The organism is Actinoplanes siamensis, from assembly GCF_016862395.1.
GTDB lineage: Bacteria > Actinomycetota > Actinomycetes > Mycobacteriales > Micromonosporaceae > Actinoplanes > Actinoplanes siamensis.
In genome coordinates this window covers 1-111,079 of record NZ_BOMW01000044.1, presented here as the reverse complement: position 1 = coordinate 111,079, position 111,079 = coordinate 1, and the positions used below count along the sequence as shown (strand labels likewise).

The following is a 111,079-nucleotide window of genomic DNA, read 5'->3' as shown; positions in this document are numbered from 1 at the left end:
CCTTGGGCGTCGAGCGCGTCCACGGCGTGGCCGCTGCGCTGTTCCAGAGCGGTGTCGACACCCCGCGCGATGTCCGGCGACTGGCTGCCCACCGACACGCTCACCCCGCAGGAGAGCCCGTCGAAGCCCTTGTGCGAGGAGTCGTAGCCGATGGCGAGGACGGTGTCGCGCACGATGCTGGGGATGTCGGCGTAGGCCTGGGTGCTGACCTCACCGGCTACGTGCACCTGACCGGTGGTGATCAGGGTTTCCACCGCGACGCGGCTGTTCGGGTCCTCGGCCAGGAGCCCGTCGAGGATGCCGTCGCTGATCTGGTCGGCGATCTTGTCCGGGTGGCCTTCGGTGACCGACTCCGAGGTGAACAAGCGTCGTGACATGTGAGCTTCTCCGCAACATCCGACCGGTGGCGCCGGGGGTGGCACCTCGCCGGAGTCTCGGCCGCGGCACTCGAAAAGGGCTCGACCCACCCGGGCACCAGCAGCCCTCGAGCGGTCACCGCGACGTTGGCCGCAGCGCCCGCGCGACGGAAAGGAGAGCGATGGGTTCTCCCGGCCGCTTCGCCGAGCGGCCGCACCCGGTGTCGCTCTCCTTCCTGGTGGACGACCTGGTCGTGCGCCTGGCCGGCCGGCGCGCGCGGTCCTACCTGACGGCCCCCACCGCCTGACGACATGTCGCGCTGTCGCCGAGAAAGAGGAAGAGGATGGACGTCGCTGTGCCGTTGCCGCATCCGAGATGGCGCCTCCCGGTGCTGGGAGATCTGCTCGGTGTCTCGCCGGACCACCAGATCGAGCACGCCGTGCGGTTGGCCCGGCAGCTCGGCCCGATCTATGTCCGCAAGATCTTCAACCAGACCGTCGTCTTCGTCTCCGGGCCCGGCCTCGCCGCCGAGCTGGTCGACGAGAAACGATTCGCCAAACACGTGGCGCCGACGATCGTGGCGCTGCGGCCGCTGATCGGCGACGGGCTGTTCACCGCGTACAACGACGAGCCGAACCTGCACGCCGCGTACCAGGTGCTGACTCCGGCGTTCAGCCAGGCGGCCATGCGCGGGTACCACGCCACGATGGTCCAGGTGATCCGGGAACTGCTGGACCGCTGGGATGCCGGCGCCGAGTCCGACGTGGTCTCGGACATGACCAAGCTGACCCTGGAGATCATCGGCCGTACCGGCTTCGGGTACTCGTTCGACTCCTTCGACCGGCCCACGCCGCACCCGTTCGTCGCCGCCATGATCCGGTCGCTGGTGTACGCCCAGCGGTCGATGTTCCGGCCGCCGGTGATCGGGCGCCTCACCGGATGGCGGGCGGACCGGCGGAACAGGGCAGACATCGCGTACCTGAACGCGGTGGTCGACGAGGTCGTCCGGACCCGCGGCCGGGACGGCGACGGTGACGACATGCTGGCGCTGATGCTGCGGTCGCCGCTGGACGAGGTGAACATCCGCCATCAGATCATCACCTTCCTCGCCGGCGGTCACGAGACCACCGCGAGCATGCTGAGCTTCGCGCTGCACTCCCTCTCCACCCACCCGGACGTGCTGGCCCGTGCCCGTGCCGAGGTGGACGCCGTCTGTGGCGCCGGTGACCCGGCGTTCGAGCACGTCGGCAAGTTGCGCTACGTGCGCCGCATCGTGGACGAGTCGCTGCGGCTGTGGCCCACGGCGCCGGCGTTCGCGCGGGAGGCGCGGGCGGACACGACGCTCGGTGACGGCCTGCGGCTGCGCCGGGGGGAGTGGGTTCTGGTGCTGACCGCCGCCCTGCAGCGCGATCCCGGCGTGTGGGGGGTGGACGCCGACGAGTTCAACCCGGACCACTTCGCGCCGGAGGCGGCCAAGCGTCGCCCGAAACACGCCTTCATGCCGTTCGGCACCGGCATGCGCGCCTGCATCGGCCGCCAGTTCGCCGTCCACGAGGGCGTGTTGGCGCTGGCCATGCTGATCCGCCGCTACGACCTGCGGCCGCGGCCCGGCTACCGGCTGCGGGTGCGGGAGCTGCTCACCCTGAAACCGGAGGGGCTGTTCCTCACGCCCGAGCGGCGCTGAACCGCTCCCGGACGGCGGCGCCGGCGAGCCGGCGCACCGCCCGGACCGGGGTCAGCCGCAGGACCCTGGCGTCGGTGCGGCTGGCGGCGAGCATGCGGCGTGCCAGCCACGGGGCGACCACGTCGACCGGGTCGGCCAGCACCCGGTAATACCACTGCTGCCGGCGCCCGCGCAGTTCGTCGGTGGCGATGCCGGTGTCCACCACCAGGTCGGTGAGGACCAGGCCGGGATCGACGAGCCCGACCCGTACGGGGGTGCCGTCGGTCTCCAGCAGCAACGCCCGGTGCAGGTAGTCCAGCGCGCGCTTGGAACATCCGTAGGCGGCCATCCCCCGGGAGACGCGGGCGTTGCTGCCGAACCCGAGGGTGTTCCAGACGAAGCCGTGCCCCTGCCGCAGCATGCCGGCGATCGCCACCGCGCTGCCGTGCAGGGAACCGAGGAGATTTACGGCGATCACCTCGGTGACGCCCTCCGCCGGTGCCTCCCACAGCAGCCGCGGGCGCATTCCCGCGCCGGCGTTGTTCACCCAGTGGTCCACGGCGCCGAACTCCCCGGTCGCGCGTTCCCAGAGCCGCTCGACGTCCGTACGACGGGTCACGTCCGCGGCCGTGCCGACCGCGCCGGACCCGATCCGGGCCGCGGCGGCCCGCGCAACGTGCTCGTCCCGCCCGCAGATGACCACTCGCTGGCCCGCCGCCGCGAAGGCCCGCGCGAGCGCGTATCCGACTCCCCGAGTACCCCCGGTCACGACAACCGTCATGGTCGCCAGCGTCACCACACCGGCTCAAACGATGCTCGAGGGCACCTGCAGGCGCCGGCGCTTGAGCCAGCCGTTGAGGCGCAGGGCCAGCTCCATCTCGTTGCGGCTCAGCCGGGGCGCGTCCACCGCCCGGTCGTCCAGCAGCGGGTGCACCGGTTCGCCGGGATCGGCGCAGAGCCGGCGCACCGCGGTGCGCAGCGTGTGATCGTATGCGGCGTCGCGGGTCAACGGATACCCGGACTTGCGCCGTCCGCGGACCGAGGCCGGCAGCAGGTCCCGCGCCGCCGCCCGCAGCAGCGTCTTCTCCCGGCCGTCGGCGGTGTGCACCGCCCACGGCACCGCGAACACGTAGTCGACGAGCGCTCGGTCGCAGAACGGGGTACGCACGTCGAGGCCGGTCGCGGCCCCGAACCGGTGCGCGCGTTCCAGTTGCTCGGGCAGGAACCGGGTGAGGAACAGCTGGATCACCAGCCGCATCCGGTCGGTGTGCGGGTCGCCGGCGAACTCCGCCACGGCCCGCCGGTACTCCTGGTCGCGGAAGCCCGGCACGTCGAGAGCGGCCGAGGCCCGGCCGAAGAGGGTGCCGACGACCAGGTCCGTGGTGGGCGCCCAGGGGAAACCGGGCGCGGTCGCCCACTGCGGATGGTGGAACCACGGGAAGCCGCCGAACAGTTCGTCGGCGCCCTCGCCGCCGAGGACGGCCCCGCTCGCCTCGGCGACCCGCCGGTAGAGCAGCAGCATCGACGGTTCCACGTCGGCCAGCACGGTGGGCGCCTCGATCAGGCCGACGAGCGTCTCCCACAGTTCGCCGCCGGTCAGATCGGCTGGCTTCAGCAGCACGTCGGTGTGCCGGGCGCCCAGGTGCGCGACCATGTCCCGGACGTACGGGGTGTCCGGGTCCGGGCGGGCGATGTGCGGCTCGTACCCGTCCTCGTAGCCGGGATAGTCGACGGCGAACGTCGTGATCGGCCCGGACCGGTGGCGGGCGTGCAGCGCGGCGAGGGTGCTGGAGTCCAGGCCGCCGGAGACCAGCGCGGCCACCGGACCGTCACCGGTACGCCGTTCGACGGCCCGCTCCAGCAGCTCCCGGGTCCGTCGTACGGTGGTCGCCAGGTCGTCGGTGTGCCCGGCGCTCGCATCCGGCCGCCAATGCCGCCGCCATGACACGCCGTCACGCCCGAAGCGCACCGCATGCCCCGCCGGGACCTCCCGCACTCCCTCGTAGGGAGTCGCGCCCGGCACCGCGATCCCGGCCAGCGCCTGCCGGAGCCCGTCGAGGCCGAGCCGGACCGGTACCCGCGGGTGGGCCAGCAGCGCGGCCAGGCAGGAGGCGAACACGACGCCGTCGTCCGTGCGGTGGTAGTAGAGGGGCCGGGTGCCGAGCGCGTCGCGGACCAGCGTGAGTTGCCGGCGCGATTCGTCCCAGACCGCGAGCGCGTAGTCGCCGTCCAAACTCCCGGGCAGCGTGTCCGGGCCGTCCGCGCACGCGTCCAGGACGGTGTCCGGGTCGTCGGTGAGCGTCCCCGGCCCGGCGGCGCAGCGGCCGAGCAGCGCGGCGACCAGACCGGGCCGGTCCGGGCGGCCGGCGGCCGGCGCGCGGGCCGCGCGCAGTCCGACGACCGCGTGCCGGCCCGACCAGAACCGGCCGGCACCCGCTCCGGGGGCGGCGGCCAGCATGCCGTGCTCCACCCCGCGCATGGTGTCGGTGCTGAAGGTGACGTGACCGACCAGTTGGCTCATGGCCGCCGAGTCCATGCCACCGGGTTCGAGGTGCCGTCCAGAACCGGTCGACCCACGTCTTCGAGGCATCCTCCACCTGCGCCCGACCATGGCTCCGTTGCCTGACACACGGTGTACGACGATCCGGGAAGATATGGGGGAACTCCGATGGATTTTCCGTTCGCCTTCGACGGCGTCCAGATGTCACCACAGTTCGCCAAGTTCCGGGAACAGGAGCCGGTGGCCCGCGTGGTGCTGCCCGCCGGCGACCCGGTGTGGCTGGTCACCCGGCACGCGGACGTCCGCGCCGTACTCAGTGATCAGCGGTTCAGCCGGGCCGCCGCGGAGGCTCCGGGCGCGCCCAAGTTGGGCCCCTTCAGCCCGAGTCCGCAGACCATGCTCGGCATGGACCCTCCGGACCATACGCGCCTGCGGCGGATGGTGTCCCGGGCGTTCACCCGCACCCGGCTGGAGGAACTGCGGCCGGTCATGCGAGCCGAGGCGCACCGTCTGCTGACCGCGGTGCTCGAGCGGGAGGGGCAGGCCGACCTGCTCGCCGACTTCGCGCTGCCGTACTCCACCACGGGGATCTTCGAGCTGCTCGGCATCCCGCGGGCGGACAGCGGCCCGCTGCACGTGTGGACGCCCGTGCTGTTCAACTCGCGCCGTGCGGACGGCGGCGACCCCTTCGAGAAACTCTTCGCGTACCTGCGGGAGGTCATCGCCGACGCGCGCCGTGAGGATACCCCTCGCGGGGTGATCGGTGCGCTGCTCACCGCGCACGACGACGAGGGCCGGCTGACCGAGGACGAGCTGATCCACATGGTGCTGCTGCTGGTGACCGCCGGGCACCGCAGTACCGCCAACGCGGTGACGACCATCCTGTTCCACCTGCTCACCCGCCCCGGGCTCGCTGACCGGCTCCGGGAACAGCCCGAGCTGGTGCCGCAGGCGATCGAGGAGATCCTGCGCTACAACCCGTTCAACTCGCTCGGCGCGCTGCCCCGGGTCGCCCTCGCGGACGTCGAGCTGGGCGGTGTCACCATCCGGGCCGGCGACACCGTGCTGGCCTCGCTGGGCTCGGCCAACCACGACGACGACCTCTTCGCCGACCCGGAGATCATCGACATCGACCGGCAGAACCTCAATGCGCACTACGCCTTCGGCATGGGCATCCACTACTGCATCGGCGCGCCGCTCGCCCGCCTGGAGATGGAGGAGGCGATCGGGCACGCCCTGCGGATGCTGCCGCCCACGCTGCGGCTGGCGGTACCCGCCGAGCAGGTGCCGATCAGCCCCCTGCTCGTCGGATACGTGGTCGCCGCGTTGCCGGCCGTCTGGTAACGGCAGGCGTTCTCTCAGCGGACCCGGGCCGCCTGGTTCGAGCGCGGCGCCGGGGACGGCGGTCCAGGCCGGACCCGGCCATTGCCTGACCATGAAATGAATGGCCATGTCATGGCTGGGTCCATGCGGTGGACGAAGACCGGACCAACATCCCTGGCGGACCGTCAGGCCAGCAGATCCGGCAGGCCGGCGGCGATCGCCGCGGGCGGCTTCTCCTCGAGCATCTCCGCCCGCACCTGCGCGGCAGCGGTCCCCGCGTCGCCGGACAGCAGCGCGGCGGCCTCGGCGCGCAGCCGGTCGCCGGTCATCTCGTCATAGGTGAGCACCTGGCCCACGCCGCGAGCCAGCACCCGCGCGGCATGCCCGGCGTGGTCCGGCAGCTGCGGGACCAGCAGCAGCGGGGTGCCCGCGTGCAGCGCGGTCAGCACGGTGCCCGCCCCGCCGTGCGACACCACCAGGTCGCATTCACCGGCCAGGTGGTGCAGCGGCGCGTCGACCAGCACCGTCACGCCGTCGGGCAGCTTCTCGAGGAGCAGGTGCTGCTGCCGGTGCGACACCGCCACCACCACCGACGCGTCCCGGGCCAGCGCCGCCGTCACCTCCGCGACCGGGAACCGCTCGGGAGCCACCCGGCCGATCGTGTGGCCCCAGGTCACCAGCACCCGGGGCCGGCGGCTGCGATCCGGCAGCGCGGCCGGCATCCGGCCCGGACCGTTGAACGGGACGTAACCCATGCCGATGCGGCCGGCCACGCCCGGCAGCTGCATCGACTCCGGCCACGGGTCGACTGTCACCGTGCCGTACGGGTCGAACGAGGTGACGCCGTGCCGGGCCGCCAGCGGGGCCAGCAACTCGGGCAGCGCCCGCCGGGCCCGCTGCATGAGATCGGTGCCGTACAGGTGCCGGACCGCGGGAACCCCGGCGGCGGCGGCCACCACCGGACCGGCCATCGCCGTCGGGTCGTACACCACCACGTCCGGCCGCCACTGCTTGGCGAAGTCGAGCAGGCCGTCGGCCATGGACATCGCGTTGGCCAGCACCATGGCCAGCGCCCGGGGACCGCCGCCGGTACGGGGCGCGGTGCCCAGCCCCGCCCCACCGGCCGCCTCGGCGGGCAGCACGTAGCCGCGGACCATCCCGGCCGCGTCCACGTCGGTGCCGACCTCCACAGCGGTCAGCCCGGTCGACTCGATCGCCTGGCGCAACGCCGGCTGGCTGGCCACGACCACGTCGTGGCCGGCCGCGCGGCAGGCCCAGGCCAGCGGGACCATCGCGTACAGGTGCGAGGGCCAAGCCCAAGTGGTGAACAACAGCCGCATGGCGTACATCCCCTCGTCGTAACGGAAGCCCGAGAGTGGCAAGGCGCTCTCACAACGGGCTCGAGTCTTGCTAGGGCGGCTCGGCCGAGTCTCGAGGCCACCGGGCCAGGCTGGCCGGCATGGACGACGTGACTGGCGACTTCCGTGCCACGGTGACCGCCGCCCTGGACGCCGCCGCCGAGCGGCTGACCGGGCATCCCTACTACCACGCCCTGCGCCACGGGACGCTGCCCGACGTGGTGTACGACCACTTCGCCGGACAGGACCTGCACCTGCTGCCGGCATACGGCCGGGCGCACGCCGGCGCGGCGAGCACGATCCCCGGCGCCGAGGCGGCGGGCTTCCTGGCCCGGATGGCCGCGATCTGCCTCGACAACGCGGCGGCGGACGCGGCCCGCGGCGGGGGACGGCCGGAGGCCGGGCCGGCCACCGTGGCGTACACCAGCTTCCTCGCCGCGGCCGCCGCCGCCTCGCCGGCGGCCGCGCTGGGAGCCCTGTTGCCCTCCGCCTACCTGCAGCTGGCGGTCAATGACGACCTGGTCACGCGGGTGGTTCCGGGCACCGGCTACGAGCAGCGGGTACGCGAGTCACATCCCGGGGACGAGTACCGCAAGCTCGTCGACGAGTTCGTCGGCCTGGTGGCCGGATTCGGCGCCGGGCGGTGCGCCGCGGAGCAGGCCGAGCTGATGCGCCACCTCACCGTCGCGGCCCGATTCGAGTACGCCTTCGTGCAGGCCGCCTGGCTCCTGGAGTCCTGGGCCTGACCCCGCCGGCCGGCGATCCACCGTCGCCTGCCGACTTCCCAACCGAGGAGGAAACCCATGTCCACCGCTTCCGACGATCTGGCCGGCGCCCTGGCGCGCGACGGCATCGAACATCTGCTGGTCATGTTCGTCAACCTCCATGGCAAACCGTGCGCGAAGCTGGCCCCGGTGGAGACCCTCGACGAGCTGTTGCGCGACGGCCTCGGCTTCGCCGGGCACGCGGCGGACGGTCTCGGGCAGGGACCGCAGGACCCGGATGTCGTCGCCGTTCCCGACGCCACGTCCTACCTCCCCGTGCCGCTGCGGCCCGGCCTCGGCATCATCCAGTGCGACCTGTTCGTCGAGGGCGAGCCGTGGCCGTACTCGCCCCGCGGCATCCTGCGGGCGCAGCTGGGCCGGCTGGCCGAGCGGGACCGGGTGGCCCGGATCGGCGCCGAGCCGGAGTACTTCCTGGTCCGGCGCGACGCCGACGGCACGGTGCGGGTCGCCGACCCGCAGGACACCGCCGCGTCACCGTGTTACGACGCGTACGCGGCCACCCGCTCGCTGGATCACCTCGTCACCCTCAGCCGCACGATGAACCAGTGGGGCTGGGGCAATTACTCCAACGACCACGAGGACGCCAACGGGCAGTTCGAGCAGAACTTCGGGTACGCCGAGGCGCTGGTGACCGCCGACCGTGTGGTGGCGTTCCGGTACCTGGCCCGGATGGCCGCCGAACGGGACGGCCTGATCGCCACCTTCATGCCCAAACCGTTCACCGACCTCACCGGCAGCGGGCTGCACCTGCACCTGAGCCTGGCCACCCCGGACGGCGCACGGGCCACCTTCGAGCCCGGCGACGGCCCGGACCGGTACGGCCTGGGCCTGTCCGAGGAGGGCTACCACTTCGTCGGCGGTGTGCTGGCCCACGCGCCCGGGCTGCACGCGCTGACCAGCCCGACGGTCAACTCGTACAAGCGGATCGGCGCCGTCACCACCCGCTCGGGCGCGAGCTGGGCGCCCGGCTACGCCTCCTACGGCGGCAACAACCGGACGCACCTGGTCCGGGTGCCCGCGCCCGGCCGCATCGAGGTGCGCTGCGTCGACGCGGCGGCGAACCCGTACCTGGCCGCCGCCGGGATCATCGCCGCCGGGCTGGACGGCCTGGAGCAGAAGCGGGACCCGGGCGCGCCGGTCGAGGGCGATCCGGCGCGGCTGACCGCTGACGAGGCGGCCCGCGCCGGTCTGCGGCCGTTGCCGCCGACGCTGCTGCACGCCGCGGACGCTCTCGCCGCCGACGAGGCGCTGCGGGCCGCCCTCGGCAAGGTGCCCGGCGGCGAATACGCCGACTACTACGCGCAGGCCAAGCGTGCCGAGTTCGCCGAGTACCACCGGCAGGTCAGCCGGTGGGAGTGGGACCGCTACCTGTGAGCCGCGTGCCCGGCCGGATCAGTACCGGCCGGGCGCCAGCACGTCGGCACGGTAGGCGTCGAGGTCGGGCTGCGCCGGCCGGATCACGTGCCGCAGCCAGGCGTCCCGCTCGTGTGCCATCACCAGCAGCTCCCAGACGCAGGCGGTGGCGTGCCCGCCCGCCGGGCGCGGCGCGGCCAGCTCGTCCCAGTCCGCCAGCCAGGTACGCGAGTGCAGGATCACCCGGTTCGGGCTCCACCAGCCCACCACGGCGTAGCAGCCGTCCTGGTCCTCGTGCAGCACGCAGTACGCCTGGCGCAGCGCGCCGCTGAACTCCCGCGGCAGGCTGCGGGCCACGGCCAGGCGGCCCATCGCCCGCACCGGCTCGGGCGGGGTGTCACGCAGCGCAGAGATCCCGTAGTGCTTGACCGTCCACCCGCCGGGCGTCTGCTCGACGCCGATCGCGCCGATCGCCCGGGGCCGGTACGTGACCGCGCGTTCTCCCACAGTCGTCATGGGGCGATCGTCACACGGCTCGCACACCCCGCCAACCACGCTTCGAGCGCCCCTCGACCGCGGGGCTCGAGGCTGCACACGGTCCGGCCCACGCGGCCACACCGACCCCGCACCGCACCCTTCAGGAGGTCCATCGTGCGCTCGTTCACCGTCGACGGCTCGAACCTCACCGCGGAGTACGGCATAGCGGTGGGACGGTGGTCGCAGTTCGAGCAGGCGCGGCAGTTCCCGTTCGAGGCGATGTGGTGCGTCATCCCGGCGGCCTCGCGCAGCGCGCCCGACCAGCACGCGGAGGTGGAGCTGGCGATCGTCGTCGGCGGGCGCGCCCGGTTCGTGGTGGAGGGCCGCGACGTGGAGGCGCCGGCCGGCACGGCGGTGCTGCTGGAACCGCAGGAACGGCACGTCATCCACAACACCCGCGACGACGAGCCGGTGCAGATCCTCAGCGTCTACTGGCTGCCCGGTGAGCGGCCGCCGGTGGAACCGGCCGAGGACGCCGCGCCGGTCACTGTGGTGCTGTCCCCGCCGCCCACCCCGAACGGCCCCCTGCACCTGGGGCACCTGGCCGGACCGTACGTGGCCGCCGACGTCGCGGTGCGCGCCGCCCGCCTGCGCGGCGAGCCGGTGGTGTCGGTGTGCGGGCTGGACGACCACCAGAACTACGTCCCGGCTGCCGCCCGCGCCGCCGGCCGCGCCGCCACCGAGCTGCGCGACGAGTACGCCGGCCGGATCCGTGACGTGCTGGCCCGGGTCGGCGTGCACCACGACGTCTTCGTCGAGCCACTGACCGACACGGGATACCGGCAGGCGGTGCTGCGGCTGCTCGGCGAGCTGGTCGAGAAGGGGACCCTGCCGGTGCGGGAGCGGACCGTACCGGTGTGCGAGCCGTGCGGCGGCATCCTGCACCACGCGTACGTGTCCGGCAGGTGCCCGCACTGCAAAGCCGCGATGGGCGGTGGGACCTGCGAGGGCTGCGGCGGGTTCAGCTCCGCGGCCGAGCTGACCGAACCGCGCTGCACCCGGTGCGGCGCCGAGCCCAGCGGTACGGCCGTCGTGCGGGGGCCGGTCCTGCCCCTGGCCGACCACCGGGAGGCGCTGCAACGGATCTGGGGGCGGGCCGTGCTGCCCCCGGCGGTCCGGGCGCTCACCGATCGCCTGCTGCGCGTCGGCCTGCCCACGATCCCGTTCACCTATCCCACCGACTGGGGCATCGAGGTGCCCGGCGACGACGGCCACCGGCTGGACGTGTGGGCCGAGATGGGGCTGGGCTACCTGCACACCGTGGGCCGGCGCTTCGACCCCTCGGCCGTCACCCTGGAGCAGCACGTGCGGGCCTGGGACCGGGTCGGCGGGCTGTGGGCGTTCCTCGGCATCGACAACGCGTTCTACTACGCGGTGCTCTTCCCGGCACTGCTCACCGCCGCCGGGGTACGGCCGGAGACGGTCGCCGGGCTGGTGGTCAACGAGTTCTACACCCTGGACGGGGAGAAGTTCTCCACCAGCCGGCAGCATGCGGTCTGGGCCGAGGACCTGCTCGCGCGCTACCCGGCTGAGCTGGTGCGCGCCTACCTGTGCTGGGACCGGCCGCAGGAGTTCGCCAGCGACTTCCGGATGGAGCAGTTCCGGCAGGTGGTCGACGGCTGGCCGCGACCGCTGACCGCCGCGTCGCTGACCGGCGGCAGCCTGACCCGGGCCGCCCACGCGCTACGGTTCGGCCATTTCGCCGCGGACCTCAGCGTGCGGTGCCTGCTGACCGGGGACCCGGGCGCCACCGGCGCCGACCCGGAGGCCGCCGGCGCGCTGCTGGGCGTGCTCACCGGAGTGGATCCGACATGAACGTGGCGGTGATCGGCGGGGGTCTCGCCGGTTCCCTGCTGGCCTGGCGGCTGGCCCAGTACCGGGGGATCCGCGTCACCCTGTACGCCGCCGCGGCCGGTGGCGCCACGGCGGTCTCCGGTGGACTCGTCCGCTGCTTCGAGCCCGACCCGGTAAACGCCGCAGCGGCCGCCGCCGGCCTGGCGGAGCTGCTGAGCAGCCCGGTTCTCGCCGGCTGGGCGGGCTTCCGGGCGACCGGTTCGGTGTACGTCTGCCCGGGTGTCCCGGACCCGGCGGCCCTGGCCGCGGCCGCCGGGCCCGGCCATCTCGACCTGTGCGACCCGGCGCAGCTGCGCGCCCGGTGGGGACTGGCCGGTCTGCCCGACGGCGCCACCGGCGTGGTCGAGCCCACCGCCGGCTACCTCTCGCCCGCCCGGCTGGCCGCCGCCGTGCGGCGGGATCTGCTCGACCGCGGCGGCGTCCTGCTGCCGGTGGCCGTCCGCCAGGTGCGCGCCGGCGCCGGCCGGCCGCAGTTGCTCTCCGGCGACACCTGGATCGATGCCGACGTGGTGGTGGTCGCGGCCGGCGCCTGGACCGGTGCCCTGCTGCCCGGCACCGGCCTGCGAACCAAAGCCGTCCAGTACGTCGTCTGCCGGGCGCGGGGCCCGCTGCCACCGGCGTTCGTCGACGAGACCAGCGGGCTGTACGGCCGGCCGGACGGCCCGGGCCGGCTCCTGCTCGGCCTGCCCACCGACCGCTGGGACGTGCCCGCGCACACCGACCGGTTCGACCCGGCCTGCCTGCCGCGGCTGCGCAGCCGGGTCCGGGAACGGTTGCCCGGCGTACGCCTGGGCGCGGTGTCGGCCCAGGTCGCGGCGGCCGACGGCTACAGCCCGGACGGGCGGCTCGCGCTGCGCCGGGCGCCCGGCACCGATCTGCCGCTGTACACGTTCGCCGGCGGCAGCGGCGGCGCCGCGAAGACCGCGCTGGCCGTCAGCGCCGAGGCCGCGGCCCGGCTGCTGGCCGGCACGCCCGCACCTACCGGAGGAGAGAGATGAGCGCCACCCTGTATCAGGCCGTCGCCAAGGCCTGTCCGGGCCGCGTCCTGACCCGCGACCATCCCGCGTACGACGGAGTGCGCGGGCTGTTCAACGGCATGCACGACCGCCGCCCGGCGCTGATCTGCCTGCCGTCGAGCGTCGCGGAGCTGTCGGCCGCGATCCGCGCCGCCCGTGATCTCGGCGTCCCCACCGCGATCCGGGGCGGCGGGCACAACGTGGCCGGCTACGGCAGCGTCAACGACGGGCTCGTCATCGACCTGCGCCTGCTCAACCGGGTCGCCGTCGACCCGGCCACCGGCACCGCCACCGTCGGCGGCGGCGCCACCTGGAGCGACGTCGACCTGGCCACCTCGGCGTACGGGCTGGCCACCACCGGCGGCACCTTCGACACCACCGGGGTGGGTGGGCTCACCCTGGGCGGCGGCATCGGCCACCTCATGGGCAAATACGGCCTGACCTGCGACAACGTGCTGTCGTATCGGATGGTCACCGCGGACGGCGAGGAACGGGTCGTGGACGCGGCGGGCGACCCCGAGCTGGACTGGGCGATGCGCGGCGCCGGCCACAACTTCGGCGCCGTCGGCGAGTTCCGGTTCCGGCTGCACCCGGTCAGCACCGTGTACGGCGGCTACGTCGCCTTCCCCGAGCGGGTCCTGGCCCCGGCCGTACGCCTGTTCCGCGACCTCATGCTGGAGGCCCCGGACGAGCTGACCTGCACCCTGCTGCTGGAGCGGTACGGCCCGATGCAGCAGGCCGCCGCCGTGGTCAGCGTCGCGTACTGCGGCACCGACGAGGAGTACCGCCGGACGATGGAGAAGCGCCTGCGCTCACTGCCGGTCCTGGACTGGCGGCTGGAGACGCGCGGCTACGTGTCGATGCAGCTCTGTCTCGGCCGGCTGCCGTTCGGACTGCGGCACTACTGGAGCGCGCGGTGCGTGGAGGCCCTGCCGGACCGGCTGGTCGACCGGCTGGTCGCCGGGTTCCTCAACGGGCGGTTCCGGGCCCCCTTCAACGACACCGTGCTGATCGAGCCACTGCACGGCGCGGTCCGCCGCGCACCGGCGACGCCTACCGCCGTCCCGTTCCGGGACGCCGCCTTCAACATCACCGGCATGGCGATCTGGGAGCCGGCCGAAGCCGACGGCGAGCAGATCGCCTGGGCCCGCTCGATCGCCGCGGCCACCGAGCCGTACAGCCGGTGGGGCGAGGGCTACATCAACTACGGCCCGGACAGCGGCGGGGCCCGGGCCCGCGCCACCTTCGGCGCGGACGCGTTCGCCCGGTTGCAGGCGGTCAAGCGACGTCTCGACCCGGACAACTTCTTCCGGTCCAACTACAACCTCCTGGCCGACCAGGAGGGCCGATGACCGGGACGGCCGGCGCCTGGAACTACGACAGCCGGCGGTTCCGGTCCACCGCCGCGGAGACGTCCGACGGCACCCGGACCCCGATCGGTCACTACCACCAGTCCGGTGACTTCGTCTGGGCCGAGTTCGCCGGTGGCGCCGTGCGCGGTGGCCGTCTCGTCGGCCGCTGTGCCGAGGACGGCACCCTGACCCTGGCCTACAGCCAGTTGATGACCGACGGCCGGGTGGTCGCCGGTGAGTGCGTCACCACCCCGGAGCGGCTTCCCGACGGCCGGCTCCGGCTGCGCGAGAGCTGGCGCCGCCTGGACGGCAGCGGTGCGTCAGGCATCTCGTACATCGAGGAACTGATCTGATCGACAGAGAGGCTGAGCAGTGCGGAAGAGATCGATACTCGCGGTGGCCGGGACGGTGGTCGCCATGCTGGCGGCCGTGCCGCCGGCCGCCGCCACGGCGTCCTCGTCCAGCCGTACCTTCTACGTGGACTGCGCCGCAGGCTCGGACAGCGCCGCCGGCACCACCCAGAAGACCGCCTGGCGTACCCTGGGCCGCGCCTCCGCCGAGGTGTACCGGCCCGGCGACAGCATCCGGCTGCGGCGCTCGGTCACCTGCGCGGGCGACTTCACCCCCCAGGGTTCGGGTACCGCCGCGGCGCCCGTCACGCTCGGCGCGTACGGCTCCGGGACCAAGCCGAAGATCGTCGGCACCGGCGGCCTGGCCGCCGTGCACCTGCTGAACGTGCAGGGCTGGGAGGTCAGCGACCTCGAGGTCACCAACCACGGCCCGGCGCCGGCCGCGCAGGAGCCCCGGTTCGGCATCCTGGTGCAGCTCAACGACTTCGGCACGGGCAGCTACTACCGGGTCAGGCGGGTCGACGTGCACGACGTCAACGGCTGTGACTGTCAGGACCGGCACACCGCGGTGCCCAGCGGAGGCGTGGTGTTCTGGGTGACCGGTTCGGCGGTCCCGACCACCTTCGCCGACGTGCAGGTGGCCGCCAGCACCGTCCGTGATGTGGCCAGCGAGGGCATCGCCACCGAGTCCAGCTGGCAGAAGCGGGCGGAGTTCCCCTCCGGCCCGGGCACGGCGTTCGTGCCGATCACCGGTCTGGTGGTCAAGGGCAACGAGGTGACCCACGTGACAGGTGACGGCATCGGCATCTTCGCCTCCGTCGACGCCAAGGTCGAGGGCAACATCGTCCGCGACTACGGGTACGCCACCTCGCTGTTCCGGGTCGGGATCGGGGTGGGCAACGCGAACGGCACCGTCCTGCAGTACAACACGGTCACCGACGGCAACGGGCCGAACCCGTCCCAGGCGTTCGCGATCGACCACGCCGCCAACCGCACTGTCGTCCAGTACAACCTCACCCAGCGCAACAACGGTGGGGCCCTGCTGTTCTGCAACGGCGCGGGGGAGACAGCGGTCGGCAACATCTACCGCTTCAACGTCAGTGACGACGACCACCCGACCGGCTCGTACGGGTTCGGCGCCCCGCTCGCCGTCTACAACATCCCGTGTCCCGCGGTCGGCGACCTGAGCATCTACGGCAACACGGCCTGGACGGCCGTCGGCACGACGTTGGTCTCCAACTTCCAGGGCGCCACGACCAGCTTCACCGACAACGTCTTCGTCGGTCCGGCGGCCGGCGCCGCCATCGTGGACCCGTACTCCTCCTACGACCACAACCTCTACCACCGGGTGTCCCCGCCGGCCGCGGACACCACAGCGATCGTCGGCGATCCGCTGCTGGCGGCGCCGGGCACGAACAGCGCCGAGGGCTACCGGCTGCGGGCCGGATCGCCGGCTCTGGACACCGGCGTGCCGGTCGCCCACGCGGGCAGCCGCGACTACTTCGGCAACAAGCTCACCGTGCCCTGGAACATCGGCGCGGACCAGGGCGCCGGTGTGACCGGCTGACCCCTCCCGCACGGACGGCGCCACCCGGCCATCGGCGGCCGGGTGGCGCCGTCCGCGCCGGCCCGGACCGGCCGGCCACTCGCGCCCCGGCCACCGGCCGGGGCGCCAGCACTCACCACCCGAAGACCTGCTCGCCGCGGCGGAACGTCCCGCTGGGTCCGTCGTCGGGCAGCAACGCCGCGTCGGCGACGTCGACCGCGGCGTCCTGCACGCTGCGCCGCCCGTGCGGCATCATCCGGGTCCGGGTCGGGCCCGGGTTGACCGCGTTGACCAGCACTCCGGTGCCCTTGGTGGCGGTCGCCAGCAGTTGGGTGAGGCCGTTGAGTCCGCTCTTGGACAGCGCGTACGCCGGGCTGCCGGTGAACAACCCCGCGCTGAACGACCCGGTGCCGCTGGACACGAAGACCACCCGGCCCCAGCCTCCGGCGACCATCGCCGGCACGAAGGCCTGCGCCACCCGCCAGGCGCCCAGCAGGTTCACCTCGAGGGTCCGCTCGACGACGTCCATCCCCACCGTGAGCGGATCGCCCGCGCCGTCCTCGAGCAGCACGCCGGCGTTGGACACCAGGACGTCCACCGGGCCGGCCGCGACGGCCAGCTCGCGGACAGCATCGTCGCTGGTGACGTCCAGGCGCAGGCCTGTCGCGCCGGCACCGATCTCGGCGGCCGCCGCGGCCGCCTCCTGCTGTGCGCGCGCGGTGAGGATCACCCGTAGTCCGCGCCGGTGCAGCTCGGCGGCGACCGCCCGGCCGATGCCCCGGTTGGCGCCGGTCACCAGCGCGGTCCTCGCGTCCGGCATGACACCACCTCCTGTTCGTAGGACTCCGCTGGTGATCGTCGGCCGGGCGGCTCGACTCCCGCTCGTGCCGGCTTCGGTCGTTTCGCGGGTGGGCTCGGATAGTCCTGGTCACGGGTGGCGGGGCGGGAGCGGCCGGCAAGTCCGGCTTGCATCTCGGCGCGATAGCCCTAATATGGATATCACTAGTGTGTCTAATGACGTTAGCGGCACCCCTTGCGATCGGAGGCAACTCCATGACCGGCTCGAAGTTCCACGTGATCATCATCGGCGCCGGCACCGGCGGCATGTGCCTGGCACACGGCCTGCGCCGGGCCGGCATCAGCGTCGCCGTCTACGAGCGCCACCGCCACCGTTCCGACGGCCTGTACGGCTATCGCGTCGGCATCGACCGCACCGGCAGTTACGCCCTCAACAAATGTCTGTCTCCGGACCTCTACGCCACCTTCGTGGCCACCTGCGCCCGCGAGCCTCGCTACTTCACCTTCCTCGACGAGCAGCTGCGCTCGGTGCTCGATCTCAAGCTGCGCGAGCTCACCGACGAGGTCGGCGGGGAGAAGTCGGTGAGCCGCATGACGCTGCGGCAGGTGCTGCTCACCGACGCCGACGACATGGTCCACTTCGACAAGGTCTTCACCCGGTACGAGCAGAACGCCGACGGCACCGTCACGGCGTTCTTCGAGGACGGCACCTCGGCCACCGGCGACCTGCTCGTCGCCGCGGACGGCACCCGGTCCCGGGTCCGCCAGCAGTATCTGCCGCACGCCAAGACGCTCGACGCCGGCATCATCTCGATCACCGCCAAGGTGCCGATGAACGAGCAGACCAAAGCGCTGCTGCCGCCGCACGTCTTCCAGGGCATCGGGCTGATGCAGGCGCCGCACGGCTACTCCTGCATCCTGCACTCGATGGAGTTCAACTGGGACCGCGACGGTCGCGCCAAGAACAACATCGGTGGCAACGAGGCCGAGCTGCTGGAGAAGTGGCCCGGGCTGCTCTACGACAACACCCGGGACTACATCAACTGGGGTTTCTGGGCCTCGACCGACAAGTTCCCCGGCACCGTCATGCAGATGCGGCCCGCCGAGCTGGTCGCGCTGGTGAAGAGGATGTGCCACGACTGGCACCCGAACATGCACAAGCTGTTCGACCTGGCCGATCTGGACTCCTGCTTCCCGATCAACATCCAGACCTCGGTGCCGATCCCGCAGTGGAAGACCACGAACGTGACGCTGCTGGGCGACGCCATCCACACGATGACCCCCGGCATGGGCGTCGGCGCCAACACCGCCCTGCGCGACGCGGCGCTGCTGCGCAAGCGGCTCATCGAGGCGGACGCCGGGCAGAAGTCGTTGCTGCAGGCGGTCAACGAGTACGAGACCAAGATGATCAAGTACGGCTTCGAGGCCGTCCTCAAGTCCCGCAAGCTGACCAGCGGCGACCAGATCACCCACAAGCCGGTGGTCGGCCGGGTCGCTCTGGCCGCGACGCGGACGGCGCTGCGCGTGGCAGAGCGTGTGCCGGCGATGAAGGCCAAGATCCTCGACGGCATGTACGACGCGCGCAGCGAGGTCGACGACTGAACCCCGGCGGCCCGGCCCGCCGGGCCGCCGCCTTTTCCGACCATCATTTTCCTGATGAGGAGCTGACCACATGGACCTGGGGTTGCAAGACAAGCGGGTGCTCGTCACCGGTGGCACCAAGGGGATCGGGCGCAGCGTGGCGCAGATCTTCGCGCAGGAGGGCGCCCGGGTGGCGATCACCTACCACTCCGCGCCGGAGGAGGCCGAGAAGGTGGTGGCCGAGATCGGCGGCCCCGACCGCGCCTTCGCCACCTTCCTCGACCTGCGTGACCCCGCGACGATCGACACGGCCATGACCCGGATCCTCGAGCGCTGGGGTGGCATCGACGTGGTCGTCGCCAACGCCCAGACCTTCGTCTGGATCAACCCGGAGGATCTGCAGCCGTTCGAGGACATCGACACGGACGAGTGGTTCACGCACCTGCGGGCCAATGTCGAGGGCCACATGCACACGATCCGGCCGGCGCTGCGCGGCATGCGCGAACGCGGCTGGGGCCGGGTGATCCTGCTGTCCTCGGTGACCGCCCGCACCGGGCTCTACGGTTCCGAGGTCTACGGGGCGGCGAAGGCCGCCCTGAACGGCTTCGTCAGAGGTCTGATGTGGACGCGCGACGGCATCCTGAGCAACGTCGTCGCGCCCGGCAGCACGCTGACCGAGAGCCAGCAGAACGTGCATGCCGAGATCGTCGAGCAGATGCGCAAGGACACCCCGAGCGGCCGGCTGGCGACCCCCGAGGACGTCGCCCGGCTCATCGTGTTCCTCGGTTCCGAGGCCAACGGCAACATCAACGGTGAGGTCATCGCGACGGCCGGCGGCCACTGAGCATTACTGCGACCCCCGTGAAAAACGGAGGGGCCGGGTGCGATGCACCCGGCCCCTCCGCTGGTCCGCGGCTCAGACCGCCTTCAGCATGCCGGCGTCGATCAGCCAGTCCGCACCCACCACGTTCGGCACCTTGCCGGACGCGAGCAGGGTCACCATCGCCGCGACCTCCTCCGGGCCGATGATCTGGCCTGTCGACAGGCCCATCCACTTCGGCACCGTGGTCAGCACCTGCTCGACGGTCATGCCCATCCGCTCGGCGCGCTGCGGGCTGGTCCAGGTGTCGGTGAGCACCGGCCCCGGCGACACGGTGTTGACCCGCACGCCCTGCGGCGCGTACTCCTCGGAGAGCGCCTTGGTGAGAGCGGTCAGTGCGGCCTTCGCGGCCGAGTACTCGACCAGCCGCGGGGCCGGCAACCGGCCGTTCACCGAGCCGACGTTGACGATCGAGCCCCGGCTCTGCACCAGGCTCGGCAGGGCGGCCCGGATCGACCGTACGGCGCTGAAGAAGTTCAGGTCGAAGCCCTTGCGCCAGCCCTCCTCGTCGAGGTCCAGGAAGCCGTTGGCCGAGACGGTCCGGCCGCCCACGTTGTTGACCAGGATGTCCAGGCCGTCGAACGCCTTGAGCGCGCTGTCGACGAGGCGCTGCGGCCCGTCCGCCTCGGTCAGGTCCACCGCGAGCACGTGCGGGGTCGCCCCGGCCAGTTCCGTGCTGATCGTCCGGGCGCCGCCGAAGACCTCGACGCCTTCGGCGGTCAGCGCCCGGACGATCGCCAGGCCGATGCCCCGGCTGGCGCCGGTCACGACCGCTCGCTTGCCCTTGAGCTCCAGATCCATGCGTACTCCTCGGTTCGTCGGGTGGGCGGTTCGTCGTTCCGCTCTCGCGCCATGGTCGGGGCGGCCACTCACGGCCGCCTCGAGGACTGCTGGTCCGGGTGGGTGAGTGTCGAGGCTCTCTTGAGCCGCGCCCCAGTGCCCGGCGCGAGGGTGACCGCACCGGCGTCCCGGCCCGCGGGCCGGTGCCGGCACGCCTATGACGAAGGAGCGACACATGTGTGGCATCGCCGGTTGGGTGGACTTCGAACGGGACCTGAGAGCGGATCGGGAACTCGTCGAAGCGATGACCAACTGCCTGGAGCGCCGCGGCCCCGATGCCCGCGGGACATGGCTGGACGCGCACGTGGGGCTGGGACACACCCGTAACTCCGTGATCGACCTCGTCGGCGGGACGCAGCCCATGGTGGCCGAGGAGGACGGCCGTACGCTGGCGGTCCTGACCTACAGCGGCGAGGTGTACAACTTCCGCCAGCTGCGCGGCGAGCTGGAGACCCGTGGCCACCGCTTCCGCACCCGCAGCGACACCGAGGTGGTGCTGCGCGCGTACCTGGAGTGGGGCGTCGACTGCGCGAAGCGGATCGAGGGCATGTTCGCGTTCGCCGTGTGGGACGTGCGCAAGCAGGAGCTGGTGCTGATCCGTGACCGGATGGGCATCAAGCCGCTGATCGTGGCCGAGGTCGACGGCGGCCTGATGTTCGCCTCCGAGCCGAAGTCGCTGCTTGCCACCGGCCGGGTCCGCCCGGTGGTGGACACCGAGGGGATGCGCGAGCTGTTCTCCACAGCGAAGACCCCGGGCCGGACCGTCTTCCGGGACATGCGGGAGCTCAAGGCCGGGCACACGCTGGTGTTCAGCCGCTCCGGGGTACGCGAGCAGCGCTACTGGGCGATCGAGGCGCACCCGCACACCGACGACCTGCCGACCACCATCGACACCGTCCGCGGGCTGCTGGAGGAGATCGTCACCCGCGAGCTGGTGGCCGACGTGCCGCTGTGCACGACGCTGTCCGGCGGAATCGACTCCAGCGCGGTGACCGCGCTCGCGGCGCTCGCCCGGCGCCGGGCCGGCGACCAGCCGATCCGCAGCATCACTGCCACCTTCGTCGGCTACAGCGAGAACTTCCGGCCCGACGACCAGCGGGACACCCCGGACGCGCCGTACGCCGCCGCGCTGGCCCGCCACGTCGGCACCGAGCACACCGACGTCGTGCTGGGCACCGCCGACCTGATCGACCCGGCGGCCCGCAAGGCGGCGCTGGTCGCCCAGGACCAGCCCAGCACGCTCGGCGACATGGACATCTCGCTGTACCTGATGCTGAAGGCGACCCGCGAGCACTCGACAGTGGCCCTGACCGGGGAGGTGTCCGACGAGATCTTCGGCGGCTTCAAGTGGCTCTTCGACGAGGAGCTGGTCTCCGCCGACATGTTCCCGTGGATCGCGGCCGAGAAGCGCCACGCCGGCGGCCAGATCGGCCAGGGTCGTGGGCTGTTCGCCCGCGGGCTGCTCGACAAGCTGGACATGACCGGGTACTACCAGGACAACTTCCGGCAGACGGTGGCCGAGACGCCGCACCCGGACGGGCAGACCGAGCTGGACCGGACGATCCGGGTACGCCTGTACGCCCACCTGACCCGGTGGCTGCCGATGCTGCTCGACCGGGCCGACCGGCTCGCGATGGCCTCCAGCCTGGAGACCCGGGTGCCGTTCTGCGACCACCGCCTGGTGCAGTACGTCTACAACGTCCCGTGGGCGTTCAAGACCTTCGACGGCCGGGAGAAGAGCCTGCTGCGGGCGGCCGTCAAGGATCTGGTGCCGCAGGTGGTGATGGACCGGCCGAAGAGTCCCTACCCGGTGACCCAGGACCCGCGATACGCCGAGGCGCTGCACCGGGAGATGGCCGCCGTCCTGGCCGACCCGTCGTCGCCGGTGCTGCCGCTGCTGGACGTCGCGGCGGCCCAGCGGGCGATCGGGGACCGCACCCCGGTGGCGAACCAGTGGCACAGCCGGGTCAACGTGGAGACCGCGCTGCAGTTCGACGCGTGGCTGCGGCACTACGGGATAGAGCTCGCGCTCTGAGCGCCGGAACGCCCGGGGCGGGAGAGACCGCGGTCCCTTCCGCCCCGGGCGTTCGTCGTCAGAGGGGCTGGTCGGTCAGTGTGATCGACTGGGTGGGGCATCCCCGGGCGGCCCGGCGCACGGCGTCGTGCAGCTCCGCCGGCGGCCGGGCGTCGAGCACCACCACCAGACCGTCGTCGTCCTGGTCGAAGACCTCCGGCGCCCGGTAGACGCACATGCAGCTGGTCACGCAGGTGGTGGGGTCGGCGGTGACGAGCAGGCCGGTCATCGCCGTCACCACCGGACCGGGACGTAGGAGAACCCGCCGAGGAACCCGCCCTCGACCCGGGGCAGGTCCTCGCCGGGCTGCGCCAGCCGCAGTCCGGGGAACCGCCGCAGCAGCCCCTCCATCGACACCTGCAGCTCCATCCGGGCCAGCGGGGCGCCGGCGCAGTAGTGGATGCCCGAGCCGAACGACATGTGGTTGTTCTCCCGGCGGTGGATGTCCAGGTCCATCGGGCAGGTGAACACCTCCTCGTCGAAGTTCGACTCCACCGAGAGCATGACCGTCGAGCCCTTCGGCACGACCGTGCCGTCGGACAGCTCGATGTCCTCCAGGCAGTAGCGCAGCGAGCCCAGCGACGTACCCATCAGCTGGTAACGCAGCAGCTCCTCGACGGCCGTGGGCACGATGCCGAAGTCGGCCTGCACCTCGCGCACCAGGTGCGGCCGGTGCAGCAGCACGGCCATGCTGGTGCCGATCTGGCTGGCCGTGGTGACGTACCCGGCGATCAGCAGGGTCTGCACCCAGTGCTGCAGCTGGTGGTCCGACAGCTTCTTCTGGTCCTCGTCACTGATCTTGACGAGCTCACTGGTCAGGTCGTTGGTCGGGTGGTGACGCTTCGCGTCGATCAATTCCCCGAGGTACGTCCACAGACCCACCCGGCAGCGCTCGACCTCCTCGGTGGGCAGCTTGGTGACCGACAGGAAACCGTCGACCAGCTCCCGGAACTTGGCGTGCTCCTCGTGCGGCACGCCCAGCAGCCGGCAGATCACCCGGATCGGCAGCGGGAACGCGAAGCTCTCCATCAGGTCGACCGGCTGCTCGGCGGCCGCCATGGCGTCCATCAGCTCGTCGGCGATCTCCCAGACGTGCGGCCGCAGCGACTCGATGCGGCGCGCGCTGAACGCCCGCACGACCAGGCTGCGCTCCTCGAGATACCGCGGCGGATCGTTGTCGATCTCCGGATCGTTGAAGATCTCGTTGTTCGGGGAGATCCGGGAGGTGGGGTAACGGCCGGTGTTGCGGCTCAGCCGGTGGTCGGAGAAGAGTGCCTTCACGTCCCGGTACCGGGTGACCAGCACGGCCGGGTCGCCGCTGGGCAGGCGCACCGGCTGCAGGGAGTGCTCTCGCAGGGTGCGCCAACCCGCCGGGACCTCCATCGGAGGCTCCCACGCGAAGGGATAGTCGACTGCATCGGGCAGGCTCATCGCAGACCTCTCTCGCCGGGGGACACGTATCCGGCTGGGCCAGCCTGGCGGTGCGCCGTCGGAGGCGGCTCGAAGCGGGATCGAGGCCTGTCGCGTTCTTCCATCCGGCGTCGAGTCGTTCTCCAACCACTGTGGCGACAGTCGCGGCGGACGTGCACGCCGACGAGAGGGAAGACCACCATGACCGCCGCCACACCCATCGGAGACGTCGACACCTCGGCCGGTCTGCTCCGGCTCGGCAACCGGTTCTGCGACGCCGCGGCCCTGCTCACCGCCGTACGGCTGGAGGTGTTCACGACCCTGCACGAGCGGCCGGCCAGTGCCGGGGAACTGCGCGAGCGGCTGGGCCTGCACGGTCGCGGCCTCGACGACTACCTGCGGCTGCTGGTCGCCCTGGGCGTGCTGCGGAAGACCGGCGACCGCTACGCGAACACGCCGGCCACCGACAGGTACCTGGTGACCGGCAGCGCTGACGACATCGGCGGCTTCCTGCGCGGCGCCTACCTGAACCTGTACCCGGTGTACGCGGGGCTCGCCGAGGCGTTGCGCACCGGGAAGCCGCAGGCCACCGGTGACTTCGAGTCGATGCTCGACGACCCCGTGGCGGTCGGGCACTTCGTCCGGATGATGGACGGCCTGACCCAGGGCCTGTGGGAGGAGTTCCGGCAGGCGGTGGACTGGACCGGTCGCGGCAGCGTGCTCGATTTCGGCGGGTGCCGGGGCAGCCTGGTCGCGCACCTGGTCGGGCACACCCCGGGACTGCGCGGCGCCGTCTTCGACCGCCCGCAGATCGAGCCGTTCTTCGCGGAGGTGGCGGCCGAGGCCGGGGTGACCGACCGGGTGACCTTTCACCCCGGCAACTTCTTCCGGGACCCGCTGCCCACCGCCGATGTGGTGATCTTCGGACACATCCTGCACGACTGGAACCCCGAGGAACGGGCGCTGCTGCTGCGCAAGGCGTACGACGCCGTCACGCCCGGCGGCGTGCTGGTGATCTACGACCGGATGCTGACGGCCGAGCGGGACAACGTCGAGAACCTGATGGCCAGCCTGAACATGCTGCTCGTCACCGACGGCGGCGGCGAGTACACGGTCGAGGAGATCGGGGCGCAGGCGCGCGCGGCGGGATTCACGTCGATCACCGACCGCCGGTTCGGCGCCTTCGACATCCTCCTGACCTGCGGCCGGGACTGAGGACGGAGCGGCAGATGAGTCTCGACATCGGGGTTCTGCTCCCCAACATCGGTCACCTCGGCAACGACCTGCCCGGCATGGCGGACGTCGCCCGCCACGCCGAGGAGGTCGGCCTCGACTCCGTCTGGTCCGGCGACCACCTCAGCATGGGTGGGGTTCCGCTGCTGGAGTGCACGCTCACCCTCGCCGCCGCGGCCGCCGTCACCAGCCGGGTACGGCTGGGTTTCTCGGTGATGCTGGTGGCGACCCGGCCGGCGGTGTGGGTCGCCCGACAGCTCGGCACGCTGCAGTACCTGTCCGGCAACCGGGTGGAGTTCGGCGTCGGCACCGGCGCCAAGTGGGCCGAGGAGTGGCACGCCTCCGGGGTGCCGCTGACCGAGCGGGGCCGGCGCACCGACGAGTTCCTGCGCCTGCTGCCCGACCTGCTCGCCGGCCGCCCCACCAAGCTGCTCGGCATGCCCGCGCAGCCGGAGGTCACCCTGCGCCCGGCGGTGCCGGTGCCGCCGGTCTGGGTGGGTGGCCGCTCCGAGCGGTCCCTGCGGCGCGCCGCCGAGCACTGCACCGGCTGGCTCACCACGATCAGCACCCCGGAGGAGATCCGTGCCTCGGCCGACCGGCTGTCCGTGCTCGCCGGGCAGTACGGCCGCCCCACGCCCCGCGTCGGCACGATGATCTACGCCAGGATGGCCGCCCGGCCGCATGCGGATCTTGCCGAGCAGATGGCCCGTAGCCTGGCCGACGCGTACCGGTTGCCGATCGAGCACACCCGGCAGGTGGTGGTCGGCGGCGACCCCGAGCAGACGGCGGAGGGGCTCGCCCGGCACATCGAGGCCGGCGTCGACCAGTTCGTGGTGGCACTCGAGGGCGCCGACTGGCGGGAGCAGTACGCCCTGCTGGCCGAGGCCCGCGCCCGGCTGGTGTGACGGTGGCGCCGGGCCCGGCCGGGCCCGGCGCCACCGGGGTCAGCGGTGCAGCTCGGCGGCGAGGTCGTCGACGTGCTGCGGATCGCCGGTGCAGGGGAACAGCAGCAGCTCGTCGCAGCCCGCCTTGGCGAATCCGTCGACCGCGGCGCGCAGTCCGGGACCGTCGGTGATCAGGCTGTCGACCAGGAAACGCGCCTTCGGGCCGAGGTGCTGGTAGTAGCGCAGGACGTGCCGTTCGGCCTCGGCCCGGCGCTGCTCGCCGAGAGCGACGTTGGCCAGCGCCACCAGGTACGGCGCCTCGGTGCGGCCCTGCGCGGTGAACACCGCCCGCGCGTGCTCGACGAGCTGCGGGAATCCGGCCGCCGACCCGCCGGGTGAGATCCAGCCGGCGCCGTGCCGGGCGGCGCGGCGCAGCGCGGCCGGTGAGTGGCCGCCGATCCACACCGGCACGTCGCCGCCGGTGGGCCGCGGCCCGATCCCGGGGAACGGCCCCCGGCCCGCCCAGATCTCGCGCATCTCCTCGATCATCCGGTCGAGCCGGCGCCCGCGGTCGCCGTACGTCGTGCCGGCCGCGGCGAAGTCGTCCGCGCGGCCACCCGCCGAGACGCCCAGCACGAGCCGCCCGCCGGAGAGCCGGTCCAGCGACGCCAGCTGCTTGGCCAGTTCCGCGACGCTCGGGCGGTACGGTGCGAGCAGGACGGTGGTGGCCAGCCGGATCCTCTCGGTGGCGCCGGCCGCGGCGGCCAGCGCGATCAGGCTGTCGTAGTTGTCGTACACCAGACGGTCGAAGCAGGCAAGCGTCGAGAAGCCGGCCGCCTCCGCCCGCAGCGCGAAGGCGACCAGGGCGCGGCCGTCGGCGCCGCTGACCGTGGTCGGCAAGCCGATTCCGATGTCCATCGTGGATCTCCTCACAGCCGGTGCGCAGATGCGGTGCAGCATCGCCCGCGGGCTTGGAGGGCGCGTCAAGGGTCGTTCGAGCCGTTCGCCCGTCCTCGCTTGTGGATGATCGTCCGACGCCGATGCGCCGTTAGGTCCTTTCCGGTCGATGACCAGCCGACCGGGGCGCGCACGGGGCCTCGGTTCTTGCCCTCCGGTGCAACAATCCTTCCCGCCGAACCTGTGGCCGTTGCCCCCGGACAGATCTGTTCGCGGACGCAGACCACCCGGCGCGGGGGGACCATCCACAGAGAACCGGCGGGCCGTTGCTCGCCGGGCGTGGTTCCCTGCCCATTTCACCATTGGGGGGTAGGAGATGCGGGTATTGCCAAGATCCATCAGCGGTACGCTGCGCATGGGTCTCGGATTCATTCTCGGAGTCACCGCGGTCACGGCTCTGACAGCGACTCCGGCCGAGGCCGCCGACACGCAGTATTTCGTCGACTGCGCGGCCGGCTCGGACAGCAACTCCGGAGCCGACAGCAAGCACCCCTGGCGCACCCTGGCCAAGGTCAACGCGCTCACCCTGGGCGCCGGTGACGAGGTGGCGTTCAGGTCCGGCACCACCTGCACGGGCACCCTGACGCCGCACGGATCCGGCACCGCCGACTTGCCGATCATCCTGCGGTCGTACGGGACGGGCAACCGCCCGCAGATCGCGGGCGCCGGCGCGCGGGCCGCGATCCTGCTGCGCAACGTGCAGGGCTACACCATCAAGAACCTCGACGTCACGAACACCGGGGCCGCTCCCGGCGCCGATCAGCAGCGGGTCGGCATCTACGTGCTGCTGGAGGACTACGGCATCGGCGCGGACTACCGGATCGCCAACGTGTCGGTGCACGACGTCAACGGCTGCGACTGCCGCTACCCGAACCCGTCGGGCGGCATCGTCTTCGACGCGGCCGGCGCCACGACGCCTACCGGATTCCGGGAAGTCACCGTCACCAAGTCGACGGCGACCCACGTGGACCGGACCGGCATCGGCCTGTTCTCGTCCTGGCAGAAGCGGGCCGGCAATCCCACCGGGCCCGGTTCGGCGTATGTCCCGCTCACCGATGTGTCGATCAACAACAACCAGGTCAAGGACGCCGGCGGCGACGGCGTCGTCCTGCTCAACGGTGTCAGCGCCGTCGTCCGCGACAACGTGGTGGACGGATTCAACACCCGTTCACCCGACTACAACCTGGGCATGTACGCCTGGAACTCCGACGACACGAAGTTCCGCAACAACTTCGTTTCGAACGGTTTCGGGGTGGGGATCGGCTACGGCATCGAAGCGGCGAACTTCGGCACCGTGTTCGAGTACAACTACAGCAGCAACAACGCCGGCGGCTTCATGTTCATCTGCGCCTCGGACGGATCCTCGTCCGCCGACGACACGGTGCGGTACAACATCAGTGTCAACGACGGTTCGTCGAATCCCTACCTGGGTGTCTTCACCCTGCCGTGCGGGCCGCAGCCCAACACGCAGATCTACAACAACACGGTGTACGCCCCGGCCGCGCCCGCCCTGGTGCTGACCAACGGTGGCACGGCCGCGACGTGGACCAACAACATCTTCGTGGGCCAGCCGGCGGGCTCCACCATCGCCGACCCGGCGGGCACCTACGACCACAACCTGTTCCACCGGGTCACCACCCCGCCGGTGCATCAGCTCAACGGGGTCACCGGAGACCCCCGCTTCGTGGCGCCGGGAACCACGGCGGACGGGATGAAGTTGCGGACCGGGTCGCCGGCGCTGGGGGCCGGCGTCAAGGTCAAGGCGGCCGGCGGGCAGGACTACTTCGGCAACCCGCTGCCGAGCAGCGGCCTGAACATCGGCGCCTACCAGGACGCCGGCCTGTAACCCGCGATCGATCGCGACAGCTCCGGCCGCCCAGGCAGCCGGGGCTGTCGTTCTTCGAGACCGTCTCGAGGCACGGCCGCGATGGTGGACCGAATCCCGACGATCCCGGAGGAACGCCATGCCTTTCGCCGCCCTGACCTACGACATCCTGCCCGGCCACGAGGACGAGGTGGCCGAGGTGTTCAGCGGCTTCCGCCGGCCCGCCTCGCCGGACGTGCCCGGCGAGGCGGGTCGGCCGGCGGCGCGGATCCTCGCCACCGCCGTGTTCATCCGGGACAGCACGCTGGTGCGGGTGATCGAGTACGAGGGCGACCTCACCGTGGTGGCCCGCTTCATGGCGTCCCAGCCGGGCGTGCGCGAGGTGGAGCGCCGGCTCAAGCCGTTCCTGCGGACGCCCCGCGACACCGGTGACGAGGCGGGGTTCGTCCGTACCTTCCAGAACAGCCTGCTGCGCTGCGTCACGCAGATGTCGGTGCCGCGCACGCCCGCCGTCTCCTGAGCCGGCGCCGCCGCGACAGGCGTCCGGGACGGCCCTCGAAGGCCGTCCCGGACGCCCGTGCCGGACTCAGTCCTTGCGGCACACCACGAACGTGTCGTAGTCGCCGAGCGGCTGATCGGTCACCGAGCCGAAGCCGGCGGCCTCGGCGTTCCGGCGCAGCTCGCTCACCGGGTATTCGGCGCCGCCGTCGGTCACCAGCAGCATGTCGAGGCTGATCACCAGGTTCTCCACGTGCCGCGGGTCGTCGTCGAGCATCCGGTCGTAGACGACCAGCGCCCCGCCGGGACGGACCGCGTCGTACGCCTTGCGGACCAGGGCCGCCCGCTGCTGCTCGTCCCAGTCGTGCAGCACGTGGCCGAGCACCACCACGTCGGCCGTCGGCAGCGGGTCGACGAAGAAGCTGCCGCCGTGGAACGTCACCCGGCCGGTCAGGTCCAGCCCGGCCATCAGCTCGTCGAAGAACGGCTCCATCGCCGGCATGTCGAAGACGTGGCCCTCGATGTCCGGGAACGCCTTGACCACGTGGGAGGCGAAGTTGCCGCGGCAGCCGCCCACATCCAGCAGGGTGGCGTGCCGGCCCCAGTCGTACGCGTCCACCAGTTCCGGCGCGAGCTGCTGGGTGAGCGCGTCCATCATGCCGATGAACTGACGCAGCACCTCGGGACGGGCGAGCACGTCCTCGAACCGACCACCGGACTGCGGCCGCCCGGTGCGCAGCGCCTCGTCCAGTTTGCCCCAGGCCGGATAGAGGTTGCGGTTCGCCCGGTGCATGAAGCCGCCGACATAGCTGGGCTTGCCGCGGACCAGATAGGCCTCGGCGCCCGGGGCGTTGCCGAAGCGGTCGCCGTCCTTGACCAGCACACCGAGCGCGGTGAGCAGGTGCAGGAAGTCGGACAGCCCGCGGCCGTGCAGGTGAAGCCGTTGCCGGATCTCCTCCTGGGTGGCCGGCCCTGCCTGCAGGTGGGTGAAGAGGTCGAGGTCGACCGCCGTGAGCAGGGCCTTGGCGTCGCAGAACGCGTTGCCCAGGCGCATCAGGCCGGCCGGCGTGCTGACATCCGTTGCGGTGGTCATACAGGGCTTTCCTCTCGAGACACGAGCCGGCGATCGGGTACCGCCGCGTCGGGATCCTGCCGAGCGGCTGTGGAGGACCACTCGACGTGCTGTGGAGCCGGCCCCCGCGCGTACCGCCCCAGCAGCGCCGGACTGCTGCGCCAGAGATTCTCGAGCGGGGGTGCGTAGCACTGTCTCTTGCCGGTGATCCGGCGGCGACGACCGTGCCGATGGATTCGCGGCGCCGCGCGCCACCGGCAGAGAGGAATGTGGATGTCAACCGTCGAAGTTCCCGTGCTGATCGTGGGGGCCGGGCCGGTCGGCCTGTCCGCCGCCCTGTTCCTCGGCCGGCACGGAATCCGTACCCTGCTGGTCGAGAAACGCAGCGGCACCTCACGGCTGCCCCGTGCCCCGGGCCTGCAGGCACGCACCATGGAGTTGTTCCGGGCCGCCGGGATCGGCGCCGACATCCGGGCGCTCGAGATGGGCGACTCCCACCCCTATTTCGAGGGCGGGATCATCCGGGTCAACACGTACGCCGAGATCGACGACGCCGAGGTGCTCGAGTCGCCCTCGCTGGACGGTCCGGGCATCAGCCCGGAACGGGTGATGGGCTGCGGGCAGGACCGCTACGAGGTGGTGCTTACCGAGTACGCCCGGCAGGGCGGCTGCGACCTGCGGTTCGGCACGCAGCTGGAGTCGATCGAGCAGGACGACCAGGGAGTCACCGCCATCGCCCGCGACCGGGAGACCGGTGAGGTCCTCACCGTCCGGGCGAAGTACCTGATCGGTGCGGACGGCGCGTCCAGCACCACCCGCGATCTGCTGGGTGTGCGGCGTGAGGGACGCGGCGCGGTCTTCCACGCGATGAGCATCTATTTCCGCGCCCCGGAGCTGGAGAACCTGCTCAAGGGCCGCAAGTTCATCCTCTGCTACGCGACCGCGGCGCCCGGTGTCTCGATGGGCCTGTCCCGGCTGCACGGCCGTGACCCCTGGCTGGCCGCCCCGATCTACTTCCCGGAGAAGGGCGAGGGCCCCGAGGACTTCACCGACGAGCGCTGCGTCGAGCTGCTTCGGGCCGGCGCGGGCAAGGCGGACCTGGACGTCGAGGTGATGGCGAAGGTGCCGTGGGAGGGCGCCCAACTGGTGGCCGAGACGTTCCGGGTGGGCCGGGTCTTCCTGGCCGGGGACGCCGCGCACGTGCACCCGCCGGCCGGTGGGTTCGGCGCGAACACCGGCATCCACGACGCGCACAACCTGGCCTGGAAGCTCGCCGCGGTGCTCGGCGGCACGGGCGGCCCGGCGCTGCTCGACACGTACGACGCCGAGCGCCGCCGGGTCGGCAGGGCGATGGCCGAGCAGGCCATCATCCGCAACCGGATCCGGCACGGGTACGCCGACGAGGCGACCCGGGCGGCCATGGTCGACGACATCATCATCACGCTGGGCTACCGGTACATCTCGAGCGGGATCCTGGGCGTCGAGCCGGACGCCGCGGTGCTCACCCCGGCCCTGGTCCTGGACGGCAAACCGGGCACCCGGGCCCCGCACGTCCCGCTGCGGCGCGACGGCGAGCGGATCTCCACGATCGACCTGTTCTGGGACCGCTTCGTGCTGCTCACCGGCAGCTCCGGCACCGCGTGGACGGAGGCGGCCGAGCGGGCGGCCAAGCAGACGGGTGTGCCGCTGCGCAACTACGTGATCGCCGAGGACGGCGACCTGCGGCCGGACGGCGTGGACTGGGCCACGGCGTACGACGTGTCGCCGGGCGGCGCCGTGCTGGTCCGCCCGGACGCGTTCGTCGCGTGGCGCTCGGCCGGTGCGGTCACCGACGCGGACGAGATGCTCGCCGGCGCGCTGGCACGCGCCTCAGGACACCGGTCGTGACCGGGCCGCCCACCGGACAGGTCAGCCTGTCCCGCATGCCCGCCTGGTACCGGTCGCTGTTCGTGGCCGATGCCCTGGAGCGGTTCGGCTACTACGGCATGCACGCGGTGCTCGTGCTGTTCGCCGCGGGCGCGCGAGCCGACGGCGGCCTCGGGCTGTCGATCGGTGACGCGGCCGCGCTGTTCGGCATGTGGGTCTCGCTGATGTTCGCGCTCAGTCTGCTCGGCGGCTGGCTCGGTGACCGGGTCCTGGGCCAGCGCCCGGCGCTGATCGGGGGGAGCATGCTCAGCGCGGCCGGATACGCGATGCTGGCGTGTCCGTGGCCGGGGGCGGCGCTGACCGGCCTGGCCGTGGTGGCGGTGGGCGGGGCCCTGTTCAAACCCAACCATCAGGCGCTGGTCAACACCCTGCTGCCCGACCAGGCCGCCCGGGAGTCGGGCATCTCGCTGATGTACGTCGGCACCCAGTTCAGCGCCCTGGTGGCGCCTCTGGTGACCGGGTTCGTCGGGGAGCGGGTCGACTGGCAGCTGGGCTTCGGGCTCGGCGCGGCCGTGATGGCGGCCTGCGGTGTGTGGCTGCTGGTCACCGCGCCGGGCTTCGATGGTGCCGGCACGTCGCCGCGCCGGCCGCTCGACGAGGCCGAACGCCGCCGGGTGGGTGTCTGGGCGGCGGTGGGTGGCCTGCTGGTGGCGGCGCTCGTCGCCGGTGCGGTCACCGGGCGCGTCGGCGTGCTCGGCGGGGTCGCGGTCGTCGGCCTGGTCAGCCTGCTGCTGACCGTGGGCGGCTACGTCTGGCTCCACCGTGACCCGCTGCTCGGGGCGGCCGATCGCCGTCGCCTGCGGGTGTTCCTGCTGGTTTTCCTGGGCACGACGCTGTTCTGGATGATCATCGCGCAGGCCGGGTCGGTGCTCACCGCGTTCGCCCGTGACGAGGTCGACCGCCAGTTCGGCGGCTTCCTCGTCCCGGCCAGCTGGCTGCAGGCGGTGACGCCGCTGGGACTGCTGGTCTTCGCGCCGGTGCTGGCGTCGGTGCTGCCACGGTACGGCCGGCGGCACGCTCTGGCCGGCCGGCTCGCCACCGGCCTCGCCCTGGTCGGCGCCGGTTTCCTGCTGATGGCGGTGGCCGCGGTGACCGCCGCGGGACCGGCACGCGCCTCCGCGGGCTGGCTCGTCGCCTGCTACCTGTGCAACGCGGTCGGCGAGATCGTGGTGGCCGCGGCCAGCATCGCGGCCTGCGCCGAGGTGCTGCCGATGGCGTTCCTGGGCCGGGTCATGGGGATGTACTGGCTCTTCGCCGCCATCGGCGGCGGGGTCGGCAACGGCGCCCTCGCCCGGCTGAGCACGACAGTCCCGCTGCCGCGCTACTTCGCCGTGCTGGGCGGCCTGGCGGTGGCCGCCGGGATCGCCTTCCACCTGGGCCGGCGCCGGTTGAGCGCCGCGCTCGCCCCCGAACCGGCCACCGTGGCCGCCGACCCCGCGCCGGCCGCGGGCTGAGAGAGAGGACATCGAGACATGGACCTCGGAGTCAGCGGAAAGAGAGTGCTGCTGACCGGCGGGAGCAAGGGCATCGGGCGGGCCACCGTGCTGGCCTTCGCCGACGGCGGCGCCCGGGTGCTCACCTGCTATCACTCGTCCGACCAGGCGGCCAAGGACCTGCAGGCCGAGCTCGACGCGCGCGGCCCGGGCCATCGGGTGGTGGCCGCCGACGTCACCACCCGGGCCGGGGCCGATCAGCTGGCTCAGGCGGCCGAAGAGACCTTCGGTGGACTGGACGTGCTGGTCAACAACGTGGGAGTGGACGGCAACGTGCCGTTCGACCAACTCCGTGACGAGGAGTGGGACCGGGTGGTCGGCCACAACGTCACGACGGCGTACCTGGTCACCTCGGCGGTGCTGCCGCTGGTCGCCGACGGCGGATCGGTGGTCAACATCGGTTCGTCGGTGGCGCTGCGCGGGCGGTCCAACGGCGTGCACTACACCACCTCGAAGGCGGCGCTGATCGGGTTCACCCGTGCGCTCTGCAAGGAGGTGGGACCGCGCGGCATCCGGGTCAACACGGTAGCGCCCGCGCTGACCGAGACCGAGCCGGGTGCGGGACTGCCGCCACAGGCGGTGAGCCGCATCGTCGGCATGACCGCCCTGGGCCGCATCTGCCAGCCGGAGGACGTCGCCGCGGCGGTGCTCTTCCTGGCCGGGGACGCGTCGCGCTACATCACCGGAACGACCCTGCCCGTGGACGGAGGAATCTGATGCCGTACGCCGCGATCATGTACCGGGTGCAGCCCGGGCACGACGACGAGATCGCCGAGATCTTCGCCGGCTTCCAGCGGATGGACACGCCCGACTTCCGGGACGGCGAGGGCCGGACGGCCGGACGGCTGCTCGGCACCGCGGTCTTCGTGAAGGAGGACGTGGTCGTCCGGATCATCCACTTCGAAGGGGACTTCGCCGCCATCGGCCGGCACGTGGCGGCCCAGCGCGGCGTGCACCTGATCGAGGAGAAGCTGCAGCCGTTCCTGGCCACCCCGCGCGACACGTCGAGTCCGGAGAAGTTCCAGGCGTACTTCCGGGACGCGGTGATGCGCCCGGTCTCGCAGCTGTCGGTCGAGACCCACCCGGCGGCCGGCGCATGAGCGCCGCGGAGCGGCCGTCGGTGGCCGTCATCGGGCTGGGGGCGATGGGCTCGGGCATGGCGGCCTCGCTGCTGCGCGCCGGCTTCGCCGTCACGGTCTTCAACCGTACGGCGGCGCGGGCCGAGCCGCTGGCCGCGCTCGGCGCCTCGGTGGCGGCGAGCGCGACGGACGCCTTCGCCGCCGCGCCGGTCGTGGTGCTGAGCCTGGCAGACGAGGCGGCGGTGACCGAGGTCCTGTTCGGAGCCGGATCCCCGCCGCGCGGCACGACCGTCGTCGACACCAGCACGGTCTCGCCGACGTTCGCCCGCTCGGCCGGGGAACGTCTCTCGGCGCTCGGCGTCGACCGGGTGGAGGCGTGCGTGATCGGCAACCCGCCGATGGCGCGTGAGGGCCGCCTGCGGATCCTCACCGCCGGCGACCCGGCGATCGCCGAGCGGGTGGGCCCGGTCCTGCGGGCGTGCGGCCAGCAGGTGCGGCACGTCGGCCGGTCCGGTCTGGCCAGCACCGTGAAGCTCGCCTTCAACCTGCTGCTCGGGGTGCAGACGGCGGGGCTGGCCGAGGCGGTCGGGCTGGTGGAGGCCGCCGGACTGCCCCGCGACGTCCTGCTCACCGCGCTGGAGCACAGCGGCTGGCGGTCCCCGGTGCTGAGCTTCCGGGCCGGATACATGGCCGGGCACAACTATCGGCCGGCCGGTTTCCGCGCCGAGCTGATGCGCAAGGACCTGGACCTGGCCTGCGCGGAGGCGGCGGAGCACCAGGTACGGCTGCCGGTGACCGAGCGGGCCGCCGAGCGCTTCGCCACAGTGGTGCGCGGCGGCCGCGGCGACGAGGACGCGGCGGTGCTCGCCGAGTTCACCGCCGCGGCGCCCGTCGCGTCCCGCTGACGCGGCGGCGGCCGGGCCGCGCCGGCGGACCGGCCGCCGCCGGGAGGAGGAAACCATGCTGCAGCAGACTCTCGGAGTGCTCGCCGTGGTGGGCAGCGGCCTGGTGGCCGGCGTGCTGTTCGCCGTCGCGCTCAGCGTGCTGCCCGGGCTGTTCGCCATGCCGCCGGACCGGTACGTGTACGCGCACCGGCTGATCGGCCGCAACTGGGACCCCACGATGCCTGTCGTCGTGCTGACCTCGGCGGTGCTCGACATCGTGCTCGCGGTTGTCGCCGGCGGCCCCACCCGGCAGCTGTTCGCCGGGTGCGCGCTGTTGCTGGTGGGTGTCTCGGTCGTCTCGCACTTCTGCAACGTGCCGCTCAACCGCCGGGTCAAGGCGCTGGACCCGGACCGGCTGCCCGGCGACTGGCAGGACCCGCGCCCGCTCTGGCGGCGCTGGCACCTGCTGCGTACCGGCCTGGCCCTGCTCGCCCTGCTGGGCAACGCCGTCGCGCTCGCCTGACGCGGCCGGCGCACGGGCCGGACCGTCGAGGTCCCTTCGAGAAGGATTCCAGGGTGCCGCCAGAGACTGACGACGTCAGACCGGCGGAGACGGGGAAAGGGCAATCGGTGACCATGAATGCCTCAGGGGTCAGAAATGCCGTGATCACCGGTATCGGCGTGGTGGCGCCGACCGGAATCGGGACCGACGCCCACTGGCAGGCGGTCCTGCGTGGCAAGTCCGGCATCGGCCGGATCACCCGCTTCGACCCCGCGTCGTACCCGGTGCGTCTGGCCGGGCAGGTGCCCGGCTTCGTCGCGCGTGACCACGTCTCCGGCCGCCTGCTCCCGCAGATGGACGTCTGGACCCACATGAGCATCGCGGCGGCCGACGCGGCCCTGGCCGACGCGGACGTGAATCCGGCTGCCCGGCCCGAGTACGACATGGCGGTCGTCACGGCCAGTTCCTCCGGCGGCACCGAGTTCGGCCAACAGGAGATGGTCCGGCTGTACCAGGAGGGGCCGTCACGGGTGGGCGCGTACCAGTCGATCGCCTGGTTCTACGCGGCGACCACCGGACAACTCGCCATCCGGTACGGCATGCGCGGACCGTGCGGCGTGGTCTGCAACGAGCAGGCCGGGGGACTGGACAGCCTCGGGCACGCCCGCCGCCTGATCCGGTCCGGCACCGGTCTGGTGGTGGCCGGCGGCCTGGACGCCTCGCTCTGCCCGTACGGCCTCACCGCCCAGCTCACCAACGGCCGGATCTCCACGGTGGACGACCCGGACGGCGCCTACGTGCCGTTCGACGCGAGTGCCAGCGGCTACCTTCCCGGCGAGGGCGGCGCCATCCTGATCGTGGAGGACGAGGAGGCGCTCGGCGACCGGATCCCCTACGGCCGCATCGCGGGTTACGCCTCCGGCATCGACCCGGCGCCCGGCCGGGGCCGTCCGCGGGCGCTGGGCCGGGTGATCCGGGGCGCGCTGGCGGACGCCGGCATCGCGCCCCGCGACGTCGACGTGGTGTTCGCCGACGCCATGGGCACCCCCGAGGACGACCGGGACGAGGCCGCGGCCCTGGCCGAGGTATTCGGCGCCCGCGGGGTGCCGGTCACCGCGCCCAAGACGCTTACCGGCCGGCTGTACGCGGGCGGCGGCGCCCTGGACGTGGCCACCGCCCTGCTGGCCATGCGGCACAACGTGCTGCCGCACACCACCGCCACCACCCAGCTCGCCCCGGGCTGCGAGATCGACCTCGTCCTCGGCGACCCGCGGCAGCGCCGGCTGCACACCGCCGTGGTCGTCGTGCGCGGCCACGGCGGCTTCACCGCCGCGGTCGTGCTGCAGCGGGACTGAGCCGCCGCCCCGTCCGCCGTGAGCCGGGACCGTCCCGGCGTTTTCGTGAACCGAAGGGAAGCACCGTGCCGAAGCACATCACCATCGACGACCTGACCGAGATCATGCGCAGCAGCATCGGGCTCGACGACGATGTCGAGCTCACCGGTGACCGCAGCGAGATGGACTTCGCCGACATGGGCTACGACTCGCTCGCGCTCATCGAGCTGGCCAGCCAGCTCCAGCACCGGTTCGGGGTGAAGATCTCCGACGACGAGGCGCTGGAGCGGCTGCGCAGCCCGCACACCGCTGTGTCGTACGTCAACGAGCAGCTCGCCGGTCAGGCGGTGTGAGATGTCCGGACACGTCGACAACGAGATCCTGATCGACGCGCCGCTCGAGCTGGTCTGGCGGATGACCAACGACGTGCCGTCCTGGCCGGATCTGTTCGACGAGTACGCCGAGGCCACCGTCCTGGAGGAGCGCGACGGCACGGTGTACTTCCGGCTGGCGCTGCACCCGGACGCGGACGGCAAGGTGTGGAGCTGGGTCTCGGCCCGAACCCCGGACGAGACCACGCACACCGTGCGGTCGCACCGGGTGGAGACAGGCGTCTTCAAGTACATGTCGATCTTCTGGGAGTACCTGCCGGCGGACGCCGGCGTGCGCATGCGGTGGGTGCAGGACTTCGAGATGAAGCCCGGCCTCCCGGTCGACGACGCCACCATGACGGCGCGGATGAACGGCAACACCAGGCGCCAGCTGGAGCTGATCAAAGGCAAGGTCGAGGCGGCCGCGCGGGACCGGTCAGCGGTGCGCTGAGAACAGCCGGCCGATGACCGTGACCACACCTCTGATCCCCGTCGTCCTGCTCGCCGCCGGACTGGCGGCCGGCGTGATGATGTGGACCCAGCTGGGCGGCTGGCCGCTGCTGAGCACACTGCCACCGGACCGGTACGTCTACACGCACGCCTTCTTCGCCGGCCGCTACGACCCGTTCATGCCGGCCTGCATGCTGGTCGCCGGCGCCGGCGACGTGGCCCTCGCGGTGCTCGTCGAACCGCCGCCGGCACGGTGGCTGTTCGCCCTCGCCGGCCTGCTCGGCGCTCTCTGCATCGCCATCTCGATCAGCCGCAACGTGCCGGTGAACCGCTGGATCCGGACCCTCGACCCGGACAACCTGCCGGCCGACTTCGCCGCGGTCGACCCCCGGCGCAGTTGGGGCGGGTGGAACCGGCTCCGGGCGGTCCTCTCGATCGCCGCGTTCGCCCTCAACTGCCTGGCCCTGACCGCACTTCTCTGAACCCCTTCCGACCCCTTTTCAGGAGGAACCACCATGGACCTCGACCTTGCCGGGAAGAAGGCGCTCGTCACCGGGGGCACCCGCGGTGTCGGCCGCGGCGTCGTCCTGGCGCTCGCCAGGCACGGCGTCGACGTGATCACGTGTTACCAGCAGGCCGGCGAGGCCGCCGAGTCGCTGGAACGCGAGCTCAAGGACATCGGCGGCCAGCACCGGGTGGTGGTCGCCGACCTCGGCGATCGGTCCCAGGTGGAAGGGCTGGTCAACGAGGCGCGTACCACCTTCGGCCGGCTGGACCTGGTGGTCAACAACGCCGGCGTGATCAGCCACGTGCCGTACGAGAAGCTGCCCGCGCCGGAGTGGGACCGGACCCTTGCCGTCAACCTGACCGCCGCACACCTGATCATCCAGCAGGCGCTGCCGCTGCTCGCCCCGGGCGCCTCGGTGGTCAGCGTCGGCTCGAAGTCGGTGGAGGTGGGCATCCCGCTGCGGGCGCACTACACCGCCACGAAGGCGGCCCTGGTCGGGCTCTCCCGCTCGCTCGCCCGCGAGCTGGGCGGCCGCGGCATCCGCTGCAACGTGGTCGCGCTCGGCGTGATCCACACCGAGGCCACCGAGGCCCTGCCGCAGCAGCAGCGCGAAGCCCTGGTCGAGCGGTACTCGGGCAAGACCTCCCTGGGCCGGCTGGGCACGCCCGACGAGGTCGCCGGTGCGGTGCTGTGGCTGGCCAGCGACCTGTCCCGGTACGTCACCGGCGCGACGATCGCGGTCGACGGGGGGATCTCCTGATGGCCGGCGCCGGCGCGTTCCGGGTGATGCTGCGCATGCAGATCAAGCCGGGGGCGGAGGACGAGTTCGAGCGGGTGTGGACCGAGATCGGCGACTCGGTCACCTCGCATCCGGCAAATCTCGGCCAGTGGCTCTCGCGCAGCGAGGAGAAGGGCGTCTACTACATCGTCAGCGACTGGGTGGACGAGGCCCGGTTCCGGGAGTTCGAGACCAGCCGGCGCCACCTCGACCACCGGCAGAAGCTGCACCCGTTCCGGACCGGCGGAACCATGACGACCATGCAGGTGGTGGCGTTCCTGCCGAGTTCGGCGACAGCCGTCACGCACGCCGAGTGGGAAGCCGCGCGGTGACCGGGGAGGTCCGGGTCCTGCTGTTCCACATGGCGTCCGGCCCGGAGCGGATCGCCGCGGCCTACCACGAGGTGAGCCGGCGCCTGGCCGGCACACCGGGTCTGCTGGGCAACGAGCTGATGTGCTCGGTGCTCGACCCCACCGAGTTCGTGGTGATCAGCACGTGGACCGACCTGTCCGCCTTCCAGAAGTGGGAGCAGGGCGAGGCGCACCGGGACGACACCGCGCCGCTACGGCCGTACCGGCAGTCCGGACGGGCCTTCGGCGTCTACGAGGTGACCGCGGCGTACTGACCGCGGACCGGGAGGGAGGAACGAGGGCATGCGGGACAGACCAGAACGACGGGGGCTGCGGATCCTCGTCGCCGGCGGCGGTGTCGGCGGGCTGGCGCTCGCGCAGCGACTGCGGGCCGGCGGGGCGGACGTCACCGTGTTCGAGCGGGATCCGTCGGTGGCCGCGCGCTACCAGGGATACCGGCTGCACATCAGCCCCGAGGGGGAACAGGCGCTGCGCGACTGCGTGCCGCCCGCGGTGGCCGGCCTGATCGCGGCCACCGCGAACGCCCGTTCCGGGCAGGGACTGGTCGCGTACGACGACCAGCTCAACCAACAGTGGGCGCCCTCCTTCCCGGATCCGCGCACCGGCCGGACCGACCGGATCGACTCGGTGGACCGGGGCACGCTGCGGCATGCGCTGCTGGCCGGCATCGAGGACCGGGTCCGATTCGGCGGGCGGGTCGTCGGGCACGAGGTGCTCGCGGACGGCGGTGTCACCGTCCGCCTGGCCGGCGGCGCGTCGGTGACCGGGGACGTGCTGGTCGCCGCGGACGGGGCGGCCTCGCCCGTCCGGGAGTCGTACCCGGACACCGCGCGGCCCCGGGACCTCGGCATCCGCACGATCTTCGGCCGGGTCCCGATCACCGCCCGGGTGCAGGACGACATGTCCGCCGCGCTGCGCGACCGGTTCAGCTACCTCATCAGCGGCAGCGGCTCCCACCTGGGCATCATGCCCATGGTGTTCCGCAACCCGCCCCGGGAGACGGCGGCCCGGATGGTGCCGGGCGCGGTGATGCCGGACTCCGCCGACTACTACATGTGCGTGTTCAACGTGCACCGGGAGGACTTCGACGTCACCGACGACGCGCTGGCCGCGATGGGGGGCCCGCAGCTGTGGGAGGTCGTCCTGCGCTGCACCGGGCAATGGCATCCGGACGTGTGCCGGTTCCTGCGGCACGCCGAGGCCCGGGTGTCGTTCGCGGTCCCGCTGCGGGCCACCGAGCCGGTCAAGGCCTGGGACCACCTGCCGGTGGTGCCGCTCGGCGACGCCGTGCACACCATGCCGCCCTCCGGCGGGGTCGGCGCGAACGTGGCCCTGCGCGACGCCGCGGCACTGGGCGCCGCGCTGCTGCGGGCCGACCGCGGGGAGCAGCCGCTGGCCGACGCGGTGGCCGATTATCAGGCGCGGATGGTCGAGCACGCCACCGAGGCGCTCGCCATGTCGATGCGGATCGCCGAATGGTCGATCCCGCGCAGGTCGGCGACGTGAGCGCGGGAACGCCTGTGGATCCCGGTCGGCCGGCGGTGTTCCTGTTGCCCGGCCAGGGCTCCCAGCACGTCCGGATGGCGGCCGGCCTGTACGGCCGGCACGAGGATTTCAGCGCGGCCATGGACATGGTGTTCGCCCTGATCGGGAAGGACGGGGCGGCGGTCCGCGCGGACTGGCTGAGCGCCACTCCGCGGGTGCCGATCGAGCACGTGATCCGATCCCAGATCCTGCTGTTCGCCGTCGACTACGCGATCGGCGTGCAACTGCGTGCCTGGGGGGTACGCCCGGCCGCGCTGCTCGGCCACAGTGTCGGCGAGATCGCCGGCGCGGTGCTCGCCGGGGTCTTCGAGCTGCGTGACGCCGTACATCTGATGTGGGACCGGATCTGCCGGCTGGCGAAGGCCCCGCCGGGCGGGATGGCGGCGGTGGCCGCCACCCCCGATCAGGTCCTGCCGTTCCTCGAGGACGGCGTGGTGATCGGGGCGGTGAACGCCCCGCGGCAGGTGGTGCTCAGCGGCCCGGCCGCCGGGCTCGACACGGTCACCGCGCGCCTGCGCGCGGCCGGTTTCACCCTCCGCCCGGTGGCCGCCAGCACCGCCTTCCACAGCCCCATGCTCCGGGAGGTGGCCGAGCAGGCGGTTCCGGTGATCGCCCGGATGACCGCGCGGGCGCCGAAGACCACCCTGATGTCCGGGTACACTGCCGCTCCGCTCACCGCCGAGCAGGTCACCGACGCCCGTTTCTGGGCGTCGCATCCCGTGGCGCCGGTCCGGTTCTGGCCGGCCCTGGAGCGCCTGCTGCGGGAGGTGCCCCAGTGTGTGCTCATCGAGGTCGGGCCCGGCCAGTGGCTGTCCACACTGGCCCGGCGCCATCCGGCGGTCCTGGCGGGACGGTGCCTGGTCCGGCCGAGCCTGCCCGCGCGCCCGGCCGGCGACGAGGCGGACCTGGAGTGCTTCGAGCGACTGGGCGCGGGCCTGGCCCGGCCGGTGCGGTGGTGACCGGTGGACCTGTACCTGGCCGGCGTCGGTTCCTGGCTGCCGCCGGCCAGGACCGCTGCCGAGGCGGTCCGGCGTGGTGACTGCGACGAGGTGACCGCGAGCCGCAGCGAGGTGGCCTCGGTGACGATCGACGAGGAGCCGACCGTGCCCGCCGAGATGGCGGTGCGGGCCGCCCGCACCGCGCTGGCGCAGGCCGGGTGCCCGCCGTCGGAGGTGGCCGTCGTCCTGCACGCCTACCTGTACGACCAGGGCAACGAGCTGTGGTCGGCGGCGTCGTACGTGCAGCGGCGCACGCTCGGCAACGACTGCCCGGCGATCGGGGTCCAGCAGGTCTCCAACGGCGGCATGGCGGCGATCCACCTGGCCGCCGGGTACCTGTCCGGGTGGGGCGGGCGCCACGCGCTGGTCACCACCGCCGACCGGTTCGCGGCGCCCGGCTTCGACCGCTGGCGCAGCGATCCGGGCACGGTGTACGCCGACGGCGGCACGGCCGTCGTGCTGTCCACCGAGGGCGGCTTCGCGCGGCTGGCCTCCCTGGTGCTGGTCGGCGACAGCGACCTGGAGGGCATGCACCGCAGGGGCAGCGCGCGGGGCCCGGGCGTGCACACCGGCACGCGGCCGGTGGACCTGGGAACCCCGAAGCGCCATTTCGTGGCCGAGCGGGGCAACGCCGCGGTGCTGCGCCAGGTGGTCGCCGGCCAGCAGCGCGCCATGACGGCGGCGCTGGAGCAGGCCGGCACCGAGCTCGGCGAGATCGACTGGTTCGTGCTGCCGCACTTCGGGCTGCGGCGGCTGCGGCTGAACTACCTGAACCACCTGCGCGTGGACGCCGAGCGGACCAACTGGTCGTTCAGCCGCACGGTGGGGCACCTCGGCGCCGGGGACCAGGCGGCCAGCCTGACGCACCTGGCCACCAGCGGCCGGCTGCGTCCCGGGCAGCGGGTGCTGGTGATGGCCGTCGGCGCCGGTTTCAGCTGGTCGTGCGGTGTCGTCGAGGTGCTGCGGGAGCTGCCCTCGAGCCGTCCCTGAGCCGCCGTTGTTGCCATGGTCGAAAGAGCCAGCACGTCTCCTGGGAGGAACTTCATGCACCGAACCCTGATCATCGCGAAGTGGAAGTCGGACGACCCCGCGGCGGTGGCCGACATCTTCGCGGAGTCGGACGCCACGGATCTTCCGCACATGATCGGCGTCAGCCGGCGGACCCTGTTCACCTTCCACGACCTCTACATCCACTCGATCGAGGCGGACGGCGACATCGCGCCCAACCTCTACCGGGCCCGCAGCCACCCGCTCTACGAGGACATCAACACGCGTCTGGCCGAGCACGTGTACCCGTACGACCCGGCGTGGTCGGAGCCGAAGCACGCGATGGCCACGCCGTTCTACGTGTGGACGGCGTCCGAGGGGCGGATCCGGTGAGCGGCGGCAGGCGGGCGGTGCGGATCCACGTGGACACGGTGGCCGCGAACCGGCGGCGGGGCGGGGACATCCGCATCACACTGGGCCCGGCAAACGCCGGCGCCACGTCCGGCTTCGGCGGGCGGCTGAGCCTGCGGCCCGGTGAGGTGGTGATCGAGCACTGTCACCCGTACTCGGAGGAGTTCCTGCACGTGGTCTCGGGCACGGGCACCATCCGGGTCGACGGGGAGGAGTTCGTGCTCGGGCCGGGGGATTCGCTGATCGTCCCGATCGGCAGCCCGCACCGGCTGGTCAACACGGGCACCCAGGTGCTAGAGGCGGTGTTCCACCTCTCGCCGCTGGCGCCGCGGCCCGCGCTGGGGCACGTCGACCTGGAACCGCCGGTCGACGCGGACGCCCCGCAGCCGGCCGTGGGAGGCACGGCGTGACCAGGGACGTGGCGATCACCGGCATCGGGGTGGTCGCGCCGGGCGGCGTCGGACGTGAACCGTACTGGGAGATGCTGACGGCCGGTCGCACGGCGACGCGCCGCATCACGTTCTACGATCCGGAGCCGTTCCGGTCCCAGATCGCCGCGGAGGTCGACTTCGACGCCAGGGCCAGCGGCCTCACCGACCGGCAGGTGCGCCGGATGGACCGGGCCGCGCAGTTCGCCGTCGTGGCGACCCGGGAGGCGGTGTCGGACAGCGGCGTCGACCTGGCCGCCGGGGATCCGGCCCGGGTCGGGGTGAGCATCGGCAGCGCGGTCGGCTGCACGATCGGGCTGGAGACCGAGTACGTGGTGCTCTCCGACAACGGCCGGGAGTGGCTGGTCGACCACCGGTACGCGGTGCCGCAGCTGTACGGCTACATGGTACCCAGCACGCTGGCCGTCGAGGTGGCGTGGGAAGCCGGCGCCGAGGGCCCGACGGTCCTGCTGTCCAACGGCTGCACCTCCGGGATGGACGCGATCGGGCACGGCGCCGCGCTCATCCAGGACGGCTCGGCGGACATCGTGATCGCGGGCGCCACGGACGCGCCGATCTCGCCGATCAGCTCGGCGGCCTTCGACGCGATCAAGGCCACCACCCCGAACAACGCGAACCCGCGGACCGCGTCCCGGCCCTTCGACCGGGACCGGGACGGATTCGTGCTCGGGGAGGGCAGCGCCGTGCTGGTGCTGGAGGATCTGGCGGCGGCGCGGGCCCGCGGGGCGCACGTGTACGCGCTGATCAGCGGTTTCGCGGCGCGCAGCAACGCGTTCCACATGACCGGGCTCAAGCCGGACGGGCGGGAAATGGCGGAGGCCATCACCCGGGCGATGCGCCAGGCGCGGGTGAACCCGGACGACATCTGTTACATCAACGCGCACGGGTCCGGCACCAAGCAGAACGACAGGCACGAGACGGCGGCCTTCAAGCGCAGTCTCGGTCAGCGGGCGTACGGCGTGCCGGTTAGCTCCATCAAGTCGATGATCGGGCACTCCCTGGGCGCCATCGGCGCGCTCGAGCTGGCCGCCTGCGCCCTCGTGGTGGACCGGGGTGTCGTGCCGCCGACGGCGAATCTGCACACCCCCGACCCGGAGTGCGATCTGGACTACGTGCCGCTGACCGCCCGCGAGCATGCCGCGGACACGGTGCTGAGCGTGGCGAGCGGGTTCGGCGGCTTCCAGAGCGCCGCCGTCCTGGCCCGCGCCTGACCAGCGAAGATCGAAACAGGCCGTTGGTGCTCAACGGCCTGTTTTCGTTGACTCCGGCGGTGGCACCTGTCAGAATTTATTTACGCGTGTTGATGATTCTTGGCGGTGCCCGAGGCGGGGGGATCGATGCCCCGGGCGGCGGCCGGATCGGAGTCGTGGACGTATGACAGAGGACATCGCCGGCGACGTTCTCGTGACCATGCTCAGCGCCCTTGCCAACCCCCAGCGCCTCCGGATCGTGGCCGCTCTCACCGCGGGGCGGCAGTATGTCAGCGAGCTGGCCCGCACCGTGCGCCTCAGTCGGCCGCTGGTGCACGCTCATCTGGCGCGTCTGAGTGCGGCGGGGCTGGTCACGAGCGCGCTGGAAGTGTCGCCGGACGGCAAGGCGACCCGCTATGTCGAGGTCGAGCCATTCGTGCTGCATCTGACTCCGGACCGGGTGGCGCGCGCCGCGGAGACGCTCAACGCGCCGGGCCGGCGCCGCGAAGTGGAGGGGGATTGAGATGACGTGGCAGACCGCGACGACGGGCATGGTCTCGCTCGTGCTGCTGGGCATCATCGTGACAGTCGTCATCGCGCAGCTCGGGGCGACCTGGCGGGCGAAGGCGTCGGCGGACGCGATCGAAGGATACCGCCGGCTGGCCGAGGAGGCGCGCACCGCCGAGCAGCAGTTGCTGGCTCGTCTGGGCGAGGTCAAAGCCGACCTCGAGCATCTCCGGACGCGTAGTGACGAGGTGTACCGGATGCTGCGTGACGTGCAGTGAGCCGGTTCATCGCTCAGCTCCGATGAGCGGGAGCCGGCAGGTTCTCCGGCAGGTGCAGCTCGCCGGCGAGGATGGCGCGATGCAGTCGTTGCAGTTCGCTGCTGGGCTCGATGCCGAGCTCGCTCACCAGCGCCTCCCGCGCGTGCTGGTATGCGTGCAGCGCGCCGGAGCGCCGTCCGGCCCGGTACATCGCCACCATCAACTTGGCCTGGAAGCCCTCGTGCGTGGGGTGCTGGGCCACCAGGCCGATCAGCTCGCCGAGCACCTGGTGCTGACGGCCCAGGCGCAGGTCCGCCTCGATGCGGGCTTCGAGCGCGCTGTTGCGGATCTCCTCCAGGCGCAGCAGATCCATCTGCAGGATGGGCCCGGGGGAGACGTCGACCAGAGCGGCTCCGCGCCACAGCCGCAGGGCCTCGCGCAGGATCCGGGCGGCCTCGGTCACGTTGCCGGCCTCCAGCCGTGACCGGCCCAGCCGGGCGAGGCGTTCGAAGCGCAGACAGTCCAGTGCCTCGCTGTCCAGCGACAGCATGTATCCACCGGAGAAGGTGTGCAGAGCGGCGCTGGAATGCGACTGCTGACCACCGCGCCCGGTGCGGTCGGCCGGACTGGAGACGCGGAAGTGCAGCACTTTGCGCAACTGGTAGACGTAGGTCTGCAGAGTCGTGGTGACGCTCACCGGGGGGTTGTCGTCCCACAGCTCCTCGATGATCTTCTCGTTGCGGACGACGCTGTTGGCGGACATCGCCAGCAGGGCCAGGACACGTCGCGGCTTCGGCGCCGTCGGGGTTGCGTCTTGGCCGTCCACGATGACCGACAGTGGTCCCAGCAGACGGATTTCCAGCGTCATGCCTCGCTCCTCTGGTAGTTCGACTCCTGCGCACAGATGAATGACCCCCGGTGTCCCGGGGGTCCGGGAAATTCTCTTGTCCTGCCGATGTCTCGATATCGGCGCTGTTCAAAGGAACTTTTTACTGATCTTCACGGGCATGCCGAATCGTGTCCGTTTACCCGGAGATAATTGATTGGGAAAACATCGGCGAGGTCGTCAGCCGCGGTGTTCGCCTACATCAAGGCTCCTCCCCCCAAAGGTGCCCTTGAACACTCCGATGCGCCGTCGTCGGTGACGGTACATACGTGTTCCCTGGCCACTGACGAGCTGCCGTGCCGGCCATGAGGCATTCGTAACGCACGGTAACTGTCTGGTGACGAAGCCAACTATGCCCTAGGTCGACTCGCAGGGGCAAGCATTGAAGAAGTTCATTTGTGCATGAGCGACTCTCGACCAAGCCTCGAGCGGCCCGGCGGAGATCGCGTTTCGAGGCCCTTCTGCGCGCCCTCCGAAACGTCTGTCCACCTGCGACGGCGGCCTCTTGCCGACACCATTTCCGACGGTCTTGTGATGATCTCCGCGGTGTGCCGGACGGGCGTCTGCCATTCTTCGCCGGCTGTCCGGCGACGGGCTTGACGGCTGGTCGACGGGTCTGTAGCCGGTCTCGAGCGGCGTACGAGGACGCGCCGCCAGGTTGGCGGCTGGCGACAACCGGAAGGAGGCGGCCGATGAGCACTGCCGAACGCGAGGACGCACCGCAGGAGATCCAGGTTCTGCTGCGTGGCGGGCCCTATCCGACTCCGACAGCTGTCCGGGTCAGCCGGCAGGCGATCGCCTACGGCAAGGTCAAAATCGCCCGCGACGGTGGATACGACCACTTCGAACGGGTCGGCGACGGCCCGCCGCAAGCCGGGGAGACGTTCGTGTGGACGACCCGCACCCGCGTCGCCGAGTGACGTGGCCGCGGCGCAGCGACAGGAGATCCTTTGAGTGCGACCAGCGTCACCACGGTGGCCCAACCCGATCCGCGAAGCCCGGAAGCGCGGATGGAGCGGTTGTTCGACAGCGGCACCGTCGCGGTGCTCAACCCCGCTGACCCGTCCGGCGTGCGCATCGCCCGCGGCGCCGTCGGCGGTACCGCGGTCATCGCCTTCGGCACCGACCCCACCCGGCGCGGCGGGGCCATCGGCGTCGACGGCTGCGCCCGCATCGTCGAGGCGATAGACCTGGCCGTGCGGGAGCGGCTGCCGGTGGTCGGGGTCTGGCACTCCGGTGGCGCGCTGCTGCCGGAGGGGGTGCTGGCCCTCGACGCGGTCGGCCGCATCTTCGCCGCCATGGTCCGCGCCTCCGGCCAGGTGCCGCAGATCTCGGTGGTGCTCGGCCCGGCCGCGGGCGGCGCCGCGTACGGCCCGGCCCTGACCGACATCGTGGTGATGAGCGACGCCGGCCGGATCTTCGTGACCGGCCCGGACGTGGTCCGCGCCGTGACCGGCGAGGACGTCGACATGGCCCAGCTCGGCGGGCCGCAGGTGCACGCGGGCAAGTCCGGGGTCGCCCACGTGGTCGCCGGCGACGAGGCCGCCGCCCTGGCGGTAGCCCGGCGGCTGGTCGACCTGTTCGGGCGGCCCGGGCGCATCGCGGTCGCCGAGGCCGACGAGCGCGCCGACCTGGCGGCCTTCCTGCCCGAGCGGGCGAACCGGGCGTACGACATGCGGCCGCTCGTCAACCGGATCCTCGACGAGCCCGGGGTGGAGCTGCACGCCGGGTGGGGGCGCAGCATGACGACCACGCTGGGCCGGTTCACCGGCCGTACGGTCGGTGTCCTGGCCAACAACCCGCTGCGGCTGGGTGGCTGCCTGAACTCGGTGAGCGCCGAGAAGGCGGCCCGCTTCGTGCGGATGTGCGACGCGCTGGGCGTGCCGTTGATCGTCCTGGTCGACGTGCCGGGGTACCTGCCGGGCGTCGCCCAGGAATGGGAGGGCGTGGTGCGCCGGGGCGCCAAGCTGCTGCACGCCTTCGCCGAATCGGCGGTGCCGCGGGTGACGCTCATGGTGCGCAAGGCGTACGGCGGCGCCTACATCGCGATGAACTCGCGCAGCCTCGGTGCGACAGCCGTGCTGGCCTGGCCGGATGCCGAGGTGGCGGTGATGGGCGCCGCCGCCGCGGTGAACATCCTGCACCGCAAGGTGCTGGCCGCCGCATCCGACGGCGAGCGCGAACAACTGCGGGCACGGCTCGTCGAGGAGCAGATCCGCACGGCCGGCGGGGTGCACCGGGCCGTGGAGGCGGGTCTGGTGGACCAGATCGTCGCACCGGCCCAGACCCGTCGGCGCATCGCCGAGGTGCTGGCCGCCGCCGCGCAGCGGCGCGGCCGGCACGGCAACATCCCGCTGTGAAGCAGTCCGTCACCGTCGAGGCCGGGGGAGCCCGCATGCCCGAGACCACTACGCCGCACCACTTCGTGGCCGGCATCGGCGCCGGCCCGGCGAACCTGAGCCTGGCCGCGCTCGCCGGCCGGCACCTGCCGGAGCGGGTCGTCCTGTTCGACAGGCAGAGCGGGCCGTCCTGGCATTCCGGGATGCTGGGCGCCGACGCCCGCCTGCAGAACTCGTGGATCAAGGACCTGGTCAGCCTGGTGGATCCGTGCAACCGGCTGAGCTTCCTCAACTACCTGGTCACCACCGGCCGGATCTTCGCGTTCCTCAACGCCCAGTTCACCGCCGTCCCCCGCGTCGAGTACGCGCGCTACCTGGCCTGGGCCGCCGGTGAGCTGGGCACGGTGCACTACGGTGTGGACGTCGTCGAGGTGGACTTCACCGACCGGTTCGTCGTACGCGGCCGCAACGGTGCCGTGGCCACCGCCGATCACCTGGTGCTCGGCCTGGGCACCCGCCCGCGCGTCCCGGAGTGCTTCCGCTCCGGGACCGGCCTGATCGAGGGCGCGGTGCTGGCCGAGCACCTCGATGCGCACCTGAACCGCTCCGAGGCCCCGCCGGCCGGTCAGGTCATCGTGGTCGGCGGCGGGCAGACCGGCGCCGAGGCGGTGCAGTGCCTGATCCGCCGTGGCTACCGCGACATCCGCTGGCTCGGCCGCCGGCACTGGTTCGCGCCGCTCGACGACTCGCCACCGGCCAACGACTTCTACCGGCCCACCTACCAGAAGTTCTTCTACCAGCTGCCGGATGAGGTCCGGCGCAGCTACCTGGCCGAACAGGCCTACACCAGCGACGGCATCTCACTGGACACGCTGCAGGAGATCTACCGGGCCAACTACGAGGCGTTCCTGCGCGACGGGCGGGCCCCGGTGATGCTGCTGCCCGGCCGCGACGTGGTGCGCGCCGGCAGCACCGGTGGCGGACTCGGCCTCTGGTGCGAGCGCGGCTCCGGCGGACGGGAGCGGCACACCGCCGGGCTGGTGGTGATCGCGACCGGGCGCGAGCCCGCGCCGATGCCCCTGTCGGCGGCGCTGCACGAGCTCGTGGAGACCGACAACGCCGGCGAGCCGCTGATCGAACAGGATTATTCCGTACGGTGGAAGCACTCCACGGCGCACAAGCTGTTCCTGCAGAACCGGGGGCGGTTCACCCACGGCCTCGCGGATCCGAACCTCAGCCTGCTCTCGGTGCGCAGCGCCATGATCGTGAACAGTCTCGCCGACCGGGAGGCGTACACGATCCGGGACGAGCAGGTTTACACGATGTGGGCCTGACGGCGGCCGGTCTCAGCCGGCGACCTGAATGCCGTCGGCAGCGGTCCCGGCCCGGCCGGTGCGCAGATCCTCGGTGAAGTCGGCCACCCAGCGCTTCTCGGCCTCCCACATGGCCAGCTGGAACTCGACCTCGGCCAGGTAGATGCGGTCGACGCCGCCCGGGATCTGGCTCACCCGGGACTGCACGTCTGCCCGCCAGGCGTCGATGTTCTTCTGCAGTGCCCGCTGCCGCTCCTCCAGCGCCCGCACGACCTCGGGGAGCGGCAGCGACTGCACGAACGCGAGGGCGGCCGGGAACGACGGGTACTCCGGGACGGGCACGGCGAGCATGTCGGCCAGCCACTCCAGCGCGAGCTCGGCGCCCTCCGGGGTCGCCTCGTAGACGGCGCGCTCCGGCCGCCTCTCGTGCCGGGAGACCTCTTTGAGCCGGACCAGGCCGCTGCGCTGCAGCCGATCAACCGTCTGGTAGACCGCATTGCGCTGCGTGACGTTGATGACCCGGTCCTTGTCCCACTCCTGAACCCGCTGGCGCAGGCCGTACGGATGCATCGGTTCGTGGGTCAGCAGCAACAGGATGGCCATGGCCAGCGGGGAACGGCGTGCGGCGCGATCCGGCGAGGTGGTCATCGTCCATCCCTGGTGTCGAAGTCCGTCAGCAGTTCAGGCTACTTCACCACGCTCGCGGACCTACTCCCCGTGCTCGACAGGCGCTAGAGGCGGCCGACCCTTGGCTTAACCATAAAATGAATAGTACTGTGAGGGATAGCTAGGGCGCCGCCCGGCGCCCACGGAAGGGAGACCGCCATGACCGAGGAATTGGAGACCGCGGACAAGCTGGTTCTGCAGAAGGCGGCGCATGGAGCCGTCCTCCTGGTGTCGCTGGCCTACCCGAGCACGGTCGCCACCACGAAGATCAATGTGGCCGGGTCCAGGGTCCTGACCGGCGCGACCGGTCTGGTCGGCCGGGCCCTGGCCGGTAAGGTCCAGGCCGACCTGCCCAAGGGGAGCGCGGCGGACGTCGCCGACGAGGTGCTCCCGGCGCTGCGCGACGCGGTCGCTCTGCTCGAGCGCCGCGACCCCGCGGAGGCGGACAACTTCCGGCGCACCGTCACCGTCGCGGTCGAGCAGGGCGCCTCCTCGGCCGGCTCCAACGCCGCGACCGGCGAGATGATCGCCAAGGTGAAGGATGCGCTGGGCGTCGTGCCCGCCGCCTGACCGGGCGGGGGCCGGAGGCGGCCGCGGGCCCCCGCCGGCGGTCGCCTCCACGGTGTCTCGAGTGGCCAGTAGGACGCTGAACACCCGGCTACGGTACGAAAGGCGGTTACTTCATGGCGCAGGCGCAACAGCGTCAGGACCTGTCCGAGCTGTATGAGTCGATCGGTCTGCCCCCGCTGGCGCAGATCATCCCGCCCGTGTTCGGCTACGCGACCTTCCAGATCACCGGCGTGATCTCCCGCCTCGGCGTGCCCGACGTCATCGGCGACGGCCCCCGCTCGGCGGCCGAGATCGCCGCGGCGGTGCGGGCCGACGGCCCGTTCCTGCACCGCGTGCTGCGGGCGGCCGTCGCGGTCGGACTGCTCACCTCCGAGGACGACGAGCACTACGCGCTGAGCCCGCTCGGCGCGCTGTTCCGCGCCGATGCTCCGTGGCAGGGCGCCCCGCACGATGCGCTGCACGGACACCCGGCGGTGTGGCAGGCGTGGGGCTCGCTGACCGGCGCCGTGCGCACCGGCACGCCCGCCTTCATCCACGCGCACGGCAAAGGCCTGTTCGACTATCTCGACGACGACCCCGAGCTGGCCAAACTCTTCCACGACACGATGGCCACCGGCTCCGCCGTACAGCTGTCCGCGGTGGTCGAGGGTTACGACTTCAGCCGCTTCACGCACGTCACCGACGTCGGGGGCGGTGACGGGACCACGTTGTCCGCGATCCTGCTGGCCAACCCGCACCTGCGCGGCACCGTCTTCGACCAGGAGAACGCGGTCCGGTACGCGCCGGCCGTGCTCGAACGCAACGGTCTGTCCGACCGCGCCGGCGTCGCGGCGGGCAGTTTCTTCGAGTCCGTCGTCAGCGGCGCGGACCTGTTCGTGCTCAAGAGCGTCCTGCACGACTGGGACGACGAGCGCGCCGTGCGCCTGCTCGGCAACATCCGCGCGGCGATGCGCCCGGACAGCAAACTGGTCATGTTCACCTGGCTCATGCCGGAACCGGAGGTCAAGCGGGACCCGGCCGAGGAGCTGGCGATGGCCATCCAGGACATCGAGCTGATGGTCATGACCCGCGGCGAGACGCGCCGCCTCGGCACGTACAAGAAGCTGTTCGGCCAGGCCGGGCTGGAGATCACCGACGTGATCGACATCCCGTGCCCGATGAGCCTGCACGCCGTCGAGGCGTCCCCGATCTGATCGTCGTCCTCCGGGACGGCACCGGTGAGGCGCCTCCCGGACGGATCGCAGGCGGCGGCACCGGCCACCTCCGGCGGAGACCACCTCTACGCCGGAGCCGGCGGGCGCCTCCGCGGGAAACGGTCCGCGCCGCGCCGCAACCGCGGCGCGTACCGTTCTCTCCATCCGCCCGCTCCGGATTCCGATCACCGGCCTGACCCGCCGCCGGGCGTGCCGCCACCGCCCCCGGCGACAGGCCGCCGCGCGCCGCCGCGACCCAGGCAGGTCGCCTGCATCGACGGGTGGCAGGTCGGGAAGCGGGCCACCTGGCGGCTCACGGTTCGGCGTTCGCCGCACGGCGACCTACCGGTTGTACGGCATCCGCGGGAACCAGCCGTGGTCGAACATCGCCGGCAGCCGCACGTCCCAGTACACCACCGTGAACACGCCCAGGGCGATCAGCAGGGCGCTGCTGATCGCGGCCGTCCGGGACGGCCTGCTGGTCAGCCAGCGCAGGAAGCCGCCGCGGGTGACGATGACGAGCGAGGCGAACAGCACGGTCACGATGGCCACGTTGCCCAGCGACTGGAGCACGAAGGCGCCGGCTCCGTACCACGGGTTGCCGGTCTCGACGGTCCAGTGGAAGAGCTTGTTGAACAGCGGGTACGGGCGCCCGATGAGGAAGCCGCCGACGAGCGCGCCGAGGAGGACCACCCGGGCGACGGGGCGGCGCGCGAACGGATCGGGGATGTACCGGCCGGCGGCCAGCCCCAGCAGGATGAACGCCAGCCCGATGACCCCGAAGACCACCATCGACTGGATGAGCCGCACCGGCAGGCCGGCGACCACGCCGGTGGAGAGCTGGGGGAGGCGGTCGCCCAGCAGGACCCCGATGAAGCCGTACGCCGCGGACACCGCCACCATGCCCAGGGTCAGCCAGCCCACCGGCCGCAGCAGCCTGCCCCACCGCGCCCGCCGCCCGTCCTCGACCTGGCTCATCGGGCCCACCGAGGCGACCATGGCGATGTTGCAGGCAGTGAACGTGCCGGCGAGCCCGGAAACGAAGGCGAAGAGCAGGCCGGCCGCGGTGCCCCCGATGGCGGTCGCCTTGGCGTCCCGGTCCAGCAGGGTGTTGGCCACGGTGTCGCCGATCACGTGGTCGACGAGTTCGTAGGACCAGAGCACGGCCAGCAGCAGGCCGGCCACCACGCTACCGATCAGGAGCGGCCACCGGCGGGGCCGGTCCGCAGGGGCCACGGGCGGTGTCACCGCGTCACTCGTCATCGACATGTCTAGATTTTCGGTGTGCCCTGTGCCGGCGGTCTTATCCGAGCGTGCGCACCGGCCCGCGATGCCGCCGGCACTCGTGCGCCGGACAGCGACGACCCTCACCGGGCGGTGACCGGCTGGCCCAGGGCGTGCAGATTGCCTTCGCTGTCGCGGAACCAGGCCGCCCGCTCCCCGGCGCCCAGGGACGGATAGTTGCCGGTCACCTCGGCGATGCCGTCGACGGTACGCAGGCCGGGAAGGTCGTACTCCTCGAACAGCACCCCGCGGCGGCGCAGCGCCGCGACGGCCGTCTCGATGTCCTCCACCTGCCACGACATCTGGGTGTGCGCGCCGGACGGACGTCCCGCCGAGTGGTACACCGCGAAACTGCCGGCCCCGATCCGGTACAACAGACCGCCCGGCCTCGTCTCCGCGGGGTGCAGGCCCAGCTTGCCGGCGTAGAACTGGCGGGCGCGCTCCAGGTCCTGTGCCGGTAGACGGGTGGTGACGGATACGGCGACCAGCCCGTCGGCCGTCCCGGTGAACCGCCTGTGGCGGGCGGCCCAGTAGGCGTCGGTCAGCTCGATGATCTGGACGTAGTTGCCGTCCGGATCGATCACCGTGCCGAACCAGGCGCCGGCCGGCTCCCGGTACTCCAGTTCTGCCAGCCATCGCACCCCGAGGGTGTCGAGATGCCGGGCCGTCGCCGCGGCGTCGCCGACGTGCAGATTGACGATCACGCGGGCCGGCTCGGGTGCGCGGGCGGCCACATCCTGCCGGTGGTCGATCAGCAGTCCGACGCCGCCCAGACGCAGGAAGCCGTCGCCGTCGGCGGTCACCCCGAAGGCGCGCTCGTACCAGTCGCGGAGTCGGTCGGGGTCGGTGCTGGCCAGCAGGAGGCTGCCGAGAACCGGTGCGGGGGTGTGCGACATGTTCGGGTGTCCGCTCGGTGAGTAGTGGGACGACCGGCGTCTGCCTGGGCCGGGCGCGGGCGGTCAGTCGATGCCCTGGGCGAAACGGAAGAACCGGTGCGGGTCGTAGCGGTGCTTGACGTCCGACAGCCGCCGGTAGTTCTCCGCGTAGTAGGCCGCTCGCCAGTCGTCCAGCTCGGGGTCGATGAAGTTCTGGTAGCTCTCGTGCTGGGAGGCGGGGTCCAGCGCGGTGAGGCCGTCGGCGAGCCAGCGGCGGCCCGCCGCCACGTCGGCCGCGGTGAACGCCGGGTCGGTGAGCGAGAGAGCGTACCCCCCGACGAGCACGGAATCCCGGTGCACGTACGCGGTGTCGGTGCGCCGCCGGGCTCCGGAGACGCCGCCCAGGGTCTCGAAGTAGAACAGGCGGAACTGGCCGGGGCGCCGGTCGGCGGCGAAGACGTCGAGCGCCCGGCGGAGGTCGCGCGGCGGCAGCGTACGGGCGAACATCCGGTTCCGCGTCGCGTAGAAGTTCGTCCGCGGCAGCATGGCGTCGGGCGCGTAGCCGACCCGGTGACACTGATCGGCGCTCAGGTCCGCGCAGCCGTACCACTGCATCATCGCCTCGTACGCCGGGTGCTGCTGCACGCTGCGGGTCACCGCGGGTGTGCCGGCCCCGGTCTCGAGAGCGTCCAGCAGGACGTCGAGCCGGTCCGGCCGGCCGAACCAGGCTCCGTACACCGTGACCTGCGGTTGCGAGCGCCCCGCGTCGACGTCGAGGACGCCCAGGGAGGCGCCCAGCTCGCCCGGCGCGCTCACGGCCCAGGACTGCCACGCGTCGATGACCTCCAGCGCCCGCTCCCACGGCCAGGTCAACGTGTAATTGACCATGGAGGTGACGTGTACCGGCGCCAGTTCGTACCGGGTGACGACTCCGAAGTTGCCGCCGCCACCGCCCCGCAGGGCCCACAGCAGGTCGGGATGCTCGTCGCGGGAGGCACGCACCACCCGGCCGTCGGCCAGCACGACGGTCGCCGAGATCAGCCGGTCGCAGGCCAGGCCCTGGCTGCGGGTGAGGAATCCGATGCCACCACCCTGCACGAAGCCGCCCAGGCACACGTTCGGACAGACGCCGCCGGCCAGCATGAGCCCACGCGGCGCGAGCCGGTGCAGCGCGTCGACCTGCTGGACTCCCGGTCCGGCCACGACGGTGCCGCCACCGGTCGCGAGGTGATCCAGCCGGGACACGTCGAGAACGATGCCCCGGCCGGTCGAGAACCCGCCGAAGCTGTGGCCGCCGCTGCGGACCGCGACGGGGATGCCGTGATGGCCGGCGAACCGGATCACCCGCTGCACGTCGCGGGTGGAAGCGCAGTAGGTCACCGCGGCCGGCCGGATCACGTCGTACTGTGCGCTCGCCAGCCGCCGGGCGTTCTGGTACGCCGGATCCCCCGGTCGTGCGAGGTCGCCGTCGAGATGCCGGCGCAGCCCGTCCCAGTCGGCACCGTACGGTGCGGCGCCGGCCGGCGCGGCGCCGGCCAGCCCGGCCACGGCGGCGGCGCCTCCCACGCTCAGTCGGAGAAAGCTGCGACGACTCTGCACCCGGTCCCCCTCGCTGGTCGCTTGGCGCCGCCGTCGGCGCATCCAGAGGATCGTCGCCGATCGAGGCGGCACGTGCTTCTTCCACCGTGCGGACTGTGGTGGTGCGGCACGACATCTCGCACGTCGCGAGATGCGTCTCCAGGCCCGCCGTGGCGAGGCTGGACACCCGCCACCCGCGGTCTCCTCACCGAAGGGCGTTCCCATGTCAGCTGACACGCCGGGCGACACCCGGCAAACCATCGCCGTCCTCGGCGGTACCGGATCCCTGGGATCCGCCGTCGCCGCCGCCCTGGCCGAGCGGCCGGTACGGGTGCGCCTGGTCGGGCGCGGCGCACCCGCCGCCCTGCCGGCCGGACAAGCCGAGATCGGCACCGTCGTGGCCGACCTCACCGCCCCCGGGGCGGTCGAGGCGGCGGTGCGGGGCGCGGATGTCGTCCTGTGCCTGGTCAAGCACACCGGCGGTTGGCGCGACGCCGGCTCCCGGGAGGCCGAGCTGGTCAATGTCGGCGTGCCGCGTGCGCTGCTCGATGCGCTGGCACGCGAGAGCCGGAGGCCGGCGCCGATCGTCGTGTACGCCGGCTCGGCGTCGCAGGCCGGACCTCCGGCACGGGTGCCGCTGACCGGTACCGAGCCGGAGGAGCCGGACAACGCGTTCGACCGGCAGAAGCTGACAGCCGAGCGCCTGCTGCTGGACGCCTCGCGGGCCGGTGTGTTGCGGGGCGTGTCGCTGCGCCTGCCGATGGTCTACGGCGGCCCGGTGGACAAGGGAGTGGTGACCGCGATGGCCCGCCGTGCCCTCGCCGGTGGCGATCTGACGGTGTGGGACGGCGGGGAGGCCCGCCGAGATCTGGTGTACGTGCGGGACGCGGCGGGCGCCCTCGTGGCGGCGATCGACCACGCGGACGCCCTCGCCGGCCGGCACTGGCTGGTCGGCAGCGGCACGGGCGTCCGGCTCGTCGACCTCTTCTCCTCGCTGGCCGCGACGGTCGCCGGGCACACCGCACGCCCGGCGGTACCGGTCACGTCGACGCCCGCACCGGCACAGGCGACCGCCGGCGACCTGCGCGACCTCGTGCTGGACTCCGGGCCGTTCCGGTCGGTGACCGGCTGGGGACCGTCGACGCCACTGGCCGAAGGGCTGCGCGCGACGGTTGCCGGGCTGGCCACCCGGGTGGCCGCGTCCTGACCACCGCGACGCCGTGGCGGCCCGGCCGCCACGGCGTCGCCGCCACCTCACACCACGTGGACGTCGGGCACGTAGCGCAGCCACCGGCCGCCGGACGCGGTGAACGCGCGCTCCTTGGCCATGATCTCGGCGGCGTGATTCCAGGCGAACAGCAGGGCGTAGTCGGGATACGGGTCGGCGAACGCCTCGGCGGGCCGGATCGGGATGTGCTGTCCAGGAGTCAGCTTGCCGTGCTTGTCCGGGGTGGTGTCACAGATGAACTCGACCAGGTCGGGACCGATGCCGCAGAGGTTCAGAACGGTGGCGCTCTTGGCCGTGGCGCCGTAACCGACGACCCGGCGCCCCCGCTCGCGCAGGTCGGTGAGCGTACGCACGAGGTCGTCACGGACGCGTGCGACGTTCGCCGCGAAGCCGCGCAGCGTGTCGATGCTCGACAGGCGCCGCTGCCGTTCCTCGGCGACCAGCGCGGCCACCGCCGGGGTGGGCGTCCGCCTGCCGGCCCGGGCGAGGGTGAAGCGGACCTCACCGCCGTGCACCGGCAGGCGGCGCACGTCGACCAGTTCGAAGCCGAACCGCCGGGCGGTCGCCTGTACCGACTCCGCCGACCACAGGTAGAAGTGCTCGTCGTAGATCTGGTCGAATGAGGTCTGCGCGACGACGTCACCGAGATACGGGTCCTCGAAGACGAACACGCCGTCGGGAGCGAGCAGCGCGTCCACGCCGCGGAACACCGAGTCGAGGTACGGGATGTGGCACAGGGTGTTCGCCGAATAGATCACGTCGGCGGTGCCCTCGGCGGCACACACCTCCTTGGCCGTGCGCTCCTCGAAGAAGTCCCCGCGCACCCGGATGCCCCGGGCACGGGCCACGTCGGCCACTCCGCCGGAGGGCTCGAAGCCCAGGTGGCGTACGCCCGCGTCCTTGATCGTCCGCAGGAGCACGCCGTCGTTGCATCCGATCTCCACCAGGAACGGCCGGTCGCCGGTCAGGTCGGTGTCCAGGAACTCCCGGGCCACGCCCGCGAAGTACTCCTGCATCGCCTGGGAACTCGACGAGTAGAACGGGTAGTCGTGGTGGAACATGCGGTCCCGGGGCACGTCATGGAGCAACTGCACCATGGCGCACCCGGTGCACACGCCCACCACGAGCGGGAAGAAGAACTCCTCCGCGTCGGCGCCCGGCTCCACGAACGCCTGCGATATCGGCTGCTCTCCCAGGTCCAGGAACTGCTCCAGGCCATCGCCGCATACCCGGCAGGTGGCGCGCGGTCGGGTGTTGCCGTCATCGGTCATGGCTGTCTCCAGATCGCGTGTGGTCGGTCAGAGTTCGGAGAACACGTCGTGCAGCGCCGCGATGACCCTCTCCTGGACGTGCCGGGGCAGGGACGGGTACATCGGCAGGGAGAAGATCTCGGTCGCGAGACGCTCGGTGTTGGGCAGGGGCACGCGGGGCGTGGCCAGGCCCGGGAAGCCCGACATGGTGTGCACCGGCCACGGGTAGCTGATGTTGAGCTCGATGTCGTACCGGCGTAGCAGCTCGAGGATGCGGTCGCGCTGGGGATGCCGGACCACGTAGACGTAGTGAACATGGTCGTTGCCCGGCGCGGTGGTGGGCAGGACGAGACCGGCGCCGGTGAGGTCGCTCAACCCGTCGGCGTAGCGCTGTGCGACGGCCCGGCGTCCCGCGATGTAGCCGTCCAGGCGGGTCAGCTTGCGCCGCAGGATCTCCGCCTGCACCTCGTCGAGCCGGCTGTTGTGCCCGGGGGAGCGGACCACGTAGTAGACCTTGTCCATGCCGTAGTAGCGCAGCTGGCGCAGGGCCCGGTCGACATCGTCGCGTGCGGTCAGCAGCGCTCCACCGTCACCGTAGGCGCCCAGCACCTTTGTCGGGTAGAAGGAGAACGCCGCCGCGTCGCCCATGGTGCCGGCCAGGCGGCCGTGATGCCGCGCACCGTGCGCCTGGGCGCAGTCCTCCAGCACGGCCAGGCCGTGTGTCTCGGCGAACCGCAGCACCGGGTCCATGTCGACGCACTGCCCGTACAGGTGCACCGGCACGACCGCCCGGGTGCGCGTGGTGAGCACCTCCGCCAGCTGCCCGGTGTTCATCAGGTAGTCGTCCCCGACGTCGACGAAGACGGGGGTCGCCCCGGTGCCGGCGATGGCCACCACGGTCGGGGCTGCGGTGTTGGAAACGGTGATCACCTCGTCGCCCGGACCGATGCCGAGCGCCTCGAGGCCGAGCTTGACGGCATTGGTGCCGTTGTCGACACCGACGCAGTGGGCCACGCCGTGGTAGGCGCTGAACTCCGCCTCGAACGACTGGACGGCGGGGCCCAGGATCAGCCGGCCCGATCTCAGGACCGTCCGTACCGCGTCGAGGATGTCCGTCTCCTCCTCCGCGAATTCCGGCAGGTAGTCCCACACGCGCGTGGTCACCGCGGGCCGCTCCTCTCCGATCGCAGCGACCGTGCCGCACGGGCGCTGATGTAGTTGCTGTCGTAGGGCAGGTCCAGCGCGTGCGCGCTGAGGAACTCGACTCCGTCGATGTAGTTGTAGGGCTGCATGAAATTGTTGGCGCGGATGTCGCGCAGCATCCTGGCCAGCGGGTGCCCCGCGGAGTAGGTCGCGCCGCCGACGAGGGTCAGACAGTCGTCGACGAGCGCGGGCGCGTGCCGGTTGACCATCAACTTGGCGTACTGGAACGGCACCATCATCGAGCGGCCGCGCACCGCCACGTCGGTGATCTCCTGCGCCGCCGTGTCGGCGTTCAGCAACGCGCTGCCGGCCGTGGCACGCAGCATGTAAAGACGTGCGTCGATCTCTGCGACCAGCGGGCGCACCGCGGCCGGGGGTGCCTGCCCGCCCCGGGCCACGTGCCGCACGGCCCAGTCCCGGGCGGCCTGGGCGACGCCGAGGTAGATGCCGAGCATGGTGATCGAGCTGACGGTCTGCCCCGCCAGGGCTCCGTCGTGCTGCGCGCCGACCGCGCCGCGGACCAGTACGTCCGCGCCGGGGACGCCGGCGTCCTCGTAGAGCACGTCCACCGTGCCGGACGCCCGCATGCCCAGGCCGTCCCAGTTGTCCAGCACCGTCACGCCGGGGTTGTCCGGTGACACCAGCACCGTGGCGAGCCGGACCGGACAACCGTCACCGCGGGTCTGCGCCACCGTGATGATGTGCTTGGCGACGGGCGCCATCGTCACCATCGTGGTGCGGCCGTTGAGCCGCCAGCCGCCATGACCGTCCGGCGTGATGGTCGTGACCGCGGACGGATGCTCCTTGACACCGCCACTGACCGGGTCGCCCAGCGCCATCGCGCGCAGGACCCGCTCGGCGAGCTGCCGGGCGTGCGGCTCACCGTGCAGCCACTCGTAGGTGAAGGTGAGTCCGCGGCTGAACTGGGCGTGCAGGGCCAGCGCGGTCGAGGCGTCCACCTCGGCCACGGTCAGCAGGGCGGTGGCCACGTCGTACAGGCGGTCCAGGCCCAGGCCGCCGAGCCGGCGAGGCACGGTGGCGCCCAGGACGCCGCTCTCGCCGAACGCCTTGAAGACGTCGCCCGGGAAGGTTCCGGTGCGATTGCAGTGGTCCGCGGCGTTGTGGACGCCGGGCAGGTGTCCGGTCAGCAGGTCGAGCAGAGCGGCGCCCGCGGGGGTGAGAGCGGCGTGCAGGGTGCCGGCCGCTGCCGGGATCGGTGTGTCTGACATAGAGCGCAGAAGCCTTCCGGTCTCGAAGGGAGCGATTCGTACGCGACACCGGCCGCCGCTAGTTCTGCAGGTCCACGGCGCCGGAGTTGATCGCGGCGAGCAGGCTCCGCGCCTGCATGTTGACGTAGTTGCCGTGCCGGACCAGCGACCGCAGCTGGCCCGGCGTCACCCAGAAGTGATGGGCCGGGGGCCGGGCCGGCGCCTCTGTCGCGTCGGCCTCGACGATGAGATACCGGTTCTCGGCGTTGAGGAACCGGCCGCCCTCCTCCGAGTGCGTGGCGGAGTACCGGATGCGGTCCGCCGGGGCGTGCAGCACCAGGTCGAGGAACGGGGAGCGGAGCACCCCGGACCCGTCGGCGTCCCTCGGCACGCACTGCACCGTCGGCCCCAGCTCGACGGTGTTCAGGAAGCCGGCTTCCACCCGTACTGTGACCAGCAGATGCGGCACGCCGCTGAACCGGCGCATGACGAACGCCACCACGCCGCGGTCCAGCGGCTCCAACAGGGGTTGCGTCCAGCGGGGCGCCTCGCGGCTGCCCGCCTCGACCCGCACCGCCACGACCTGGAAGTGCCGGTCGGGCACGTGCCGGATGGTGGTGTCGTCCCGTGTCCAGTCCGTCGTGTCGGCGAGCGGGATCAAGCGCGCCACCAGGCGATGTCCGGAGCGCTCGGCGACGAACCAGGACATCAGGTCGGCGTCGCGATGCAGGGCGGCGGACTCGTCGCCGGCCAGCGGGGCGCAGGCCAGCACGGTCCGGGCATCCATGTTGACGACCAGGTCCCGGCGCAGCAGCGCGCCGATCTCCGCGAGGGTCAGCCAGCGGAAGTCCTCGTGCAGCGGCACGTCGTCGCGGGTCTCGACGATCATGTTGCGGTTGACTTTGCGGTAGAACCACGCCCCCTGCTCGGACTGCAGCACGTCGACCATCACCGTGTTGTGTCCCGGTGAGCGGAAGTATTCGAGATAGCGCACGCCGGCGCCGGCGTGCACCCGGCTGTAGTTGCTCCGGGTGGCCTGCACGGTGGGGGAGAGCTGGACCAGATTCGGGTTGCCCGGCTCCATCTTCGCCTGCATCAGGAAATGCAGAACGCCGTCGAACTCCTTGGCCAGGATGCCGAGGATGCCCACCTCGGGCTGCACGATGATCGGCTGCCGCCAGGTCCGTGGCGCCGCGACCGGGGGCCCCTCCGCCTCGACGTGCAGCCCCTCCACCGTGAAGAAACGCCCGCTGCGGTGTCGCAGATTGCCGGTCACGGCGTCGAAGTGCCAATGGTCGAGGGCCTCGAACGGGACGCGTTCGACACGGAACGTGTGCCGGCGGGCATGGTCGGCCAGCCAGTCCGGCACGTCGGCGGCGAGCGCGGGGCGCGCCGTGAGGGATTCGAGAATCCGCCGCGCCGCATGCGGATCGGTACGCGGCACGAGGCTCGGTGCGACGGTCGAGTGCGCTCTCATGGGCCTCGCCTCTCGTTCGAGAATCCGCTGTGCCAGCGGCGGGGACGATGTCCGACTCATTGTCATCGGCGGCCCGAGGCGCTCCATCTCTGAGGATGCGCACCTCAGCGGGCTTGTGGCCAGGGGGAAGAGCATTTGTGGAGGTGCGTGGCCGAACCGGCGTCTCCCAGGATGGTGCGCAGTACGGGCCATCGATCTCGGAGGACGACCCATGACAACCTCGGCCACGCGACGGCGACCCCGGACCGGCGGACCGGCCTCCCCCGCCGGCGCCAGCGGTGGCGCCGCCAGTCCGCACGTCACCTCGATCTTCAACTCCGCTGTCGCGTCGTGGGCCGTCGCGGCGGCCTGGGAGATCGGCCTCCTGGACGAGCTCATGGAGACCGGCGAGGTGGACGCCGTCGTCTACGCGGCTGCGCACGGCCTGGACGCGACGTCGACCGTCGGACTGTGCCGTGCGCTGGCGTCGGTGGACCTGGTGCGCCGCACCGGCACGGTGATCACGCTGTCCGACCACTCCGCCGAGGCGTACCGGATGAAGTCGTTCTTCCACTGGCTGTCCCGTGGCAGCGCGGAACTGTTCCAGGCCATGCCGAACGCGCTGGTCAAGGCGAACCGTACCGGCTCCTACTACCGGCGCGACGCGGCGGCGATCGCGTACGCGTGCCGGGAGATCAACGAACTCTGCTACGAGAGCACCTTCCGTGCCGCCCTGGACCGCATCGACGGCGACATCGGCGTGGTGGCCGATCTCGGCTGCGGTAGCGGCGGTCGGGTGCTGGACCTGTTGCGTCGTTTCCCGGGAGCGCGTGGCATCGGTGTCGACATCGCGCGCCCGGCGTTGGTGGACGCGCGCAGTGACGCCGAGGCGGCCGGCCTGGCGCAGCGCGCGACGTTCCTCGAGGGCGACGTTCTGCAACTGCGGCGCCGCCCCGAGTTCGACGAGGTCGAACTGCTGACCTGCTTCATGATGGGCCACGACTTCTGGCCCAAGGACCGGTGCGTGGCCACGCTGCGACGGCTGCGGGAATGCTTCCCGGCGGCGCGCCGGCTGCTTCTCGGCGACGCCACCCGCACCGAGGGTGTCGCCGACGCCGACCTGCCGATCTTCGTGGTGGGGTTCGAGCTGGGCCACGACCTGATGGGCATCTCGCTGCCCACCGTCGCGGAGTGGGAGAGCGTGTTCGACGAGGGCGGGTGGCAGTTGCTGCGCACCAACCGGATCGACATGACCGTCGGCGAAGTGATCTTCGAGTTGGCCTGAGCCGGCCCGGCGCGGCGGGACACGGGCACGGCCGGACGACACGAGGAGTGACCATGACGGCATTTCCCGACGCCATCGGCGGCACGCTGGCCCGCTCGGGTGTGCGATACGCGTTCGGCCTGGTGGGCGGAGGCAACATCCTCACCGTCGCCGGCCTGACCCGCGCCGGGATCCGGTACGTGCCGGCCCGGCACGAGGCCGGCGCCATGGCCATGGCGGACGCGTACCACCGGGTCAGCGGCGAAGTGGCGATATGCACCACGTCGCACGGCGCCGGCCTGACGAACGCGGCGACCGCACTGGCCGAGGCGGTCAAGCACGGCAGCGGCGCACTCGTGGTGTGCGGCGACGCCCCGCTGGCCGGTCGCCGTCCCCATGACGTGGACCAGGCCGCCTTCGCCGCCTCCCTGGGCGCCCGGGTCCTGCGGATCACGGACCCCGCGTCGGCGATGCGGACCGTCGCCGCCGCGCTGCGCCTGGCGCGCGCCGGCAGCCGTCCGGTCGTGCTGTGCGTGCCCGGCGAGATCGTCGCGGCGGACGTGCCCGATGCCGCGCCCGCCGACGTCGCGCCGGCCGGCGAGCTGACGGCGCCGGGCGGTCACGAGACGGTGGCCGGTCCGGAGCTGGCGGCGGTCGCCGACGCCATCGCCCTCGCCCGCCGGCCGGTGCTGCTGGCCGGCGCCGGGGCGTGGCGCGGCGGCGCCACCAAAGCCATCCTGGACCTGGGCGAGAGGCTCGGCGCGCTGTACGCGACCACGGTCATGGCCAGCGGCCTGTTCGCCGGCCACCCCTGGTGCCTGGGCGTCTTCGGCGGATTCGCCCCGCCGGCGGCGGCGGAGCTGATCCGTGACGCCGACCTGATCATCGCCTTCGGCGCCAGCCTGGACCCGTTCACCCTGCACCACGGCCTGCTGGTGCATCCCGCCGCGACGCTGGTGCAGGTCAACACCGCCGCGGGTGACCCGCCGGCACGGGCAGACCTGACCGTGCGGGCCGACGCGGCGGCGGCCGCCAGCGCGCTGCGCGACGAACTGGACGCCCGGGGCGTCCCGGCCTGCCACTGGCGCGACTCACTGGCGAGCCGGAAGGATCCGCCCGCCGGGCAGCATCCCGACGACGACGGCCGCGCCGACGGACGGATCGACCCGCGCACCCTGACCGCGGCGCTCGCCCGCCTGCTGCCGGTGGAGCGGACCGTGGTGCTGGACGGCGGCCAGTTCATCGAATGGCCGATCCGCCACTGGCCGGTGCCCGACCCGGCCGGGCTGGCGTTCATGGGAGCGGCCTTCCAGACCATCGGACTGGGCCTCGCCGGCGCGGTTGGCGCGGCCGCCGGCCGCCCCGACCGCCTCACCGTCGCCGCCGTAGGCGACGGAGGCGCCCTGATGGGCCTGCCCGAACTGGAGACGCTCGTCCGTACCGGCGCATCCGCGCTCGTCGTCGTCTACGACGACGCCGCTTTCGGCTTCGAGGTCCACATGTACGGGCCACGGGGCGCCGACCTGCGGACCGCGTCCTTCGCGGACACCGACTTCGCCGGCATCGCACGGGCCCTCGGCGCGGCCGCCCAGACGGTCCGCGAGATCGCGGATCTACGGGTCGTACGGTCCTGGTCGGCGCGTGGCTGCCCCGGGGTGCTCCTGCTCGACTGCAAGGTCTCCCGCGATGTGGTCGCCGGGTTCCTGAGCGAGCTGATCGCCGGCCGCTGACGCCGGGGACCGGCGACCGTACCTGGAAGGAGTAGGTCATGCAGTTCGAATCCATCGACCAGTGCTTTCGCGCGCGGGTCCGGCGAGACCCGCACGCCGTCGCGGTGGTGTCCGGTGATCGGCGGCTCACGTACCGGGACCTGGACGAGCGGGCCGGTCGGCTGGCGGGCCGGCTGCGCGACCGCGGGTTGCGCCCCGGCGACGTCGCGGCCGTCCTCATGCGGCGCTCGCCCGACCTGGTCGTCGCGATCCTGGCCGTCGTCCGTGCCGGCGGCTGTTACCTGCCGGTTCATGACGCCTATCCGCCGCCGCGCCGGCAGCAGGTGCTTGACGACGCCGCGGCGACGATCCTGCTGTCGGACGCCGATCAGGACCCCGGCGAGCTGCCGCGCGTGAGGCACGTCGTGCCGGTCGGCCCGGGACTCGACGACTGCCGTCCCCTGGACGAGCCGAGCCCGGCCCGGCCACACGACGCGGCCTACGTCATGTACACCTCCGGTTCCGAGGGCACGCCGCTGGGTGTCCTGGTCAGCCACCGCGGCGTCCTCGGGCTGGCGCTCGACCCGTGCTGGGACGGCGGCAACCACGACCGGGTGCTGATGATGGCGCCGCACGCGTTCGGCGTCTCCACCTACGAGCTGTGGGTACCCCTGCTGCGTGGCGGCACCGTCGTCCTGGCGCCACCGGGCGTGGCCGACGGCCCGGCCCTGCGCCGGCTGATCGAACGCCACGGCGTCACCGCGCTGCACGTGACCGCCGGCCACTTCCGGGTGCTGGCCGACGAGGCGCCCGCCTGCTTCGCCGGGGCGCGGGAGGTGCTGACCGGCGGGGACACGATCTCGGCGTCCGCCGTGCGGCGCGTGCTCGCCGCCTGCCCGGGACTGGTGGTGCGGGCCATGTACGGCGCCACGGAGGCGTCCTCCTTCGCGACGAGCTGGCCGATGACGGATCCGCCCGGGGCCACCGTGCCGGTGGGCCGCCCGCTGCGGGATGTGCGCGCGTACATCCTCGACGACCGGCTGCGGCCGGTCGGCAAGGACGTCGTGGGTGACCTCTACCTCGGCGGTGGACGGCTCGCGATCGGGTATCCGAGCCGTCCCGACCTGACGGCCCAGCGCTTCCTGCCGGACCCGTTCGCCGGCGGTGACGCACGGATGTACCGCACCGGCGACCTGGCCCGGTGGACGGCGGACGGCCTGATCGACCATGCCGGGCGAGCCACCGAGCAGGTCAAGATCCGGGGATTCCGGGTGGAGCCGGCCGAGGTGGAGAACGTGCTGGGTGGCCAACCCGGGTTGTCCGACGTCGTGGTGACCGCCCGCGAGGGCACGGCGGGGGAGCGGCGGCTGGTCGCGTACGTGGTCGCCGCGGGCCCGGTCGACGTGGACGCCCTGCTGGCCCGGACCCGGGAGCACCTGCCGTCCTACATGGTCCCGGCCGACGTCGTGGTGCTGGACCGGCTGCCGCTGACGCCGAACGGCAAGCTGGACCGCCGTGCGCTGCCGGCGCCGGACACCGGCCGGCGGGCCCCGTACCGGCCGCCGGTCACCGACCGCCAGCGCGTGCTGTGCGACCTGTTCGCCGAGGTGCTGCAGGCGGACGCGGTCGGCCTGACCGACAGTTTCTTCGACCTCGACGGCCAGTCGCTGCTGGCGCTGCGCCTGGTGGGGCGGATCCGGAGCGAGCTTCTGGCCGAGGTGGGCGTGGCCGACATCTTCGACGCTCCCACCGTCGCCGAACTGGACAAGCTGCTCGAGGCGCGGACGACCGCGCCGTGAGGCCGAGGCGGGCGTGCGGGGTAAGCCGTGCCGCCTCGATTGTTCGCCACTGACCCACCGTGTCGCCCATGCGGCGACGGCAAGGAGCGTGATCGCGTGACCGACCGCCCGAAGACACGTCCGCTGACCGGGGACGAATACGTGGAGAGCCTGCGTGACGGCAGGGAGATCTTCCTGTACGGCGAACGGGTCAAGGACGTGACGCGGCACCCGGCGTTCCACAACCCCGTGCGCATGCTCGCCCGCCTCTACGACGCGCTGCACGACCCGCGGCACCGGGACGTGCTCACGACGGCGACCGACACGGGGAGCGACGGGTACACCCACCGGTTCTTCAGAACGCCGCGCAGCGCGGCGGACCTGGTCGCCGATCAGCAGGCCATCGCGGCCTGGGCCCGGCTGGGCTACGGCTGGATGGGGCGCAGTCCCGACTACAAGGCGTCCTTCCTCGGCACCCTCGGGGCGAACGCCGACTTCTACGCCCCCTTCGCGGACAACGCCCGGCGCTGGTACGCGCGGTCGCAGGAGCAGGTGCTGTACTGGAACCACGCGATCGTGCACCCGCCGGTGGACCGCGGCCTGCCACCGGAGAAGGTGGCGGACGTCTTCATCCACGTGGAGCGGGAGACCGACGCGGGCGTCGTGGTGAGCGGGGCTAAGGTCGTGGCCACCGGCTCCGCGATGACGCACTACAACTTCATCGCGCACCACGGCCTGCCGATCAAGGACCGCCGCTTCGCCCTGGTCGCCACCGTCCCCATGGACGCGCCCGGCATGAAGCTGATCTGCCGCACGTCGTACTCCGCCTCGGCGGCGGTGATGGGCAGCCCGTTCGACTACCCGCTCTCGTCGCGCCTGGACGAGAACGACGCCATCCTGGTGCTCGACGAGGTCCTGATCCCCTGGGAGAACGTCTTCATCTACGGCGACGTGCCGAAGGTGCAGTCGTTCAGCGCACGCTCGGGTTTCCTGGAGCGGTTCACCTTCCAGGGCTGCACCCGCCTGGCGGTGAAGATCGAATTCCTGGCCGGGCTGCTCGCCAAAGCGCTGGAGCTGACCGGCACGCGGGACTTCCGTGGTGTGCAGAGCCGGCTCGGCGAGGTGCTCGCCTGGCGCAACGTGTTCTGGGCGCTGTCCGACGCCGCCGCCCGCAATCCGGTGCCGTGGCGCAACGGCGCGGTGCTGCCCAACCCGCAGTACGGCCTGGCCTACCGGTGGTTCATGCAGATCGCGTACCCGCGCATCCGGGAGATCGCGATGCAGGACGTGGCGAGCGGCTTGATCTACCTCAACTCCAGCGCCGACGACTTCCGCAATCCCGAGATCCGGCCGTACCTGGAGCGGTTCGTGCGGGGCTCCAACGGCGTGCCCGCACAGGAGCGGGTCAAGGTGATGAAGATGCTGTGGGACGCGGTCGGCACCGAGTTCGGGGGCCGCCACGAATTGTACGAGCGCAACTATGCCGGCAACCACGAGAGCACCCGGGTCGAACTCTTCTCCGCCCAGCTGGCCAGCGGTGATCTCGACCGGTACAAGGCCTTCGTGGACGACTGCCTCAGCGAATACGACCTGGACGGCTGGACGGTGGGCGACCTGGAGTCGTTCACCGGCTTCCGCGATCTGCGCAACTCGGCGCTCAACGGCTGAGGACGCCGTCCGCGTCCGCTCACGCCGCGGCCCCGGCGATCCCGGAGAACCGGGTTCGTCGGGGCCGCTCGCGGAGACGTCAGCCGCCGGCCATCGGCGCCACGATGGTGATCGTGCTGCCCGCGGCCACGACGGTCTCGGCGCGGAGCTGCCGGGGAATCAGGTCGTCGTCGACCACGACGTTGAGGTAACCCAGCGGCTCGGAGTCCGGGCCCAGCAAACGGCGGCGGTATCCGGGGTGGTCGTCGGCGAACCGCTTGAGCACCGCGTTCAGCGACCCCTCGGTTCCGGAGAACTCGGTTCGGTGCCCTTCGGTCCACACTGACGGCAGAACAATCCGTACCACGTCACCCTCCAATGTCAGTCGTCTCGCGCGCACCGGAAGCCGTGCGCGAAGCTGGACCACCCGTGCGGGTCACCGTGTATGCGTTCGGCACAGCGGACCTGGTACCGGAAGTTCATCCAGGATCCGCCGCGGATCACGCGGTACCGGCCGGTGGCCGCGCGGACGGTGGGATCGCACTCGGTTGCCGGGTGGTAAAGGTAGGAGCGGGTGGAGGTCCATTCGTAGACGTTCCCGGCCATGTCGCGGCAGCCGAACGGGCTGTCGCCGGGCCCGGCGAAGGAACCGACCGCTGTGGTCAGGGGCATCGCGCCCTGCTGCTCGACCATCGCGATCCACCACTTGCGCCACGCGTCCAGCGTGGTGAGCGTGCCGGCGTGGTGCTCGGCGGTATTGGCCTCGTGGCCGCCCCAGTCGTCGCCCCACGGCCAGATCCGGAACTGCGGGCCGCGGGCGGCGTACTCCCATTCCTCCTCGGTGGGCAGGCGATTGCCGGCCCATTTCGCGTACGCTGTCGCGTCGCCGTAGGAGATGTGCACCACGGGGTGCTCGTCGAGGCCGTCGAGGTTCGTGCCGGGACCGCCCGGGGACCGCCAGTGCGCGCCGTCCCAGTCGCCCCAGCCGTCGACGCCGTAGACCATGCTGAAGCCGCGCCGCTCGGCGTCGGTGCGATAGCCGCAGTCGTCGACGAAAGCCCGGAACTCGCGCACCGTGACCGGATCCCGGTCCAGGTGGAACGTCGCGACGGTGCGGTTCACCTGCGGAGTCTCATCCTGGAACCAGATCCGGGGCAGCGGCTGATCGCTGCGCTCGAGCCAGTCCAGCATCCACGGCGGTGTGCCGATGGCGAACGAGCCGCCCGGGATGCGCAGCATCGGTCCCATGTCGTCTCCTGCGATCGTCGTGAGTCGGCGCCAACGCCGGTCGCTGCGGGGCGTGTTTCTTGAAATGTATTCGGTGATGGCTGCGAATGCTTATTCCAGAATGCGCAGATGGGTCGGACGGTTCCCTGGTAATTGCTTCTAGAGTGGGATCGGCTATTGATTCCGGAAGGGTGAGAGACATGAATTCACGCGCTCGTGCGACGCGGATGCGCCGCAGCCGGACGGCGTCGGGGCGTTTCCTTGTGGCGGCGCTCGCCGTGGCTACCGCGAGCGCCGCGGCCGTCGTCGCGCCGTCCGCACCGGCCCGCGCCGCCCGGCCGCCCGGCCCAGCCCGCGTCGCGGCGCCCGACTGGCGGCCGTGTCCGGACGCGGCGCAGGCGGCGGCGGGTCTGCAGTGCTCGTCGGTGGAGGTGCCGCTCGACTATCGGGCGCCGGCCGGTCGCACCATCACCATCGGAATCTCACGCCTGCCCGGCACCGATCCGGCTCGCCGCCGCGGAGCGCTGGTGCTGAACCCGGGCGGCCAGTTCGCCTCGGAGCTCTCCCTGCCGTTGCGGCTGGTGGCGCTGGGGCTGCCGAGCACCGTCCGCGAGCGTTACGACCTCATCGCGTTCGATCCCCGGGGCATCGGCGCGAGCACGCCGGTCACTTGTGATCTCGACGCGCCGCACCTGTTCACCATCCCGCCGGCACGCTATGCCCGGGTCCGCGCGGACATCACGGCGGACGCGGGGCGGATGCGGGCGATCGCCGACGGGTGCGGCTCGTCCGGCTCCGCCGCGTCCCTGCCGCACATGACCGTCGCGAACGTCGCACGGGACCTGGATCGGATCCGGCAGGCGCTGGGGGAGGAGCGCGTCTCCTATCTCGGCTACTCGTTCGGCACCTACATCGGCGCGGTGTACGCGACGCTGTTCCCCGGGCGTACCGACCGTGTGGTCCTGGACAGCGTCGTGGGTCCCGGCGGCATGGACCACACCTGGTCCCGGCGTCTGGGACTCGGCGCGGAGCAGCGGTTTCCCGATTTCGCGGCGTGGGCCGCCGACGAAGATGTCAGGTACGGACTGGGCGACACGCCGCATCGGGTCCGCGCCACCATGTCCCGGCTCGCCGGACGTCTGGACCGTGCGCCGGTCGAGCGCATCGACGGCAGCCTGCTCCGGTACCTGACGTTCGCGCTGCTGTTCTCCGACGCCACCTTCCCGGCGCTGGCCCAGTTCTGGGCCGTCCTGAACAAGGCGACGTCGGGCAGCACGCTGGACCCGGACGAGGTGACCCTGCTGCGCCAGATGTCGAACACCGCCTTCGACTTCTCCGGGCTGCTCCATCTGGCCTGCAACAACGTCGAGGGCTGGCCGCGGGGGGTCCGGGCGTACGAGCGAGACGTGGCGCTGGACCGCGAGCGCTACCCGCTTTTCGGGGCCGCGTCGGCTGGTCTCTGGCCGTGCGCGTTCTGGCCCGCCCGGACGGTGGAGCCGCGGGTACGGATCAGCGACGACGGTCCCTCCGACATCCTCATGGTGCAGAACCGGCGTGATCCCGGCACGCCGCTGGCAGGGGCGCTCCAGACGCGCCGGGCCCTGGGGCAGCGGGCGCGCATGATCACCGTCGAGCAGGGCGGCCACCTGGTCTATCTCCACTCCGGCAACGCCTGCGCGGACGCGGCCGTGACGCAGTTCCTGGTGCTGGGCGTACGCCCTGGCGCCGATCGGGTCTGCCCGCGCTGACCGGCGCGGGGAACCGGGCGGGTACGAGCCCGCGGTGGCCGCGTGCCCGTCCTGATGAAGGAGAGGGTGTGGTCGCATGAAGGCGGCTGTCGTACCGGCGGTCGGACAGCGGTGGGAACTGCGGGAGGTGGCGACGCCGCGGCCGGGGCCGGGCCAGGTGCTGGTCCGGGTACACGCGTGCGGGGTCTGTCACAACGACGTCTGGCTCAGCCGTGGCGTCCTCCCGTTCCCGCCGCTCGATCCGGTGATCACCGGCCATGAAGCGGTGGGCGAGGTCGTCGAGGCGGGGCCGGGCGTCACCGCGCGCAGGCCCGGGGACCGGGTGGGTGTCACCTGGGTGCAGGGCACGTGCGGACGATGTGCGTACTGTCGTCGTGGCCTGCCCCTGACCGGCCAGTCCGGGATGAACTGTGCCGAGCCGGTGATGACGGGTGTCACCGTGCCGGGCGGGCACGCCGAGTACGTGGTCGCCCTGGTCTCCGGCACGGTGCCGCTACCCGACGAGCTGGATTACGAGACGGCCGCACCGCTGCTGTGCGCCGGCTACACCGCCTGGAGCGCGTTGCGCGCGTCCCGTGCGGCGCCGCGCGAGCGTGTCGCGGTCCTCGGGCTCGGCGGCGTCGGGCACCTCGCCGTGCAGTATGCCCGTGCCTGCGGCTTCGAGACGGTGGCGGTGACCCGGTCCGCCGAGAAGCAGGAGCTGGCGCGCAAGTTGGGCGCCGCTCTCGTGGTGGCCGACGGTACGCAGCTGCGTGAGTCCGGCGGGGCCGACGTGCTGTTGGTGACCGGAACCTCGTACGCGGCGGCCGGCGAGGCCCTGGCCGGTGTGCGGCCCAACGGCCGGGTCGTGCTGGCCGGGATCGATCCGCAGGGCGCGTTCACCATCGGCCCGCGCGACATGGTGTGGGCGAACCGGCTGCAGATCGTGGGGTCCACGCACAACGGGCCGCAGGAGTTGCACGAGGCGTTGCGCATGGCGGCCGAGGGCGCGGTCACACCGTTGGTGGAGACCTTCGACCGGGAGCAGGTGGCCGAGGCGGTCGACGCGGTGGAGCGCAACGAGGTGCGCTTCCGCGCGGTCGTCCGATACGCGTAGGGCTCCGGACACCGAGAGGCCGGCGGTGTGGTCAGATGACCACACCGCCGGCCTCTTCTCGGGGGAGAGAGTGTCAGGTCAGTGAGCCGCCCGGGTCACCGGGTCGGCGGTTCCCACCTCGGCCTCGGGCTCCGCGGCCGGAGCCGCCGAGCCGCCGCTGGAGGGGAGCTCGCGCAGAGTGGTGAAGGCGAGCACGGCGGCGCCCACCATGACCGCCGCGCTGGCGATGGCCGTGCCGTGCAGACTCGTGGTGATGGCGTCGAACGCGTTGTGCAACAGGACTGTGGCCTGATCGCCGGGAAGCGCCTTGGCGCTCTCCATGGCGCCCGCCACACTCTCCCGGGAGGCGGCGGCCTGCTCGGCCGAGAGGCCGCCAGGGGTGCGGAACTGGTGGGTGTAGAGGGCGTTGCCGATCGAGCCGATGACCGCGACGCTGACGGCGATGCCGAGCTCGCCCGCCGTCGACGTCATGGCGGCCGCCGAGCCGGCCCTCTCGGGCGGGGCGGACTGCATGGCCAGTGCCGCGCACATGCTGCCCATCGGACCCGTTCCCAGGTTGGTCACCACGAGCGCGGCGACGACGAGTGCCAGGTTGCCCGAGCTCCCGAGCTGGGTGAGCATCAGATATCCCACCGCGGCCAGCACCACGCCGCCGGCGATGACGTAGGCGGGCCGGATCCGGCGGATCAGCAGCGGGGTCAGCTGCATGATGATGATCATCGAAATCGCCGACGGCAGCAGCCACAGGGCCGTGACCACCGGCGACAACTGCTGTACCGACTGCAGGTACAGGTAGACGAACAGTTGGTTGCCGGCGACGAGCCCGGCGCACATGGTCAGCAGCAACGCGGACCGGAAGATCTTGTGATGGAACAGCCGGAGGTCCAGGAGCGGGTCGGTGAGCCGGTTCTGCCGGCGCACGAAGAGCACACCGCAGACCAGGCCGACGACGATGGCGAGGATGGTCAGCGCGTCGGCGCCGGTGCGGGTGATCTGCTTCAACCCGTAGACCGCGGGCAGGATGGCCGCGAGGGACAGCACGATGCTCAACGGATCGAGCCGCCCGGCCTGCTCGTTGCGGAACTCCGGCAACAGGGCCGGTCCCAGCGCCAGCACGAGCACCATGATCGGCACGGCGACCAGGAACACCGCACCCCACCAGAACGATCCGAGGAGCAGGCCGCCGATGATCGGGCCGAGCGCGGTGCCGCCCAGGAAGCAGCTCATCCAGACGGTGATCGCCATGGTGTGCTGCTGGGGGTCGCGGAACATCGCGCTGATGAGCGCCATGATCGAGGGCATCAGGGTCGATCCGGCGACGCCCAGTAGCGCCCGGGCGGCGATCAGCGTCGCCGCGTTGTCGGCGTAGGCGGCGATCACCGAGGCCACCGCGAAGCCGGCCGCACCGAACAGCAGCAGTCGCTTGCGGCCGATCCGGTCTCCCAGGTTGCCCATCGTGACCAGCAGCCCCGCCAGCATGAACCCGTAGATGTCGGTGATCCACAACTGCTGCACGCTGCTGGCGCCGAGGTCACCGCTCAGGTGCGGCAACGCCAGGTAGAGCACGCTGATGTCCATCGACACGAGAATGGTGGGCAGGGCCAGAACGGCCAGGCCGATGAATTCCCGTCTGCCGGCCCGCGTAGGGATCGCGGCGGTCGCGTCCATGCTTTCTCCTTCGTCGTCGTCGGCGTCAGCGGGCAAGGCGGCATGCTCGCATAACGAAAAAAATATTGTACGTAAAAGGTCTGCTTGTCAATCGAATCGAGCAGGCCCCGATGTCTCAGCGCAGGGACCGGAAGAAGTCCCGGACGTCGCGTACGAGCAGCTCCGGCTGCTCCAGGGCCGCGAAGTGGCCGCCCCGGTCGAACTCGGTCCAGTGCGTGATGGTGGCGATGTCGCGGTCGGCGAGCCGGCGGATCGGCACCAGAACGTCGTGCGGGAACACCGCGACACCGACAGGCACCTTGATCGGGTCCGGACGAGCTCCACTCGCCGCCAGGCGCAGGTCCTGGGCCCCTTCGTAGTAGTGCTGCGCGGACGATCCGGCCGTCGCGGTGAACCAGTAGATCGAGACGATCTCCAGGAGCCGGTCCCGGCCGACGGCCTCGCGCCCGTCGCGCCCCGGTCCGCTCCACTCCCGGAACTTCTCGGCTATCCACGCCAGCTGGCCGATCGGCGAGTCGGTGAGGCCGTACGCGAGGGTCTGCGGCCTGGTCGACTGCACCTTCATGTAGCCGGAGAGCTCGGCGTCGAACCGGGCCAGCCGGGCCAGCCGCAGCTGATCCCGCGCATCCAGGTCCGCCAGCTCGGCGGGATCACCGCTGGGGAAGGTGAGCAGCATGTTGACGTGCACGCCGGCGGTCCGCTCCGGCGCGATCCGCCCCAGCTCCAGGGAGACGACCGACCCCGCGTCGCCGCCCTGTGCGCCGAAACGCGGGTAGCCGAGGTCCGCCATCAGCCGGGCCCACGCCTGCGCGACCCGATGCGCGTTCCACCCCGTGCTGGTCAGCGGGCTGGAGAACCCGAATCCGGGGATCGACGGGATCACCAGATGGAACGCGTCGGCCGGGTCACCGCCGTGACGGCGCGGATCGGTGAGCGGGCCGATCACATCGAGGAACTCGGTCACCGCCCCGGGCCACCCGTGGGTCAGCACCAGCGGCAGCGCCCCCGGCTCCGGCGACCTGACGTGCAGGAAGTGCACGGTCGCTCCGTTGATCTCGGTCTGGAACTGCGGGTAGTCGTTGAGCCGCCGCTCGGTCGCCCGCCAGTCGAAGCGGCGCAGCCAATGGACGGCCAACTCCTCCAGATAAGGACGCGGCACGCCGCGTTCCCAGTCCACGCCGGGCGGCTGGCCGGGCCACCGGCTCCCGGCCAGCCGCCGGTGCAGATCGTCGATCTGGCTCTGCGGGATGTCGATACGGAACGGACGCATGCCGGCTCCCATCGGGTCCATGGAGACGGCCGGGACAGCGGCCGCCGTGCCCAGCGTCCCGGCCGGTCGCCGGCGCCTCATCTCGTCGGTTGCGCATCGGCCCGGCCGGCGGCGATGTGGCAATCCGGGAGAAGGCGCGAGCCGTCACGCCAGCGCGGTGGCATGCGGCGCGATGTCACCGCGGAACAGTCCGTCCGGGTCGACCCGCAGCCGCACCCGGTCGGCGCGGGCGACCGCCGCCGCCTCCAGGTGCCCCTGCGGCTGATCGAACGACTCCACGAAGGACGGGACGGTCCGGCCGGTGTCCCACGGGCGCAGCGCGGCGCGTACCCTCGCGCAGTGCTCCCGCAGCGCCTGCGGGGTGACCCCGCCCATCGGCACGCCGGAGCCCGCGTACGAGTACGCGCCCTCCAGGTGGCTGAGCGCCCCGCCGCCGGGCGCCGGGACCGCGAAGGCGCCGCCGAGCTGGCGGAGCCCCGCGGCGATCAGCGGCGATCCCGAACCCTCGCCGAGCACCTCGAGGAGCCTGCCGATTCCGTCGTCACTCAACTCCCGCAGCAGCATGTGATCGCCGATGACGGGCAGCGGCCGGTCCGGGTCCATGTGCGCGTGCAGCACGCCGGACACGTCTGTCGTGGCCCAGGTGTCCAGGACCGGCTCGGCCACCGAACGCAGCGGCCCGAGCAGCTCGCGCGCCACCGAGGCGGACGGATCGTCGTCGCAGACCACCGCACCGTCCACGCTGACCATCACCCCGGCGGACAGCTGCGGGGGACCGCCCGGCACCGGTGGCAGATTCATCACCCGTAGCGAGGTGGTGGCGGTGCGCGGCGCCTGCCCGGCCCAGTCCCGCCAGATCCGCACCAGCCGCTCGGCGTGGACCGCGGGCCACCAGGCGGAGCCGGTGTGCACGTGCCGGACCGGCACGACGCCGACCTCGACGGCGGTCACCACGCCGAACCCGCCACCCCCGCCGCGCAGCGCCCAGAACAGCTCCGGGTCCGTGTCCGCGGTGACGTGCAGCATCTCGCCGTCCGCGGTCACCAGGTCGATCGCCCGGATCGTGTTCGCCGCCAGGCCGACCATCCGGCCGTAGAAACTCATGCCGCCGCCGAGCAGATACCCGACCGCTCCCACGGTCGGGGAGGAGCCGTGCGCCACGGTCACGCCGTGCGGCGACGTGGCCGCGACCACCTCACCCCATCGCGTGCCGGCCGGGATGCGCACCGCCCCGGTCGCCGGGTCGACCGAGACGCCGCCCCGCAGCGCCGTACGGACGAGAAGCCCGCCGTCGACCGGGCGGACGCCCGCGCTGGCATGCCCCGTGCTGTGGACCCGTACGCCGAGACCCTCGCCCCGGGCGTACCGCAGCGCTTGCCGGACCTGCTCGATCGTGTGTGTGGTGACCGCGGCCGCGGGGCACGGAACCGCTGCCAGATTGAACACCTCGGTCGCCGCCCGGTAGCCGGGGGCGCCCGGGGGGAAGGCCGCGGCGCGCTGGTGGTTGACGGAAGTCATCGGCTCGAACGTCCTATCGCTGGGTGAGCGTCGTGATCTCGCGGCATCGCCAGTCCGCCGGCGATCCGGCCAGTCTGAGCGGTGCCCGCCGGGGGCGACCACTTCATCCGTGCGCGGACCGTGCCGCCGAGCCGGCCCAAAAAGATCGAGCATCTTCGGAGAAGGCCGGCGTCGCGCGCGGTGTGAGACTGGCGCCCACAACGTCGATCCGCTTTCCCGGGCACGGCAGAAAGGCCGCTCATGAACAGTCCTGTCGCATCACCGTCCCGCGCCGGCAGACGTGAAATGATCGCCCTGGCCGTGTTGATGCTTCCCACCGTCCTGGTCGCGCTGGACCGCAGCATCCTCTACCTGGCGCTGCCGCACATCGGCGCCGATCTGCACGCGAGCAGCGTGGAGCAGCTGTGGATGACCGACATCCACGACTTCATGATCGCCGGCCTGCTGGTGACGATGGGTACGCTGGGCGACCGGATAGGCCGTAAGCGCCTGCTGTTCCTCGGTCTCGCCGGGTTCGCCGGAGCGAACCTGCTCGCCGCGTACGCCACCACCCCGGAGATGCTGATCGGGGCGCGCGCGCTCGTCGGCATCGCGGGCTCGACCATCATGCCGTCCACGATGGCGTTGATCAGCGCCATGTTCCGCGACCGCCGCCAGCACATGACGGCGATCGCGGTGTGGATGGGCTGCTTCACCGCCGGGAGCGCGGTCGGCCCGGTCATCGGCGCCGGCCTGATCGAGGAGTTCTGGTGGGGTGCGGCCTTCCTCATCGGTGTACCCGTGACTCTGCTGGCCGTCCTGCTCGGCGCGCGGCTGCTGCCGGAACACCGCGGCGCCACGGCCGCCCGGATCGATCTGCCGAGCGTCGTCCTGTCGCTGGCGGCGATCCTGTCGGTGGTCTACGGGCTCAAGCAGCTCTCCCGCGACGGCGCCGCCACCACGTCCCTGCTCGCCATGGTCCTCGGCGTGCTGTGCGCGGCGATGTTCGTACGCCGGCAGCGGCGCCTGCCCAACCCGCTGCTCGACGTCCGCCTGTTCGGCAACCGTGCCCTCAGCTCCGCGCTCGTGCTGACCCTCTGCACCGGCATCGTCTCCGGCACCATCCTCTTCGTGTACCTGTATCTGCAGTCGGTCGCGGGCCTGTCGCCCAGTGCCACCGCGCTGTGGCTGCTGCCGTCGACGCTGACGACCGTCGTGGTCATCCAGGTCGCTCCGCTGCTCGTCCGGCGGATCCGGCCGGCGTACGCGATCGGGATCGGGCTGGTCGTCCAGGCCGTGGGCTATCTCCTGCTGACCGGGGTGGACGACAGCGGCGATCTCGGCATGCTGGTGACCGGTTCGGTCATCGCCGGGATCGGCCTGGGACCGCTGGCCGCCCTGGGCGCCAGCCTGACCCTGCAGGCGGCGCCGCCGGACAAGGCCGGCTCCGCCGCCTCGCTCACCGAGACAGCGGGCGAACTCGGCATCGCGCTGGGAGTGGCGACCATCGGACTGTTCGGCGCGGCGGTGTACCGAAACACCATCCAGCTCGACCCCGGCCTTCCCCCGGAGGTCGCGGCGGCGGCCGGCGACAGCGCCGCGGGCGCCTTCTCCGTTGCCGGCAGCCTCCCGACCGACCAGGCGCAACGGTTGTTCTCCGAGGTCTTCGGCGCGGTGACGGCGAGCCTGCACGGCACCGCCGTGGCAAGCGCCGCCGTGGCCCTCGCGGCCGCGGTCGTCGCGGTGACGGCCCTGCGGCACGTCGCGCCCGTCGGCCGCTCGTCCGCCGGGGACGCCGCAGCCGCGGCTTCCACGGCCCTCCCACGGCAGGACGCCCCGATGGCGCGCCCGGACCGCGTGAGCTGACCCCGCGGCCCCTCGAGACAAAGGATCTGCAGCGATGAGCATCGCCGTCACCGATCGCGAGTACCCGTCGTCCGGTCACCCCGAGCCGGACCTGACACCGGAGGACCTGCTCGCCCGGGTCGCGGCACTCGTACCCGGGCTGGTCGAACGGCAGGCCGAGACCGAGCGGCGCACCTACTACGCGCCCGAGGTGCATGACGCGTTCACCCGTGCCGGCCTCTACCGCATCCTGGTCCCACGCCGTTACGGCGGATACGAGTTCGGTGCCGAGACGTTCATGCGCGTGGCCATGACACTGGCTCGCGGCTGTCCCTCCACCGGGTGGATGTACCTGTTCGGGGCGGCTCACGCGTTGCCCATGGCGACGCTGTTCGACCGGCCGGCCCAGGACGAGCTGTTCCGCGGCGGCGACTTCATCTGCCCGGTGACGGTCGTGCCCGGCGGCACGGCCGAGCGCGCCGGTGCGGGGCACTGGAGGATCAGCGGGACCTGGTCCTACTGCTCCGGCGCGCCGTATGCCACCCACTTCGCCGGCCACACGCTGGTACCGGGGGAGAACGGCGAGCCGGAGCCGATGCTGTTCGTCGTCCCGCGGCGACAGTGGACCCGGCTGGACGACTGGGGCGGCCAGCTCGGTCTGCGCGGCAGCGGTTCGCACAGCATCACGGTGGACGACGCCCTGGTGCCGGACCGCTTCACCGTGCGCACCCATCTCAGCCAGGTGACGGTGCCGGGCGACACGCCGGGACGCCGGCTGTACGACAATCCGGAGTACGGCGGCGGCCAGCTCAGCTTCATGCTGCTCGAACTGGGGGTGCTCGCCGCCGGGATGGCGCGCGGCGCGCTCGACGCCTACGAACAGCTCATGACGGCCCGCACCACGATCTATCCGCCCATCCACAGCCGTGCCGACGACGCCGACTACCAGTTCCGGTACGCCGAGGCCAGTGCCATGATCGATACGGCGGAGGCGGCGGCGCTGGACGCGGTGCGCCAGTGGAGCGCGCTCTGCGCGCGGGAGCCCGCGGCGTTCGGCCGGGCCGAGGAACTGCGTCTGGCGCTGATCAGCAGGGAGGCGGTCCGGCTCTGCTGGCGTGCCGTGGAGAGCCACCTGTTCCCGACGGCGGGCTCCAGCTCGGTCCGGCACGGCCAGCGCATCGAGCGGGTATGGCGGGACATGTCGATGATGCACAGCCATGCCGGCCTGGGGGTCTTCCTGGCGCATCACGCGAACCGGGAATTCAGCCGGGCTCGTTTCGGTCGCGGCTGACCGGGCGCGCCGGCCTGGGCCGCGCCGCACGCATGCCGGCCGGCCCCGGTCCGCGATCAGTACGCGGGCCGGGGCCGGCCGGACGTGGTCCCAGGCCAGTACGGCTGTCAGTTCGGCGCCGTGTCCCGTGCCGGCCGCACCGGCTGGGCGGGGCTCGCGGCGGGCCGGCGCAGCGCGTGCCGCAGCACACGGGCCATGACGGACGGGCGCATCAGCGCCTGCGGCGGGTCGACCAGGCCCGCCACGCGCATGAGCGCCTCGGTGACCCGGGCGTCCCGGCTGGCCGCGTACTGCAGGCGGGCCATGTACGCGTTGCCGGCCCGGACCTTGAGCGTGCGCCGCCCCTGCACCTGGGGGAAATCGAGATCGCCACCGGCGGAGATCTCCCACGGTACGTCGATGATCGCAGCGATGTCCGCGAAGAACCGCTGTGGCCGTACCGTGGCGGCCGTCCGCAGATGATCGCGGAGTACCAGAGCCTCGAGCGCGGCCACCGACATCCCTTGGCCGTAGACCGGGTTGAAGCTGCATGCCGCGTCACCGAGCACGATGAGCCCGTCCGGGAAGCGGCCGAGTCGCTCGTAGCGTCGCCGTACGCTCGCCGGGAATGTGAACGAGACCGGATCGTCGATGGGATCCGCGTCGCGAATCGACTCGTACACCTCGGGCACCGGAAGCGAGCGGCAGAACTCGAGGAAGCCCTCCGGGTCGGTCGGCGGCCGGTCACCGAGAATCCCGGTCAGCGACAGAATGCACAGGCCGGGACCCACCTGGCCGAAGAAGGCGCCCCTGGGGTGGGCCGGCGAGGCCACCGGGTTGATCGACTGCACCCCGTCGAACATCTCCGGACGCGATCGGTACAACCTCGTGGTGTACGCCAGGCCGATCTTCACACGGTCGGCGGCGGGCCGCTGGTAGCCCCATTCCGCCAGCCACGCCGGGGTCCGCGAACCCCGCCCGGTCGCGTCGACGACCAGAGTGGCCTCGATGAGCTCGTCGTCGGTGGCCCCGGCGTCGCGCACCCAGACACCATGGACACGTCCACCGCCCGGTGTGCCCGCCAGCCGCCGCACGTCGCAGCGCTCGCGGACGGTCACCGACGGCAGGGCCGCCACCCGAGCGCTGACATGGTGCTCCAGCACCGGCCGCAGCGCGGTGACCGACAGCAGACCGGTGTGCGCCGGCTGCAGCCGGCGGGCGTGGAAGTACCACCTCATCTCGCCGAGGTCGCCGGTGGGAACGCCGGCGGTGCGCAGCTCGTCGGTGAGACCCGGGAACAGCTCCTCGAAGATCAGATGGCCCCGGGCGTGCAGGCCGTGCGCGTGCCGGGTGTGCGGCGCACCCGGGCGGGACTCGCGTATGCCGAGGATCCGGTCCCGGTCGACGACCACGACCCGCTCGTACGTCTCGGCCAGCACCCGTGCGGCCAGTAGTCCGGCCATGCTGCCGCCGAGGACGACGGCGCACCCACGTGCGGCGCTCATGCGGCCACCCCCTGGCCGGCGGGCCGGGACCCGGACCGGCGGCCGTGACGGAGCACGCGCAGCAGCATGCCGGGGCTCATCAGAGCCTGCGGCGGCTCGACGAGCCCGGCCACCCGCATGAAGGTCCGGGTGACCTGCCCGTCGTGGACGGCGGCGCGCTGCAGCCGGGACAGGTAGGCGTTCATCAGCCGTACCTGTGCGGTGCGGCGGCCGGCCACCTGCGGATAGGCCAGATCCGCGCCGGCGGAGATGCCCCACGCCAGGTCCACGATCGGCGTGGTCGCGGCGTAGAAGGCCCTCGGATCGACGACGGAGCCCGAACGCAGCTGATCCCGCAACGCCAGGGCCTCCAGCGCGGCGACCGACATGCCCTGGCCGTAGACCGGGTTGAAGCTGCACAGCGCGTCGCCCATCACCAGCAGGCCCTGTGGAAGGGTGGCCAGCCGGTCGTACCGGCGCCGCACGCTGACCGGATACCTGAACGACGTCGCCTCGCCGACCGGTTCGGCATCCCGGACGGCATCGTGGATCTCCGGCACGGGCAGCGATCGGGTCCAGGCGAGGAAGCCGTCGAGATCGGCGGGGGCGCGGTCGCCCAGCACGCCGGTCAGCGACAGCGCGCACAGCCCGTCCTCGATCCGGGTGAAGAACGCGCCGCGCGGATGCGAGGGGCTGGACACCGGATTGATCGAGACGTCGGGGCCGAGAACGGCGTCGGACCGCAGCCGGAACCGACGTGTGGTGTACGTCAGGTCGATCTTGACCCGATCCTCGGCGGGACGCGGGTAGCCGAGTTCGGCGAGCCACGCCGGCGTACGCGAGCCCCGTCCCGAGGCGTCCACCACCAAGTCGGCGCCCATGGCCTCGCCGGCGCCCGCGGGGCCGCCACCGATGCGTACCCCGACGACGGTGTCGCGGTCCGCCGTCGTGACGAGGCCGTCGACATCCCGGCCCTCGAGGAATGTGACGTTCGCCAGCCGGGCCACCGCCTCCCGCAGATGCCGCTCGACCATGGGCCGGCTCGCGGCCACGCAGGTCAGCCCGGACGACGCGGATTGCAGACGCCGGCCGTTGAAGTACCAGCGGACGGTATTCGACAGGTCCGAGAGCGGCGCCCCGTCGGCGACCATCCGGTCGGTGAACCCGGGCAGCAGCTCCTCGATGACCTGCTGTCCGCGAGCGAGCAGCCCGTGCACGTGGCTGCCGTGCGGGACGCCGCGCCGTGCCGTGGCACGTCCGGTCAGCTCGTCCCGGTCGACTATCACCACCTCGGCATGAGCATCCGCGAGTACGCGAGCGGCGAGCAGACCGGCGACGCTGCCGCCGATCACCACCGCGCGCTGTCCCACAGGCATCGCCATGGCGTCACACCCTTCCCTGGCCGGGAACGTCCGGCGGCGCCCGGTGAGAGAACGTCCCGGGATCGTCGGCAGGACGACGCAGAGGGGCCGCGGCGGAGGTTCATTCTCGGCCGGCGCTTCCGCGCCGGCTCCCACACGGTCGCACCGTCCCCGCGGGACGGACGACTCCCAGCTTGCCCAGCCGGTCACCCGGGGGCTGGCCTGCGCACCCTGAGAGATGCCCGCCCGGAGGGCCGGATGGTGCACTGATCCGGTCCGTCACGCCGAGCGCCGGATCCGGCCGTCGGCTCGGGGACGAGTCATCCCGAACCCACTGTGGGAGTACACATGCGCGTGCTGTTCGCCACCATTCCGCATCCGACCCACTCCCTGCAGATCGTGCCCTACGCCCAGGCGCTGCAGAACGCCGGTCACGAGGTGTGCGTCGTGACCGGTCCCGGCGGGGAGGGCGACCTCCTGTCCGGCGGGCTGGCGGCGGTCTCCTTCGGTGAGCCGGTGCCGCTGTCGCTGGCCAACTGGAAGAAGCACGGCCTGCTGCCGAGCCAGGAGATGCGCGAACGCTTCGCCGACGCGTTCGATCTGGATCCGGTCGACCGGGACCACTGGGACGTCTTCTACCAGTACTACTCGCTGAACGCGCGGTTCTTCCTGCCGCGCGAGCACCGGGCCGACATCGACGGGATGGTGGAGTTCGCCAAGGTCTGGAAGCCCGACCTGGTCCTGTGGGAGTCCTGGTTCCCGCTCGGCGGCGTCATCGCCCGGGCGTGCGGCGCCGCCCATGCCCGGGTTCTGCTCGGCCCCGACTACCTCGGATGGTCCGTCGAGCTCTTCCGCGAGCGCGGGAACGCCGCGGTCGCGGCCCTCGGCGGCAACCCCGTGGTGGAGGCGGTCGCCCCGGTCGCCGAACGACACGGCCTGCGGGTGGACGACGACCTCCTGCTGGGACAGGTCACCATCGATCCGCTGCCGGAGGAGCTGCGGCTGTCGCGGCGCCTGACCACCCTGCCGGTACGCGGAATCCCGTACCACGGTGGCCATGTCCTGCCGGAATGGCTGCACCGCCGTCCGGAGCGCCCGCGTATCGCGGTGTCGCTGGGGCTGTCGGTGCGGCTGTGGCAGACCGGCGGCGACACCCGGGTACCGAAGATCATGGAGGCCGTCGAGGGCCTCGACGTCGAGGTGGTGGCGACCCTGAGCGAGAACCAGCTCGCCTCCACCCCGCGCGTGCCGGACAACGTGCGGGTAGTCGAATTCGTACCGCTCTCGCACCTGTTGCCGACGTGCACCGCGATCGTCTATCACGGTGCCGGCGGTACGTTCCGGGCGGCCCAGGCGGCCGGCATTCCCCAGATGATCATCGATACCGAGGAGCCGCACCGCCAGATCTTCAGCGGGGAGGGCGACGACATCCGGGTGAGCAACGCCGACCGCCACCAGGATTCCTGGTTCTGCTCCAAGTACATCACCGAGCGAGGCGCCGGCGTACGGATGAACCACCAGAAGCAGTCCGCCGAGGAGATCCGCGCCGAGCTGGTGCGGTTGCTGGAGGATCCGGCCTACCGCAAGGGCGCCGCGACCCTGCGCGACGAGTGGCTCGCGAAGCCCAGTCCCGCGGAGATCATTCCGGATCTGGCCGCGCTGGCGGACGGCGGGGAGCGCGGAGGCCGATGAGCCTAACCGAGGAGACGCCCGCCCCGGCCGCCGCCTTTCCGCTCTCGCTCCAGCAACAGTTCCTGTGCGGACTGGACAGGGGGGACGAGGGCGGCTCCTTCGGCGCCAAGCACATCGTGTCGTCGTGCTGGCGCCTGCGCGGGCCGCTGCGCCCCGAGGTGCTGCAGGCGGCGCTCGACGACCTCGTCGACCGGCACGAGATGCTGCGCACCGAGATCAGCCGCGGGGACGGGGCCCGGACGCAGCGGGTCCGGGCCGCCGGTGCGGTGCGTCTGAGCGTCGAGGATCTGTCCGGCACGGCGGCCGCCGACCGTGACCGCCGTGCTCAGCAGTTCCACAACACGGTGGAGGCCGCCCGCTATCCGGTACGGGAGCTGCCGCACCTGCGGGCGGCCCTCGGCCGGTTCGACGCCGACGACGCGGTGCTGGTGCTGGTGGTGCACCACGTCGCCGGCGACGGATGGTCGATGCGGGTGCTCATCGAGGACTTGGCGACGGCGTACGCGCGGCGCCGCGGGGCGGCGGTACCCGATCTGCCCCCGGTACCCCAGTACCGTGACTTCGTCACGGAACAGCGCCGGGCCCTCGGCACGGCGGACGTCGACGAGCAGCTGGGGTACTGGCGGGAGCGGCTGGCCGGCGCCCGGATGACCACCATCCCGACCGACCGGCTCGCCGGGGACGACACCGTGCCGGCGTACACCGACCTGCGCGGCCTGGTGGAGGCCGGCCTGACGGCGGCCACCCTGCGCCTGGCCCGGACCGCCCGGTGCTCGCCGTTCATGACGTACCTGGCGGCGTTCGCGGTGCTGCTGGGACGCCGGTGCGACACCGCCGACGTGGTCGTGGGCAGTTTCAGCTCGGGGCGCGGCACGCCGTCGTTCGCCGGCACGGTGGGGCCGTTCCTCAACTTCCTGCCGTTGCGCATCGATCTGTCCGGGTGCCGCACGTTCACCGACGTGCTCGGCGAGACCCGCCGCACCTGCCTGGGCGCCTACACCCACGAGGTGCCCTTCCCGCTGGTCGAGGAGCAGGCGCCGGAGCTGATGGCCGGCGCCGGGCCGGGACGGGACATCCTCGGGTTCGAGGTGCTGCAGTTCCCCGCTGGCATCGAGGGCCGGCGGGTCGGTGACCTGGTCTACACCGAACTGCGCGAGCGTGTGCTGTCGGCCCGGGACAGCTGCGACATCCCCGACGGCGGGCTGTGGGCGCTGGACGTCCTGCCGTCCGGGGGTACGGTCAGCAGCCTGAAGTTCGACCGCCGACTGCACGACGAGTCGTCGATGCGGACGCTGTCGGACGACTTCGTCGCGTTGCTCCGTGCCGTCGTCGAGCGGCCCGGACAGCCGTTGCCCCGCTCCTGACCGTCACAAGGACGCCGCAAGGGCGGGTACGCCGTGGAGGCCGTACCCGCCCTTGCGGCGTCTCAGCGGGCGCCGTCGCCGGAGGCGCCGAGCAGATGCGGCGCCCGTGCCGGCGACACGCCGCGGATCAGGTCCGCCGCCCGCTCCGCCATGGCGATGACCGGGGCGTTGGTGTTGCCCCGGATGAGCGTCGGCATCGCCGAGGCGTCCACCACCCGCAGTCCCTCCACGCCCCGTACCCGCAGATCGGCGTCGAGCACGGTGCCCATCGCACAGGTGCCGGCCGGGTGGAACAGCGTCTGCGTGCTCTGCCGCACGAAGGCACGCAGCTCCGCGGCGGACTCCGCCACCGGCCCGGAGTGCATCCGCTCGGTGTAGGCGGTGAGCGCCTTCTGCCGGGAGATGTCCAGGGCGGTCCGCAGCCCGGCCACCATGACGTCGAGATCCTCCGGTACGGCGTAGTAGTTGTGCCGGATGCGCGGCTTGGCGGTGGGCACCGCCGAGGCGAGCGTCACGGTGCCCCGGCTACGCGGCGTCAGCAGGCACGGGCCGAAGGAGAGCGCGTGGTCGGTCGGCGCGGCCAGACCCGCGTCGAGCAGCATCAACGGTGAGGCATGGAACTGCACGTCCGGCGCCGGCAGGCCGGCCCGGGTGCGGACGAACCCGCCCGTCTCCGGGACGTTGGAGGTCAGCGGACCACGCCGGTGCGCGGCGTACTGCCGTTGGTGCCGCTCCTCGAACGCCGTCAGCAGGCTGATCGGCTGGGAGTGGGTGAAGACCAGATTGACGGCGGGATGGTCCTGCAGGTTGCGTCCCACCTCCGGCTGCTCGACCAGGACCGGGATGCCGAGCGCCGTCAGGGCCTCGGGGTCGCCGATGCCGGAGAGCAGGAGCAGCTGCGGCGAGTTGTACGCACCGGCGCAGACGATCACCTCGCGTGCCGCCTCCAGCTCGATGATCTCGTCGAGCCGCTCGCCGAGGACGCCGGCCGCCCGCCCGCCGTCGAACCTGATCCGGTGCACCTGCAGGTGGGTCTCCACCGTCAGGTTGGGACGTGCCATCGCCGGACGCAGGTACGCGCTCGCGCTGCTGCATCGCTGCCCGTCGCGCTGGGTGAGCTGGTAGCGGCCGAATCCGTCCTGCCGGCCGGCGTTGAAATCGTCGTTGGCGTCGAACCCGGCCTCCACCGCGGCGTCGACGAAGGCCGTCGCGATCGGATTGTTCGACCGGCTGTCGGCGACCGACAGCGGTCCGCCGGCGCCGTGGTGGGCGGACGGCCCGCGCTCGTTCTTCTCCGACCTGAGGAAGTACGGCAGCAGGTCGGCGAACGTCCAGCCGGGCTGTCGCCAGCCGTCGTAGTCCAGCGGATTGCCACGCATGTAGACCATGCCGTTCATGGCGCTGGTCCCGCCCAGGACCCGGCCGCGGGGCAGGTACAGCCGGCGGCCACCCAGGTGCGGCTCGTCGTGGGTGTCGTAGTCCCAGTCGAGCCGGGTGCGGAACATCCGCCCCGCGCCGAGCGGCAGGTGGATGTCCGGGTCGGAGTCGGGCGGGCCCGCCTCGATCAGACAGACGCGGACGTCCGGGTCCTCGCTGAGCCGGGCCGCGAGCACACATCCGGCCGAGCCGGCGCCGACGATGACGTAGTCGTACGCCCGCTCGTTCGCGCCACCGGCGCTCACTGGCGCACCGTGCCGTCGGGCCGCAGCCGTTCGATCACGTCGGTGAGCGCGGCAGCCGTCCTGCGCACCTCGTCGCGCTCGATCACCAGCGGCGGGGACAGCACGACGGTCGGGCCGTACTCGCGCAGGATGACGGCGTGCCGGTGACGCATCTCCGCGGTCACCGCGCCCGCCATCACCGGGGTGGCGTCCTGCGGGCCGGTGACGATCTCGATGCCCGCCGTCGCGCCGGCGATCCGGACGTCGCCGACCATGGGCAGGCCGGTCAGGCCGGCCAGGTCCTCGCGGAACCAGTCGGCCACCACGTGCGCCCGCTCGATCAGGCCGTCCTTCTCCAGCACGCCGACATTGGCGAGAGCGACGGCGCAGGCGGTGGGGTGGGCGGAGTAGGTGTGGCCGTGGAAGAAGTAGGCGTCGCCGCCGGCGACGGTCTCGGCGATCTCGTCACGGAACAGGACCGCTCCCAGCGGCGCGTAACCGCTGGTGAGCCCCTTGGCCGTGACGATCATGTCCGGCGCCATGCCCCGTGCCGGCGAGTCGAGCCAGGAGCCGACGCGGCCGAACGCGGTGACCACCTCGTCGGCGATGAGCAGGATCCCGTGCCGGCTCAGCAGTTCCCGCACGCGCGGCCAGTAGTCGTCCGGCGGGACCAGGATGCCGCCACCGCCCATCACCGGCTCGCCGATCATGGCCGCGATACGCTGCGGCCCGATGCGCTGGATCGTCTCCTCCAGCTCCTGGAGGAGGTATCCGGTGACATCGGCGGAGCCGTACATCTCCTGGGCGCGGTACGGGTACGGCGGGGACACCTTGACCACGTGCGGCAGGTTCGGGCCCACGCCCTCCTGCATCGGGGGGAAGCCGGTGGCGGTGCCACTGCCGTAGGTCGCGCCGTGGTATGCCATCGTGCGCGAGATGATCCAGGTGCGGTCCGGCTCGCCGCGGCGGTGATGGAACAGGCGGGCCACCTTCAGGGCCGTCTCGACGCCCTCGGAACCCCCGCTGGTGAAGAACACCCGGTCCATGCCGTCCGGCGCCAGGCCGGCGAGCCGCGCCGCCAGCTCCACCGCCTTGTCGCTGGAGAACCCGAAGAAGCCGGAGAAGTAGGCCAGCTCGCCGAGTTGCCGTGCCCCGGCCTCGACCAGTTCGGCGCGGCCGTGCCCGACCTGGCAGGCCCAGTTGCCGGCGCCCGAGACGTCGAGGAACTCCCGGTCGCGGACGTCGCGGACCGTGCAGCCGCGGCCGCTCACCATGACCGTCCGCTCCGGGCTCGCGCCCCACTGGTGCGGGTGCAGCAGATGGCGCCGGTCCATGTCCTCCAACGGGATCGCCGACACCGCCGGTGTCGTGCGCAATTCAGTGGTGGTCACGAAAAACCCCTTCTCGCATCGGCTGTGCGGGCGCAGCCGGAGGCTGCCCGTTCATCGTCGTACGGGCCACTGACACAGTCGTCTCCCTGAATGCGCACTGCCCCGGCGCCCATCGGCGGGCCCCGGGGCCTGCCGCCGCCCGGCACGCGGCCGCCGCGCGGTGTCACACCGCGCGGCGGCCGAACCGCGCTTTCCCGCTGCCGCCGTGAGGTCAGGACATGGCGCGCCAGAAGCCGGCGGAGTGCTCGCCGCCGAAGTCGACCGGCCGGATCCCGCCCGGACCGGGCGCCAACCGCAACGCCGTGTCGCGGCGCGGATCGCTGCGCGGCCAGTACGGCAGGCCGGGCCCGTTCGGATCTCCGGTACGGGCGAACCGCGTCCAGTATCCGATCATCGTGTCCGAGAGCCGGCGCTGCGCCGGGGTCAGCCGCCGGCCGGCGAAGTAGCTCGTGTCGAACAGGTACTGCACCTCCGCGTCCTGGTACGAACCGGTGGGGAAACTGGGCAGCGGGGTGTTCGCGTACCACGGCGCGTTCGCGTCGGCGAACTCGTAGGCGTAGGTGGGGATCCGGGCCGCGGTCAGGATGTCCTTGGTGTCCACCAGCGGGCGGGCCAGCAGCGCGTCAGTGGCCAGCGCCGACCAGGCGAGACTGGGTACGCCGTAGCGCTCGAGCGGATACCGCGCCAGCACCCGGTCCACGTGCGCCGGGCCGACCATGTTGCGCACCCGGTCGGCGTACCCCTCGGCGGTGAGCGGCGGGTAGCCGTACGCCTCCAGGAACGCGTCCGAGGTGCGGTAGGCGTCCTGGTTGACCCCGAGCAGGACCGGCACCCGGTTGACGTGTCCCGACCTCAGCGCCTCGATCGGGTCGTCCGGCAGCACCCCGCCGCCCCCGTAGACCGGCGTGAACACCAGGTATTCCGCGTGAGCCAGCAGCTCATCGGCGGGCTTGGCGCGCAGGCAGGCGGCGACGGTGTGCGCCTCGGCGCAACCGGCGGCGTCGGCGAACGCCATGCCACGTGCCTCCGCCTGTGCCCGGGGCCGGGGCAGCCCGAGTGGCTCGGGGTCCAGTGATCCGTCGGGTTTCGGCACGTCGTTCAGCGTGCAGGGGTTGCTCATGGTGATGGCCCGGTGGAAGAGACCGGCGGCGCCCGGCGCCGCCAACTGGACGCAGACGCTGCGCCCGCCGGACCACTGGCCGAAGATGGTGACGTTGCCCGGGTCGCCGCCGAACGCCCGGGCGTTGCGCTGAACCCACCGCAACGCCGCTTGCTGGTCCTCGATGCCGAAGTTGCCGGATCGGTGCCGGGCCAGACCGCTGTCGAGCGCGGGAAGGTCCAGGAACCCGAGCACGCCGACGCGGTAGTTGATGGTCACCACCACGACGCCGCCCTGCACGGCCATCCTGGCCGGGGCGGTCTCGGTGCCGGACCCCGCGGTGAACCCGCCGGGATGCAGCCAGACCATGACCGGCAGGCCGGCGCGGGCCCGCCGGGGTGTGGTCACGTTGAGATAGAGGCAGTCCTCGCTCTCGCCGCCCAGGTAAGGCGGTAGGGGCAGCTGCGCACACCGCTTCCCGGGCCGGGTCGCGTCCCGCGGCGCGGTCCACGGCGTGACGGGCTGGGGCGACGCCCAGCGCAGGTCCCCGACCGGCGCGGCGGCGTACGGGATGCCGAGGAACTCGCGGTGCTGGTCGGTCACGGCGCCGCGTACCGGGCCGGCGTCGGTGCGGACCACGTCCGCGGCGCCACCGTGGGCGGCGGCCGGGCCGGAGCCGAGCGACGCGAATAGCACGGCGGCCGCCGCGGCGGCGGACATCCGGCCCAGGATTGACGACTTTCGCATGTTACCTCCGGATGAATCGGTGCCGGCGTCAGCGCTGGAGACGGACGACGTTCTCGAGGTCGGTGCCGGAGTACGCCTCGGCGCCGGTGAAGCACTCGATCCGCAGCGTCTCCGGATCGGCCGGGGAGGTGGTGGAGCAGGCCGCGTTGTAGGCGTCGAGCAGGCTCTGCGCCGACCGGGTGGCCTCGGCGAACCGGTCCTGCGGGTCGGCGCCGCCCAGCACGTCGCGCATGGCGCCGGTCATCAGGTCCTGAACGCGGGCGAACTCGCCGAACACGGCGCCTTGCGAGGGCGGCCACAGCTCAGGCCGGCCGTCCGGCCGGTTACGCAGGGCGTCGGAGGCGGCCCGGTGATAGGGATGCCGGTCGAACCAGCCCTCGGCTTCGAGCAGGTCGAAGGCGGCGTGTGTGAGCGGCAGGAAGCTGCTGATCCGATGCCGCCGGGCGGCGTTGCGCGGGCTGTGGACGAACTGGAGGAAGGCGAGGGCGCCGTCGCGGGTGGCGGGGTCCAGCCGGTCGGCGAGCCAGAACGAGCTGCCCGCGATCGCGTTGCCGGCGAACGGCGTGCCGTCGCGATAGGGGAACGGTCCCACAGCTATCCCGAAACCCTGGCCACGGGCGGCCTCGGCCATGTAACTGACGTCGTTCGACGAGCTGATCCGCAGGCCGGTCCGGCCGTCCGCGAAGGCCTGGAACGTGCCCTGCCAGTCCGGGATGCCGCCGGTGTGCAGATAGTGGCCGTTGTCGTGCAGCCGACGCCACCAGTTCACCCACGCGAGCATCTCGGCGGACTGCAGGTCGATGCGGCCGGCGCGGCCGGTGCGCCCGTTGCCGTGGTCGGTCAACGCGCCGCCCTGCGTGGCGAGTGCCTGCTGGAAGAACATGCCGTGGTTGGACCACGTGATGCCGTGCGACGGCGCGCCACCGAGGTCGGTCAGCGCCGCGCACGCCGCCTCGACCTCGTTCCAGGTGCGTGGCAGCCGGCTCAGCCCGGCCCGCTCGAGCAGGTCGGTGTTGGCGTACAGCAGGCTGGTGGTGGCGACCGACGGCATCGACATCAGGTCGCCGTGCATCGTGTAGTAGTCGCGGACGGCCGGCACGATGTCGTCCGTCACGACCGGCTCACCGAGGATCTCGGTACGCCCATCGATCGCGCGCTCCACCGAGGTCCAGTGCGGGGCGCCGTCGGGGGAGCGGGTGTCGCGGGCCACCTGACCCATGTAGAAGTAGTACTCGGCAACCGCCGGGCCGCGACCGGCCGCGACCGCCTCGGCTATCTGCCGGGGGCCGGTGAAGAAGTCCAGACCCCGGACGGCGACCTGATACTCCGGGTGGGCCTCCTGGAAGGCGATCGCCTGCTCGCTCCACCAGTCCATGTAGCCGGGGAAGGTCAGGTCCGACACCCAGATGTCGATGATGGTCGTGCTCGTCATGTCGGTGATCTCTCTGTCGCCGGGACGCGGGTGGGCAGAACGGGCTCAGGCTCTCAGTCCCCGGCGCGGCGTGGCATCTCCGTCCGTGCGCTGCGCACCGGTGGCGCATCGCATCCCAGAAGATGCGTGCCCGCGCCACCGGCGTCGATAGTGGAGGCTCGCCGGTGATCGACCGGTCACTCTCGGAAAGGGTTGGACATGCTGCGACCTGGCATCATCGTCACGCCCGGCGACCTGGTCGACGGCTTCGCCGCCGCCGCGCCGGACGATCTCGCGGAGCCGTTCGCCAGGCTCGTCGAGGCCACCTGGGCCGGGGGACAGGTCACCGCCGGCGCGCTTTCCGCGGTGCGGCGGCTGGGCGCGCGTTTCGCGGGCCTCGACCCGCACCACCAGGGGCACGTGGCGATCTTGTTCGGGCTCCTGCTGGAGGCGCGCCGTGGCGACGGCCTCGACGCCGTGCACACCGTCATCGCGGACGGGTTCGACCAGTACCTGCGTGCCTGGCCGGCCGACCGCGATGCCGACACGTTGTTCTTTCCCCTGCTCTATCTCCTGGCCCACTTCCCGGGCCGGCGTGCCGAGGTGCTGGCCGCCCCGGGCACCGGCGTGCTCGACCGCGACGACCGGTCGCGGCTCGACCGGGCCCTCGCCTCGCTGGACGAGAAGAACCCGGACGTGGGCCGGGCCTTCCCCTATCCCGCCGCCTGGGAACTGAACGAGGACGAGCGCGACTTCGACCGGGCGTGGATCGACCGGCTCGGCCCGCAGGAGTTGCAGGCGCACTGGGACAACGACACCGAGACGGTGCTCGGGCACCTCGGCGCGAAGGCGTACTGGGCGCTCCTGCACGGCTCACCGGTGCCGTTCGTCCCCACCGCCGAGGCGGCACGGGCCGGGGACGCGCCGGGGCGGCCGGCGCCGGGCGGGTTGTTCGGCCGCCACGCCGAGGCGCTGCGCTGCCCGCACTGCCACGGCCGGATGTCCGAGTCCGGCGATGCGATGGTCTGCGCGGGATGCGCCAGGAGTTTCCCGGTGGCCGAGGGGATCCTGAACCTGACCGGGACCGGCGCCCCGGTGGACCGGTCCCAGGACTTTCTCTTCAAGCTGGCCGAGATGCCCACCATGGGCTACTTCTACGAAACCTATGCGAGGCCGAATTTCCTGCGTCTCTGTGGCGCGAACTGGAACGCCGGGATCACCCCCGCGGTGGAGGACGCCTACATCGCCGAGCAGGTGCGCCCCGTGGACGGACCGGTCCTCGACCTGGCGGCCGGAGCCGGCCGGTGGACCTCGGTGCTGGCGGAGCACGTGGGCGCGGACCGGCTGATCGCTCTGGATCTCGGCCTGCCGATGCTCGCCGCCTTGCGGGAGCGGTTGCCGGCGGTGCCGGCGGTGCTGGGCGGTGCGGACGTCCTGCCGTTCGGCGACGCCACGCTCGGCGCGGTGATGTGCTGGAACGCTCTGCAAGCCTTCCCGGCGCAGGCGCCCGCGGCCATCCGGGAGGTGGGCCGGTGCCTGCGTCCGGGCGGCACGTTCACGCTGCTGACCTTCCGTAACTCGCCGGACCCGGTGTATCGGTACTTCGTCGGCCGCCACCACTTCCCGCAACACGCGGCCGGGCTGCATCTGTTCGACTACGACGACATCCTCCGCTGGATCGCCGATGCGGGACTGACGATCCAGGACGAGCGGACACCCGGGATGTTCGTCATCATGACCGCCGTGCGGGCCGGATGACATGCGTCTGGGCCCGGGCCGGCACCGTCGTACGACGCCGGCCCCAGGGTCAGGCGCTCAGCTGGAAGGGCGACGGGTCGAGCAGGGATTTCAGGCTCTCCAGCGGCGCACGCCCGAACGCGCCGGCCTCCTCGTAGCCCTGCGCCTGCAAGGAGCGGTCCCAGGTCAGCGCCCGCGTCACCTTGGCGACCCGGCAGGCCAGCTCCAGGTCGCGCGCGAGCGCGTCCGGCGGTGCGAGATCGGTGAAGACGCCGAGGTACGCGTCGCGGACCCGATGGAGCGCCGGGTCCTCGTCGGTGACTCCGAGGAACTGACGCACCACACCGAGCGCGGTCAGCATGCTGGCGAAGGGGTGCGTCACCACGCTGTCGCCCCAGTCGTAGAAGGCGGTCCGGCCTCCCGGGCTCGCCGTGGACGTGAAGATGTTCCACGGATGCAGGTCGCCGTGGTCGAGACTGGCCGGCACCGGGCTGGACGCCAGTTCGGCGCACCAGGAGCCGAAGAGCTCGCGCATCGCCCCGATGTCGTGGTGCGCCCTGCGGTCGGCCTCGTCGCCGTGCCGCTCGGCATAGGCGCCCACGACGCCGAGCGCCTGCTCGAAGCGCTGTGGCATCCCGGCGGCCCGCATGTCGGCCACGCCGGTCCGCAGAAGCCGGTCCACGTGCGGCATCAGCTCACGCTGCAGCCGGGCGTACCGGGGCAGGGCCTCCTCGAGCGCTTCGACGAGCGCGGTGCCCTGCGCGCTGTCGCCGAGCACCGGGCCGCCGTCGGGCAGCAGGATCCAGCCCTGCTCCGCGTCCGCGGCCAACGCGGTCAGCGTCCGCTCCGGGCAGACCTCGGAGAAGAGCTGGTAGAGCCCGATCTCGAAGGTGGTCTGCGGTCCCGGCGCCTTCAGCCAGTACACCCCGCCGTCGGTGGGTATCCGTAGCACCGTCCCCCACGGGCGCAGGTGTGGCTGGGTCACCTCCCCGGTGCGCTGCAGGCCAGCCGCGCGCAGCCGGCTCTCCGCCCACGCGACGGCCGTGTCACGCCATGCCGGGGTGGACCACAGGGCAAGGCCGAAGCCGAGAGCCATACTCGTCACTCCATGTCGATGGGGGAACGTCGTCCGTCCGGGCGAGCGGGCCGGCGCCTACTCCAGTACGGCGCCGCAGGTCATGTTGATCTCCGTGCCGGTGATGCTGCGGGCCAGGTCCGATGCCGCGAACGCGGCCACGTTGCCCACGTCGGCCAGCGTGGCCGACCTGTTGAGCAGCGTGGCGCCGTCGATGGTGGACGTGATCTGCGCGCGCTCGTCGTCGGGCAGCGAGTCCGGCAGCGACTCCGGGATGCCGCCTGTCCGCAGCGTCACCAGGCGGATGCCGCGCGGGCCGAGTTCGCAGGCCCATTGGCGCCGCAGGCCCTCGACGGCGTCCAGAGCCACCTTGAAACCGCCGAGACCGGCCATGGCGTTGCCCGACCCGCCGAAGGTGATGATGACGCCGTCGCCGGTGGTCACCATGTGCCGGGCGGCGGCCCGGGTGGTCAGGAACTGGGTCCGCGAGGCGTTGACGATCGGTTGGAGGAAGTCGTCCAGCGAGATCTCGAGCAGCGGCTGGTGCACGTCCTCGTACCCGATCACGTTGGCCGAGATGTGCAGGTCCCCGGCCTCTTTGAGCACGTTGTCGACGAAGGCGTCGACGTCGTGCTCGTCCTGGGCGTCGACGTGGGCCGTGTCGGCGGTGCCGCCGGCCGCCCGGATGGCCTCGGCCACCGGCTCCAGGTGCGTCCTGGTCCGCCCGGCGAGATACACCCGCGCGCCCTGCGCGGCGAAGCCCTCGGCGATGGCACGCCCGATGGGGCCGCCGGCGCCGTACACCACGGCGACCTTGTTCTCCAGCAGCATGTCCGCGGTGTCACCCTTCGTCATGGTTCGCCGGTCGCCACGTTCCGTGGCGACCGCTGTGCCGTTCCGGCGGCGTTCGCCGTCGTGGCGCCGATCCTGTCCGCCGACGTGCGCGGCACGCCGGATCAACGCAGATGGAATCGCCGCAGATCGGACAGACGTACAACGGATTCTGTACGTACAAAAAATTCTTGTCAAGGGACCGTCACCGGCGACGGAACTCCAGAAGGGTGAAGTCGGGGTGCAGCATCCCGTCGGCGTCGGCGTGCGCGGCGAATTCGGGACCGGCTCCCATCTGCTCGTAGGGGACGTCGAAGGTCTGCTGCCGGTACACCGCGGTGGACAGTCCGGCCGCGTCGGCGAACTCCTCCAGGCGGCGCCGGTTCCCGACGAGCTCACTGAAGCCCAGGAAGATCGAACCCCGGTCGGCCAGGAACCGCGGGGCCTGCGTGAGGAACTCCTCGTGGGCGCGGTATCCCGGGTCGAACACGGCGGCCTCGACGTAGGACTGCTCGCCCGTCTCGGCCGGCCCCTCGATGAAGTTGGAGTTCCAATAGATGGTGTCGAAGCGCTGCCCGGGATCGAGTTCCCGGAACAGGTAGCTGGTCACCGGTGTCACCCGGTCACCGACGCCGTGCAACTCGGCGTTGCGCCGGACGTTGTCGGCGGCGGCGGGGTTGACGTCCACCGCCACCACCGGGGTGCAGCCGTGCAGCGCCGCGGTCACCGCGGTGATCCCGCTGCCGCAGCCCATCTCCAGGAAACCGGTGCCCGCCCGGAGCGGCAGAGCGGCTGTGAAGAACGCCGTGGCGTGCATGAAGTCACCGCCGAAGACCACGCCCAGCTGCTCCCACTCGCGATCGAGCAGAGTGAACGTGGTGTCCTTGCTGTCCTGGAGGATCTGCACGGTCTGCTGACCCATGACGTAGCCGAGCTGGTTCACGGTGGTGGTCCTCCGGACGTGACGGGATCGGATGCCGGTGCGGCGGGGCGGTTGGCCGCCTGGTCCGCTGTGCGGAGTATTGGAGCGGGCGAGCGTGCCGGACAACTTCGGACGTGCTCTTCCGGCGGCCGCGGCGGCCGGGTCCACCGCATTGACAAAATCCGGCGTGACGTACAAGGATGTTTTGAAATGCTGGATGTCTTGTACCTTGACGAGATCGGACAGGCGGAGGCCCTGTTCAAGCCGCAGCGCATCGACGTGCTGCGGCAGCTCGACGAGCCCCGCTCCTGCACCGAGGTGGCGCACAAGCTCGACCAGACGCCGCAGCGGATTTACTACCACGTCAAGCGCCTGCAGGACGCCGGGCTGGTCAGCCGGGTCGCCGAGCGCCGGGTACGGGGCATCCACGAGGGGATCTATCAGGCCAACGCCCGGTCCTACTGGCTCTCGCCCCGTCTCGTCGGCCGGATCGGCAGCCGGGCCGCCCGCGACGCGCTGAGTCTCGGCCACCTGCTCGATCTGGTGGAGGAGGTGCAATCGGACGTGGCCGCGATCGAGCCTGCCAAGGCCGAGGCGCCCTCCATCGGGGTCTCCGGGAACATCCGTGTCGAACCGGAACGCCGGCAGGAGTTCCTCGACGATCTCACCTCGACCCTGCAGGAACTGTTCAGCCGCTACGGTGGTGCGCAAGGCGAGCCGTTCAAGCTGGTGGTCGCGTGTTATCCGAAGGGGGATCCGCGTGGGTGATCTGCTGATGCACCGGGTGCGGGTGCCGGCGCCGATCGCGCGGGTGCGGCACGCCTTGACCGATCCCGGCGCGCTGCGCGTGTGGCTCGCCGAGCACGTGGACGTGCGCCTGCCCGAGCGATTCCACTTCTGGGGGCGTTTCACCCCCGAGGGTGACGCCCCGCATCAGCGCCTGCTGCACGTGGACGACCATTCGCTGCGTTTCCGGTGGCGTCTGGACGAGACGGACACCACTGTCGAGTTCGCCCTGGCCGAGGAGGACCCGGACAACACGGTGCTCACCCTCACCCAGACGGATCTCCCCGACTTCGACGAGATGGTGGCCGAGGCCAGCACGCTGGGACAGATGCACACCTTCTGGGCGCTGTCCATCGCGAACCTGGTCGAGTACGTCGAAGGCCGGGAGCGGACCCCGAAGTGCGACTTCGCCGTCCCCGACATGCGGGCCGAGGTGACGGTCGACGCCTCGCCCGAGGCCGTCTACCGGTCCCTCGTCGATCCGGGCCAGTTCGCCCAGTGGTTCGGCGCCCGGATCGACATCGAACCCGAGGTGGGCGGTCGCTGGGCGATGGGCGGCTTCGACGTCGATCCGGCGCCCGCACGGATCATCGAGCTCGACCCCGGCTCCCGCCTGGCCCTCGCCTGGGACGACGGTCTGGTCACCTCGTGGGAGCTCGCCGGCTCCGAGGGGCACACCCGCCTGACCATCGTGCAGAGCGGCTTCGACACCGATCGGCCGCCGTACGGGTCCTGGATGGGACTGTTGGGCGGGATCGCGGAACTGCGCCGCTATCACGGCCTCGCCGGGTGGCGACCGATCTGGATCGAGGTGCGGCTCAACAACGCCCCGGACGGCATCATCGCCATCGGGTAATCCCCTCGGGCCTGCGCAATTCGGAAGGTGCGGCCTCCTCGCCGCGATGCGACCGTCGGTGGGGCGATCCTGCCGGGCACCCGGACGACCTCGCGGCGCCGGCCACCGCGTGGTCCCGCGGCCGGGTAGCGCGGATCGCCGCTGGTACCGGTCGATCCGAGGAGGAAACATGTTGGCGACTGACGTTCCCACCCGTGAGCAGCTCGTACGCCGGGCCGCCGAGCTGGTGCCGCTGCTCAGCGAGAACGCCGACGCGGCCGAGCGTGACCGGCGGCTGCCCGAGCCCGTGGTGGAGGCCCTGGCCGAGGCGGGGATCTTCAAACTGCGGGTGCCGCTGCGGTACGGCGGCTACGAGGCCGACACGCGGACCTTGGTGGACGTCTCCGCCGAGCTGGCCCGTGGTGACGGCGCCGCGGCCTGGGTCGCCTCGGTGTATTCGATCCCGACCTGGATGACGTGCCTGTTCCCGGACGAGGTGCAGGACGAGGTCTTCGGCACGCCCGACGTACGGATCTGCGGAACCCTGAGCCCCACGGCACACGCGCGCCCGGTCGACGGCGGCGTGGTGGTGAACGGCAAGTGGGGCTTCGTGAGCGGGGCGCTGCACAGCCACTGGCAGGAAATCATCGCGATGACCGAGGGCGAGGACGGCCGGCCCATGCCGGTGATGGCCCTGGTTCCCATGGCGGATCTGCACATCGTCGACGACTGGCACACGTCCGGCCTGCGTGGCACCGGCAGTGTCACCACCGTCGCGGAGGAGGTCTTCGTGCCGTCCGCCCGGGTGATGCCCCTCGGCGCGGTGCTGCAGCAGCAGTCGGCGTCGCGCCGCAACGCGGAAGCGGAGATCTACCGTCCTCCGCTGTTGCCGGTGGCGTCCGCGTCCTCGGTGGGAGCGGCGGTCGGCCTGGCACGCGCGGCGCAGGAGGCCTTTCTCGGCCGCCTTCCCGAGCGGCGCATCACCTATACCGAGTACGGCGCCCAGCGCGAGGCGCCGGTGACCCATCTCCAGGTCGCGGACGCCGCGGCGCGCGCGGATGAGGCGGCCTTCCACGCGTACGCCCTGGCCGAGCTCGTCGACACCAAGGCGGTCCGGAACAGCGCCTGGTCGATCGAGGAGCGTGCCCGGACGCGGGCGCACCTGGGGGCCGCGTGCCGGCGCGCCCGGGAGGCGGCGCAGATTCTCGCCGGCGCCAGCGGTGGCTCGTCGATCTACGACTCGGTACCGGTGCAGCGGGTCCTGCGCGACATCCAGGCCGTCAACCTGCACGCGTTGATGAATCCGGACACCAACGACGAGCTGTACGGCCGGATTCTCTGCGGGCAGCCGCCGAACACCATGTACCTCTGACCGCGCCCGGCCGCCCACGGATCACAGCCGGGACGGGAAGCCACGACGGCCCTGCCGGCACCGCGCCGGTCAGGGCCGTCGTCGCTTCCCGCCGGGCAGCGCCTGGCTCGTGGACGGGCGCTAGTCCCGCGCTAGTCCACGAGCCGTAGCAGATAGTCGCCGTAGCCACTGCTCAGGAGTGGTTCGGCGAGACGCCGGAGGTGCGCGTCGTCGATCAGGCCGGCCCGCCACGCGGCCTCCTCGACGCAGCCGATCTTGACGCCCTGCCGTTCCTCGACGACGCGCACGTACTCCGCGGCACGCGCCAGATCGGCGACCGTGCCCGTGTCCAGCCAGACCGAACCGCGGTCCATGACCGTCACACGCAGGCTCCGTTCCCGCAGGTAGTACTCATTGAGAGCGGTGATCTCGAACTCGCCGCGGGCGCCCCGTGGCAGCGACTTGGCGATCTTGGCGCCCTCCGAGTCGTAGAAGTAGAGGCCGGGCACGGCATACCGGGAGCGCGGCCGCGCCGGTTTCTCCTCCAGCGTCAGCACCCTCCCGTCGGCGTCGAACTCCACCACACCGTAGGCCGAGGGCCGGGCTACCGGACATGCCAGTACGTGTGCGCCGGACAGCTCCATGTCCGAGCGCGCCCACGATCCGAAGTTCATGCCGTGGAAGAGGTTGTCGCCCAGGATGAGGGCGCAGCCGCGTCCGCCGAGGAAGTCCTCGCCGATCACCAGCGCCTGCGCGATCCCGTCCGGGCGCGGCTGCACCGCGTACGACAGGCGCAGACCCCATTGCGAGCCGTCGCCGAGCAGCCGGGCGAACGGGTCCTGGTCCGCCGGCGCGGTGATGACCAGAATCTCTCTGATGCCGATGCTGATCAGCGTCGACAGAGGATAGAAGATCATGGGCTTGTCGTAGATCGGCATCAGCTGCTTGGACACCGATCTGGTCATCGGCCAGAGTCGTGATCCGGTGCCGCCCGCGAGCAGGATTCCCCGCATGGGAGCGGCATACTGGTCCGCGGGAATGCGATCGGGTGCCAAAGCGAGCTCCTCGAACAGTGGCAGCGAACAGGATTGCCGGATCGCCCGAAATCGGCCGGAGCCGTGCCGGTCGACATCGCGTGGTGGGGTGCGGGACCGGCTTCCGGTCCGTTCAGGATGCCTCGCGGCCGGCGCTCTGTTCATCTCGCAGGCTGCTGGCCTGCCCGGCGACCCGTGACCTCCATCGACACGAAACGGCATGGCCGGGCCTGATGCCCGGCCATGCCGTCTGTCGGATCGTCCCGCCCGCTATCCCAACCGCGCGGGTACCTCCGTGGCGCGTCGGCGGGCGGGATACGGCACCGCGCTGGAGTGCTTCACGATCCAGTGCGCGATGGCCAGATGCGTCACCCAGGGGAACCAGTGCAGGGAGTCGTAGACCACCGCCGGGCTGACCAGCCAGGCGATATGGGGCGCCACGACGACCAGGGCGGCGTTGCTGACCGCGACGAGCGTGATCGCCACACTGTAGGCCATCCACTGGCGATGCTTCATGTACTCCCGCCGGCGGGCGGCGCGCCAGGCGACCGCGCTGGTGCCCAGCCACACCATGCTCCAGAAGAAGTCCGCGGTGTTCGCGGGGTTCCGTAGCGCGAACAGGACGGCGACCAGCAGCAGGGAGCCGGGCAGCACGCCGCCGAACAGGTAGACCCGGCCGTTCCAGCGGTGGAAGCGGGGATAACGCCTACGGACTCCCGGCCAGATCTGCAGTACCGCGGTGATCAGGGCGAGGATGCCGAAGCCGCCGTGCAGGACGCGGACGGGGGCGATGGCCGGGTCGAAGAAACGCGGAATGAACAGAGGCAGAGTGAAAGAGAGGAACCAGACCGTGCTGATGGCGATCAAGACCACAGCGAGCGGCTGCCAGAGCGGGGAGGAGCGTAAGGGCGCGGACGCCGTTGCGGTCGATTGTGCCTGCACCATCAGTGCCTCCTTGCGAGACCGTTTGCGCGGCTCATCCTGTGGGCGACACCGATCGGCCGGCATCCTCGAAATTGCGGTTTCCCAGCGAAACAAAGCGCGGCGCGGCATTGCGGGAAGCACACGCGCCTGGTATCGGGAGCCGGGTGCGATCAACGGCGGGGACGGGCCGGCGACAGCCGCAAGCTGAAAGTGGCCTCCGTATACGCGAACCTCACAGAATTGGCGAACACCTCCCGCGGAGCCGATCGTGCGGCGGACGGCCGCCACGGCGGCAGCGAGCACTGCCCGCTCCAGGGATGCCTCACCACTGACCGAGCGTGCCGCTCACGACAGTAAGGATCGCGCTATGACCAGCAGCTCGACAGGCGCCGCCGCGGTTGCGCCCCCGGGACCCGACCGGCAGGCGCTGCTCGCCGTGCCGGCCCGCCTGACCGAGGTCTGGGCGGCTCAGGACGCCGACGGCTTCGCCGACCTCTTCCTGGACGACGGAACGATGATCCTCCCGGGCGTGTACGCGCACGGCCGCGACGAGATCCGGAGCTTCATGGCCGAGGCCTTCGCCGGCAGGTACCGGGGCACGCGGGTCACCGGTTCGCCGATCGACGTCAAGGTGCTGGCGCCGGACGTGGTGGCACTGATCACCACGGGCGGCGTTCTGGCGGCCGGCGAGCAGGAGGTCTCCGCCGAGGCGGCGATCCGCGCGTCGTGGATCCTGGTGAAGAGGGACACCCGATGGGCGCTCGCGGTGTACCAGAACTGTCCCCGTGAGCCGGCGCGGTGACCGCCTGACGGGAGAGCGACCGGCCCGGCGCGCCGGGGTCGCCGGACACCCCCGGGCGGCCCCGGCGCCGGCTCCGCCGGCAGAGCATTCTCGAAGAAATCTGGACCCGCGCCGATCGGCATACTGGCAGCCGACGCGCTCGCGGCGGCCGCGGTGCCCTGCGCCTTGTCCGCGCCGGCAGGAAGGACCTCATGGGGACGGTTCACATCGACCTGTACGCCACGCTCGACCTCGTCGGCCAGGCGCCGGGCGGGCCCGACGAGGACCCTGACGGCTTCGGTTTCGGGGGGTGGCAGGCGCCCCTGTTCGACGAGACGGTCGGCCGGCATGTCCGGGCCGGGATGCGGGGCATGGACGCGTTGCTGCTCGGGCGCCGGACCTACCAGATATTCGCGGCGTTCTGGCCGCATCAGGCCGACGGCGTGGACGCCGAATTCGCCGCGCTGTTCAACAGCGTTCCCAAGTACGTCGCGTCGCGCGGCAATCCGACGCTGGACTGGGCGGGCTCGACCCAACTCGGGCCGGACCTGGCGGGCGCCGTGCGCGAGGTGCGCGACAGGCACGAGCACGTCCACGTGATCGGAAGCCTGAACCTGGTGCAGACCCTGCTGCGCGAGCGCCTCTGCGACCGGCTCAACTTGTGGATCTTTCCCATCCTGCTCGGTGTCGGCAAGAAGGTGTTCGACGGCGGTGCGATACCCGCCGAACTGGCTCTCCTCGAGCCGCCGGTCACCTCTCCCGCGGGCGCCGTTCTCCTGCGTTACGGCTTCGGCACGGGAACGCCGCGAGGCGGAGACATGCGGCGCGAGGGCCGTGGCGTCACGTGATGGTCACCGCCGGGCGCGTCATGCCGCGGCAGCCGTGCCCGGTCAGGCGCCGGGCGGCCTGAACCGCTTGGTCACCCGATCCTGCCGTGCCGTGCGCAGCATCAACGAGATCAGGACGTCGAAGAGGATGCTGCGCGCGATGGCCGGTCCCTTTATCGCCGGGTCGTCGGCATGGATGAGATCGACCTCGGCGTGCACGACGGTTTCCGCGGCACGCGCGAACGGCAGGAGGAACTCGATGTCCACCTCGAAGCCGAGCAGGCGCAGAGCCGTGAGGACCCGGGCCAGCGATTCGCGCCCGGAGCGGGTCGCCGCCTCGTGCCAGCCCAGCCGCTCGGTCAGGGCGTGGATGTCGGCGCGGGCGCTGTCGATGCCCTCGAGTTCGACAGGTTGCTGAGCGGTCGCGGACTGGACCCGGTCGACCTCCGCGTACACCTGGGGAAGGGGAATGCCGGGGTCGTCGATGAGCGGCAGCAGGCCCCGGACCGTACCGATGTCCAGGTCGCCGACCGTGGTGAGGATCCGGATCATCCGCAGGCGCTGGTAGTGGCTCTCGTCGTAGAGAGCCTGGTTGCGGGCGGTGCGCGTGCCTGGGGGCAGGAGTCCTTCGCGCAGATAGAACTTGATCGTCGGTACTGGTACGTCAGCACGCCGAGCCAGCTCGGAGATGCGCATGGTGCCCCCGTTCAAGATTTCCGAGGCAGTCTGCCATGAACCTCGATGCCACGCCACCTAAAGCAGTGATCACCTCACTCTTCGTAATCGAGTGATGCCTGCCGGGTGGCGCGACGTGCGCCACGCCCGGGTGTCGGCCGGTTCGCACGCCGGAAGACGCGCTCGCGACCCGCCGCAGCGACTATGGAGTGCGGGCCCCCGGCGCCAGCGGGACGCCGGCACGCTGCCGTCACCGGGCCCGCGCCCAGCCGGCAGAGCCGATCCCGACTGCCGGACCGGTCGTCGGAGCCGTCGGCGGCGCCACCGAACTTTCCCGTCGCAGAGGGCAGAGGTCGATCGATGAGCGAGTCAATGGGAGACCGGACCGCAGGTGTCGCCCCGATCGGGGCCGGGCCGACTCCGGCGGACGCCGCCATCGCGGAGATGCGCGAGCGCATCAACGAGATCGACCGATCCATCATCGAGCTGTGGCGTGAGCGGGCCGCGCTGTCGCAGCGGATCGGCGCCCTCCGGATGGCGGCGGGTGGCACCAGGCTGGTGCTCAGCCGGGAGGGACAGATCCTGCGGCGCTTCCGCGACGCGCTCGGCCGCGACGGCCTGCAGCTCGGACTGCTGCTCCTGCGAGCCGGCCGGGGCCCTCTGTAGCGGCCGGGGCGGCGCCGCGGCACTACGACCGACGGCCGGCCCGCCGATCGGCGGGCCGGCCATTGGCGGTTCCCTCACGTCCGGGACCGTCTCGTCGCGGTCACCGCACCCCGGCGGCGAACTGTCCCGGCCGGCGTCCGGGCCCGGCCGGCCCGCGGTACGCCTGCGCGATGTCCAGCCAGGCGTCGGCGTCCGGGCCGCTGGCCCGCAGACCGAGATCGTCCCGGTGCCGGCGGCGCGTGACGAGCAGGCACAGATCGACAGCGGGCCCGGTCACCGACTGCCCGGCATCGTCCGGGCCGAACGTCCACGTGGCCCCGGAGGGCGCGGTGAGTTCGTACCGGAAGCTCACCTGTGGCGTGGGCAGCCCGCGGGCCTGGTAGCCGAAGTCCCACGTGCGGACGGCGAACCCGGCCAGCCAGCGGATCCGGTCGGTACGCTCCACGGTGACGCCGAGCGCGTCCGCGATGTCCTGGCCGTGCCCGAACAGCTCCATCATCCCGGCACAGGCCAGCACGGCCGGCGGGATCGGCCGGACCAGCCACGGCAACGGCTCGTGTGCCGGAGCGGCGGCCAGCGCCCGCGCCGCCGCGGCGCACTCCTCGCGCCACCGGCCGAGCAGCACCGCCGGCGGTTCCCGCAGATACTCCTGCAGCGCCGCCGTCACGTTCGCGGTGAAGTCGGCGCTCAGCCGGGAGGTGAGGGAGACGAAGGCCTGCGGGTCGGCGGCGGCCAGGCCGGCCAGCCGGAACGTGGCGGCCAGGTGGGCGATCTGATGCGCCACCGTCCAGCCGGGCGCCGGTGTCGGGGTCGTCCAGCCGGCCGCGTCCAGGCCGGACACCAGGCGATCGACATCCTCGACATCGGCCTGGAACGCGGTGACGGCGTTCGCCAGTTCGGCACTTCTCGTATCGGTCATGAGCGATCTCCTCCGCTGCCGGTGACCTGTCCCCGCGACAGTAGGTTCAGAACCGGCTGCGGCGTTCTTCCAGCTTGCGGACCTCGTCCGGCCGGTCGGCGGCGGCGTGCCCGGCCCGCCGGGCATCCACGTGCCCGGCGGCGTGCAGCCACGCGACGGTGTCGGCGAGCGTGGTCTCCAGCGGCCGGGGGCCGTGACCCAGCAGCCGGTCGGTCGCGGCCGTGTCCACCGGCCGGCCCACCGCGCAGGTGTAGATGGCGCCGTACTCGGCGGGCAGGTGCACAGGCAGGACGCGCTGCGCCGCCCCGGCCAGCCGGCCCAGCGGCAGCATCGCCCGGGCCGGCGGGAACAGCGCGGGCAGGGCCCGGCCGGTCACCCGGCGCAGGGCCGCCACCAGGTCGGTGGTGGTGGTGTACCGGCCCGGCGCGAACCACCGGTCGCCGACGATCTCCGGTGCCAGCAGAGCCACGTGCAGCTCGGCCACGTCACGGACGTCGCCGACGGGGAAACCGCCGCGCGGCCAGAACGGCATCAGACCGCGGAGGGCGTTGCGGATCCGGGTCGTCTGATCGCCCAGCCCGGGATCGTACGGGCCGAGCGTCGCCGGCGGGTAGCAGATCGTCACCGGCGTCCCCGTCGCCTGGTGGCCTCGGGCGATCCGCTCCGCGGCGGCCTTGGCGGCCAGGTACGGCTCACGGCTCACGCCCACCGCCGAGTGGACGGTCAGCGGGTCGTCGGTTCCGGGCAGCAGGGCGCCGAACGTGGACACGTGGATCACCCGGCCGGTGCCGGCCGCACGGGCCGCCTCCAGAACGGTTTCGGTGCCACGCACGTTGACCGCCGCCAGCCGTGCCCGATCGCGGGTGTCGAAGCTGTACACCCCCGCGGCGTGCAGCACCGCGTCGCAGCCGCGCAGCGCCCGCCGGACCGCTACCGCGTCGGTGACGTCACCGGCGGCCGTCTCCACGGCGCAGGCGTCGGCGCCCAGCGGCGCGAGCCGTCCCGGTACGCGTGCCGGATCACGGGCCAGCACCCGCACCCGGTGCCCGGCGCGTGTCAGCGCCGCGGCGGTGTGCGATCCGAGGAATCCCGTGCCACCGGTAACCAGTACCAACATGTCGCCGCTTCCCTCGATGGTTTCGAGCCGCGATTGTTTCCCACGGTGGTGCGGCGGCACGTCTTCTGCCGTGCCGTTTCGGTCCGCGCTTCCACGGCACCTTCGAAGATGCCGCCCGGCAGGCCGCCATCCACGATGGGGAAATGTCCTGTACCGGCGCTCGCCGGCCGATGGATGTGACGAGGCAAGGGGACTCCATTGCAGGCAGATGCGATTCGAACAGCGACCCTGGAGGCATTCGCCGACACGGTCGTGCCCGGCGAGAAACGCGGGGATGACGACGTCTCCGTGGCCGGGGCGGCGGCGGGCGGCGGAGCGGTGGCGGCCGGTGCCCTGGAGCTGCTCGCCACCGACGGCGCCGGGATGGAGCCGATCCTGGACGGTCTGGTGGCCGCTCTCAACGACCACGCCACCGAGTGGGCGGCCCGCCGCGGGCTGGCCCTCGACCGGGACCTGCCGGCCTTCGTGGCCCTGCCCTTCGGCGAACGCACCGGGCTGGTGTCCGAGCTGGTGGGCCCGGGCCACGCGGAGAAGGAGCTGTGGGTGAGCCTGGCGCTGTTCAGCAACATGGCGTACGACTCGGCGGCGCACCTGAGCACCGTCGAGGCGCTCGCGGCCGGGCACCCCGGGCTGCGCGCGATGGGGATCGACCCGCCGGACCCGGACGGGCTGTGGCGGTTCCCCGACTTCTCCTACCGGCGGCCGCTGGCCCGGCTGCACCCCGGCACGACGGCGTCGGGGAGCCCGGCATGAGCGCCGTGGAGCGGACCGACGTGCTGGTGGTCGGCAGCGGGTTCGGTGGTGCGATCACCGCCTACCACCTGGCCGCCGGCGGCGCGAAGGTCACCGTCCTGGAACGCGGGCCGTGGCTGTCCGGCACGGACTTCGAGCACGACTACCTGCTCGGCTCCTCGTACACCCGGGCCTTCGACTTCGTGGTCGGCGACGGGATGAGCGTGCTCGGCGGCAACTGCGTGGGCGGCGGCAGTGTGGTGTACTTCGCGGCGATGCCGCGAGCCCCCCGGTTCGCCTTCGAGCGGCACGGCGGCATCGGGCGCCGGATGTGGCCGGCCGCGATCAGCCGTGACACCCTGGAACCCTGGTACGACCGCGTGGCCGAGGCTCTGCCCGTCACGAAGCAGGGCTGGGACGACGTGCCGTACGCCGGTGGGGTCTTCGCCGCCGCCTGCCATCATGCCGGCCGCACCGCGAACCCGGTGCCGGTCGCGATCGACGGCAGCCGCTGCACCAACTGCAACTGGATGATGGCCGGCTGCCGCTTCGACGCCAAACGGTCGATGCTGCTCAACTATCTGCCGGCGGCGGTCGCGCACGGCGCCGTGATCCGGCCGTTGCACGAGGTGCAGCACCTGACCCGGACACCGCAGGGGCACTACCGGGTGCACTACACGGTGGTCGACGACGTCGACTACCGCGTGCACCGGGACGAGGGCGTGATCGAGGCCAAGCTGGTCGTGCTGGCCGCCGGCGCCGGCGCCACCCCGGTCATCCTGCAACGATCCGAGGCGGCCCTCGGCACGATGCCGCACGCGGTCGGCCGATACTTCTCCGGCAACGGCGAGCGGCTCAACACCGCGGTGATGAACGAGGACAGGGTCGCCGAGGTTCTCGGGCTGTCCCGGCCGGACGGCCGGGCGTACGCCGCGAATCAGATCGGCAAGGGGCCCTGTGTCGCCTCGTGGGACCGGCTCGACGGCACGCTGCCCGAATACGAGCGCTACTCGCTGGAGCAGCTCTACTTCCCGCCGGGGCTCGGCACCATCCTGGCCCAGGTGCCGGACGGTTCCACGCCGAGCTGGTTCGGCGTGCGCAAGAAGGAGATGCTGAGCCGCTGGCAGTCCTGGCTGACCGTGTTCACCATGTCGGAGGACGACAACGAAGGCGTCTTCGGGACGCCGCCCCCGACGGGGAACGCCGTGCGGATCTCCCAGCAGATGCTCGGCCGTGGCACGCTGAGCTACCGGCCGACGGAGAACACGCTGCGCGGCTGGGAACTCTCCGATGCCGACGTCAGGGACATCCTGGGCCGCGACGGGCTGGCCGGCGTGGCGCCGTGGACCAACGACGTGGTCGGCGCCTACACCGTACACCCGCTCGCCTCGTGCCGGATCGGCGACGATCCGGCGACCTCGGCCCTCGACGACCGGCACGAGCTGCGCGGCCATCCCGGAATCTTCGTGACCGACGGTTCCGCGGTGCCGGGTGCGCTCACGGTCAACCCCGCGATGACGATCGCCGCGCTGGCCGAGCGTGCGGTGCCCGGCATCGTGGCGGCGGCCCGTGCGCGCGGCGTCGACTGCCGGTACGGCGCGCCGGCGCCCGGCGGCGAGACGTCGGCGCGGCGCGGGGTGCTGCCGCTGGCCGCGCCGATCGTCGGCGCCGGCTGAGGGGCGGCGCGGGGCGATGTCGATGATCGGCAAGCTGGTGCGGCGCCCGGTGCTCGGGCAGATCCGCCATGTCCGACCGGTGCCACCGGGCTCTGCCCACGGTGTCGTCGCCGCCGTCTACCAGCAGATGGAACGGGACTTCGGCATGCTCGCGCCCCCGGTGGCGCTGCACTCGCCGGAGCCGCCGGTGCTGGCCGCCGTGTGGGCGATGCTGCGCGAGACCCTGCTGGTCCCCGGATCCGCGGGACGCGGGGTGAAGGAGACCGTCGCCGCCGCGGTCTCGGCGGCCAACCGATGCCCGTACTGCGTGGACGTGCACGGCGCCACGATGACCGCGCTGGGCCTCGGCCCGGAGGCCGCGGCCGTCGAGGGCGGCCGGGGTGGCGGCATCGCCGATCCCGTGCTGCGGGACGTGGTGACGTGGGCGGGCGTGCCCGGGGCGCCGCCACCCGGGCTTCCCGCGGGCTGGCTGCCCGAGCTGGCCGGCGTCGTCGCCGTGTTCCACTACCTCAACCGGATGGTCAGCGTGTTCCTGGTGGAGTCGCCGTTGCGACCCGGCCTGTCCCGGCGCGCGCGAGCCCGGATGCTCCCGACGTTCGGCCGGCTGCTGCGTTTTCTCGGCACGGCGGAACCGGTGCCCGGCGCCGCGCTGGGCCTGCTGCCCGCAGCGCCGGGCACCCACCGCCCGGCGTGGGCGCCGGCCGGCACCGTGCTTGCCGCGACGTTCGCCCGCGCCGCCGCGACGATCGAGGACGCTGCCCGGACCGCTGTGCCGCCGGCGGTACGCGAGGTCGTGGCGGCGGCGGTCGGCCGGTGGGACGGCCGAC

At 72.1% G+C, this 111,079-nt stretch carries 103 protein-coding genes; 64 read left to right on the top strand and 39 right to left on the bottom strand.

Annotation, left to right across the window (positions count from 1 at the left end):
- Positions 1–377 (bottom strand): S-adenosylmethionine synthetase N-terminal domain-containing protein (locus Asi03nite_RS23095; RefSeq protein WP_275409495.1); only part of this gene is annotated, 377 nt, incomplete at its 3' end.
- Positions 378–538: 161 nt separating this feature from the next.
- On the opposite strand from Asi03nite_RS23095, the gene Asi03nite_RS38590 reads away from it, so the two are divergent.
- The gene (locus tag Asi03nite_RS38590) at positions 539–664 is read left to right on the top strand and encodes a hypothetical protein (protein WP_275409494.1); all 126 of its coding nucleotides are present in this window, start codon (positions 539–541) and stop codon (positions 662–664) included.
- Between the two features lie 36 nt (positions 665–700).
- A complete protein-coding gene (locus Asi03nite_RS23090) occupies positions 701–2,041 on the top strand; it encodes a cytochrome P450 (protein WP_203682524.1) in 1,341 nt (446 codons plus the stop codon).
- Here the strand turns inward: Asi03nite_RS23090 and Asi03nite_RS23085 are convergent.
- Positions 2,022–2,801 (bottom strand): SDR family oxidoreductase, encoded by a 780-nt coding sequence (locus Asi03nite_RS23085; RefSeq protein ID WP_203682523.1) that lies wholly within the window; start codon positions 2,799–2,801, stop codon positions 2,022–2,024. The genes Asi03nite_RS23090 and Asi03nite_RS23085 overlap by 20 nt on opposite strands.
- 24 nt (positions 2,802–2,825) lie before the next feature.
- A complete protein-coding gene (locus Asi03nite_RS23080) occupies positions 2,826–4,541 on the bottom strand; it encodes an asparagine synthetase B family protein (RefSeq protein ID WP_203682522.1) in 1,716 nt (571 codons plus the stop codon).
- 147 nt (positions 4,542–4,688) lie between these two features.
- Here Asi03nite_RS23080 and Asi03nite_RS23075 point away from each other — a divergent pair, with 147 nt between their 5' ends.
- Positions 4,689–5,864 (top strand): cytochrome P450, encoded by a 1,176-nt coding sequence (locus Asi03nite_RS23075; RefSeq protein ID WP_203682521.1) that lies wholly within the window; start codon positions 4,689–4,691, stop codon positions 5,862–5,864.
- 164 nt (positions 5,865–6,028) lie between these two features.
- On the opposite strand, the gene Asi03nite_RS23070 is transcribed toward Asi03nite_RS23075, so the two are convergent.
- The gene (locus Asi03nite_RS23070; RefSeq protein ID WP_203682520.1) at positions 6,029–7,225 is read right to left on the bottom strand and encodes a nucleotide disphospho-sugar-binding domain-containing protein; all 1,197 of its coding nucleotides are present in this window, start codon (positions 7,223–7,225) and stop codon (positions 6,029–6,031) included.
- A 77-nt stretch (positions 7,226–7,302) separates the two neighbouring features.
- Between Asi03nite_RS23070 and Asi03nite_RS23065 the strand changes: the two genes are divergently transcribed.
- Complete coding sequence (locus Asi03nite_RS23065) at positions 7,303–7,947, top strand: TenA family protein (RefSeq protein WP_203682519.1); 645 nt, start codon at positions 7,303–7,305, stop codon at positions 7,945–7,947.
- Between the two features lie 57 nt (positions 7,948–8,004).
- Positions 8,005–9,360: a type III glutamate--ammonia ligase gene (gene glnT, locus Asi03nite_RS23060; RefSeq protein ID WP_203682518.1), complete on the top strand. Its 1,356-nt coding sequence runs from the start codon at positions 8,005–8,007 to the stop codon at positions 9,358–9,360.
- A gap of 18 nt (positions 9,361–9,378) precedes the next feature.
- Here glnT and Asi03nite_RS23055 read toward each other — a convergent pair whose 3' ends face one another.
- Positions 9,379–9,855, bottom strand: a complete 477-nt coding sequence (locus Asi03nite_RS23055) for a hypothetical protein (protein ID WP_203682517.1) — start codon at positions 9,853–9,855, stop codon at positions 9,379–9,381.
- A gap of 135 nt (positions 9,856–9,990) precedes the next feature.
- Here Asi03nite_RS23055 and Asi03nite_RS23050 point away from each other — a divergent pair, with 135 nt between their 5' ends.
- From Asi03nite_RS23050 to Asi03nite_RS23030, 5 genes are read left to right on the top strand one after another with little or no spacing between them, the layout of a single operon-like run.
- On the top strand, positions 9,991–11,691 hold the full coding sequence (locus Asi03nite_RS23050) for a class I tRNA ligase family protein (RefSeq protein WP_203682516.1): 1,701 nt from the start codon (positions 9,991–9,993) through the stop codon (positions 11,689–11,691).
- Positions 11,688–12,728, top strand: coding sequence for an FAD-dependent oxidoreductase (locus tag Asi03nite_RS23045; protein WP_203682515.1), 1,041 nt, complete (start codon positions 11,688–11,690; stop codon positions 12,726–12,728). The genes Asi03nite_RS23050 and Asi03nite_RS23045 overlap by 4 nt, the downstream gene beginning before the upstream one ends.
- The gene (locus Asi03nite_RS23040; protein ID WP_203682514.1) at positions 12,725–14,098 is read left to right on the top strand and encodes an FAD-binding oxidoreductase; all 1,374 of its coding nucleotides are present in this window, start codon (positions 12,725–12,727) and stop codon (positions 14,096–14,098) included. The genes Asi03nite_RS23045 and Asi03nite_RS23040 overlap by 4 nt, the downstream gene beginning before the upstream one ends.
- Positions 14,095–14,451 (top strand): avidin-fold protein, encoded by a 357-nt coding sequence (locus Asi03nite_RS23035; protein WP_203682513.1) that lies wholly within the window; start codon positions 14,095–14,097, stop codon positions 14,449–14,451. Before Asi03nite_RS23040 ends, Asi03nite_RS23035 begins: the two co-directional genes overlap by 4 nt.
- A 19-nt stretch (positions 14,452–14,470) precedes the next feature.
- Positions 14,471–16,015: a right-handed parallel beta-helix repeat-containing protein gene (locus Asi03nite_RS23030; protein ID WP_203682512.1), complete on the top strand. Its 1,545-nt coding sequence runs from the start codon at positions 14,471–14,473 to the stop codon at positions 16,013–16,015.
- A 112-nt stretch (positions 16,016–16,127) separates the two neighbouring features.
- Here the strand turns inward: Asi03nite_RS23030 and Asi03nite_RS23025 are convergent, their stop codons facing one another.
- Positions 16,128–16,814 (bottom strand): SDR family NAD(P)-dependent oxidoreductase, encoded by a 687-nt coding sequence (locus Asi03nite_RS23025; RefSeq protein ID WP_203682511.1) that lies wholly within the window; start codon positions 16,812–16,814, stop codon positions 16,128–16,130.
- Between the two features lie 233 nt (positions 16,815–17,047).
- Here Asi03nite_RS23025 and Asi03nite_RS23020 point away from each other — a divergent pair, with 233 nt between their 5' ends.
- Together Asi03nite_RS23020 and Asi03nite_RS23015 are read left to right on the top strand one after the other, a co-directional pair.
- Positions 17,048–18,394 (top strand): FAD-dependent oxidoreductase, encoded by a 1,347-nt coding sequence (locus Asi03nite_RS23020; RefSeq protein WP_203682510.1) that lies wholly within the window; start codon positions 17,048–17,050, stop codon positions 18,392–18,394.
- Between the two features lie 70 nt (positions 18,395–18,464).
- Complete coding sequence (locus Asi03nite_RS23015) at positions 18,465–19,217, top strand: SDR family NAD(P)-dependent oxidoreductase (RefSeq protein WP_203682509.1); 753 nt, start codon at positions 18,465–18,467, stop codon at positions 19,215–19,217.
- Positions 19,218–19,289: 72 nt separating this feature from the next.
- Here the strand turns inward: Asi03nite_RS23015 and Asi03nite_RS23010 are convergent, their stop codons facing one another.
- Complete coding sequence (locus Asi03nite_RS23010; RefSeq protein ID WP_203682508.1) at positions 19,290–20,054, bottom strand: SDR family NAD(P)-dependent oxidoreductase; 765 nt, start codon at positions 20,052–20,054, stop codon at positions 19,290–19,292.
- 214 nt (positions 20,055–20,268) lie between these two features.
- Here Asi03nite_RS23010 and asnB point away from each other — a divergent pair, with 214 nt between their 5' ends.
- Positions 20,269–22,128, top strand: a complete 1,860-nt coding sequence (asnB, locus tag Asi03nite_RS23005) for an asparagine synthase (glutamine-hydrolyzing) (RefSeq protein ID WP_203682507.1) — start codon at positions 20,269–20,271, stop codon at positions 22,126–22,128.
- A 58-nt stretch (positions 22,129–22,186) separates the two neighbouring features.
- Here asnB and Asi03nite_RS23000 read toward each other — a convergent pair whose 3' ends face one another.
- Positions 22,187–22,396, bottom strand: a complete 210-nt coding sequence (locus Asi03nite_RS23000; protein ID WP_203682506.1) for a ferredoxin — start codon at positions 22,394–22,396, stop codon at positions 22,187–22,189.
- 5 nt (positions 22,397–22,401) lie between these two features.
- Positions 22,402–23,598: a cytochrome P450 gene (locus tag Asi03nite_RS22995; protein ID WP_203682505.1), complete on the bottom strand. Its 1,197-nt coding sequence runs from the start codon at positions 23,596–23,598 to the stop codon at positions 22,402–22,404.
- Between the two features lie 180 nt (positions 23,599–23,778).
- Between Asi03nite_RS22995 and Asi03nite_RS22990 the strand changes: the two genes are divergently transcribed.
- Both Asi03nite_RS22990 and Asi03nite_RS22985 read left to right on the top strand, forming a co-directional pair.
- Positions 23,779–24,792, top strand: coding sequence for a methyltransferase (locus Asi03nite_RS22990; protein WP_203682504.1), 1,014 nt, complete (start codon positions 23,779–23,781; stop codon positions 24,790–24,792).
- Positions 24,793–24,806: 14 nt separating this feature from the next.
- Positions 24,807–25,715, top strand: a complete 909-nt coding sequence (locus Asi03nite_RS22985) for an LLM class flavin-dependent oxidoreductase (RefSeq protein WP_203682503.1) — start codon at positions 24,807–24,809, stop codon at positions 25,713–25,715.
- Positions 25,716–25,754: 39 nt separating this feature from the next.
- On the opposite strand, the gene Asi03nite_RS22980 is transcribed toward Asi03nite_RS22985, so the two are convergent.
- The gene (locus tag Asi03nite_RS22980) at positions 25,755–26,612 is read right to left on the bottom strand and encodes an LLM class flavin-dependent oxidoreductase (protein ID WP_203682502.1); all 858 of its coding nucleotides are present in this window, start codon (positions 26,610–26,612) and stop codon (positions 25,755–25,757) included.
- Between the two features lie 394 nt (positions 26,613–27,006).
- Here Asi03nite_RS22980 and Asi03nite_RS22975 point away from each other — a divergent pair, with 394 nt between their 5' ends.
- Both Asi03nite_RS22975 and Asi03nite_RS22970 read left to right on the top strand, forming a co-directional pair.
- Positions 27,007–28,497, top strand: coding sequence for a right-handed parallel beta-helix repeat-containing protein (locus tag Asi03nite_RS22975; RefSeq protein ID WP_203682501.1), 1,491 nt, complete (start codon positions 27,007–27,009; stop codon positions 28,495–28,497).
- 118 nt (positions 28,498–28,615) lie between these two features.
- A complete protein-coding gene (locus Asi03nite_RS22970) occupies positions 28,616–28,996 on the top strand; it encodes a SchA/CurD-like domain-containing protein (RefSeq protein ID WP_203682500.1) in 381 nt (126 codons plus the stop codon).
- 66 nt (positions 28,997–29,062) lie between these two features.
- Here the strand turns inward: Asi03nite_RS22970 and Asi03nite_RS22965 are convergent, their stop codons facing one another.
- Entirely contained in the window at positions 29,063–30,067 is a 1,005-nt protein-coding gene (locus Asi03nite_RS22965) for a methyltransferase (protein ID WP_203682499.1), read from the bottom strand.
- Between the two features lie 252 nt (positions 30,068–30,319).
- On the opposite strand from Asi03nite_RS22965, the gene Asi03nite_RS22960 reads away from it, so the two are divergent.
- The 21 genes from Asi03nite_RS22960 (at position 30,320) to Asi03nite_RS22860 (ending at position 46,107) form a co-directional block, all read left to right on the top strand.
- Positions 30,320–31,933 carry an FAD-dependent monooxygenase gene (locus tag Asi03nite_RS22960; protein WP_203682498.1) on the top strand — a complete coding sequence of 538 codons (1,614 nt, stop codon included), beginning with the start codon at positions 30,320–30,322 and terminating at the stop codon, positions 31,931–31,933.
- 35 nt (positions 31,934–31,968) lie between these two features.
- The gene (locus Asi03nite_RS22955) at positions 31,969–33,426 is read left to right on the top strand and encodes a peptide MFS transporter (RefSeq protein ID WP_203682497.1); all 1,458 of its coding nucleotides are present in this window, start codon (positions 31,969–31,971) and stop codon (positions 33,424–33,426) included.
- 18 nt (positions 33,427–33,444) lie between these two features.
- Positions 33,445–34,182: an SDR family NAD(P)-dependent oxidoreductase gene (locus Asi03nite_RS22950; protein WP_203682496.1), complete on the top strand. Its 738-nt coding sequence runs from the start codon at positions 33,445–33,447 to the stop codon at positions 34,180–34,182.
- Complete coding sequence (locus Asi03nite_RS22945) at positions 34,182–34,565, top strand: SchA/CurD-like domain-containing protein (protein WP_203682495.1); 384 nt, start codon at positions 34,182–34,184, stop codon at positions 34,563–34,565. The genes Asi03nite_RS22950 and Asi03nite_RS22945 overlap by 1 nt, the downstream gene beginning before the upstream one ends.
- Positions 34,562–35,449, top strand: coding sequence for an NAD(P)-dependent oxidoreductase (locus tag Asi03nite_RS22940; protein ID WP_203682494.1), 888 nt, complete (start codon positions 34,562–34,564; stop codon positions 35,447–35,449). Before Asi03nite_RS22945 ends, Asi03nite_RS22940 begins: the two co-directional genes overlap by 4 nt.
- A 55-nt stretch (positions 35,450–35,504) precedes the next feature.
- Positions 35,505–35,951, top strand: a complete 447-nt coding sequence (locus tag Asi03nite_RS22935; RefSeq protein WP_203682493.1) for an anthrone oxygenase family protein — start codon at positions 35,505–35,507, stop codon at positions 35,949–35,951.
- 140 nt (positions 35,952–36,091) lie between these two features.
- A complete protein-coding gene (locus Asi03nite_RS22930; RefSeq protein WP_307834023.1) occupies positions 36,092–37,285 on the top strand; it encodes a ketosynthase chain-length factor in 1,194 nt (397 codons plus the stop codon).
- A gap of 65 nt (positions 37,286–37,350) precedes the next feature.
- Positions 37,351–37,617, top strand: a complete 267-nt coding sequence (locus tag Asi03nite_RS22925; protein ID WP_203682492.1) for an acyl carrier protein — start codon at positions 37,351–37,353, stop codon at positions 37,615–37,617.
- A 1-nt stretch (position 37,618) separates the two neighbouring features.
- Entirely contained in the window at positions 37,619–38,086 is a 468-nt protein-coding gene (locus Asi03nite_RS22920; protein WP_203682491.1) for an SRPBCC family protein, read from the top strand.
- Positions 38,087–38,099: 13 nt separating this feature from the next.
- Entirely contained in the window at positions 38,100–38,567 is a 468-nt protein-coding gene (locus Asi03nite_RS22915; protein WP_203682490.1) for an anthrone oxygenase family protein, read from the top strand.
- Positions 38,568–38,600: 33 nt separating this feature from the next.
- Positions 38,601–39,353: an SDR family NAD(P)-dependent oxidoreductase gene (locus Asi03nite_RS22910; RefSeq protein WP_203682489.1), complete on the top strand. Its 753-nt coding sequence runs from the start codon at positions 38,601–38,603 to the stop codon at positions 39,351–39,353.
- The gene (locus tag Asi03nite_RS22905) at positions 39,353–39,703 is read left to right on the top strand and encodes an antibiotic biosynthesis monooxygenase family protein (protein ID WP_203682488.1); all 351 of its coding nucleotides are present in this window, start codon (positions 39,353–39,355) and stop codon (positions 39,701–39,703) included. Before Asi03nite_RS22910 ends, Asi03nite_RS22905 begins: the two co-directional genes overlap by 1 nt.
- Positions 39,700–39,996 (top strand): antibiotic biosynthesis monooxygenase family protein, encoded by a 297-nt coding sequence (locus tag Asi03nite_RS22900; protein WP_203682487.1) that lies wholly within the window; start codon positions 39,700–39,702, stop codon positions 39,994–39,996. Before Asi03nite_RS22905 ends, Asi03nite_RS22900 begins: the two co-directional genes overlap by 4 nt.
- Before the next feature lie 28 nt (positions 39,997–40,024).
- Positions 40,025–41,248: an FAD-dependent oxidoreductase gene (locus tag Asi03nite_RS22895; RefSeq protein ID WP_203682486.1), complete on the top strand. Its 1,224-nt coding sequence runs from the start codon at positions 40,025–40,027 to the stop codon at positions 41,246–41,248.
- Positions 41,218–42,246, top strand: a complete 1,029-nt coding sequence (locus Asi03nite_RS22890) for an acyltransferase domain-containing protein (RefSeq protein WP_203682485.1) — start codon at positions 41,218–41,220, stop codon at positions 42,244–42,246. The genes Asi03nite_RS22895 and Asi03nite_RS22890 overlap by 31 nt, the downstream gene beginning before the upstream one ends.
- 3 nt (positions 42,247–42,249) lie before the next feature.
- Positions 42,250–43,275 (top strand): ketoacyl-ACP synthase III family protein, encoded by a 1,026-nt coding sequence (locus tag Asi03nite_RS22885; protein WP_203682484.1) that lies wholly within the window; start codon positions 42,250–42,252, stop codon positions 43,273–43,275.
- A 54-nt stretch (positions 43,276–43,329) separates the two neighbouring features.
- Positions 43,330–43,665: a TcmI family type II polyketide cyclase gene (locus tag Asi03nite_RS22880; RefSeq protein ID WP_203682483.1), complete on the top strand. Its 336-nt coding sequence runs from the start codon at positions 43,330–43,332 to the stop codon at positions 43,663–43,665.
- A complete protein-coding gene (locus Asi03nite_RS22875; protein WP_239102866.1) occupies positions 43,662–44,093 on the top strand; it encodes a cupin domain-containing protein in 432 nt (143 codons plus the stop codon). Before Asi03nite_RS22880 ends, Asi03nite_RS22875 begins: the two co-directional genes overlap by 4 nt.
- Complete coding sequence (locus Asi03nite_RS22870; RefSeq protein WP_203682482.1) at positions 44,090–45,343, top strand: beta-ketoacyl-[acyl-carrier-protein] synthase family protein; 1,254 nt, start codon at positions 44,090–44,092, stop codon at positions 45,341–45,343. The genes Asi03nite_RS22875 and Asi03nite_RS22870 overlap by 4 nt, the downstream gene beginning before the upstream one ends.
- Positions 45,344–45,506: 163 nt before the next feature.
- Positions 45,507–45,845: an ArsR/SmtB family transcription factor gene (locus Asi03nite_RS22865; RefSeq protein WP_203682481.1), complete on the top strand. Its 339-nt coding sequence runs from the start codon at positions 45,507–45,509 to the stop codon at positions 45,843–45,845.
- Position 45,846: 1 nt separating this feature from the next.
- Positions 45,847–46,107, top strand: coding sequence for a hypothetical protein (locus Asi03nite_RS22860; RefSeq protein WP_203682480.1), 261 nt, complete (start codon positions 45,847–45,849; stop codon positions 46,105–46,107).
- Positions 46,108–46,120: 13 nt separating this feature from the next.
- Here the strand turns inward: Asi03nite_RS22860 and Asi03nite_RS22855 are convergent, their stop codons facing one another.
- Positions 46,121–46,954: an AfsR/SARP family transcriptional regulator gene (locus tag Asi03nite_RS22855; RefSeq protein WP_203682479.1), complete on the bottom strand. Its 834-nt coding sequence runs from the start codon at positions 46,952–46,954 to the stop codon at positions 46,121–46,123.
- Between the two features lie 710 nt (positions 46,955–47,664).
- Here Asi03nite_RS22855 and Asi03nite_RS22850 point away from each other — a divergent pair.
- The 3 genes from Asi03nite_RS22850 (at position 47,665) to Asi03nite_RS22840 (ending at position 50,645) form a co-directional block, all read left to right on the top strand.
- Positions 47,665–47,892 carry a DUF5988 family protein gene (locus Asi03nite_RS22850; RefSeq protein ID WP_203682478.1) on the top strand — a complete coding sequence of 76 codons (228 nt, stop codon included), beginning with the start codon at positions 47,665–47,667 and terminating at the stop codon, positions 47,890–47,892.
- Between the two features lie 90 nt (positions 47,893–47,982).
- The gene (locus Asi03nite_RS22845; protein WP_203682530.1) at positions 47,983–49,332 is read left to right on the top strand and encodes an acyl-CoA carboxylase subunit beta; all 1,350 of its coding nucleotides are present in this window, start codon (positions 47,983–47,985) and stop codon (positions 49,330–49,332) included.
- A 35-nt stretch (positions 49,333–49,367) separates the two neighbouring features.
- Entirely contained in the window at positions 49,368–50,645 is a 1,278-nt protein-coding gene (locus tag Asi03nite_RS22840; RefSeq protein WP_203682477.1) for a lysine N(6)-hydroxylase/L-ornithine N(5)-oxygenase family protein, read from the top strand.
- 12 nt (positions 50,646–50,657) lie between these two features.
- On the opposite strand, the gene Asi03nite_RS22835 is transcribed toward Asi03nite_RS22840, so the two are convergent.
- Entirely contained in the window at positions 50,658–51,272 is a 615-nt protein-coding gene (locus tag Asi03nite_RS22835; RefSeq protein WP_203682476.1) for a PadR family transcriptional regulator, read from the bottom strand.
- Between the two features lie 177 nt (positions 51,273–51,449).
- On the opposite strand from Asi03nite_RS22835, the gene Asi03nite_RS22830 reads away from it, so the two are divergent.
- Positions 51,450–51,860, top strand: a complete 411-nt coding sequence (locus Asi03nite_RS22830) for a hypothetical protein (protein WP_203682475.1) — start codon at positions 51,450–51,452, stop codon at positions 51,858–51,860.
- Between the two features lie 113 nt (positions 51,861–51,973).
- Positions 51,974–53,053 (top strand): methyltransferase, encoded by a 1,080-nt coding sequence (locus Asi03nite_RS22825; protein ID WP_203682474.1) that lies wholly within the window; start codon positions 51,974–51,976, stop codon positions 53,051–53,053.
- A gap of 342 nt (positions 53,054–53,395) precedes the next feature.
- On the opposite strand, the gene Asi03nite_RS22820 is transcribed toward Asi03nite_RS22825, so the two are convergent.
- The 3 genes from Asi03nite_RS22820 to Asi03nite_RS22810 all read right to left on the bottom strand — a co-directional run bounded on the left by Asi03nite_RS22820 (position 53,396) and on the right by Asi03nite_RS22810 (position 56,853).
- Positions 53,396–54,322, bottom strand: a complete 927-nt coding sequence (locus Asi03nite_RS22820; protein ID WP_203682473.1) for a hypothetical protein — start codon at positions 54,320–54,322, stop codon at positions 53,396–53,398.
- A gap of 98 nt (positions 54,323–54,420) precedes the next feature.
- Positions 54,421–55,233, bottom strand: a complete 813-nt coding sequence (locus tag Asi03nite_RS22815) for a VOC family protein (RefSeq protein WP_203682472.1) — start codon at positions 55,231–55,233, stop codon at positions 54,421–54,423.
- A gap of 63 nt (positions 55,234–55,296) precedes the next feature.
- A complete protein-coding gene (locus Asi03nite_RS22810) occupies positions 55,297–56,853 on the bottom strand; it encodes an FAD-binding oxidoreductase (RefSeq protein WP_203682471.1) in 1,557 nt (518 codons plus the stop codon).
- 160 nt (positions 56,854–57,013) lie between these two features.
- On the opposite strand from Asi03nite_RS22810, the gene Asi03nite_RS22805 reads away from it, so the two are divergent.
- Positions 57,014–57,997 (top strand): NAD-dependent epimerase/dehydratase family protein, encoded by a 984-nt coding sequence (locus tag Asi03nite_RS22805; protein ID WP_203682470.1) that lies wholly within the window; start codon positions 57,014–57,016, stop codon positions 57,995–57,997.
- Between the two features lie 47 nt (positions 57,998–58,044).
- Here the strand turns inward: Asi03nite_RS22805 and Asi03nite_RS22800 are convergent, their stop codons facing one another.
- From Asi03nite_RS22800 to Asi03nite_RS22785, 4 genes are read right to left on the bottom strand one after another with little or no spacing between them, the layout of a single operon-like run.
- Complete coding sequence (locus tag Asi03nite_RS22800) at positions 58,045–59,289, bottom strand: class I SAM-dependent methyltransferase (protein WP_203682469.1); 1,245 nt, start codon at positions 59,287–59,289, stop codon at positions 58,045–58,047.
- Between the two features lie 27 nt (positions 59,290–59,316).
- Complete coding sequence (locus Asi03nite_RS22795) at positions 59,317–60,432, bottom strand: DegT/DnrJ/EryC1/StrS family aminotransferase (RefSeq protein ID WP_203682468.1); 1,116 nt, start codon at positions 60,430–60,432, stop codon at positions 59,317–59,319.
- Positions 60,429–61,700 carry an acyl-CoA dehydrogenase family protein gene (locus tag Asi03nite_RS22790; protein WP_203682467.1) on the bottom strand — a complete coding sequence of 424 codons (1,272 nt, stop codon included), beginning with the start codon at positions 61,698–61,700 and terminating at the stop codon, positions 60,429–60,431. Before Asi03nite_RS22790 ends, Asi03nite_RS22795 begins: the two co-directional genes overlap by 4 nt.
- 58 nt (positions 61,701–61,758) lie before the next feature.
- The gene (locus Asi03nite_RS22785) at positions 61,759–63,156 is read right to left on the bottom strand and encodes an NDP-hexose 2,3-dehydratase family protein (RefSeq protein ID WP_203682466.1); all 1,398 of its coding nucleotides are present in this window, start codon (positions 63,154–63,156) and stop codon (positions 61,759–61,761) included.
- A 211-nt stretch (positions 63,157–63,367) separates the two neighbouring features.
- Between Asi03nite_RS22785 and Asi03nite_RS22780 the strand changes: the two genes are divergently transcribed.
- The 4 genes from Asi03nite_RS22780 to Asi03nite_RS22765 all read left to right on the top strand — a co-directional run bounded on the left by Asi03nite_RS22780 (position 63,368) and on the right by Asi03nite_RS22765 (position 69,554).
- Positions 63,368–64,420 (top strand): class I SAM-dependent methyltransferase, encoded by a 1,053-nt coding sequence (locus Asi03nite_RS22780; RefSeq protein WP_203682465.1) that lies wholly within the window; start codon positions 63,368–63,370, stop codon positions 64,418–64,420.
- 53 nt (positions 64,421–64,473) lie between these two features.
- A complete protein-coding gene (locus Asi03nite_RS22775) occupies positions 64,474–66,129 on the top strand; it encodes a thiamine pyrophosphate-binding protein (RefSeq protein ID WP_203682464.1) in 1,656 nt (551 codons plus the stop codon).
- Positions 66,130–66,167: 38 nt separating this feature from the next.
- Positions 66,168–67,907 (top strand): non-ribosomal peptide synthetase, encoded by a 1,740-nt coding sequence (locus tag Asi03nite_RS22770; RefSeq protein WP_203682463.1) that lies wholly within the window; start codon positions 66,168–66,170, stop codon positions 67,905–67,907.
- Between the two features lie 96 nt (positions 67,908–68,003).
- Positions 68,004–69,554: a 4-hydroxyphenylacetate 3-hydroxylase family protein gene (locus Asi03nite_RS22765; RefSeq protein WP_203682462.1), complete on the top strand. Its 1,551-nt coding sequence runs from the start codon at positions 68,004–68,006 to the stop codon at positions 69,552–69,554.
- Between the two features lie 79 nt (positions 69,555–69,633).
- On the opposite strand, the gene Asi03nite_RS22760 is transcribed toward Asi03nite_RS22765, so the two are convergent.
- Positions 69,634–69,900, bottom strand: coding sequence for a MoaD/ThiS family protein (locus Asi03nite_RS22760; protein WP_239102865.1), 267 nt, complete (start codon positions 69,898–69,900; stop codon positions 69,634–69,636).
- Between the two features lie 14 nt (positions 69,901–69,914).
- Complete coding sequence (locus Asi03nite_RS22755; protein WP_203682461.1) at positions 69,915–70,781, bottom strand: formylglycine-generating enzyme family protein; 867 nt, start codon at positions 70,779–70,781, stop codon at positions 69,915–69,917.
- A 179-nt stretch (positions 70,782–70,960) separates the two neighbouring features.
- Between Asi03nite_RS22755 and Asi03nite_RS22750 the strand changes: the two genes are divergently transcribed.
- Both Asi03nite_RS22750 and Asi03nite_RS22745 read left to right on the top strand, forming a co-directional pair.
- Positions 70,961–72,508 (top strand): alpha/beta hydrolase, encoded by a 1,548-nt coding sequence (locus Asi03nite_RS22750; protein ID WP_239102864.1) that lies wholly within the window; start codon positions 70,961–70,963, stop codon positions 72,506–72,508.
- 76 nt (positions 72,509–72,584) lie between these two features.
- The gene (locus Asi03nite_RS22745) at positions 72,585–73,604 is read left to right on the top strand and encodes an alcohol dehydrogenase catalytic domain-containing protein (protein WP_203682460.1); all 1,020 of its coding nucleotides are present in this window, start codon (positions 72,585–72,587) and stop codon (positions 73,602–73,604) included.
- A gap of 78 nt (positions 73,605–73,682) precedes the next feature.
- On the opposite strand, the gene Asi03nite_RS22740 is transcribed toward Asi03nite_RS22745, so the two are convergent.
- The 3 genes from Asi03nite_RS22740 to Asi03nite_RS22730 form a co-directional block, all read right to left on the bottom strand.
- Positions 73,683–75,272: an MFS transporter gene (locus tag Asi03nite_RS22740; protein WP_203682459.1), complete on the bottom strand. Its 1,590-nt coding sequence runs from the start codon at positions 75,270–75,272 to the stop codon at positions 73,683–73,685.
- A gap of 115 nt (positions 75,273–75,387) precedes the next feature.
- Positions 75,388–76,542 (bottom strand): epoxide hydrolase family protein, encoded by a 1,155-nt coding sequence (locus Asi03nite_RS22735; protein WP_203682458.1) that lies wholly within the window; start codon positions 76,540–76,542, stop codon positions 75,388–75,390.
- A gap of 144 nt (positions 76,543–76,686) precedes the next feature.
- Positions 76,687–78,060 carry an FAD-binding oxidoreductase gene (locus Asi03nite_RS22730; RefSeq protein WP_203682457.1) on the bottom strand — a complete coding sequence of 458 codons (1,374 nt, stop codon included), beginning with the start codon at positions 78,058–78,060 and terminating at the stop codon, positions 76,687–76,689.
- Between the two features lie 285 nt (positions 78,061–78,345).
- Here Asi03nite_RS22730 and Asi03nite_RS22725 point away from each other — a divergent pair, with 285 nt between their 5' ends.
- Together Asi03nite_RS22725 and Asi03nite_RS22720 are read left to right on the top strand one after the other, a co-directional pair.
- Positions 78,346–79,905 (top strand): MFS transporter, encoded by a 1,560-nt coding sequence (locus Asi03nite_RS22725; RefSeq protein WP_239102863.1) that lies wholly within the window; start codon positions 78,346–78,348, stop codon positions 79,903–79,905.
- Positions 79,906–79,939: 34 nt separating this feature from the next.
- Positions 79,940–81,175, top strand: a complete 1,236-nt coding sequence (locus Asi03nite_RS22720) for an acyl-CoA dehydrogenase family protein (RefSeq protein WP_203682455.1) — start codon at positions 79,940–79,942, stop codon at positions 81,173–81,175.
- A gap of 107 nt (positions 81,176–81,282) precedes the next feature.
- On the opposite strand, the gene Asi03nite_RS22715 is transcribed toward Asi03nite_RS22720, so the two are convergent.
- Positions 81,283–82,659, bottom strand: coding sequence for an FAD-dependent oxidoreductase (locus Asi03nite_RS22715; RefSeq protein ID WP_203682454.1), 1,377 nt, complete (start codon positions 82,657–82,659; stop codon positions 81,283–81,285).
- Positions 82,656–84,020: an FAD-dependent oxidoreductase gene (locus Asi03nite_RS22710; RefSeq protein WP_203682453.1), complete on the bottom strand. Its 1,365-nt coding sequence runs from the start codon at positions 84,018–84,020 to the stop codon at positions 82,656–82,658. Before Asi03nite_RS22710 ends, Asi03nite_RS22715 begins: the two co-directional genes overlap by 4 nt.
- A 327-nt stretch (positions 84,021–84,347) precedes the next feature.
- Between Asi03nite_RS22710 and Asi03nite_RS22705 the strand changes: the two genes are divergently transcribed.
- Complete coding sequence (locus Asi03nite_RS22705) at positions 84,348–85,691, top strand: nucleotide disphospho-sugar-binding domain-containing protein (RefSeq protein WP_203682452.1); 1,344 nt, start codon at positions 84,348–84,350, stop codon at positions 85,689–85,691.
- Complete coding sequence (locus Asi03nite_RS22700) at positions 85,688–87,055, top strand: condensation domain-containing protein (protein ID WP_203682451.1); 1,368 nt, start codon at positions 85,688–85,690, stop codon at positions 87,053–87,055. Before Asi03nite_RS22705 ends, Asi03nite_RS22700 begins: the two co-directional genes overlap by 4 nt.
- Positions 87,056–87,117: 62 nt before the next feature.
- Here Asi03nite_RS22700 and Asi03nite_RS22695 read toward each other — a convergent pair whose 3' ends face one another.
- The 4 genes from Asi03nite_RS22695 to Asi03nite_RS22680 all read right to left on the bottom strand — a co-directional run bounded on the left by Asi03nite_RS22695 (position 87,118) and on the right by Asi03nite_RS22680 (position 93,385).
- Positions 87,118–88,737 carry a GMC family oxidoreductase gene (locus tag Asi03nite_RS22695; RefSeq protein ID WP_203682450.1) on the bottom strand — a complete coding sequence of 540 codons (1,620 nt, stop codon included), beginning with the start codon at positions 88,735–88,737 and terminating at the stop codon, positions 87,118–87,120.
- Positions 88,734–90,107, bottom strand: a complete 1,374-nt coding sequence (locus tag Asi03nite_RS22690; protein WP_373872149.1) for an aminotransferase family protein — start codon at positions 90,105–90,107, stop codon at positions 88,734–88,736. The genes Asi03nite_RS22695 and Asi03nite_RS22690 overlap by 4 nt, the downstream gene beginning before the upstream one ends.
- Positions 90,108–90,318: 211 nt before the next feature.
- A complete protein-coding gene (locus Asi03nite_RS22685) occupies positions 90,319–91,953 on the bottom strand; it encodes a carboxylesterase/lipase family protein (protein ID WP_203682449.1) in 1,635 nt (544 codons plus the stop codon).
- A gap of 28 nt (positions 91,954–91,981) precedes the next feature.
- Positions 91,982–93,385 carry an extracellular solute-binding protein gene (locus Asi03nite_RS22680; protein ID WP_203682448.1) on the bottom strand — a complete coding sequence of 468 codons (1,404 nt, stop codon included), beginning with the start codon at positions 93,383–93,385 and terminating at the stop codon, positions 91,982–91,984.
- A gap of 198 nt (positions 93,386–93,583) precedes the next feature.
- On the opposite strand from Asi03nite_RS22680, the gene Asi03nite_RS22675 reads away from it, so the two are divergent.
- The gene (locus tag Asi03nite_RS22675; RefSeq protein WP_203682447.1) at positions 93,584–95,122 is read left to right on the top strand and encodes a methyltransferase domain-containing protein; all 1,539 of its coding nucleotides are present in this window, start codon (positions 93,584–93,586) and stop codon (positions 95,120–95,122) included.
- 49 nt (positions 95,123–95,171) lie between these two features.
- Here the strand turns inward: Asi03nite_RS22675 and Asi03nite_RS22670 are convergent, their stop codons facing one another.
- The 3 genes from Asi03nite_RS22670 to Asi03nite_RS22660 all read right to left on the bottom strand — a co-directional run bounded on the left by Asi03nite_RS22670 (position 95,172) and on the right by Asi03nite_RS22660 (position 97,950).
- Positions 95,172–96,197, bottom strand: coding sequence for a phosphotransferase (locus tag Asi03nite_RS22670; protein ID WP_203682446.1), 1,026 nt, complete (start codon positions 96,195–96,197; stop codon positions 95,172–95,174).
- 57 nt (positions 96,198–96,254) lie between these two features.
- Positions 96,255–97,031, bottom strand: coding sequence for an SDR family NAD(P)-dependent oxidoreductase (locus Asi03nite_RS22665; RefSeq protein WP_239102862.1), 777 nt, complete (start codon positions 97,029–97,031; stop codon positions 96,255–96,257).
- Between the two features lie 181 nt (positions 97,032–97,212).
- Positions 97,213–97,950 carry a methyltransferase gene (locus Asi03nite_RS22660; protein WP_203682445.1) on the bottom strand — a complete coding sequence of 246 codons (738 nt, stop codon included), beginning with the start codon at positions 97,948–97,950 and terminating at the stop codon, positions 97,213–97,215.
- 189 nt (positions 97,951–98,139) lie between these two features.
- On the opposite strand from Asi03nite_RS22660, the gene Asi03nite_RS22655 reads away from it, so the two are divergent.
- From Asi03nite_RS22655 to Asi03nite_RS22645, 3 genes are all read left to right on the top strand, one after another.
- Complete coding sequence (locus Asi03nite_RS22655; RefSeq protein ID WP_203682444.1) at positions 98,140–98,697, top strand: winged helix-turn-helix domain-containing protein; 558 nt, start codon at positions 98,140–98,142, stop codon at positions 98,695–98,697.
- Complete coding sequence (locus Asi03nite_RS22650) at positions 98,690–99,571, top strand: SRPBCC family protein (protein ID WP_203682443.1); 882 nt, start codon at positions 98,690–98,692, stop codon at positions 99,569–99,571. Before Asi03nite_RS22655 ends, Asi03nite_RS22650 begins: the two co-directional genes overlap by 8 nt.
- A gap of 169 nt (positions 99,572–99,740) precedes the next feature.
- A complete protein-coding gene (locus Asi03nite_RS22645) occupies positions 99,741–100,922 on the top strand; it encodes an acyl-CoA dehydrogenase family protein (RefSeq protein ID WP_203682442.1) in 1,182 nt (393 codons plus the stop codon).
- 131 nt (positions 100,923–101,053) lie between these two features.
- Here Asi03nite_RS22645 and rfbA read toward each other — a convergent pair whose 3' ends face one another.
- Entirely contained in the window at positions 101,054–101,914 is an 861-nt protein-coding gene (gene rfbA, locus Asi03nite_RS22640) for a glucose-1-phosphate thymidylyltransferase RfbA (RefSeq protein WP_203682441.1), read from the bottom strand.
- 291 nt (positions 101,915–102,205) lie between these two features.
- Positions 102,206–102,880, bottom strand: a complete 675-nt coding sequence (locus Asi03nite_RS22635; protein WP_239102861.1) for a DUF2306 domain-containing protein — start codon at positions 102,878–102,880, stop codon at positions 102,206–102,208.
- Positions 102,881–103,226: 346 nt separating this feature from the next.
- On the opposite strand from Asi03nite_RS22635, the gene Asi03nite_RS22630 reads away from it, so the two are divergent.
- Together Asi03nite_RS22630 and Asi03nite_RS22625 are read left to right on the top strand one after the other, a co-directional pair.
- Positions 103,227–103,661: an SgcJ/EcaC family oxidoreductase gene (locus tag Asi03nite_RS22630; RefSeq protein ID WP_203682440.1), complete on the top strand. Its 435-nt coding sequence runs from the start codon at positions 103,227–103,229 to the stop codon at positions 103,659–103,661.
- A gap of 191 nt (positions 103,662–103,852) precedes the next feature.
- Positions 103,853–104,488 (top strand): dihydrofolate reductase family protein, encoded by a 636-nt coding sequence (locus tag Asi03nite_RS22625; RefSeq protein ID WP_203682439.1) that lies wholly within the window; start codon positions 103,853–103,855, stop codon positions 104,486–104,488.
- Between the two features lie 42 nt (positions 104,489–104,530).
- On the opposite strand, the gene Asi03nite_RS22620 is transcribed toward Asi03nite_RS22625, so the two are convergent.
- Complete coding sequence (locus tag Asi03nite_RS22620) at positions 104,531–105,163, bottom strand: MerR family transcriptional regulator (RefSeq protein WP_203682438.1); 633 nt, start codon at positions 105,161–105,163, stop codon at positions 104,531–104,533.
- 351 nt (positions 105,164–105,514) lie between these two features.
- On the opposite strand from Asi03nite_RS22620, the gene Asi03nite_RS22615 reads away from it, so the two are divergent.
- Entirely contained in the window at positions 105,515–105,808 is a 294-nt protein-coding gene (locus Asi03nite_RS22615; protein WP_239102867.1) for a chorismate mutase, read from the top strand.
- Positions 105,809–105,908: 100 nt separating this feature from the next.
- Here Asi03nite_RS22615 and Asi03nite_RS22610 read toward each other — a convergent pair whose 3' ends face one another.
- Both Asi03nite_RS22610 and Asi03nite_RS22605 read right to left on the bottom strand, forming a co-directional pair.
- Positions 105,909–106,727: a TIGR03084 family metal-binding protein gene (locus Asi03nite_RS22610; protein ID WP_203682436.1), complete on the bottom strand. Its 819-nt coding sequence runs from the start codon at positions 106,725–106,727 to the stop codon at positions 105,909–105,911.
- Positions 106,728–106,773: 46 nt separating this feature from the next.
- The gene (locus Asi03nite_RS22605; RefSeq protein ID WP_203682435.1) at positions 106,774–107,844 is read right to left on the bottom strand and encodes an SDR family NAD(P)-dependent oxidoreductase; all 1,071 of its coding nucleotides are present in this window, start codon (positions 107,842–107,844) and stop codon (positions 106,774–106,776) included.
- Between the two features lie 198 nt (positions 107,845–108,042).
- Between Asi03nite_RS22605 and Asi03nite_RS22600 the strand changes: the two genes are divergently transcribed.
- From Asi03nite_RS22600 to Asi03nite_RS22590, 3 genes are all read left to right on the top strand, one after another.
- Entirely contained in the window at positions 108,043–108,597 is a 555-nt protein-coding gene (locus Asi03nite_RS22600; protein WP_203682434.1) for a DUF5987 family protein, read from the top strand.
- Complete coding sequence (locus Asi03nite_RS22595) at positions 108,594–110,252, top strand: FAD-dependent oxidoreductase (RefSeq protein ID WP_203682433.1); 1,659 nt, start codon at positions 108,594–108,596, stop codon at positions 110,250–110,252. Before Asi03nite_RS22600 ends, Asi03nite_RS22595 begins: the two co-directional genes overlap by 4 nt.
- 22 nt (positions 110,253–110,274) lie before the next feature.
- Positions 110,275–111,079: carboxymuconolactone decarboxylase family protein (locus Asi03nite_RS22590; RefSeq protein WP_203682432.1), on the top strand; the 805-nt coding region annotated here is incomplete at its 3' end.

What these genes read in the sequence shown, in the direction of transcription:
- Asi03nite_RS38590 (WP_275409494.1), top strand. Translation starts at nt 539, where the DNA reads ATGGGTTCTCCCGGCCGCTTCGCCGAGCGGCCGCACCCGGTGTCGCTC.
- Asi03nite_RS23090 (WP_203682524.1), top strand. Translation starts at nt 701, where the DNA reads ATGGACGTCGCTGTGCCGTTGCCGCATCCGAGATGGCGCCTCCCGGTG.
- Asi03nite_RS23085 (WP_203682523.1), bottom strand. Translation starts at nt 2,801, where the DNA reads ATGACGGTTGTCGTGACCGGGGGTACTCGGGGAGTCGGATACGCGCTC.
- Asi03nite_RS23080 (WP_203682522.1), bottom strand. Translation starts at nt 4,541, where the DNA reads ATGAGCCAACTGGTCGGTCACGTCACCTTCAGCACCGACACCATGCGC.
- Asi03nite_RS23075 (WP_203682521.1), top strand. Translation starts at nt 4,689, where the DNA reads ATGGATTTTCCGTTCGCCTTCGACGGCGTCCAGATGTCACCACAGTTC.
- Asi03nite_RS23065 (WP_203682519.1), top strand. Translation starts at nt 7,303, where the DNA reads ATGGACGACGTGACTGGCGACTTCCGTGCCACGGTGACCGCCGCCCTG.
- glnT (WP_203682518.1), top strand. Translation starts at nt 8,005, where the DNA reads ATGTCCACCGCTTCCGACGATCTGGCCGGCGCCCTGGCGCGCGACGGC.
- Asi03nite_RS23055 (WP_203682517.1), bottom strand. Translation starts at nt 9,855, where the DNA reads ATGACGACTGTGGGAGAACGCGCGGTCACGTACCGGCCCCGGGCGATC.
- Asi03nite_RS23045 (WP_203682515.1), top strand. Translation starts at nt 11,688, where the DNA reads ATGAACGTGGCGGTGATCGGCGGGGGTCTCGCCGGTTCCCTGCTGGCC.
- Asi03nite_RS23040 (WP_203682514.1), top strand. Translation starts at nt 12,725, where the DNA reads ATGAGCGCCACCCTGTATCAGGCCGTCGCCAAGGCCTGTCCGGGCCGC.
- Asi03nite_RS23035 (WP_203682513.1), top strand. Translation starts at nt 14,095, where the DNA reads ATGACCGGGACGGCCGGCGCCTGGAACTACGACAGCCGGCGGTTCCGG.
- Asi03nite_RS23025 (WP_203682511.1), bottom strand. Translation starts at nt 16,814, where the DNA reads ATGCCGGACGCGAGGACCGCGCTGGTGACCGGCGCCAACCGGGGCATC.
- Asi03nite_RS23020 (WP_203682510.1), top strand. Translation starts at nt 17,048, where the DNA reads ATGACCGGCTCGAAGTTCCACGTGATCATCATCGGCGCCGGCACCGGC.
- Asi03nite_RS23015 (WP_203682509.1), top strand. Translation starts at nt 18,465, where the DNA reads ATGGACCTGGGGTTGCAAGACAAGCGGGTGCTCGTCACCGGTGGCACC.
- Asi03nite_RS23010 (WP_203682508.1), bottom strand. Translation starts at nt 20,054, where the DNA reads ATGGATCTGGAGCTCAAGGGCAAGCGAGCGGTCGTGACCGGCGCCAGC.
- asnB (WP_203682507.1), top strand. Translation starts at nt 20,269, where the DNA reads ATGTGTGGCATCGCCGGTTGGGTGGACTTCGAACGGGACCTGAGAGCG.
- Asi03nite_RS23000 (WP_203682506.1), bottom strand. Translation starts at nt 22,396, where the DNA reads ATGACCGGCCTGCTCGTCACCGCCGACCCCACCACCTGCGTGACCAGC.
- Asi03nite_RS22995 (WP_203682505.1), bottom strand. Translation starts at nt 23,598, where the DNA reads ATGAGCCTGCCCGATGCAGTCGACTATCCCTTCGCGTGGGAGCCTCCG.
- Asi03nite_RS22990 (WP_203682504.1), top strand. Translation starts at nt 23,779, where the DNA reads ATGACCGCCGCCACACCCATCGGAGACGTCGACACCTCGGCCGGTCTG.
- Asi03nite_RS22985 (WP_203682503.1), top strand. Translation starts at nt 24,807, where the DNA reads ATGAGTCTCGACATCGGGGTTCTGCTCCCCAACATCGGTCACCTCGGC.
- Asi03nite_RS22980 (WP_203682502.1), bottom strand. Translation starts at nt 26,612, where the DNA reads ATGGACATCGGAATCGGCTTGCCGACCACGGTCAGCGGCGCCGACGGC.
- Asi03nite_RS22975 (WP_203682501.1), top strand. Translation starts at nt 27,007, where the DNA reads ATGGGTCTCGGATTCATTCTCGGAGTCACCGCGGTCACGGCTCTGACA.
- Asi03nite_RS22970 (WP_203682500.1), top strand. Translation starts at nt 28,616, where the DNA reads ATGCCTTTCGCCGCCCTGACCTACGACATCCTGCCCGGCCACGAGGAC.
- Asi03nite_RS22965 (WP_203682499.1), bottom strand. Translation starts at nt 30,067, where the DNA reads ATGACCACCGCAACGGATGTCAGCACGCCGGCCGGCCTGATGCGCCTG.
- Asi03nite_RS22960 (WP_203682498.1), top strand. Translation starts at nt 30,320, where the DNA reads ATGTCAACCGTCGAAGTTCCCGTGCTGATCGTGGGGGCCGGGCCGGTC.
- Asi03nite_RS22955 (WP_203682497.1), top strand. Translation starts at nt 31,969, where the DNA reads ATGCCCGCCTGGTACCGGTCGCTGTTCGTGGCCGATGCCCTGGAGCGG.
- Asi03nite_RS22950 (WP_203682496.1), top strand. Translation starts at nt 33,445, where the DNA reads ATGGACCTCGGAGTCAGCGGAAAGAGAGTGCTGCTGACCGGCGGGAGC.
- Asi03nite_RS22945 (WP_203682495.1), top strand. Translation starts at nt 34,182, where the DNA reads ATGCCGTACGCCGCGATCATGTACCGGGTGCAGCCCGGGCACGACGAC.
- Asi03nite_RS22940 (WP_203682494.1), top strand. Translation starts at nt 34,562, where the DNA reads ATGAGCGCCGCGGAGCGGCCGTCGGTGGCCGTCATCGGGCTGGGGGCG.
- Asi03nite_RS22935 (WP_203682493.1), top strand. Translation starts at nt 35,505, where the DNA reads ATGCTGCAGCAGACTCTCGGAGTGCTCGCCGTGGTGGGCAGCGGCCTG.
- Asi03nite_RS22920 (WP_203682491.1), top strand. Translation starts at nt 37,619, where the DNA reads ATGTCCGGACACGTCGACAACGAGATCCTGATCGACGCGCCGCTCGAG.
- Asi03nite_RS22915 (WP_203682490.1), top strand. Translation starts at nt 38,100, where the DNA reads ATGACCGTGACCACACCTCTGATCCCCGTCGTCCTGCTCGCCGCCGGA.
- Asi03nite_RS22910 (WP_203682489.1), top strand. Translation starts at nt 38,601, where the DNA reads ATGGACCTCGACCTTGCCGGGAAGAAGGCGCTCGTCACCGGGGGCACC.
- Asi03nite_RS22905 (WP_203682488.1), top strand. Translation starts at nt 39,353, where the DNA reads ATGGCCGGCGCCGGCGCGTTCCGGGTGATGCTGCGCATGCAGATCAAG.
- Asi03nite_RS22895 (WP_203682486.1), top strand. Translation starts at nt 40,025, where the DNA reads ATGCGGGACAGACCAGAACGACGGGGGCTGCGGATCCTCGTCGCCGGC.
- Asi03nite_RS22890 (WP_203682485.1), top strand. Translation starts at nt 41,218, where the DNA reads ATGGTCGATCCCGCGCAGGTCGGCGACGTGAGCGCGGGAACGCCTGTG.
- Asi03nite_RS22880 (WP_203682483.1), top strand. Translation starts at nt 43,330, where the DNA reads ATGCACCGAACCCTGATCATCGCGAAGTGGAAGTCGGACGACCCCGCG.
- Asi03nite_RS22865 (WP_203682481.1), top strand. Translation starts at nt 45,507, where the DNA reads ATGACAGAGGACATCGCCGGCGACGTTCTCGTGACCATGCTCAGCGCC.
- Asi03nite_RS22860 (WP_203682480.1), top strand. Translation starts at nt 45,847, where the DNA reads ATGACGTGGCAGACCGCGACGACGGGCATGGTCTCGCTCGTGCTGCTG.
- Asi03nite_RS22855 (WP_203682479.1), bottom strand. Translation starts at nt 46,954, where the DNA reads ATGACGCTGGAAATCCGTCTGCTGGGACCACTGTCGGTCATCGTGGAC.
- Asi03nite_RS22850 (WP_203682478.1), top strand. Translation starts at nt 47,665, where the DNA reads ATGAGCACTGCCGAACGCGAGGACGCACCGCAGGAGATCCAGGTTCTG.
- Asi03nite_RS22845 (WP_203682530.1), top strand. Translation starts at nt 47,983, where the DNA reads ATGGAGCGGTTGTTCGACAGCGGCACCGTCGCGGTGCTCAACCCCGCT.
- Asi03nite_RS22840 (WP_203682477.1), top strand. Translation starts at nt 49,368, where the DNA reads ATGCCCGAGACCACTACGCCGCACCACTTCGTGGCCGGCATCGGCGCC.
- Asi03nite_RS22835 (WP_203682476.1), bottom strand. Translation starts at nt 51,272, where the DNA reads ATGACCACCTCGCCGGATCGCGCCGCACGCCGTTCCCCGCTGGCCATG.
- Asi03nite_RS22830 (WP_203682475.1), top strand. Translation starts at nt 51,450, where the DNA reads ATGACCGAGGAATTGGAGACCGCGGACAAGCTGGTTCTGCAGAAGGCG.
- Asi03nite_RS22825 (WP_203682474.1), top strand. Translation starts at nt 51,974, where the DNA reads ATGGCGCAGGCGCAACAGCGTCAGGACCTGTCCGAGCTGTATGAGTCG.
- Asi03nite_RS22820 (WP_203682473.1), bottom strand. Translation starts at nt 54,322, where the DNA reads ATGTCGATGACGAGTGACGCGGTGACACCGCCCGTGGCCCCTGCGGAC.
- Asi03nite_RS22815 (WP_203682472.1), bottom strand. Translation starts at nt 55,233, where the DNA reads ATGTCGCACACCCCCGCACCGGTTCTCGGCAGCCTCCTGCTGGCCAGC.
- Asi03nite_RS22810 (WP_203682471.1), bottom strand. Translation starts at nt 56,853, where the DNA reads ATGCGCCGACGGCGGCGCCAAGCGACCAGCGAGGGGGACCGGGTGCAG.
- Asi03nite_RS22805 (WP_203682470.1), top strand. Translation starts at nt 57,014, where the DNA reads ATGTCAGCTGACACGCCGGGCGACACCCGGCAAACCATCGCCGTCCTC.
- Asi03nite_RS22800 (WP_203682469.1), bottom strand. Translation starts at nt 59,289, where the DNA reads ATGACCGATGACGGCAACACCCGACCGCGCGCCACCTGCCGGGTATGC.
- Asi03nite_RS22790 (WP_203682467.1), bottom strand. Translation starts at nt 61,700, where the DNA reads ATGTCAGACACACCGATCCCGGCAGCGGCCGGCACCCTGCACGCCGCT.
- Asi03nite_RS22785 (WP_203682466.1), bottom strand. Translation starts at nt 63,156, where the DNA reads ATGAGAGCGCACTCGACCGTCGCACCGAGCCTCGTGCCGCGTACCGAT.
- Asi03nite_RS22780 (WP_203682465.1), top strand. Translation starts at nt 63,368, where the DNA reads ATGACAACCTCGGCCACGCGACGGCGACCCCGGACCGGCGGACCGGCC.
- Asi03nite_RS22775 (WP_203682464.1), top strand. Translation starts at nt 64,474, where the DNA reads ATGACGGCATTTCCCGACGCCATCGGCGGCACGCTGGCCCGCTCGGGT.
- Asi03nite_RS22770 (WP_203682463.1), top strand. Translation starts at nt 66,168, where the DNA reads ATGCAGTTCGAATCCATCGACCAGTGCTTTCGCGCGCGGGTCCGGCGA.
- Asi03nite_RS22755 (WP_203682461.1), bottom strand. Translation starts at nt 70,781, where the DNA reads ATGGGACCGATGCTGCGCATCCCGGGCGGCTCGTTCGCCATCGGCACA.
- Asi03nite_RS22750 (WP_239102864.1), top strand. Translation starts at nt 70,961, where the DNA reads ATGAATTCACGCGCTCGTGCGACGCGGATGCGCCGCAGCCGGACGGCG.
- Asi03nite_RS22745 (WP_203682460.1), top strand. Translation starts at nt 72,585, where the DNA reads ATGAAGGCGGCTGTCGTACCGGCGGTCGGACAGCGGTGGGAACTGCGG.
- Asi03nite_RS22740 (WP_203682459.1), bottom strand. Translation starts at nt 75,272, where the DNA reads ATGGACGCGACCGCCGCGATCCCTACGCGGGCCGGCAGACGGGAATTC.
- Asi03nite_RS22735 (WP_203682458.1), bottom strand. Translation starts at nt 76,542, where the DNA reads ATGCGTCCGTTCCGTATCGACATCCCGCAGAGCCAGATCGACGATCTG.
- Asi03nite_RS22730 (WP_203682457.1), bottom strand. Translation starts at nt 78,060, where the DNA reads ATGACTTCCGTCAACCACCAGCGCGCCGCGGCCTTCCCCCCGGGCGCC.
- Asi03nite_RS22725 (WP_239102863.1), top strand. Translation starts at nt 78,346, where the DNA reads ATGATCGCCCTGGCCGTGTTGATGCTTCCCACCGTCCTGGTCGCGCTG.
- Asi03nite_RS22720 (WP_203682455.1), top strand. Translation starts at nt 79,940, where the DNA reads ATGAGCATCGCCGTCACCGATCGCGAGTACCCGTCGTCCGGTCACCCC.
- Asi03nite_RS22715 (WP_203682454.1), bottom strand. Translation starts at nt 82,659, where the DNA reads ATGAGCGCCGCACGTGGGTGCGCCGTCGTCCTCGGCGGCAGCATGGCC.
- Asi03nite_RS22710 (WP_203682453.1), bottom strand. Translation starts at nt 84,020, where the DNA reads ATGGCGATGCCTGTGGGACAGCGCGCGGTGGTGATCGGCGGCAGCGTC.
- Asi03nite_RS22705 (WP_203682452.1), top strand. Translation starts at nt 84,348, where the DNA reads ATGCGCGTGCTGTTCGCCACCATTCCGCATCCGACCCACTCCCTGCAG.
- Asi03nite_RS22700 (WP_203682451.1), top strand. Translation starts at nt 85,688, where the DNA reads ATGAGCCTAACCGAGGAGACGCCCGCCCCGGCCGCCGCCTTTCCGCTC.
- Asi03nite_RS22685 (WP_203682449.1), bottom strand. Translation starts at nt 91,953, where the DNA reads ATGCGAAAGTCGTCAATCCTGGGCCGGATGTCCGCCGCCGCGGCGGCC.
- Asi03nite_RS22680 (WP_203682448.1), bottom strand. Translation starts at nt 93,385, where the DNA reads ATGACGAGCACGACCATCATCGACATCTGGGTGTCGGACCTGACCTTC.
- Asi03nite_RS22675 (WP_203682447.1), top strand. Translation starts at nt 93,584, where the DNA reads ATGCTGCGACCTGGCATCATCGTCACGCCCGGCGACCTGGTCGACGGC.
- Asi03nite_RS22670 (WP_203682446.1), bottom strand. Translation starts at nt 96,197, where the DNA reads ATGGCTCTCGGCTTCGGCCTTGCCCTGTGGTCCACCCCGGCATGGCGT.
- Asi03nite_RS22665 (WP_239102862.1), bottom strand. Translation starts at nt 97,031, where the DNA reads ATGACGAAGGGTGACACCGCGGACATGCTGCTGGAGAACAAGGTCGCC.
- Asi03nite_RS22655 (WP_203682444.1), top strand. Translation starts at nt 98,140, where the DNA reads ATGCTGGATGTCTTGTACCTTGACGAGATCGGACAGGCGGAGGCCCTG.
- Asi03nite_RS22645 (WP_203682442.1), top strand. Translation starts at nt 99,741, where the DNA reads ATGTTGGCGACTGACGTTCCCACCCGTGAGCAGCTCGTACGCCGGGCC.
- rfbA (WP_203682441.1), bottom strand. Translation starts at nt 101,914, where the DNA reads ATGCGGGGAATCCTGCTCGCGGGCGGCACCGGATCACGACTCTGGCCG.
- Asi03nite_RS22635 (WP_239102861.1), bottom strand. Translation starts at nt 102,880, where the DNA reads ATGGTGCAGGCACAATCGACCGCAACGGCGTCCGCGCCCTTACGCTCC.
- Asi03nite_RS22630 (WP_203682440.1), top strand. Translation starts at nt 103,227, where the DNA reads ATGACCAGCAGCTCGACAGGCGCCGCCGCGGTTGCGCCCCCGGGACCC.
- Asi03nite_RS22625 (WP_203682439.1), top strand. Translation starts at nt 103,853, where the DNA reads ATGGGGACGGTTCACATCGACCTGTACGCCACGCTCGACCTCGTCGGC.
- Asi03nite_RS22620 (WP_203682438.1), bottom strand. Translation starts at nt 105,163, where the DNA reads ATGCGCATCTCCGAGCTGGCTCGGCGTGCTGACGTACCAGTACCGACG.
- Asi03nite_RS22615 (WP_239102867.1), top strand. Translation starts at nt 105,515, where the DNA reads ATGGGAGACCGGACCGCAGGTGTCGCCCCGATCGGGGCCGGGCCGACT.
- Asi03nite_RS22610 (WP_203682436.1), bottom strand. Translation starts at nt 106,727, where the DNA reads ATGACCGATACGAGAAGTGCCGAACTGGCGAACGCCGTCACCGCGTTC.
- Asi03nite_RS22605 (WP_203682435.1), bottom strand. Translation starts at nt 107,844, where the DNA reads ATGTTGGTACTGGTTACCGGTGGCACGGGATTCCTCGGATCGCACACC.
- Asi03nite_RS22595 (WP_203682433.1), top strand. Translation starts at nt 108,594, where the DNA reads ATGAGCGCCGTGGAGCGGACCGACGTGCTGGTGGTCGGCAGCGGGTTC.